This window comes from Dactylosporangium sp. NPDC006015, assembly GCF_040614215.1.
Classification (GTDB): Bacteria; Actinomycetota; Actinomycetes; order Mycobacteriales; family Micromonosporaceae; genus Dactylosporangium; species Dactylosporangium maewongense.
On the sequence record NZ_JBEXUD010000004.1, the window covers coordinates 1 to 112,253 of the forward strand.

Consider the following 112,253-nt stretch of genomic DNA (forward strand, 5'->3'; position numbering starts at 1 on the left):
CTGCGGGACTCACCGGTACAGGAGCCGACGAAGCCAGCGGTGTCGGACCGGGCCCTGAAGGCGTCGTGGGAGCATCCGGGCACGCGGCTCGGGGGGTCGCCACCGGGACAGGCTCAGCTCAGGCGACCAGCCACTCCTGGGCCTTCGTGGCGTTGCAGTCGTAGATCTGCAGCTGGGTGCCGTTCACGGTGCTGGAGTTCGGCACGTCCAGGCAGCGACCCGACACGGGGTTGCGGATCGAGTTGTTCGGGCCGAGCTCCCACAGCTGGTTCGGCGTCAGGTTGCAGTCGAAGAGGTGGATCTTCGAGCCGTTGGTGGTGCCGTAGCCGACGACGTCCAGGCACTTGCCCGCGACGCGGATGGTGCCGTCGCCGAGGACGGTGACGATCTGCGAGTTGGCGCCGCCGTTGCAGTCCCAGGACTGGATCGGGTTGCCGTTGGTGAGAAGGCCCAGGTTGTTGTCGATGCACTTGCCGGGGATGCCGGAGTGGACCATGCCGATGCCGGCCCACTGCATCGTCCACTGCTGGGCGGAGTTGCCGTCGCAGGTCCAGATCTGGATGCCGGCCCCGTCGGCCGTGCTGGCGTTCATGACGTCCAGGCACAGGCCGGAGTTGGGGTTGCGGATCGAGTTGTTCGGGCCGAGCTGCCACTGCTGCGCCACGGTGTTGTTGCAGGTGTACAGCTGCACCCGGGTGGCCGGTGCGGTGCCGGAGCCGACGACGTCGAGGCACTTGCCGACGATGCGGATCGTGTTGTCGCCCGCCAGCGTCCACAGCTGCGAGTTGTACCCGCCGTTGCAGGACCAGGACGTGACGTTGTTGCCGTCGGCGGACCCGCCCGTGTAGTTGTCCAGGCACTTGCCGGGCAGGCCTGAGCGCAGCAGGGTCAGCGCGCCGGCCGGCGGGGCTCCGGTGACGGGCTTGGTGGCGCCGGCCGACACCTGCATGCCGTCGATGGTGCCGGCGAAGAACTCGGCGGCGGCGCCGGCCTGCAGGGTGCGGCCGACGGTGAACGGCCCGGCCGCGTCCCAGGCCCCGGCGATGGTCGCCTCGGCCTGCAGCTTGTCGTCGACGAACAGCCGGATCCGGCCGGCCTGCGCGTCGTACACCGCTTCCAGGAACGTCCAGCTGTTGAGCACCGGCGCGGCGAGCGAGGTCACCTTGACCACGGTCGGTGCGTCCACGTCGGTGCCGGTCACCGCGTAGGCCCACCGGTTGGCGACCTTGTCGTACCGGACGGTGAACGCGGCACCACGCGTGCCCTGCTGGGCGAAGACGCTGCGGGACACGCTGGTGTCGGTGATCCGGACCCAGCCGCTCACCGAGTACGACTGGTCGGTGTGCACGACCGGCCCGGCGGTGGCGGCGGCGCCGGTGACGCCGTCCAGGCAGAGCCCGCCGCTGAGGTCGTTGCCCTCGCACCAGGTCGCGCCGGGCGCGTCGGTGAGGGTCAGCGGGTGCTGGTACCCGGAGTCGTCGGTGACCTGCCGCGGCACGTCCTCGTCGTAGTCCTCCATCGCCCAGGCGCCCGTCGGTACCGGCGCCACGAGCGGCTTGAGGTCCAGCGACGGGTCGATCGCCCGGTCCCACACCCGCACGTCACCGATGTCGCCGGCGAACCTGTTGTTGCGCGAGCCGTTGAACTTGCCCTGACCGATGAGCAGCGCGCCGGTGGCGTTCCAGTTCGTGGGCCGGCTCACGGTGCCGGACAGGTCGCCGTTGACGAAGAGTTTCGCGGTCTTGGTGCCGGCGTCCCAGGACACCGCCAGGTGGGTCCAGCGGTTCGCGACCGGCGGCGCGGCCGAGTTGGCGCGGACGATCGGCGGGTCGGTGGTGTCGCTGCCGTACAGGCTCAACGACCAGCGGTTGTCCGGCGCGGGCCGGTAGTGCACGGCGAACCCGCAGGCCATCGCGCCTTCCTGGCACATGACGGTGCGCTGGCTGTCGGTGGCGGTGAGCCGGACCCACGCGGCGGCGCTGAAGCTCTTCGACGTGTCGAGCACGGGTCCGGCGGTGGCGGCGAGGTCGTCGACGCCGTCGAACCGCAGCGCGCCGTCCGTGCCCGCGACGGGGTGCGCCCCGAGGACGCGACCCGCCACCCAGGTCTGGCCGCCCGTGACGGTGGCGGCGGGGCCACCGGCCGGCGTCGTGTTGAGCGTGACGCCGGTGCCCTCGTCCAGCTTCCACACGGCCTTGGGATCGGAGGCGGTGTTGACGAGGAAGCGGTAGTCCCTCGGCGGCGACGCGTTCTGCGCGGCGTCGCGGGAGCGGACGGTCAGCACGTGCTCGCCACGGTGGGTCGGGGTGACCCAGACGGTCGCGGGCCCGCCGGTGACGGAGGCCGCGACGTACGCCTTCGCGCTGCCGTCGAGCTGGTACTCGTAGTCGACGATGTCGGTCTCGCCGTTGGCGCCGAACGTGAACTGGCCGCTGCGCCCGACGGAGCCGCGCATGGTGTCGTTGGGCGGCGACTCCAGGTACAGGCCGTCGGCCGCCGTGACGGTCGGCACGACCCCCGGCGGTGTCGTGTCGACGGAGAACTCGCACCACGCCGAGTAGTTCGACGTGCCGCCGAGGGTGTCGCTGACCCGCACCTGCCAGCGGTAGGTGGCGCTGGTCAGGGTGCCGGCCGGCACCTGCACCTCGCCGAGGGTCCCGGACGGGATGCCGGAGTCGCTCTTCGGCCAGCCCGCGACGCCGGCCCAGGTGCTGCCGTTGAGCCGCTCGAGCGAGAACGCGGCGGACAGCTGGCCGCTCTGGTCGCCGTCGGGGTCGGAGACGGTCGCCTTGAGCCACGGCGTCATGGACCGCACGATCGGCCGGGTCGAGCCGGTGACGCAGGCCTGCCCGGCGGCGGTGTAGTCGGTGTGCGTCGTCATCTGCGCCGCCTGCGGCGTGTTCGGCAGGCTGTTGTACTCCACGGACAGCGCGGTCGAGGCCTGGTCGAACTTCTTCCACCGGTTGCCGACGGTCTCGTTGGCGCCGTTGCTGTCGCGGGCGGAGAGGCCGAGGGTGTAGCTGCCGCGGCCCTGGCCGAAGCCGACGATGTCGTTCACCAGGGTCTGGTTGGAGAACTCCATGTACATGTTCGGCTGCGGGTCGTTCGCGCAGCCGGCGCCGGTGGACGGCTTGTGGGCGTTGCCGGACTTCTGCTCGATGTGCAGGTCCAGGCCGGGGCCGGACCAGGCCTGCCGGCCGGACCCGGTGAGGTCGCCGGTGCGGTACAGGTTGACCGGCGTTGCGGTGCACGACCACGAGTGCGTCATGTACGTCACGAACTTGGCGTTGCGGATCTGCTTACCCGGCAGCCAGGTCAGGTCGAACGCGAAGAACGAGCGGAAGGTGCCGGACCCGTCGGTGTTCAGGCCGACGCGGACGATGCCGTCGTCGCGGTTGGCGTTGGTGGAGTCGGTGTAGCCCCAGCGGGCGCGGCCGACGCCGGTCCACGGGTCGATCACGACGGGGTACGCGACGTTCGGGTCGGCGAGCATCGCGGCGTCGGGCACGATGACGAGGGAGCCGTCCTCGACCGTGGTGGGGAGGTCGGCCTTGCGTGAGTCGTCGGGCACGTGCCGCAGCAGCGAGTTCTTCCCCGCGGACCGCGCCGCCGCGAGGGACCGCTGCGCGCTGGGCACGCCCGCGGAGTCCCACATGAGGGCCGGTCCGGCGGACGCGGTGACCTTGCCGGCGGTGTCGCGGGTCTCGTAGCCGCCGCCGGGGCGCTGTTTGAGCGACCAGCCGGTGCTGCTCAGCCCGAACTTGAGCTTCGCCAGGGCCGGGTTCGCCGCGGCCTGCCGGGTCTTGACGATCAGCGAGTAGCCGAAGCCCTCCACTGTGGACTGCACCTGGAGGTCGACGTCGGGCAGGACCGACTCGTACACCGCGGTGTCACCCTCGATGCGGGGTGCGGGCAGCTTCGACGGCCAGGTCAGGTTGAGCGCGCCGCCGGCGCCGGCCAGGGTGACGAGCGGTCCGGTGCCGCCGGCGGAGAACCGCACGTCCGCCACGGACGCGGCCGGGGCGAGGGTCGTGCCGTCCTTACGCAGCGACAGGTCGATCTGCCGCCAGGCGCCGTCCTTCTTCGTCCACTGCGGCACCGCGTAGCTCTCCCGCACCAGCGTGCCGCGCGGCGTGGCCATCGTGCGGGCCATCTCGGACCGGGAGTTCGCCACCTCGACCGTGCGGCCGCTCTCGACCGCCTGCCGCAGCGCCGCGGTCTCGGCGGCGCGCTGGTCGACCGGCGGCGCGACCTGGCCGGGCTGACCGGGCTGCCCGGGTGCCGGGTCGGCGGCGGCCGGGTCGCCGGCCACGGCCACGACGGTCAGCGCGAGGCTGATGGGAAGAGCGCCGGACAGGAACCTGCGCACGGCGCGATGAAGTGAGATCACTGGATGCCCCCGCGAAGTGAAAGTGAGCGAAACGTAGGGGCTGTCCGACTTCCGTGTCAATCGATCGAGGTGATCTCGGCACGGTTGGTGACGCCGTGACGTCGGCGAATGAAACGGAATGCTTCGGTATGTCCTCCAGATCGATCTCCGCCGGAAAACTTCGAGCGGTCGTGTCGGATCGGCGGCGGCGGGTTCGTAGGTCAGGTAGACAGAGGGACCGAGGAGAGGAGCGCACCGTGCAGTACCTGGCGTCCGTGATCCAGCGCAACCGCATGATCGAGGTCCGGCCATCTCTGTGAGTGATGTGCGGGCCGCGCTCACCCGGGCCCACCAGGAGGAATGGGCGTGGGTGGTCGCCAGCCTGACCAGGCACTTCGGCGACCTCGACATCGCCGAGGAGGCGACCGCCGAGGCGTTCGCGACCGCCGTGGAGCGCTGGCCGGCCGACGGCGTGCCGCCGAACCCCGGCGCCTGGCTGACCACGACCGCCAACCGCAAGGCCATCGACCGGATCCGGCGCGAGAGCAAGCGCGACGACAAGCACAAGGAGGCCCGGATGTTGCACGACGACACGCCTGCCGAGCCTCTGGGCGCCATCGACGACGAGCGGCTCCGGCTGATCTTCACCTGCTGTCACCCGGCGCTGGCGATGGAGACCCGCGTGGCGCTGACGCTGCGCATGGTCGGCGGGCTCACGGTGCCCGAGATCGCCCGGGCGTTCCTGGTCCAGGAGACCGCGATGGGGCAGCGGATCACCCGGGCCAAGGCGAAGATCAAGGCGGCGCGCATCCCGTACCGGCTGCCCTCCACCGAGGATCTCCCGGCTCGCGTCGCGGGCGTGCTCGCCGTGCTGTTCCTGGTGTTCAACGAGGGCTACCTGGCCACCGGCGCGGACAGCGACCCGGTGCGTCCCGGCCTGACCGCCGAGGCCATCCGGCTCACCCGCCTCATCCGCGCCCTGCTCCCGGCGGACGGCGAGGTGGCCGGGCTGCTGGCGCTGATGCTGCTCACCGAGGCCCGGCGGGCCACCCGGGTCTCCGCGGGCGGCGAGCTGGTCACCCTCGCCGAACAGGACCGCGGCGCGTGGGACCCGGCGCTGATCGCCGAGGGGCACCGGCTGGTCCGGCAGCGGCTGGCAACGGGGGAGGCGCCCGGGCGGTACCAGATCCTCGCCGCGATCAACGCCGTGCACACGTCCGCCCGCGATGTGCGGGACACCGACTGGTCGCAGGTGGTCGCACTGTACGACCAGCTCGTCCGACTGGACCCTTCGCCGGTCGTGGCGCTGAACCGGGCGATCGCCGTCGCCGAGCTCGACGGGCCGGACGTGGCCCTGGCGGCGGTCGACCGCCTGGAGGGCCGGCTGGCCGGCTATCACGCGTTCCATGTGGCCCGCGCCGACCTGCTGCGGCGGCTGGGGCGCGGTCAGCAGGCGCGGGCGGCGTACGACAGGGCGATCGAGCTGGCCGGCAACACCGCCGAGACCGCGTACCTGACCCGCCGCCGCGACCAGCTCGGCTGAGACGCCGAGGGTCCCGGACCGTTGCGCACCGGCCCGGGACCCGTTGTTCGTCAGCTGTGCGCGACGTTCAGTCGTTCACGACGTCTCGTCGTTCACGACGTCTCGTTGTGCGCGACGTCAGTTGTTCTCGACCAGGGTGGTGCCGCTGGCGGCGTAGTAGCCGACCTGGCACAGCACCTTCGACGTGCCGCCGATCGAGGCGCGCGGGCCGGTGACGCTGTAGGACGAGCCGCTGCCCATCGGCTTGCAGGTCGCCTTGGCGCGCAGGTGGAAGTACGACGGGTAGCCGGTGCAGGGTCCGCCACGGTTCAGTTGCATCAACTGGCACGTGAATCTTGTGATCCATCCCATAGAGAGCGCTCTCTCGAACCGGTCGGCCTACGCCCATTGGTGTAGCGCTGGGTCATCGCTGGGCTGATGACGGTGGCGCCGCGGTGGGCCAGAGTCGAGTCATGTCGAACGAACGCACGGTCGAGCGGCCCCGCCAGCCGTCGCCTCGCAGCGGATCGCCTCGCAGTGGGTCGCCGGGCCGCCTGCCGCGCGTGACGCTCGTGGTCGCGGTCGTCGTCAGTCTCGTGCTCGTTTATCCGTACATCGGCCTCGACGCCTCAGAGAGCCGCCTCAGCGTCAGCGGGACCGTGCACTACGCCACCCTGGTCGCGCACATCTTCACCGCCGCCGTGGCGCTGATCCTCGGCCCGCTGCAGTTCATGGCGCGCGTGCGGGCCCGTCCGCGCGTCCACCGCACCATCGGCCGGGTGTATCTGCTCGCCGGGGTGCTGCCGGCGGCGGTGACCGCGGTGCCGGTCGCGCTGTGGTCGGGCCGTCCGGTGACGCAGGTCGGTCTCACCGTCGCGGCCGTGCTGTGGCTGATCACCGGCGGTCTGGCGTACCGTGCCGCCCGCCGCCGCGACTTCACCGCCCACCGCGAGTGGATGCTGCGCAACTACGCGCTGACGTTCCTCGCTGTGACGGCCCGCGTGCTGGTGCCGCTGCTGCTGTTGATCCGGCTGCCGTTCAGCACGGAGAGCGCCGCGACGCTCGCACCCACCCTGATCCCTTTCGGTCAGACCGCCGGCTGGATCGTCAACCTGGCCGTGGCGGAGGTGTTCATCCGGCGCTTACGCCGGGCCGGCCGGTAGTGTTCGCCGGTGTGGAGCGGCTGGTGCGGCGCGTCGAGGTGGACCCCGGCGCATCGTGGGATCCGGACGCCTGGTGGGCCCTGATCCCCGCGGTGCGGTCCCTGCTGGACCGGGGCCTCAACCTCCCGGCGGGCGTGACCTTCCTCGTCGGCGAGAACGGGTCGGGGAAGTCCACCCTGATCGAGGCGCTCGCCCAGGCGTACGGGCTGAACCCGGAAGGCGGCTCCCGCGGCGCCATGCACCGCACCCGCGAGACCGAGGCCCCGCTCGGCGCGCAGCTGCGCTTCGTCCGCACGGCCGGCGCTCGCGGCAACGCGTACTTCCTGCGCGCCGAGACGACCCACGGCCTGTACACCTACCTCGAGTCGCTCGAAGACTCGCCCGACTGGGACCTGCACGAGCGCAGCCACGGCGAGGGCTTCCTGGCCCTGCTGGAGCGCAAGTTCAACCAGCCCGGCTTCTACCTGATGGACGAGCCGGAGGCGGCCCTGTCCTTCACGTCCACCCTCACCCTCATGTCCCGCCTGGCGACCCTGGCCGAGTCCGGCGCGCAGGTCGTCGTCGCCACCCACTCACCGGTCCTGACCGCGCTGCCGGACGCGACGGTGCTGGAGCTCGGCGAGCACGGCATCCGTCGCACCAGCTGGGCCGACCTCGCCGTCGTCGAGCACTTCCGGGCGTTCCTCGGCCAACCCGACCGGTACCTGCGCCACCTGCTCTGACCGCGCCGACGGCAAGGCCCCGGCGACCGCGGTCGCCGGGGCCTGTTCGTGCAGAGGGTTACTCGGCGCTGCCGTCCTGCGGCACCACGAGCACCACGCGCCGACGGCGCGCCACCAGGAACAGCGCCACGCCACCCGCCAGCAGCGCCGCGCCGACCGAGGCGACAAGCCCGGTCTGCGCACCGGTCAGCGGCAGGCCACCGCCCGAGCCGCCGGGGTTCGGGTTGATGACCACCGCGGCCGCGTCGTTGCCCGGGTTGGCTGATCGTCAGCGGCGCCCAGGACCGGATCGTCACGCAGCGGCTGTGGGACGAACCCCGCTTCCAGGGCCACCACGTCCTGCACCGCCGGATCGACGACGCCGCCCACTTCCCGTGGATCGAGCAACCCTCCGCCGTGCGGGCCGCACTCCACGAGCTCGCCGCCCTGGTCACCGCGCCGGCGCCGGAAAATGTCGGGGGGTCCTTCTAAACTGCGGGCAACGAAGCGGTCGTGCTGAGACGGGGGATGGCGCGATGGTGGCTGGGCCCTTTGGCGCGTTGGACGATTGGCGGCTCGTCCGTCGGTATGCGGTGCCGGCGTGGATGATCGCCGAGTGCACGCAGGCGCGCGAGCGCGGTGACTGGCGCGCCGCGTGTGCGGCGGCGCGGGTCACGGTGGCGTTCGACGATGCCGGGCCGGTCGCCGAGCTGCTCGCCGGGTTCGCGCCCGACCTGCTGCGCTGGCACCTGCCGCGGGCGCTGGACGGCACGGCCGCGCTGGTGCCGGGGATGCGGTTCGTCCTCGCCCCCGACGGGCCGGTCACCGCCGACACCGTGGTGCTCGGAGTCCGCTCACCCGACAGGTCCACGAGCTCGCAGCGGCTCGTCCTGCACGCGGTCCGGGTCCGTGACATGGCCGAGGGCCCGGTGTTCGCGGTGCCGCCGCACATGTGGGACGCCCGCCGCGCGAGCGGGCTGGGAGCGGCCGTGCACGGCGCGACCAGGGCGGAGCGGGTGGTCGAGGACTGGATCTCGGCCGGTTGGCTGATCGACGGCACGGACACGCACCGCTGGGCGTATGTGAACTCCTCGGGCTGGTCCAGGCTGGAGATGGCGCTGCTGAGCCAGGCCGATCCGTTGCTCGCGGCCCACGAGCTGCGGCGCCTCGCGGCACAGTTCGGCCAGCGGTCGTGGGAGCTGCGTCCGGCCCGGCACAAGCGCTGGCCGTGGCCTGACCGGCGGCTGATGCTCGAGGTGGCGGGGGATGCCAACCGGCTTACCCGGGACGCCACCACGCCGTCCAGGACCGGCGCGGTCCGGGCGGATCTGTGCCTGCATCCGGCGCTGCTGCGCGTTCCGGTCGACGCTGAGCTGGTGCGGCACGGCCGGCTCGACGCCGCCGACCTGCACCCCTTGGTCCGGTCCGCCCTGTTCCCCGCCGCGCGTCCGGCCACGGCGCGTCCGGCCGCCGCGGGTTCGGGCGCCGCGGGTTCGGGCGCCGCGGGTTCGGGCGCGGCGCGGGCGCCGGAGATGGTGCCGGCCGGGTTCGCCGAGGGGGAGCGGGTCCGGGTCCGGTGCGGCGCCGTGTGGCACTCGGTCGGCGTTCGGGGCGGGCGCCTCGAACTGCTCGACCACACCGACGCCGAGCGGCGCCGGGAGCACGCGCTCCGCTCGTTCGGCGGCACGATGAGCGGCTGCTTCAGGACCGAGGCCGCCTGGCACGACGGGGAAGGCGTCCTGCCGAGACGCCTGCGCGCCTACCGGCAGGACCTGTGGCGCCGGATGACGCACGGCGGCGGCAAGGTGGTGCTCGCGCTCCTCGACGCGGGCATGGACCCGCGGGTCCGCGACGTCGCGGGCCAGACCTTGCTGCACCGGGTGCACCAGTTCGAGCACGCCGACCTGCTGCCCCGCCTGCTCGCCGAGCACGTCGACGTCAACCCGGTCAGCCGGCGCGGCTCCACCCCGATGTGCGACGCCGTCGTCCACAACGCCCCGGCCGACCTGATCGAGACCCTGAGCCAGGCCGGCGCGATTCCCCACCTGTCCCGCCTCGACCCGCGCACCTGGCCCGTTCAGGCGCTTGAGCAGGAGATGGTCACTGGTCGACGGTGAAGATGACGGAGCGGCCCGCCGCGGCGGCGTGCTGGTAGAAGTCGCGGACGTCCTGCAGGTAGGACCACGTGTATTCGAAGTCGTCGTCGTCCAGCACGCCCTGGTAGTCGTCGGGGTCGATGCGGTGGTAGCGGTCGCGGAGCCAGGTCTCGTCCACGGTGCGCAGGGCCTCGGCGACCTTGACGACATCGGCGGCGAGGACGTGGGCGACGACGTACTCCTCGCCCTCGTAGTGGTGGCGGCCGCCGAGCACGGTCAGCGGGAGCGGGCCGCCGTCGCGGTAGGCGATGTCCAGCGTGCCGTCGCCGAGGCAGCGGTGCATGGCGTCCCACGCCTTGTCGGTCTCGCACAGCCACTCGTCGTCCCACGCCGCTTCGACGGCGTGGACGAACGCACGGACCTCGGCGTCGTCGCGCGTGGCGGTGAGCGCCGCCTCCTGCGCGGCGGTCAGCGCGAAGAACACCCCACGGCAGCCCTTGGCGGATGATCTTAGGTCTCGATGCCGCGGCGGTCATCCGGCAGATGGCTGTGGAACTTTCGATGGCGGGCACGCTGCGCGGGGGTGACGGCACGCTGTACCACCGCTGCTCCGGCGGCATGGTCGGGCCGTGGCGGCCTGCTCCGCCGCTGGTCGGCGGCGGCTGGCGGTTCTGCTGGAACGGCGTTCGGCGGACAGCTGGCTGCTGTAGGGTCACCGCCGTGCGGGGGAGGGTCGTGAGCGTCTGGCGGCATCCGCTGGTGCGGTTCGTGGCGTTCGCGGGGCTCGGGTTCGGGTTCGACGTCGGGCTGCTGCTGGTGTTGAAGGCGGCGACGCCGCTGCCGGCGTTCGCGTGCGTGACGATTGCGTTCTGGGCCACGTACGCCGTGAACTTCGTGCTCAACCGGTACTTCACCTTCGACGCGAGCCATCGGGCGGTGGGGCCGCAGGTCGCGAGGTTCGTCGTGCAGGTGCTGGGGGACTACGCGCTCACCGTCGGGGCGGTTCTCGGGTTGCAGGCGCTCGGCGTGCACCTCGCTGTCGGCCGGGTCGCCGCGGGCGGCACCACGCTGGTGTTCAACTACGTGATGTACCGGTGGTGGACGTTCCACCGGCCGGTGGCCGGCGGCAGCGAACAGGACGCCGAGCAGGCCGTCGCGGCGGCGTCCGGTGGTGCCTCGGCCGGCTGAGAAAGCCGGGCGGTTCGCGGTGCGGGCGGGCGGGTACCCCGGTAGGTGTCGGGACGTCGACGTACGGAGGACGACCATGCTGCCGAAGATGATCGCCCGGTGGGCGGTCGCCGCGATCGCGGTGCCCCTCGCGATCGCCGGTGCCAGGAAGGTCAGTGAACGGATCGAGGCCCGCCGCGGCGCGACCCGCACCACCCGCCTGCTCCGCAAGGGTGTGGCCACCGCGGAGCGGTTGACCGGCCGCAAGCGCCGCCGCCCGGCCTGGTAGCCGCCTCAGGCGCGCCGCCGGCCGCCGGAGCCGGGTTGCGGCGACGTGGTGCGGGAATTCATGGCAGCGTGGCGGCGATGCCGAGGGCGAGCTCGATGGCGCGGGCGGCCAGCGGGGAGTGGGTGCGGCCGGCGCGCCACAGCAGGTAGATCTCGCGGGGCGGGAACGCCGGGTCCAGCTCGTGCACGGTCAGCGAGTCGTCGACCCTGCTGAGCGCCAGCCGTGGCAGGACGGCGGAGCCGATGCCCGCTCGTACCATCGACAACACCGCGTCGTTGCCGGCGCTGCGGAACACGATGCGGGGGTGGACGCCGGCGCGGGCGAAGGCGGCCTCGATCCGGGGCTGGTCGCAGTCGGCGGGCCACGCGACCATCGGGGCGAGGTGCAGGCCGGCCAGCGGCACGGGACCGTCGGGGAAGTCGCCGCGGCGGGCGACCAGCACGTACGGGTCGTCGAGGAGCTTGCGGTGCTCGACGTCGCCGTCGGTGCGGCCGTCATAGAACATGAGGTCCACGTCGTCGACGCGGGGCGGGTCGCTCTCCTCCTCGAACAGCCGGATGTCGCAGGCCGGGAACTCCTCGCGCAGCGCGACGACGAGCCGCGGCAGGAGCGCGATCGACAGGCTCTGGAACGTGCCGATGTCGATGCGGCCCTCGCCGGCGCGGAAGCGGTCGATGGCGTCGACCATGGCGTGCGTCCGGGTCAGCAGGTCGCGCCCGTGGGTCAGCACGACCTGGCCGAGCGGGGTGAGCCGCACCGGCCGGGGCCCGCCGGGGCGGTCGAACACGGCGCCGCCGACGGTCTTCTCGAGGGCGGCGATCTGCTGGCTGACCGTCGACTGCGTGTAGCCGAGACGGGCGGCGGCCCTGCTGAACGAGCCCTCGTCGACGACGGCCGTCATGGTGGCGAGGTGCCGCAGTTCGATGTCGGTCACGACGCCGAGTGTATATCGGTACAGGCGATGGACAGCATCATGAACGATCGCTTTTCAGCATGGAGAAGCGAAACTAGCGTGATCGGCATGAGCACCTTCGTACTGATCCACGGCGCGGGAGACTCGGGCTGGTCCTGGCACCTCGTCGCGGACGCGCTGCGCGCCCGTGGGCACGACGCGGTCACGCCGGACCTGCCCGAGGGTGAGGGCGCCGACCTCACGACCTACGCCGACGCGGTCGTCGAAGCGGCCGGCGACCGGCGGGACCTGGTCGTCGTGGGCCACTCGTTCGGCGCGTTCACCGCGCCGCTCGTCGCGGACCGGATCGGCGCCGACGCGCTCGTGCTCGTCGCCGGCATGATCCCCGTGCCCGGCGAGCGGCCCGGCGACTGGGGCGGCGGCGCCGGCTACCGGGACGCCGTCCGGGAGCAGGCCGCGCGCGACGGTGGGCGCACCGGCAACGACGACCCCGATGTCTGCTTCTACCACGACGTGCCCCGCGACCTCGCCGAGGAGGCGAAGCGCCGGGAGCGCGCGCACCCGTCGGAGACCGCGGCCGCGGAGCCCTGGCCGTTGGCCGCGTGGCCGGCGGTACCGACGCGATTCCTGCTGTGTGTCCAGGATCGGTGTTTCCCGCCCGGCCTCTTCCGGCGGCTGGTGCCTGAGCGGCTCGGCATCACGCCTGACGAGATCGACGCCGGGCACTGCGTCGCGCTGAGCCGGCCGGTGGAGCTCGCCGACCGCCTGCACGGGTACGCGCCGTGACCCGGGCGGCGATCTGGCTCCCGCTGTTCGACGCCCTCGCCGATCCCCGCGTCGCGGCGAGGCTCGCCGCTGAGGCGGAGGAGGCCGGCTGGGACGGCTGTTTCGTGTGGGACCACATCCGCTGGCGCGAGCCGGTCCGGCAGGCCGCGGACCCGTGGATCACCCTCGCCGCGATCGCCGCCGGCACTGAACGGCTGCGGCTCGGACCGATGGTCACGCCGCTGCCGCGGCGCCGGCCGGCGAAGGTGGCTCGCGAGACCGCGACCCTCGACCGGCTCAGCGGCGGGCGGCTCACGCTGGGCGTCGGGCTCGGCGGCGATCGGTTCGGCGGGGAGCTGTCCCGGTTCGGCGAGCAGGTCGACGACCGGCTGCGCGGGCAGATGCTCGACGAGGCCCTCGACATCCTCACCGCCGCGTGGTCCGGCGAGCCCGTCCGCCACCGCGGCGCGCACTACGTCGTCGACGACGTCGTGTTCCTCCCGCGACCGGTGCAGCGGCCCGGCGTGCCGGTGTGGGTGGCCGCCATGCCGGGCAGCGTGAAGCCGCTCCGGCGGGCGGCCCGCCACCAGGGTTTCTTCCCGGTCAACCTCCAGCACGCGGACGAGCTCGCCGGGGCCCTCACGAAGATGACGGTGCCGGACGACGTCGCGGTCGCCCTGCCGACGGGTGCGGATCCCACCGCGTACGTCGAGGCGGGCGCCACCTGGCTGCTGACCGAGTTCGACGCCGAGGCGCTGTCCCTGGACCACGTGCGCGGCGTGATCGGCGACGGCCCGCCCGCTTGAAACCGATTGAGATCAAGTGCGAGTGGTCATGGGCACATCACCGCCGTATGGTGTTGCGGTGACCGAACGTGTGGCGAACCCGCAGCGTGGCGCAGCGACCAAGCGCGCCAGCAGCAGCATCCAGGTGGACAAGTCCAAGGCCGCGAAGCGCGCGGCGGCGAAGGCCGCCCGGGCCAAGGCGGTGGCGGCGGAGAAGCGCCGACGGGTGCTGAGCATGATCGGAGCGGCGCTTGCGGTGCTGCTCGTCGTGGGCGGGATCGTCTGGTTCTCGCAGTCCGGTGACGACGACCCGTCGACGCCCGCGGCCGGCACGAACAGCAGCGCCGGCGCTACTCAGGACCCCGCTCAGGGCGCGACGGACGCGGCCTTCCCGCCGCTGCCCGACGGCGCCGACCCGGCGCTGAAGACGAAGCCGACCGTGACCGGCGGTACCGGGGCCGTCACGAAGCTGGTCTCGACCACGCTGGTCGAGGGCAAGGGCGCGGCCGTGCAGGCGGGGCAGACCATCACCGCCAACTACGTCGGCGTCACCTACGCCGACGGCAAGGAGTTCGACGCGTCCTGGAACCGGTCGCAGCCACTGGAGTTCCAGGTCGGCGCCGGCAGGGTCATCAAGGGCTGGGACGACGGCCTCGTCGGAGTCAAGGTCGGCAGCCGGGTCCAGCTCGACATCCCGGCCGCGATGGCGTACGGCGACAACCCCGACGGCGGCAGGCCCGCCGGCGCCCTGCGGTTCGTCGTGGACGTGCTCGCCGCCTCGTAAGGCCCCACCCCAGCGTGTGCACATCGCGCACAAACGGGCATGCATCAACTACCGTCGATCTTGCGAGTCTGCCTACAGTCCTCCCCTTGTACCTCGACGAGGAGGGGAGAGCACGTGGTGCTTCGCAGGCTCGTGGGCGCGGCGACCGTCGCGGTCATGGTGGGGTCGGTCGGGCTGGCAGTACCTGCCGCCGCCGCCCCCACCATCAGCACACCGAAACAGCTGACCAAGGCCGTGACGCTGCCCGGCGTCCTGCGGCACCTGCTTGCGTTCCAACTGATCGGCGACCTCAACGGCGGCAACCGCGCGTCCGGGATGCCCGGGCACAAGCGCAGCGCCGACTACGTCGCCGCCCTCCTGCAGCACGCCGGCTACCAGGTCACCCGGCAGCCGTTCCAGTTCAACTTCTGCGACGAGTCGGGCTCGTCCTTCGCGCAGACCGCGCCGGCGGCAACGACGTACGTCGAAGGCACCGACTACGACGTCATGACCTGCTCCGGCTCCGGTGATGTCACCGCCGCCGTCGTCCCTGTCGACCTGAACCTGGCAGAGCCCCGGGTCGCCGTCACCTCCGGCTGCGAGGCCACCGACTTCACCGCCGCCGTCACCGGCAAGATCGCGCTGATGCAGCGCGGCGGCTGTCCGTTCGGCACCAAGGTCGTCAACGCCGAGGCGGCGGGCGCCGCCGGCGCGATCGTCATGAACCAGGGCAACGGCGACCGGGCCACCGCACCCGACCGGTACTCGCTGCTGCTCGGCACCCTCGGCAGCCCGGTCGGGATCCCGGCCGTCGGGGTCTCGTACGACACCGGCGCCGCCTTCTCGACCACCGCCGGCCTCACCGCCCACCTCACCACCTCCACCACCGCCGAGATCCGCGACACCGAGAACGTCGTCGCGGAGACCAAGGGCGGCAACGCGGGCAACGTCGTCATGGCCGGCTCCCACCTGGACTCCGTGCCCGAGGGCAACGGCATCAACGACAACGGCAGCGGCAGCGCCGCCCTGCTCGAGGTCGCCCTCCAGATGGCCCGCAGCAAGCCGGTCAACAAGGTCCGCTTCGCGTGGTGGGGCGCCGAGGAGGCCAGCCTCGTCGGCTCGACCTTCTACGTCAACAGCCTCACCCCGGCGCAGCAGGCGCAGATCAAGCTCTACCTCAACTTCGACATGATCGCCTCGCCGAACTACCAGTTCGGCGTCTACGACGGCGACGACTCCGCGGCCGCCGGCGCCGGCCCCGGCCCGGCCGGCTCCGCCCAGATCGAGGCCCTCTTCGAGGCGTTCTTCGCATCCCGCGGCCAGCAGACGAACGCCGCCGACTTCACCGGCCGCTCCGACTACGGCCCGTTCATCGCCGCGGGCGTGAACATCCCCGCGGGAGGCCTCTTCACCGGCGCGGAGGTCATCAAGACCGCCGCGGACGTCGCCAAGTTCGGCGGCGTGGCCGGCGTCGCCTACGACCCCTGCTACCACAAGGCGTGCGACGACCTGTTCCGCGTCACGCAGAAGGGCGGCGACCCGGCCCTCTACGCCCAGCTGCGCAGCATGTACATCCTCGTCGGCAACGTCAACACGTTCGCCCTCGACACGAACGCCGACGCGATCGCGACCGCCGTGATCACCTACGCGTTCGACACGTCGTCCATCCCGCCGCGCACCACGACCACCGCCGCGGCCCGGTCCTCGATCTCCTCCACCTCGATCTGACCCGGTTCGGGCGCCGGTCTGCCGGCCGGCGCCCGTCAACCACCGAACCGGCGGTGCCGAGCGGCGTAGGAGCGAGGTCAGCCGCCGAAGCGGCGGTGCCGAGCGGCGTAGGACCGCAGCGCCCGCAGGAAGTCGACCTTACGGAAGCCCGGCCAGTACACGTCGCAGAAGTACAGCTCCGAGTACGCGGCCTGCCACAGCAGAAACCCCGACATGCGATGCTCGCCGCTGGTGCGGATGACCAGGTCGGGATCGGGCAGCCCGCTGGTGTAAAGCCGCTGGGCGATCTGCTCCACGCTCAACGTCTGTGCGATGTCGTCGACGGTACGACCAGCGAGCGCCTCCTGCTCCAACAGCGCCCTGACCGCCGCGACGATCTCCTCCCGCCCGTCGTACCCGATGGCGATCGTCAGCCCGAACGGCGCCCCGCTGTCCCTGGTGGACTCCTCGGCCAACTTCAACGCGTGCCGGGTCGAGTCGGGCAACACGTCCAACCGGCCGGCCAGATGCACCCGCCACGGACTCGCCGGCCGCCGCAACCGCTCGGCGACGACCTCCTCGATCATCCGCATCAGGTTCCCGACCTCGCCGGCGTCGCGCTTACGGACGTTGTCGACCGACGCCACGAACACCGTCACGTGCTGGATGCCGAGCTCCGCGCACCAGCCGAGCACCTCGTCGAGATGCTCCGCGCCGTACCGGTGCCCGACCCTGGGGTCGTCGAACCCCATCTGCCGCGCCCACCGCCGGTTACCGTCCATGACCATCGCGACGCGCCGCGGCAGCCGCCCACCGGCCAGCCGCCGGCTCAATCGGCGCGCGTACAGCCCGTACACCGCGCCCCGTACTGACTCGAACATACCCGCATCAAACCGCCCCGCCGCCCCGCGAGCGCCCGCCTGCACAGCATCTTCACGCCTTCACCACACCGGCCTCCGGCGCGCCGCCGCGCAGGTCAGGACCGGCGAGGCTGGTTGATACCGGAGGGCGCGTCGCGGGTGTACGTACGGTCGACGTCGCCATCGTGATCCAGGTCCTCGTACACGGTCTCGTGCCCGCCGTGCCCGATGACCACCTGATCCATCTCGCCGTCGCCGTCGGTGTCGACCGCGTACCCCAGGCTGTCCTGTGGGTGCCCGAACGCGTCGCTGGGCACGATGTCCTCCTCGACGCCGCCGGGTTCGTCGGGCAACTGGCGGATCAGGTCGATGTCCCCGTCCCGGTCACTGTCCACGAAGATCCGGTCCATGTCGCCGTCACCGTCCGAGTCGTACAGCAGGTTGTCGGGCTCCGGCGGCTCCGAGTACCGGTGCAGCGCACCGTCGTGCACGTCGCCGTGCCCGTAGTCGTGCGCCATCTCGCCGCCCGCACCCTCGTGCCCGTAGTCACCGGCCGGCACATCGAAGAAGTCCGTCATGCGGCCACGGTAGGGACTGCCCCGCCGCGCACCCACCCTCCGTACGGAATCCGACCGCACTCGGCATCACGCACAGGCGACGCAGGTGCGGGCGAACGGGCGGATCGCGAGACGACCGGCGGGGATCGGCCGGCCGCAGCGCTCGCAGATGCCGTATTCTCCCGAGTCCAGCCGCGCCAGTGCGTCATCCAGGTCCGCCAGCCGGCGACGGGTCGCGTCGAGGACGGCGGCGAGCTGCGCACGCTCGTAGGCGATCGTGCTCCCCTCGGGATCATGCTCGTCGTCGGCGTTGGAGTCCTGACTCGCCTCGAACACGGCGCGCAGGTCCGCCTCGAGCCTGTCCACCTCGCCGGCAACGGCCGCCCGCAACTGACCCAGCCCAGCCCGGGTCTCGTCGTCGGCCACAGCTCCTACGGTACGTCGCCAACGCGCAGAGCGAGCCGCGCTTTGATCGGAGGTCCGCCGGACGCCGCCCATCTTCCGTGCGTTCCGGCGGTCAAGCCTTCACGAGAGCCGCAAGCTACGCGCGCCAGTGTGACCCTCCGGCCATCGCCGCGTTGTACCTGCTCTGCAGCCTCACCTGGAACGACCTGTTGCCCGAACTGACGGGCACCGACCCGCGCCGCCGGCGGGAAGCCGCGTCGAACCTGGTGCGGGGTGCCGGCCCTGAGAACGTCATCGACGAGGTGGTCCGCGGCCTGCTCGCCGACGCTGATCCCGTGCTGCGATGCACCGGCATCGCGGTCGTCGACAGGCTCGGCCTCACCCACCTGCACCCCGACGTCCGGCGGCTGGAGGATGACGGCAACGGTTGGGTCCGCCACGACGCCCGAGCATGCCTCGATGAGGAGTTCGGTGCTGCTCGGGCGGACCTGGACGCCACGCTGGCGGCGCGGGGCCAGCAATGGCAGTCAGAAACAGCTGCAGTTCCCGGCCCGGACTACTGATGCAGCACACGTCACGGCCCTGCAGCACCAGCCGCTCACGACAGAGGCCGCACTGCTCGCGCAGTGCCCGCCTGGCAACCTCTTGACGGTCGGCGGTCAAGTCTCGTTGCGCCACATCAGACCCCGTGTATCAGCTGCTTCCTCTACGCACCATAGATGTCCAGGCTGAGCGTGATTCGACGGTCCGCAAGAGACATCAGCGTGTTGGGCGAGATCTCCAACCCCCCGTTCACGCGCTCCATGAACCAGCCGCAGAAGAGACTCATGTTGAACGTGCTGGCGAGCTGTCGCCAGACCTCGATGTCCGGCGTGAGGCGCCCCAACAGCTCGACCACTTGGGCGTCAACGTCGGCAGGCTCGGTCTCTGGCGCGTGGTAGGTCCAGAGACCGAACTTCGCGACACGTACGGTGCCAAGTTTGCTCGCAATGGTGTCGCCGCGACCGTACGCCATCGAGGGAGGAGCTCCCAGCAAGGAACTCACCTCGTCCGGAATCAAGTCCTCGCCCGTCACACGGAGCGACGCTACTGCACGACTCAGCTCGGCCATCGGCGCAAGGCTATGGTCTGCAGGCCGTACGTGCTACGGATTGGTCGGCGTCCGCTTGTTGGCCAGATTCGTGCGCCGCTCTCATGGATGGCGGAGCCTTCCGGCCCGTTCGCGGTGAGGTCTGCCGGGCGACTCATCGAGTGGAGCTGCATCGGTTGGCTACTTCATCGGCTTGGGCGGGAGGTGGTGTTTGCAGGCCTCATGGGCCGCGATGAAGGCGGCGTCGTCGGTGTCGGCGAGGACTCTGAATCGGTCTGTGAGCTCGATGTTGCCGTCCTCGTCCGGGTCGGGGAAGTCCGGGAAGCCGTGCTCGCGCATGCAGGTGACGTAGTCGCGGGTCTTGGTGAGGTCCTCGGCGCTCGCTGGGGGCACGTCGGAGAAGGCCACCTTCCAGTCGCGCACGAGCGGGCGGCACGGCTCGGGTGGCAGCCAGTCACCCGTCGACTCGGGCGGGAAGCCCCAGCGGCCGCGGTCGTCCTTCACCGGGTCGGGGAACGTGGGGAACCCGTTGGCGCGCATGCACTCCGCCAGCCTGATCGCGGCGGCCTGATTCGAGCTGGGCGTGGGGGACGGACCGGCGGCCGTGTTGGTGGCAGGGGTGCCGGTGCAGGCGGCGAGGGTCAGGATCGTGAGCCCGGCGGTGACAAGCGTGCGCAGTGTCATGGCTCAACAGTCGCGGAATCCGCTCGTGGGGTCGTCCCCGAAAAGTGGGCTGATGGCACCCACGTTCAGGGGTGGTTGCGGCGGTACCCCCGAAGGAGGGGGCGCACGACCAACCAGCGGGGGAGGTCGCGCGGACGGAGCCGGCCGAGGATGGATGGGGACGACAGGAGGACGCCAGTGACCGTGCTGGAGCTGAGCGAAGTGCGCAAGACCTACCCGGGAGTGCCGCCGGTCGAGTCGGTGCGCGGGGTGACCCTGACCGTCGACGCCGGCGACATGCTGGCCGTGCGTGGGCCGTCCGGGTCCGGGAAGTCGACGCTGCTGCACCTGATGGCGGCGCTGGACCGGCCGACGAGCGGCAGCGTGCGCCTCGACGGCCAGGCCGTGGAAGCGTTGAGCGACCGGGCCCTCGCCGGGCTGCGTGCGCACCGCGTGGGTGTGGTGTTCCAGCAGTTCCACCTGCTCGAGTCGCTGACCGCGCTGGACAACGTGGCGACCGGCCTGATCTACCGCGGCGTCCCGGCCCGGGCCCGACGGGCGGCCGCCGCCGAGGCCCTCGACCGGGTCGGTCTCGCGCACCGGGGCGGGCACCGGGTGACGAAGCTGTCCGGCGGCGAGCGCCAGCGGGTCGCGATCGCACGCGCGCTCGTGGGCCGCCCCGCGATCGTCTTCGCCGACGAGCCGACCGGCAACCTCGACTCCACCACCGGCGCCGGCATCCTCGACCTGATCCGAGAGCTGAACGCCGACGGCACCACATTCGTCGTCGTCACCCACGAGGAAGCGGTCTCCGACGCCTGCCACCGCACGGTCGTCATGCACGACGGCCGGCTCGCCGACGACGGGCAGGCCGCGCGGTGCTGAGGAGAGGTAGTGACGGAAGGCCGTCCGGACGGCGGCGAGAGGAGGGTCGTGACGGAGGCCGTCGCGCGGAGGGTCGTGACGGAGGCCGTCGCGCGGAGGGTCGTCGCGCGCCAGTGAGGTGAGGCCGTGCGGAGGGTCGTGACGGAAACCGCCGGGTTCGTCGTGGCAGAGGGCCGCACAGTCGGCGATGGGACGAGGATTGTGGCAGGCCGGGGCCTTCGGGTACTAGGGACGTGCCGGCCAAGGGGACGAGGACGCCCGACGGATGAGGGCCGACGCGTGGTCAGTCCGGGTCGGGTTTGAGCGCGTCGCCCAGGGCAACGACACCCTGTTGCAGGCCGAAGATGGCGGCCTGGGTGCGGTCCTGGAGGTCGAGCTTGGTCAGGACGCTCGACACATACGACTTCACGGTCTGCTCGCCGAGCATCAGGGCGCGGGCGATCTCGCGGTTGGACCTGCCGCGGGAGATGAGGGCCAGGACGTCGCGTTCGCGGGCGGACAGGCGCGACAGCGGGCCCTGGTCGCCGGCGCGGACCCCGCGGACCAGCAGCGCCGCCACGTCGGGGTCCAGGACGCTGCCGCCGGTCGCCGCGGCGCGGACGGCCTCCACGACCCGGTCGACAGCGGTGCTCTTCGACAGGTACGACACCGCGCCGGCGCGGACCACGTCCAGCGCCCGGTCCTCCGCCGGGAACGACGTCAACACGATGACCGCGGCCGGATCGTCGCGCTCGCGCAGCGCGTGCAGCACACCGAGACCGTCCATGCCAGGCATCACCATGTCGAGCAGCACCACGTCGGGGCGCAGCTCACTGATGGCGGCCAGGGCCGTGGCGCCGTCCATGCACTCGCCGACGACGGTCAGGTCAGGTTCCTGTTCCAGGGCGAACCGCAGCCCTTGCCGCACCACCTCGTGATCGTCGACGACCAGGATCCGGATCACGCGGCACCCGCTGGCAACAGCACCTTCACCGTCGTGCCCGCCTGCGGGGCGCTGACCACGTCGACCATGCCGCCGAGTTCACGAACCCGGTCGCGCATCAACTGGATGCCCATTCCGTGCCGCCCGTCGGCCTCGGATGGGTCGAACCCGCGGCCGTCGTCGTGCACCGTGACTGTCACCTGACCGGCCGCACGGGTCACGGTCAGTTCGACGGTGTCCGGCGCTCCATGACGTACAGCGTTGCCCAACGCCTCCTGCACGACCCGCAACACCGCGTGCTCGACGGGCGGGTCCAGGTGGCCGGCCTCGACGCGGGCGGTGACGGCGATGCCGAGCCGCTCCTGGTACGCACGGCACAGCTCGTCGAGCGCCTCGGACAGCCCCGCATCCTCCAGCGCGACCGGTCGAAGCTCCAGCAGCATCGCCCGCATCTCCCGCTTCGTGCGCTCCAGCGACGCCTCCAGCGACGCCGCCTGATGCCGCAGCTCGGATCCGGCCGGCAGCGCCTTGCGCAACCCGCCGGCGAGCAGGCTGGCCGAGAACAGGTCCTGGGAGACGGAGTCGTGCAGCTCGCGGGTGATCCGGGTCCGCTCGGCCCGGCGGGCCTGCGCGCCGGCCGCGGCCCGGTCCGAGGCGACAGCCTCCTCGAGGCGCTCGGCCATCGCGTTGAACGACCGCTCCAGCCGCGCGACCTCGTCGTTGCCAGTGACCGGCAGACGGATCCGCAGGTCGCCGCCGGCCATCGCCGCGGTGCCGTCGGCCAGGCGGCGGATGCGGCGGATCAGCGGGCCGGTGCTGAGCAGACCGAACAGCGCACCGACCGGCACCAGCATCAGCATCACGATCCCGCCCGGGATGAGGAGCCCTTCGAAGCCGGCCGTCGCGGAGGCGGACCCCGGCTTCGCGTCCGCGAAGTTCTTGGCCACGATCAGCCGCACGTAGACGGCGCCGACGAAGCGTGCGTTGTCGTTCTGCATCCTGATCTGCACGGGCGACGCGGCCCACCCGGCGGGCTGCCCGTCGACGGTCGTGCGGCCGCTGCGCACGGACGTGCACGCGGCCGCATTCCACACAGCGGTGCCGGTGGGCAGGAGCGACGCCGGCGATGCCGCCAGGATGAAGCCGTTGACATCGGTCAACGCCACAAGCAGCTCGGGGCGGGAGTCGGAATTGAGGTCCTTCGACAGTCCGCCGCCGCGCACCAGGGTCACGAGGAGCTCGGTGTCGGTCCCGCCAGGATTCACTGGCGCGCGGGACACCTGCTCGTCGACGGCGGCGGAGGTCGCCACCGCAAGGCGCTCGGCCTTGGCGCGTGCGGCGTCGACCTCGGCGTCGGCGACCTGCTGGCGGGCCTGCTCGACGCTGTCGCGTGCGGCGACGAACCGCGGCAGCATGACGGCCAGCGCGACGGCCTCGACGACAAAGACAGCGATCGCCGACACCACCACGTAGGACACCGCCATGCTGGAGCGCAGGCCCAGCCTCGACATCATGGACTCAGGCTACGCAGCACGCGGGATTGCGAGGCCCCGCGTCGGTACTCGATCCGTCACCTCTTTCGGGGGTGGTGGGCCACCCGGGAAAGAGACGCCACAGCGCCACGTTTGGGGGCGGCGGGCGGCACGCCGCCCCGAGCACAGTGGGTGCCATGAGCGGGAAGCGATGGAAGGTCCTGTCCGCGGTGACGGCGGCAGGGGTGGCGGGCGCCGCGGGGTTCGCCGTCCACGACGGACGGGCCGGGACGAGCGCGACACCCCAGGAGGCTGCGGCGGCAGCACAGGCGACGGCGGACGTGCGCCGTGGCGACGTCGCGGAACGCCGCTGGGTCACCGGGACCCTCGGCTATGCCGGGGAGACGGCGGTGGTGGCGCCCGGCCCGGGCATCCTCACCAGGCTGCCCGCGGCCGGCGACGTGATCGCGCGGGGCGGCGCGTTGTATGAGACCGACGGTGTGCCGGTGCTGCTGATGTACGGGTCCCGCCCACCGTGGCGGCCCTTCGGGCCGGGAATGACCGACGGCGCCGACGTCGAGCAGCTGGAGGCGAACCTGGTCGCGCTGGGCCACGGCGGTGGCCTCACCGTGGACCGGCGCTTCACCGCCGCCACCGCGCAGGCCGTGCGCCGCTGGCAGCGGGCCGCCGGGCTGCCCGTGACCGGCGAGGTGCCCCTCGGCCGGGTCGTGTTCCTTCCCGACGCCGTCCGCGTCGGCACCGCATCGCTACCCGTCGGCGCCGAGGTCGCCGCGGGCGTGGTTGTCTCCCACGGCACCGGCGCGGCCCTCACCGTCCAGTTCCAGCTGGTGCCGCGGCAGCTGCCGGCCGCGAAGGCCGGCGACGCCGTGGTGGTGACCCTTCCCGACGGCACGTCCCGCACCGGCACGATCCAGGAGATCGGCGCCGTCAGTACACCGGCCGGCGACGAGAACCCGTCGCAGAACGGCGGCCAGAACCAGGCGTCCGCGCCGGTGACGGTGCTGGTGGAGGGTGCGCTGACCGGGCTCCGGGACCACACGCAGGTGCAGGTCGCGGTGACGGTCGCCGTGCACCAGAGGGTCCTCGCGGTGCCCGTCACAGCGCTCAATCCGGTCGCCGGCGGTGGGTACGAGGTCGTGGTCGTCGACGGTGGCGCCACCCGGCGGGTCGCGGTCGAGGCCGGGATCTTCGACGAGCGCGCCGGGCTCGTCGAGGTCCGCGGCGATGGCCTCGCCGACGGGCAGAAGGTGCGGGTGCCCCGTGCGACGTCATGACCTGCGACGCAGCATGTTGCGGCCGGCTGACCTGCTGCCGCTCGGCACGCTCGGGCTGCGGTCCCGCACCGCCCGGGCGCTGCTGTCGGGCCTGGGCATCGCGATCGGCATCGCGTCCATCGTCGCGGTCCTCGGCGTCACCCGCTCCAGCCAGTCGCACGTCCTCGCCCAGCTCGACCGGCTCGGCACCAACCTGCTGACCGTCGCCAGTGGCGTCGAGCAAGACGGCGCCGAGGAGCCGCTGCCGGGCACCGCCGCGCCGATGATCGGCATGCTGCCGGCCGTCCGCTCCGTCGCGCCGACCGCGCGCCTGGACGCGGTCACCGTGTACCGCAACGACCGCGTTCCGCAGGGTCGCACCGGCGGCCTCGCCGTCCGCGCCTGCGACGCCTCGCTGCTCGGCACGCTCGACGGCGCGCTGCGCACCGGCACGTTCCTCGACGACGGCCGCTACCCGGTAGCCGTTCTCGGTGCGCAGGCCGCCGCCGTCCTCGGCATCGATGACGTCGCCGACGGCCCCCGGGTGTGGCTGGGCGGGCACTGGTACACCGTCGTCGGCATCCTCGACCCGTTCCCGCTCGCACCGGAGATCGACCGGTCGGCGCTCGTCTCGTTCGCCTCGGCCGCGGACCTGCTCGGCTACGACGGCGTCGCCAGCCGCATCTACCTGCGGGCCGACCCCGATCACGTCGCTGATGTCGCCGCTGTGCTGCACCGCGCCGCCAACCCGGAGGAGCCTTCCCGTGTGCAGGTCAGCCGGCCCTCCGACGCCCTCGCGGCCCAGCTCGAGGTCAAGGAGGCCGGCGCCGGGCTGTTCCTCGGTCTCGGGGCGATCGCTCTACTCGTCGGCGCCATCGGGATCGCCAACGTCATGGTGATCTCCGTGCTGGAGCGCCGCACCGAGATCGGCCTGCGCCGCGCGCTCGGCGCCACCCGCGGCCACGTCGCCACGCAGTTCGTCACCGAGTCGCTGGTCCTGTCGACGATCGGCGGCGTGGCAGGCATCGCCATCGGGGTCGTGGTCACCGTCGCGATCGCCTCCGACCACGGCTGGGCAGTCCTCGTCCCGCCCGCAGCGGTGTGGGGTGCCTTCGCCGTCTCGCTGACCGCGGGCGCCGTTGCCGGCCTGTATCCGGCGCTCCGCGCCGCCCGCATCCCCCCGACCGACGCCTTACGCACTGTCTGACGGTGCCCGACTGGACGGTGTCAGTCCGTCGGCGGATGACCTCTGGGGCATGCCGGTGACGCCCATCATTTCGTGAAGGAGGCCGAGCAGAAATGCTGTCAGGGGCGGGCCGTTCGTGCCGTTACGCTGTCGCGGTGCAGGAGCTGAGGGTGTTCCAGGTTGGTGACGTGCGGGTGGAGCTGCGCGAATTGACCCTCCGCGACCAGTACTTCGGCATGATCGAAGGCACTCCGGCGATGCATCGCCGGTTCGTCGTGCGGAGGCTGGAGCAGGAGCTGGCGTCGACGGCCGGGCTGCACGTCCACGACCTCGACCGGATCAGGGCGGACGCTGAGGCCCGCACCGACGAGTGGATGCCCCGCGAGCGGCACCAGGCCCGGCTGACCTCTGCCTGGATCCCGCCTGACAGCAGGCTCAGCGGGCACACCGAACTGTCAGCGGTGTGGTTCCAGCCGCCGTCGGAGGACCCGTTCGACCGTCTCGCTGCCGTCGTCGAGCCGCTCGACTGGCGCACGCTGGCGGTCTTCCACCCGTTCGACCCCGGCAACTACTGAGAGCCCATGGACTACGCGATCATCTATCCGGCCGATCTGGACGAGTACGACTGGTACATGACCGGTAAGAAGGGCTGGATCGACGTCACCGTGCGGTGGGACGGCGGCGAGCAGCTGCTTGAGTTCTACGATCCGGTGCGGCTGGGCCAGAGCATCGAAGACGACATCCGGCGGGCCGGCCGCTTCTTCGGCCGGAACGTCATCGTCGTGCCCGAAGTCACCGAGGCGGCGATCGAGGCTGCCGTCGTCGCCCTCGCCGCCCGAGACTTTGTCGACATCGCACCCAACCAAGGCATGGCCGGAGCGTAGGTGACCGGGGACCGGCCGAACCGGCGGTCAGGGCTGTGGGGGCGGAGGAGTGGTGTTGCGGATCATCTGCTGCAGGACCTTCACCGTCGTGACGTAGTCGGTGTCGGGGATGCCGTTGTGGATGTGGGCGCGGACGGCTGGGGCGTGCTGGGCGAAGGTGGCGCGGGCCTCGTCGCCGGCGGGGGTGATCCAGAGGCGGCCGGCAGGGTCGCGGGTGAGCCAGCCGCGGGACAGGAGGACCTCGGACTCGGCGGTCAGGTCGTCCTCGCGGCGCAGGTAGGTGCGCATCGCGGCGGTGAGCTCGGGGAGCGTCATCCCCTGGCCGTCGGGGGAGAGGTCGTTCGCGGACAGGTTGCGCAGGAGCCAGAACTGCGGCTGGGTGAAGCCGAGCTCCGCCTGCCGCGCCCGGGTGAAGGCGATCAGCGACTCGTAGGCGACGCCGGTCCAGTAGGCGGCGGGCTGGGCGGCGAGTTCGGCGTCTGACATCGACATGACGGCGACCGTAGGGGCTCAAGCCTGGTTGAGGTCAAGAACTACGATGGCGCGGTGATCGCCTCGCCGCTGGTGGAGTTGTTCCCGTCGCTGGCCAGGCACGCCAGGACGGCGACGCGGCTGCATCCGACGGCCGGTGAGGTCACGTTGCAGGACAGTCACGCGGGCGGGCCGTTGCAGTGGCCCGACGGGGAGCCGTGGCCGGCAGCGGCCCGGGCGCAACGGCGCGGACGAGCCGACCGGCGTGCTGGTCAGCCGTCACGGCTCGCTGCGCGTCTTGGGTGCACCCGCTGCCCCGGTACACCATCCATCGAAGACATGCAGTAGCCGGCCGGCACAGGATCTTCACGCCGCGCACACCTGGGCATCGCACCGCGCGGTCTACTGTGCGGTGATGAGGCGTTGGTGGTGGCTGGCTGCGGCGGCGCTGGCCGTCTGCGGCGGACTCGCCTACCTGGACCGTGACCGGGACCCGCTCACCGACGCGGACGTCGTCGGCACCTGGTGCAGTGCGGACCGGGGTGAGCTCGTGTTCGGCGCCGATCACCGGTTCACCGCCCGCGACATCCTGAACGTGGCTCTGGCGCCCGCCGTGGAGAAGTTCCGGCCCGGCCCGGGCGGTGAGACCTGGCGCAGTGACGGCGCCGGCACCTGGAAGGTCGTCCCGCGCATGACGGACCGCCGCGGCCCGGCCACCGAGATCGACCTGCACTTCCGCACGCTCAACGGCAGGCCCGAGGCGTACGGCACGCGGCTGGTCTCCGTCGTGCGGGACGAGGTCGTGCGGGACGAGGTCGTGCGGGACGAGGTCGTGCGGGACGAGGTCGTGCGGGACGAGCGGCTCGTCCTGCTGTTCACCGTCGGCGACCCGGACAACGGTGCCGAGTACCGGTTCGTGCGAAAGGGCTGCCCGTAGCGGAACCGAGGATGGAAGTTTCACCGCCGGCCGAAGGGAACGGGACGCCTGGCGGAAAAGCCGTTATCGGTGGGCGGTCCGATGCATCTCTCTCAGCGACAAACAGTTGCAGGGAAGGAGCAACGGAAGTGCAGCACCGCAGAACAGTCGTCCTCCTCGCGTCGGTCCTGGCCGCGTCCGCCGGCGTCGTCGCCGTGACCGTGTGGCCGTCGGAGGCGGCCGTCACCCCCGTCAACGGCGGCGTCTACACGCTCGCGTCCGCGTCCAGCGGCAAGTGCGTCGTCGCCGCCGGCACCGGCAACGGCGGCCTGCTCACCCAGGTCGCCTGCGCCGCCACGACCGCCGCCCAGCGGTTCACCGTCGTCGCGCAGAACGGGGCGTACGGCCTCGTCAACGCCGGCAGCGGCAAGTGCGTCGACGTGCCCAACAACACGACCACGGCCGGCACGCAGCTGTGGCAGTGGACGTGCGGGGCGTCGGCGAACCAGACGTGGCAGCTGACCGCCAGCGGCGCGGCGTCGGGCAAGTACCTGGTGAAGAGCGCGGCGAACGGGTTGTGCGTCAGCAACAAGGACGGGTCCACGGCGGGGAACAACCCGATCGTGCAGGAGCCGTGCTCGGACGTCGCCCGGATGCAGTGGTCGTTCAACGCTACGACCGGCACCACCCCGACGCCGACGCAGGGCGGCCGCACCTGGTCCAACACCGCCGACGGCTTCGCGCAGGGCACGACCGGCGGCGCCGGCGGCACGGCCGTCACCGTGACCACGTACGCGGACCTGCTCAAGTACGCGACCGCCGCCCCCGCATACATCATCCGGATCAGCGGCACGATCACCGTACCCACCTACGGGTACGAGATCCCGGTCGCGTCGAACAAGACCCTCGTCGGCGTCGGGAAGAGCGGGCGGATCAAGAACGGCGGGTTCTTCCTCGGCGCGGGCGTCCGCAACGTCATCATCCGGAACCTGACGATCGGGGACACCGCCGTCGCCTCCGACGACCCCGACGACAAGGACTTCGACTACGACGGCATCCAGATGGACACGGCCGACCACGTGTGGATCGACCACAACACGTTCACGAACATCAACGACGGGTACATCGACTCCCGCAAGGACACCACCAACGTCACCGTGTCGTGGAACATCCTCGGCAACCACAACAAGACCTTCGGCATCGGCTGGACCGAGAACGTCGTGGCCCGGATGACGATCCACCACAACTGGCTGCACGACACCACGCAACGCAACCCCAGCGCGGACAATCTCGCCTACGCACACCTGTACAACAACTATCTGCAGAACGTCACGAGCTACGGCAACTACGCCCGCGGCGCGACGAAGATGGTCCTGGAGAACAGCTACTTCGACCACGTCAACAACCCGTACTACCCGGACGCGAACGCGCAGCTGAAGCAGTCGGGCAGCATCGTGGTCAACAGCAGCGGCCGGCAGGAGACGAGGGGCTCGGCGTTCAACCCGGGCAGCTTCTACTCCTACACCCTCGACCCGGCCGCCGACGTGCCGAACCTGGTCAGGACCTACGGCGGTCCGCAGGCGAACATCGCCATGTGACCGTCATGAGGTCTGCAGGAAGTCCGTGAGCGGAAGGCGCCCGTCGGCCTGGCGGGCGCCTTCCGCGACGGTGGGGTCGGTGGACCGGAAGTCGGCCCTGGTCGCCACCGCGCCCGCCGGCCACGGCCTGCCGTCGGCCCGGGGCACCGCCTGCGTCCGGCGGTTCGCGACGGCGAGGTTGCCCTGCAATGCGGCGGCGGCGTCGGTACAGGTGAAGCCGGCGTCGCCGTTGCGCCACGCCGTGTTGGCGGTGAGCCGGATCGCGCCGCGGAACTCGCGCGTCGGAGAACCCGTCACCGGCGTTGTCCCAGGCCGCGTTGTCGCGCAGCACGTGCGCCGCGGCCGGCACCGGGTCGCCGCCGCCGAGCGTGAACCCGTTGCCGGTGTTGCCCCACGCCCACGTGTGCTCCACGGTGACCGCGCCCGTGAACTCGCCGACGTCGATGCCGCTCTCGCCGTTGCCGTACGCGCGGACGCCCCGCACGACGTTGCCGTCGCCGCCGCCGAACTTGACCGCGAGCCCGACCCCGGCGCCGGTCCCCGCGTGGTTGTCGAAGAAGTCGCTGTCGAGGACCTGGTTGCCGGCGGGGCCCTCACCGCGCAGCATCAGCCCGACCCGCCCGTTCCGTGACCACCCGCAGCGTGCGCAGGGACGGGTCGGCCGCGTAGGCGATCCTGACGCCGGCGCGCCTGGCCTGGTCGAGGGCCGCGAGGGCGGCGGCGGTGACCTGCTCGCCGGGCGCGAGCACGGGGATGCCGGGCGGGTACGGGGCGACGAGCTCGGCGCAGACCCGGCCGACGGCCCGCTCGGCCGGCACGGTCTCGGTGGCGGCGAAGAACGCCTGCCGCGGTGGCATCGACGTGACCGGGTCGACCCCGTAGACCGCCGGTCCGACGACCGGCCTTGGTGTGCCCCGGTGCCGCCGCACCGAGTCGGCGAGGACCGTGGTCAGGCGGGTGAGGGAGGCGGGGGTGTCGGCGAGGGAGACGACGGCGACGAGGACGTCGCGGTCGGCGGACTCGACCGGCAGCCCGGCGGCCAGGAGGTCCCGCTCGATGAGGTTGCCGTCGGCGCCGGTGCCGAACAGCAGCAGCGTCAGCTTCAGCGGGTCGACGCCGGGACCGTCGAGGACGGTGAGGCCGTCGACGCCGCGGAGCCGGTCACGGGCCTCGCGGGTGGCGGCGATGGCGTCGCCGAGCAGCGCGTGGCCGTCGCGCCGGAGCAGCGCGCGGGCGGCGTCGGTGCTGGCGAGGACGGCGCCGGCCGGGCTGGTGGTCGCGGTCGCCTCGACGCCGGCGTCCAGGCGCGCCGCGTCGACGTGGCCGGTGCGGGCCAGCACGAGCGCCGCCTGGCTCCAGGCGGGGAGCGTCTTGTGGGCGCTGGTCACCATGACGTCGGCGCCGAGCTGCAGCGGGTGCCGTGGCAGCTCGGGGTGGAAGCCGAAGTGGGCGGCCCACGCCGCGTCGACGACCAGCGGCACGCCCGCCTCGTGCGCCGCGTCGGCGAGGCCGGCGATGTCGCCGACGGTGCCGACGTAGGACGGGTCGCCGACGAACACCGCCCGCACGTCCGGGTTCGCGGTCAGGGCGCGGCGCAGGGTGGCGGGCGCGACGCCCAGCGGCAGGCCGGTGGCGGGGTCGACCTCGGGGCGCACCCAGACCGGCGTCAGGCCGGCGAGCACCAGCTCCAGCAGCAGCGAGCGGTGCAGGGTGCGGCTCACGACGACCCGGTCGCCGTCGCCCGCGACCGCCAGGGCGACGGCCTGGTTGGCGTGCGTCGCGCCGCCGGTGGAGAAGCGGCAGAAGTCGGCGCCCCACAGCCGCGCGGCGCGGGCCTCGGCGTCGGCGAGGACGCCGCGGCTGAGCTTCATGGTGTCGAGGCCGGCGTACAGCGGGACGTCGCCGGCGACGACATCACCGACGAGGTCGTGGCGCTGCTTGTGGCCCGGGATGGTGAACGGCGACGGCGGACGCTCGCCGAAGCGCAGCCAGGCATCCAGCAGCGGCGCGTCGCCACGCAACCCGCGCGGGTCAGTCGGCATCGGACCTCCAGCCGGCATCGGAGTTCTGACCTGCGCCGGGCGTCCGGCCGTCGTCGGGGGTCCAGTCGGACAGGACCGCGATCAGGGCGGACGTGAGCGCGCGGACCTGGCGCACGTCGACCCACTCGTCGACCGCGTGCAACCCGCCGCCGGACGGGCCGCACACCAGGGTGGGGCAGAGCCGCTGCCACAGCGGGGCCTCCATCCAGTACGGCGCGTCGAACGTCGCTCCGGTGCCCAGCTCGGCCCCGAGCCGGCGGGACAGCCCGGCGGCCGGCCCGGTGTCGTCGAGCCGCCAGCCGTCGCGGTGGGCGAGCAGCTCGGCGGTGGCATGCCACCCGGGGTCCAGCAGGGACCGCACCTCGTCGAGCGCCGCGGCGCTGGACCGGCCAGCCGTCGTGCGCAGCTCGACCAGGCATTCGGCGTGGTCGGGCACCACGAACGGCGACGACCCGCCGCGCGCGACCGTCACCATCAGGTCGCCGCCGCCGGCCCGCACGGCCGGGTTCGCGGTCAGGGCCCGCTGGTCGACCGCGTGCAGCAACCGGCCCAGGTGGGTGACGGCGTTGATGCCGAGGTCCGCCTGCGAGCTGTGCGCGGCGCGGCCGGCGAAGCGCACCCGCACGACGGCGAACCCGCGCAGCGACCTGGTCAGGGCGAGGTCGGTCGGCTCCGCGATCAGGCAGGCGTCCGGCCGGATCCCGAGCCGGGGGAGCGCGTCGATCACGGCCTCGCTGCCCAGGCTCGCGTCCTCCTCGTCGGCGACCAGCGCGAGCACCGGCCGGACCGGCGCCCCCACCGCGACCAGGTGCTCCGCGGCGGCGACGATCGCCGCCACGCCACCCTTCATGTCCGCGGCGCCGCGGCCGAAGAGCCGGTCGCCGTCGAGCCGGGGCGTGAACGGCGCCGGCATCCCGTCCACACCCACGGTGTCGAGGTGCCCGTTCAGCACGACCGTCGGCCCTGTGGCCGGCCCTGTGGCGGGCACTGACGGAACCGCCACCAGGCTGGGGCGGTCGGTGCGGCCGGCCGCCGGCACCACCATGGTGTCGAAGCCCGCGCCACGCAGCCGTGCGCGGAGGTGCTCGACGATCGCCGCCTCGCCCGCGCCGGACGGGACCAGGCCCGGGTTGACGCTGTCGATGCGGACGAGGTCGTGCAGCAGGGCTAGGGCGTCGGTCTCGGGGTCCCGCATGGATCACAGCGTAGAGCGACCCGGTCGCGGGACGGGACACCGACGCCCGCGGCGGAGTCAGTGCGCGCTGAGCGCGGCGAACCGGTCCAGCAGGCCCTGCGGGGCGTTGTCCTCGAAGCACAGCGCCAGGTTGTCGGCGGCCTCCCGCGCGGCTTCGGCGCTGCGCGGGAACAGGTCCCGCTCGTACGCGGCGAGGGCGGCCTCGACGTCGCCGGGGTGCGCGGCAATCGCCTTGCCGAGCTCGGCGCCGTCGAGCATCGCCAGGTTGGCGCCCTCGCCGGCGAACGGCGACATGAGGTGCGCGGCGTCGCCGACGAGCGTCACGCCGGGCACGCGGTCCCAGCGGTGCCGGATCGGCAGCGCGGTGATGGGGCGGGGGACCAGCGGGCCGTCCGCCTCGGTGATCAGGGCCTGAAGCTCGGGCGCCCAGCCGGCGTACTGCTCGACCAGCGCCGCCTTGGCCTTGCCGGGGTCGGTGAAGTCGACGGTCGACGCCCAGTCCTGCGGCACGGTGAGGGCGGCGTAGATGTGCAGGCTGCCGTCGGGCTCGCGGTGGGCGAGGAACCCCTTGCCGGGGCCGAGCGCGAACAGCATTCCGGTGCCGACGACGGCCGCCGGGCCGGGGTGGCGGGTGTCGGCGTCGCGCAGGTCGACCTCGACGAACGACACCCCGGCGTAGGCGGGCACGGCGCCGGACAGCAGCGGCCGGATCCGGGACCAGGCGCCGTCCGCGCCGACCAGCACGTCGGTGGTGACCGCCGGGCCGCCGGCGAACGTCAGCTCGTGCCGGCCGCCGCCGAGCGCCCGGACGCCGCCGACTTTGCGCCCCCACTGGACCGTCCCGGCGGGCAGCGAGTCGAGGAGCAGCTGCCGGAGCCGGCCGCGGTCGACCTCCGGGCGCCCGCCCTCGCCGTCGTCGGCCTCTTCCCGCCGGACGGTGTTGTGCCGGTCGAGGATGCGGGTCGCCTCGCCGCCGGCGTGGATGATCGCCTGGAACCGCTCGAACAGGTGGGCCTCGCGCAGCGCGACCTGGCCGTTGTAGTCGTGGATGTCGAGCATGCCGCCCTGGGTGCGGGCGGACGGCGACTCGTCCAGCTCGTAGACGGTGGCGGGGATGCCGTGGACGTGCAGGACCCGGGCGAGGGTCAGGCCGCCGAGTCCGGCCCCGACGATGCTGATGGTGGTCATGGCTACTCCTGACGGGTTGACGAACGCGTTCGTGACGAACATGTTCGTGATGGCTACGAAAAACGGACTACGGGATCGGCACGCGCAAACCTTCGATGATCGCGGACAGGGCCCAGCGCTGCCGCTGCCCACCGGTGCCGGCGAACAGCTCCTGCCGCGCCATCGCGATGTGCGGGTAGGCGTCCGCCGGCGCGTCGGCGACCGCCATGGCGAGGTCCTCCGCCTCCCGCTCGGCCTCGGCCGCCTCGGCCCGGCTGCCGTGCTCCGCGGCGGTGGCGGTCGCGTGCTGCAGCAGCAGGTCGACCCCCCACGCCGCCTGCCCGGCCGGCACGCCGCCGGCGTGCAGCAGCCCGAGGACGGTGTCGATCAGCCGCAGGTAGTTGGGCCCCGACGGGCGCAGCGTGAGCACCGACCGGGCGAGGCTCGGGTAGGCGAACAGCAGCTCCGTGTAGGCGGACAGCAGCGAGATGAGCCGCTCCCGCCAGGGCTGGCCGGGCGCCGGCCGGTCCACGCCGGCGAGCAGCTCGGCGAGCAGCTCGTCCAGCAGCGCCCCGTGCAGCTCCGCGGTGTTGCGGACGTACACGTAGAGCGACGCCGGCCCGGTCTCCAGCTCGGTGCCGAGCCGCCGCATCGTGACCCGCTCCAGGCCCTCGTCCTTCATGAGCCGCAGGGCGGTGGCCACGACGCTCTCGCGGCTCAGCGGCGCCTTGGCGGGCCGGCTGCGGCGGCTGACGGGACCTTGTCTCGGACTCACGAACACGATCGTAACGAACGCGTTCGTCAGCGCCCAGCGATCGTGACGGACGAGACGGTTTGCTCCCCCAGCGCCCGGCCGCCGCGGCGTTTCCCCGACCGGGGGCCGGGTAGCCGGGACGACATGACAGCATCGACGGCCACGCCCGCCCGGACCGCCCCGTCCGCGCCGCCCGCGACGGCGTCGGCCCTCGACACGGCGAAGGTCGCCCTCGCGGTCGTCGCCCCGACGCTGCTCCAGGGCGTCATCCGCCGGCGACCGCGGATGGTGCGCTTCGCGCGGCGGCTCGACGCCGACAAGCGAGCCGGGCGGCTCCTGCAGCGGCTGCGGCGCCAGTACGGTGGCAGCCCCCTGATGCTGAAGGTGCCGGGCCGGTCGTTCGCGGTGGTGCTGTCGGCCACCGACGTCGAGCGGATCCTGCGGGAGACCCCCGACCCGTTCACGCCCGCCACCACCGAGAAGCGCGCGGCGCTGCGCCACTTCCAGCCGCACGGCGTGCTCATCAGCACCGGCGAGGAACGCACCCACCGCCGCATGTACAACGAACGCGTCCTCGACACCCAGGAGACCGAGCACCGCCAGGCCGACGCGATCGTCGCCGCGATCCGCGACGAGGTCCGCCGCGGCGACCCGGCTGGCGACGCCCTGGACTGGCGCCGGTTCTCCACCATGTTCGCCCGGATCGCCCGCCGCGTCACGCTCGGCGAGGCCGCCCGCGACGACGAGCGGCTGACCCGCGAGCTCGACCGGCTGCGCGACGCCGCCAACTGGGCCTACCTGCGCCCCCGCCAGGAAGGCCTGCGGCAGCGGTTCCAGCGCCGCGTCGACGCGTACGTCGCCCGCGCCGAGCCCGGCAGCCTGGCCGGCATGATGGCCGGCACCCCGTCGACCACCGACGTCGACCCGGCCGGCCAGGTGCCGCACTGGCTGTTCGCGTTCGACGCGGCGGCGGCCACCGCCTTCCGCACCCTCGCCCTGCTCGGCTCGGACCCGTCCCGCGCCGAGACCGCCGCCACGGACCTGCGCTTCCTGGGCGCGTGCGTGCAGGACACGCTGCGCCTGTGGCCGACGACGCTCGCCATCCTGCGAGAGAGCACCCGCGAGACCGACTGGGACGGCGCCACCCTCCCGGCGCACACGTCGCTGATCGTCATGAGCTCGTTCTTCCACCGCGACGAGGGCATGCACTACGCCGACAGGTTCGCCCCCGAGGTCTGGCTCAGCGGCGCGGCCCGCCGCAGCCCGCAGATCTTCCCGTTCAGCGCCGGCCCCGCCGGGTGCGCCGGCCGCAACCTCGTCCTGCTCGTCACCACCACCCTGCTCGCCGAGCTGCTGCGCACCCACCGGTACACGGCCGTCCAGCCGCTGGGCCCGCCGCTGCCCGGCACGTTGGACCACACCCGGATCCAGCTCCGCCGGTACCCGATCGCGGCGTGATCGTTCAATACACGCGGACCGGCAGCGCCTACCGTTGCCGGTCATGGACGACTTCGCAAGCGGGGCGCTGGTCGCCGCTGTGCTGCGGTCCCTCACGGACGACGGCATCGCGGTCTCCACACCCGCGCCGGGCGGTGCGCTGGTCCCGCTGGCGGTGAAGCGCCGCCTGCTCGCCGACGTGGCCGCCACGCACGGGCTCCTGCCGCTGCTGCGCGTCGGGCTGATCCTGCCCCGCCTGCCGCCCGACCCGGCGATGTCTGCGCTCGCCGCCGCCACCGGCCCGCAGGACCTGTTCGCCCGCTGGGCCAGGCTCGAACGGTTCGTGCACTCCCGCCACCGCGTCGTGGTGCACTCGTCGGGGGAGCGCACCCTCACCGCGTCCCACACCGGCCCCGCCGACGAGCCGCCCACGCCCGCCGAGGACGCGTTGGTCGCCGGTGTACTGGTGGCGCTGCTGACGGCCACCGGCGTCCACGGACTCTCCCTGACGTTCGGTCCGTGGCCGGTCTACGCCGACGGGACGTTCACCGCGCCGCCACCCGACCACCGAGGCGGGCCGTGGCACTTCACCTGGACCTCGGTCGCCGCGCCCCCGGCGCCGTCGCGGGCCGGGACCGACCCGGCGCGGGCGCTGCTGGCCGGCGACCTCGTCCGCCGCTGGACGCTGCGCGACCTGGCCGCCGAGCTCGGCATGTCACCGCGCACCGTGCAGCGCCACCTGCGCGCCGAGGGCGGGTTCAGCGGGCTGCTCGCCGCCGCCCGCGCCGACGCCGCCGCGGGCCTGCTCATCGACACCCGGCACGCGCTCGGCGTCGTCGGCTTCGCCAGCGGCTACACCGACCAGCCCCACTTCACCCGCGAGTTCCGCCGCCGGACCGCGATGACCCCCGCCGCCTTCCGGTCGGCGTTCGCCCGTCCACTGGCATCCGCCCTTCCAGCGGCATCCGCCCGTCCGGTGGCATCCGCCCGCCCAGCGGCTTCCGCCCTTCCAGTCGCGTTCGCCCGCCCAGTACAGGAGACACCGCAATGCACCTGAACGACCGGACCGTCCTGATAACGGGCGCCAGCCGCGGCATCGGCCGGGAGCTGACCCGGCAGGCGGTCGCCCGCGGCGCCCACGTGGTCGCCGTCGCCCGCGGCTTCGACGGCCCCGCCGGCGACCGCGTCACCCACTGGCCGATCGACCTCGCCGACCCAGCCGCCGTCGCCGACCTCGCCGACCGTGTCACGCAGCGGCACCCCGACCTGTCCGTGGTCTTCAACAACGCCGGCGTGCAGACCCTGACCGACTTCCTCACCGAGGACCCGCGCGACCTGCGCCCGGTGCTGCGCCGCGAGATCGCCGTCAACCTCGACGCGGTCGTCGCCCTGTCCACCGGCCTGCTGCCGCACCTGCGCCGCCAGCCGTCCGCCGCGATCGTCAACGTCACCACCGGCCTGGCCCTCGCCCCGAAGCGCTCCGCCCCGGTGTACTGCGCGACGAAGGCCGCCGTCCGCTCCTTCACCCGCGCCCTGCGCTACCAGTGCCAGGACGCCGCCCCGCACGTCCGCGTCGTCGACGCCGTCATGACCCTCGTCGACACGGACATGACCAGCGGCCGCGGCGCCAACAAGATCACCCCCGCGGCGGCCGCCGCGTCCATATTGGACGGTCTCGCCCGCGGCACCGACGAGATCCTCGTCGGCAGGTCCAGGCTCCTGCCGCCGATCATGCGCCTGTCACCCGCCCTCGGCCACCGCATCCTGCGCAACACCTGACCTCATGGCGTCTCCCACGCCGGAATCCGGGTGCCGGCCGGGCCGCCCGGCGCATACCCTGGCCGGCGGCGGCCGAGACGGGGAGGTGACGGCGGTGGCGCGCAGGAGCCCGCAGGAGAAGAAGGCGCTGAGCTACGCCAAGGACCGGCGCAACGACTACGGCGAGAACGACAAGAGCTCCCGCAAGAACATCCGCCGCAACAAGCGCCACCCGAACCGCGCCGACCGGCACCGCTCGCACCAGGTCCTTGCCGCCGCGACCGGTCCCGCCTCGGCGACGGCGTCGGAGGCCGCCGAGACGAAGCTGCTCGCCAAGAAGTCGATGTGGCTCACGAAACGGTGGCGCAAGTACCGCGACGCGCCGCTCGCCGACATGCTCACGTTCCAGCTGCGCCGCCGCGCCCGGCTCGGCATCGACGCACCGTCAACGGCCGAGGCCCGCATCGACCGCATCCGCGGCGCCCGCGACCGCGCCGGCTGGCGGTAGGTCCCCTCACAGGTCCCGCAGGTGCAGCAGCGACCTGAGCCCCAGGTCGCGGCGCAGCCGCGCGTCGTCGAGCGCGTCGACGAGACTGGCGAACCCGACCCAGCCGGCGCCCGCGCCGTCGACCATCGCGCGGACCGTCCGCGCCTGGCTGCCGGTGTCCACCCAGTCGTCGACGGCGAGCACCCGGTCCGCCGGCCGCACCAGGTTGCGCCGGAAGCCGAGCTCCAGGTGCCGGTCCCGGTAGTCCGGCGGCGTCGTGCGACGGATCCACTGGTCGCTGTCCCCGGCCGGCGCCCGGTCCTTGCGCACCTCGACGAACCCGACCCCCAGGTGCAGCGCGACGAGCGGCCCGACCAGCGACCCCCGCGAGTCCGGCCCGAGCACCACGGTCGGCTCCGCCCCGGCGAACAACCCCGCCAGCGCCGGCCCGAGCAGCCTGAGCAGCTCCGCGTCCCGCCACCAGCCGGTGATGTCGGCGTACCGGCTCTCGTCGGTCCGGTCCCCCCGCCACACGAACGCCTCGCGGAGCCTGGCCCTGACATCCACCACCCCGCCCGCAGCCACGCCCGGAGTGTAGGCGCCGCCGCACGGCGGCCGGCGAGCCGGTGCGGTGTGCCAGACTCGGTGCCGTGCTCGACTTCGTCTCCGCGGAAGGCGGCCGGTGGCACGGTCTGCTGTTCGCGAACCAGGCCCTACCGCCGCGCCTGACCTGGTGCTTCGACTTCCGGTTCGAGGACGTGCCCGACGATGACGACTTCAACCCGCTCAGCCTGACCGTCGAGTGGATGCCGGCGCCGACGGACAGCTGGCGCCGGATGGGCGGGCTGCACCTGACGAGCGCCGCGTTCACGGACCCCGCCGAGGCGACCGTCTACCACTGCATCCACCACCGGTTCGAGGCCGTCGACCTCCGGCTGGGCGAGCAGGACGGGCCGTCGCTGCGAGCGGCGGTGTCCCTGTCCGGCGACGTCGACCGCCTGGGCGTCGACCCCGTCCACGCCGACGCCACGCTCACCTTCGCCGGCATGCTCGTGGCGCTGCCGGGCGTCACGGCGCCGGACGACGCGCTCGCCCGGCTCGCGGAGTTCACCGACACCACCGGTCTCGTCCTCGACCCGTCGGGTGCGACCGCGGCCCTCCGGTTCGTGCCGTCCGCCTGACGCCGGCGGCGCTCGCCGCCGACCCGTCCCGGCCCGCTGCGCCTGCCGTCAGAGGGTGAACCGCAGCCGTGACGGCTCGCCGCGGGTCAGGCGGTCCGCGTGCTCCGCGGTGTTGAGCACGTCGGCGAGGGAGGCGCCGGCGGCGAGGCGCTCCGCGACCTCCGCCTCGGTCGCCATCACCTGCGCGGCGGCGGTGAGGCGGGCGACGGCGACGGCCGGGTCGAGCACCACGATGCCGTCGTGGTCGGCGATGACGATGTCGCCGGGGTGGACGGGCACGCCGCCGCAGCTGACCGTGGCGCCCAGGATGCCGGGCTTCGTCGTGGTGCCCGCCTTCGGGGTGACGTGCCGGCTGTAGACGGGCAGCCGGCACCCGGACACGAACCGCAGGTCACGGTAGCCGCCGTCGACGACGATCCCGGCCATGCCCTTGCCCAGCGCGACCCGTGCGAACAGCTCACCGGCGAGGGCGGTCTCGCGGCCGCCGCCGTCGACCACCAGTACATCACCCGCCGACGCGAGCTCGATCGCCTGGATCACGCCGAAGAAGTCGTCCCGGCACCGGACCGTGACCGCCGGGCCGCACAGGACGGGATTCGCCGACCGGCAGCGCAGCGCGGGCGACATGACCCGCACGTCGTCGCCGACGTCGCACAGCGCCGTGGTGTCGACTTCGGCGGCGAGGCGGCGGATCTCATCCATCATCCCGCGACGGTACCGCGCGGCGCCGGCTACTTCCGGTCGACCTGAGCGCAGGGCGTCGCGTGCTGCCCGGCCGGTGCCGACATCGTGACCACGCTGTCCCGGAAACCGACGGTCAGCTCCAGCGCCAGCCAGCCGCACGCCCAGCGGCTCACCACGGCCGTCGGGCTGTCCGTCGGCCGGATGTGCTGCGCCATCCAGGTGTTGGTCTCGGCGGCGATGTCGTCGGTGACGATCGCCCGAACACACGCCTGCAGCAGCTGGAGCCCGTCGGGCGCCTGCCGGGTCGAGGCCATGATGTCGACCCGGCACTCGATGGTCCGCAGGTGCCGGTCCTTGTCGTAGACGATGGTGACCCGCCCGTCGGCGCTCGTCGTCTTCGGCTCGGCGCTGGGCAGCGGTTGCCCGTCGGCGCCGAACACGTCGCCAGGCAACGCGATCTCGGTCGAGGTCGTGCCCTCGAGCAGCCCTTCGCGGACCTGCGGTCCGTAGGCGGGGCGGAACCGGTGCTCGATCCGGAAGTCCCAGTCCTGCACCGTCAAGGGGAAGGCCGCGAGCCCCTGCTCGTCGTCGCCGCACTGGCCGGGCCGGGCGTCGCGACACGCCGCACCGGTCGGCCTCGGCTCCAGTACCAGCGCGGACGGCGTCGCGGACGTCTTCGGCGCGACGGCCTCCGGCAGCGAGTGCGTGGTGCCGCCGAGCCGCACGTACACGACGGCCCCGACCACGACGAGCGCCGCCACGACCGCCGTGACCAGCCAGATCCACCGCGACCGCCCCGGCGCCGCCGGCAGCTCCTCGTCGGTCCCCGCCTCGCCGAACCCGGTCTCGTCGCCCCGCTCGTCCATGCCCCCCGCTTGTCGAATGCCGCGCATCGACAACAGTAGTGGACAAAGCCTCGCAGCGGTGTCCGCCTTGCTTCAGAACAGCGCCTGCTGCCCCGGGAGCGGGTCGTCGTCGAGCAGACCGTCGAGCCACCACAGGCGGAGCCCTTCGGCGTCCCTTGTCAGCCACGTGCCGTGCTCCGCTGACCGGCGGACGTCGCGCTGCGGTGCCGGATACTCGATGACGGAGCGCACGCGCAGCGTGGCCGTCGACAGCAGCAGGTGCTGCTCCAGTTCCGTCTCGTGGTCGTCCAGGTTGTACGCGGCCAGCACCAGCGACTCGCTGACCGCGGTGGACGCGAGCAGGCACGCGCCCGGGTCCGTGGGCTTGTCGGCCGCGACGGCGTTCGTGGCGACGTCCCGGACCGTGAGGCGGGTCCCGTCGCGGGTGCTGGCCAGATACCGGGGTTCCGTGCGGTGCAGGTCGGTGAGCGTCACGTCGGGCACCGGCCGGACCGCGATGCCGGCGGTCGTGGGGCGGGCCAGCCAGCTGCGGTCGCCGGCGAGACCGGTCCAGTCGCCGCGTGGGTCGTCGATCCAGGTGGACCAGCCGGGGTGGACACCGAGGAGGGCCTCGCCGATCAGGCGGCCGGTGGCGGTCTCCCGCGCGCCGAGCCGATCGCCGGCCAGGGTCCACAGGACGCCGCGCCCGTCCAGGTGACACTCGGTGACGCCATCGAGGGCCTTCCGCCACACCTGCCGGCCGTGCAGGTCCTCAACCGTGACGACGCCATCGGTGACGGTGCCGAGGTGGGTGCCGTCGCTGGACACCACGCCGCAGCCGCCGTCGACGGTCGCCCTGGCGTGCAGCCGCCGGCAGAGGAGGCGCGTGGCGTCGTCGTCCGGGTCGGTGACCAGCCAGCCGCCGCCGGCCACGGGCCTGACCTGGCCGGATGCCGCCCCGACGCAGGACTCGGCGATCAGTCTGGGGCGCATCCGCAGCACGATACGGCTATCGTGCTGCGATGAGCCGGTGGGCGTGGGTGAGGTGTGGGGTCGCGCTCGCCGCCACCATCGGGATCGCGCTGCCGACCGCCGGGATGACGATCCTGCGCGGCGACGCGCCCTGGTTCTTCGTGGGGATGGTCGCTGCGTCCGCCGGGCCGGCCTGGCTGTACGCGTGGCTGGTGCGTACACCCGTCATGTCGGTCCTGGTCGGCGTCGCGTACGTGCTGATCGACGTGCTGCTGCCGATCCCCGGATACCGCGAGGCGTTCGTGACCGGGGCGGGCGCGGGCGGCTGGCTGTTCTGGTACGACGGCCTCCTCGGCGTGCCCCTCGCCTGGCTGTCGTTCCTGGGCGGCTGGGGCATCGATGCCCTGATCAGGTACTCCACGCCGCCGCGACCCGACGTGCCGCGGCGCGGGTGAGCTGAAGTCTCAACCGGCGGTTCAACGGTACGGTTGACAGGCATGAACCGTGGGAACGCAGCATGATCCTGCCGAAGATCCGGGATCCCCGCTTCATCACGATCCGGCGCGGCGGGACGCTCACCGACGACGACCACCACCTGCTCGCGCTGTGGGCCGCCGTGTGCGCGGAGCACGTGCTCGGCCACTTCGAGGCGGCCCGGCCGGGGGACCTCCGGCCACGCCGGGCGATCGAGGCCGCCCGGGCGTGGGTGCGGGGCGAGGTGAAGATGATGGAGGCCCGGGCGGCGGGCGGGCACGCGATGGGGGCGGCCCGGGACCTGCGCGGTGCCGCGCGGCACGCCGCGTACGCCGCCGGGCAGGCCGCGGTCGTCGCCCACGTCGCCGCGCACGAGCTGGGCGCGGCCGCCTACGCCATCAAGGCCGCGCGGGCGGCCGCACCCGATGGCACCGGCGGCGCGGCGGCGCGGCAGGAGTGCCAGTGGCAGCGGGACCAGCTGCCGGACGCCATCCGCGAGCTCGTCCTCGACGACCAGCGACTGCGCAACGACATCTGCTGGTCGGTGTTCGAGTGCTGAGGCCCGCCCAGCCCATGGACCGCCCGGGCACGCCGGTCCGCGCGTTCCCCCGTGAACGTCAGAAGGTGTACGGGGTGTCGTACGACGGCAGGAGGACCCGGGTGCGCGGTGAGGCCTCGCGGATCGCGGCGACGAACGCGTCGAGCTTGGCCGCGTCGCCGGCCGCGACCGCCGGCGGGTTGCGCAGCGGGGTCTCGAAGTTGTCCCAGTGCACGGGCACGACGACCCGCGGGTGGTCCAGCGCCGCCAGCAGCCGGCGGGTGTAGTCGTACACGACGCCGGCCGATGGCAGCGCGACCATCGCCACGTCAGGAGCGAGGCCGGTCAGGTTGCGTTCGACGAAGTCGCTGCCGCCCATGAAGAACAGCTTCGGGCCGCCGGCGACCGTCACCTGGTACGCGAGGGTGTCGCCCTCGGGCAGGTCGCCGATCGTCCGCGGCGCCGCGGGAGGGGTGAGCCGCACGCCGGGGAACGCGAGGGAGTAGGCGGCGTTGCGGCTGTGCAGCGACGCGACCACCTCGACGGTGTAGTCGCCGAAGTCGAGGTGCTCGCCGCCCTTGACCGGGACGGCCTGGCCGCCCGGCACGCCCGAGGCGAGCGCGAGGTGGTAGGCGGTGAGGGTGCCGAGGATCCGCGCCCCCGGGACGGTCTTCGCGATGTGCGGCACGTCGTTGAAGTGGTCCCAGTGGGTGTGCGTGACGAGCACCGTCTCCGCCGCGCCGACCCGCGAGCCGATCGCGTCGGCGTCGACCCGCAGCGGCGTCGCCGGGTCGAACGCGCCGGTGAACAGGCCGGTCGGGAAGCGGGTGAGGTAAGGGTCGACGAGCACCGTGCGCCCGTTGACGTCGATGCGCCAGCCGGAGGTGCCGAACCACCGCAGCGTCGCGGTGCCGGTCCGGCCCGCGGGGGCGGCGACCGCGGGCCGCGCCGCGGCGACCCCGGTGGCGGCGACCCCGGTGGCGACGGCGGTACGGATGAGGGCGCGGCGGTTCAGATCACGTGTTTCGGACATGACGCCCACCCAAGCACCGGCGCGGCCGGGCTGTCCAAGACCAGCCCACCGCACCGCCCATACGCGACTGGATATCAGCGCTGGTCACGCAGCATGCCGACGGCTACGGCCGCGGCGCGGCCGAGTGCGGAGTCCACGTCGATGCGGGGCGTGCGGCCGCCCCCGTCGACGAACACGGCCACCGCGTAACGCCCGCCGTCCGGGTACTCCACGACACCGATCTCCATCGCGAGCCCCGGCAGCGTGCCGGTCTTGCCGGCCACCCGTACCGGCGCCGGAAACCCCGACCGGAGCCTCGTCCACGACATCTGACGGTCCATCAGCTCCCGGACCGCGGCACACGCCGCCGGCGGTCCCGCCTCGTCACGCCAGAGCATGCCGAGCAGCCGGGTCAGCTCCTCCGGCGTGCTCGACGTCGTGCGCCGCGGGTCGAACACGCGCAGCGCCGCCACCCGCTCCGGCGGCAGCGTCGGGAACAGCCGCGCGAACTCCGCGTCGTCGCGGGCCCCGATGTCGGCGAACATCGACTCCAGCATCTGCCGCGGGCCGCCGACGACTCGCGTGCGGTCCAGGCCGAGCTCCGCGGCGAGCAGCGCCAGCAGGTCCGGGCCGCCGAGCCGGTGCAGCAGCACGTCGGCGGCGGTGTTGTCGCTGATGGAGATGGCGAAGTACGCGAGGTCCCGCAGCGACAGCTCGACGTCGTCGGCGCACCCGGCGGTACCCCAGCCGCCGAAGCGGTCGCCGGCACCGACGACGACGCGCTCGGCCGGGTCGAGCGCCCCCGACGCGACCTGCCGGGCGAACTCGAGGACCAGCAGCACCTTGACGATCGACGACAGCACGACCTGCTCGCCGGCGCCGACCCCGACCGTGCGGCCCGAGTCGATGTCCCGCGCGTGCAGCCGGCCCCGCACCCCGGCGGCGGCGAACGTCTCCTCGATCAACATAGGGTCAGCCTATGGCCGACCTGTCCAGGCATCTGCGGTACTTCCTCGTCGTCGCCGAGGAGCTGCACTTCAGCCGGGCCGCCGAGGTGCTCGGCATCGCCCAGCCGCCGCTCAGCCAGGCGATGCGCCGGCTGGAGCGCGAGCTGGGCGTCACGCTCTTCGACCGGCTGCCGCGCGGCACCGAGCTCACCGACGCCGGCCGCGCCCTGCGCGACGAGGCGGTCCAGTTCCTGGCGGCCGAACGGCGGCTGCGGGCGCTCATGCACAGCATCCGCGACGGTGACCTCGGCACGCTGCGCGCCGGCGTGCCCCCGGAGACGCCGGCCGCAGCGCTCGGCGAGCTGCTGCGCCGCCTCGGCGAGCAGGCGCCCGGCGTCGACGTCGACCTGCAGGAGCTCACCACCGCCGAGCAGCTCGACCTGCTCGCCGCCGCCCGGCTCGACGTCGGCCTCGTCCACCACCCGGTCGACGCCGCCGACCTGCGCCGCGGCCCGGTCACCCGGGTCCGTCTCGGCGTGGTGCTGCCGCGGGTCTCGCCGCTGGCCCGGCTCACCGAGGTCACCGCCGGTCAGCTCGCCGGGCAGGGTCTCGTCGTGTTTCCCCGGGTGACGGCGCCCACCTGGTACGACACCCTCCTCGGCCAATGCCGTGACCTCGGCTTCGTGCCGGCGCGGGTGCGGCACGCCCGCAACCCCGAGTTCCTGTGCGGGCTCGTCCTCGCCGGCCTCGGGGTGGGCCTGGAGCGCGAGGACACCGTGCGCCGCGAACCCCGCGTCGCGTGGCGCCCGCTCGCCGGTGACCCGCTGTGGCAGGAGACGTCGGCGGTGTGGCCGCGCCGCGCCCCGCACCCGGCCGCCGCCCGGTTCGGCGAGCTGGCCGGCGCCGTGCTGCGGCCCCGCGCCGACGGCCCCGGCCGCATCCTCGGCTCGCCCGGCCCGTGGTCCGTGGTGTTCGACAAGGCGAACACGCCGGCCCTCGACCCGTAGCCGCGGAAGTCGGTTGCCGCGGGCGGGCCGTGCCGCGATGCTCGTGCGATGGTCGTCCCGTTGGCGGAGCGCTCGTGGGCGGTGCGCATCAGCACCGTCCGGCTCGGCGACCGCCAGTACCGGGTGATCCGTCCGGCCCGGGCGGTCGGCTTCGGCGGGCTCTACGAAGGCCGTCTCGGCGCGCAGTTCTGCCTGGACAAGCACACCGCCGCCACGCTCGCGACGGCGTGGGGACTGGCGGCCCGGTCCCCGCACAGCATCGTGTTCCTGCCGGTCCGCGCGGCCCGCAGGCCGGACCGGTGCTCCTGGTGGGGCCGCCCGCTCGACCTGGTGCTGCTGCACCACCGGCTGGCCGTGCCGGCGTCACGGTGGAAGCAGATCCGCGGCCGGTTGGGCGCCGGCGCGCCGTACACCGTCACGCTGCCGGCGGGGGCGTGGCCGGACCGGCCGGTCGCCGACCACCGCCGGGTGTGGAACGACGGCTACCGCGACCACCTCCGCTGGCAGATCGCCGCCGACACCCTCGTGCTCACCGGCAGCCGGGAGGCGTTCGACCTGCAGGCCGAGCAGCTGCGGCAGCTCGCCGAGGACTGCCCGGCGCACCTCGCGGTGAACCCGGGCACGCACTGCTGCGCCGAGATCAACCTGGGCAGGATCGGGCGTTACCACGACCGCCGGAACCCGCCCGCGGAGCTGCACGTCGAGTACTGCCGGCTACGGTAACGCCGCGCGCCACGGGTGCGCCGCGAGCAGGCCGGCCAGCGTCCGCCGCTGCGACGCGCCCAGCAGGGGCAGCACCGCGTCGAAGTCCGCCTGGTCCTTCGGGCGTGGCTCCTTGGCCTTGAACAGCAGCGGGCCGGGGTCACTTCTCCATGCTGAGCGGCGACGGCAGGAACCGTGGGCCCGCGTACGCCGCGAGCGCCTGGGCCACCTCGGCGGCGGTGTGCAGGGTCTCGTCGACCGCCAGCAGGACGATCGACGGGCGACCGTCGGCCTGGTTGCCGTAGTCCGTCTTCGCGCCCAGGTCGACGCCGGGCGCCGGGGTCAGCACGAGGCGGTGCGTGCGGGTGTCGCTGCCGGGGTTGACGTACGGCTCGAGGAACACGGCGTCGATCGCGCCCCACGGCACGAGCCGGTTGATGCCGGCCACCTTCAGCTGGAGCCCCGCCTCGCCGATGACCACCGGGTCCGGCCGGAACGCCTCCCGCAGCTGCCACAGCGTGAACAGGATCACGATCCCACCCACGATCAGCAGCGCCGTCGAGCCCAGGTTGACGAACACGAGCACGGTCAGCTCGACGCCGGTCTGCGACAGCCAGATGACCGCGCACCCGGCGAGGAAGTAGATCGCGAGCAGCCAGAACTTGGGGCGGCGGTATTGCAGCGTCATCATGTCTCCGTGCGAGCGAGATCCTCGAAAGCCGCGCCAGTCTCGCACAAACCGCCCCACCGCGATGCCCCGTCCGGGCCGGTCGCTCAACCCCGTGGGGTCAGTGGGGGAAGGCGCGGGGGACGCGGGCGGTGGCGACCTCGTCGCGGAAGGCCTGGATGCGGGTGATCACCTGGCGGCGGCCGATCGTGTGCTCGACGCGGTCGAGGTACAGGCAGCTCCAGCTGCGAGAACGACAGGCTGGCCAGGTGCACCCGCGTCCCACCCTCCCAGAGCGCGAGGGCGAGCGGCAGCCCGGCGTACACGTCGAACCCACCACCCGCCCCGGCGACGAGCACGTTGCGCGCCGGCGCGAGCGCGGCGAACAGCGGCGGCACGGCCAGCGAGAAGGACACCGCGTCGTCGTTGGTCACCAACTCATGATCGACCATGCCGCCCGCCGGGCAGACCCCGCGCGGTTTCGATGCGATGGCGGATCGCGGCCGTGCGGGGATGCTCGTTGCCGAGCACTCGTTCTGAGTCGACGAGCAGGCGCTCGAACTCGGCGACGGCCTCGTCGACACGGCCCAGCGCAAAACGGGCGCCGGCCAGGTTTCCGCGGGTGTTCAGCGTGTCGGGATGATCGTCGCTGAGGACGCGCTGATGATCCGCGAGCAATTGCTCGAACATCACGACGGCTTCGTCGACGCGGCCCGCTGCCCGAAGGGCGACGCCAAGGTTGCCGCGGGTGTGGAGCGTGTCGGGGTGGTCGTCGCCGAGCACCCGCCGCTGGTCGGTGAGGAGTTGTTCGAATGCGGTGATCGCCTCGTCGAGGCGGCCCGCGACCCGGTTGGAGGACGCCAGGTTGTTGCGGGTGGTCAGAGTGTGCGGGTGGTCGTCGCCGAGCACCCGCCGCTGATCGGTGAGGAGTTGTTCGAATGCGGTGATCGCCTCGTCGAGGCGGCCCGCGATCCGCATGGAGGACGCCAGGTTGTTGCGGGCAACCAGAGTGTGCGGGTGGTTGTCGCCGTGCACTCGGCGCTGGTCGGTGAGGAGCTGTTCGAGTGCCGAGACGGCCTCGTCGGTCCGACCCCCGTCAAGATAGGCATCTGCCAGGTTGTTGCGGGTGGTCAGGGTGTCGGGATGGTACTCACCGAGCACGCGACGCCGATCTGTGAGGAGCTCCTCGAATGCCGCAACGGCCTGGTCCACCCGGCCTGCTGCATGGTGACACACAGCCAGATTGCCTCGGGTGCTCAGGGTGTTCGGGTCGTCATCGCCGACCAGCCGCTGCTGATCGGTGAGCAGTTGCTGGAGCACGGCGATGGCCTCGTCGATCCGGCCCGCGTCGTGGTAGGCGTCAGCCAGGTTGCCCCGGGTGGTCAGGGTGTCTGGATGGTTCTCGCCGAGCACGCGCTGCCGATCGGCGAGTATCTGTTCGAACGCAGCGACCGCCTTCGCGATGTGCCCCTGATGCAGGCGGTAGGTGGCGGCGCGCTCGCCGACGTCCAGAGCCGTGGTGTCGGCGTGACCGGCGGGAAGCCGGGCCAGCACGGCATCGATGTGGGGTAGCAGCTCGTTCCAGCGGGGCCGGTTTGCGACGTCCGCGACCGGATCGCCCGGCAGCGACGCATCAAGGAGCCGGACGGCCGCGTCCAGCTGGTCCGTTGTGGCGTCGACACGGATCACGGCCTGGACCAGCCGGTGCATGCCGACGCTGCCGTCGCTGCGGACGATCATGTTGTACGAGCTCAGCAGGGCGAGCACGTCGTCGAGGTCGACGGGGTCGTCGATCACTGGCAGCAGCACGGCTTGCGGCAGCGCCTCCGGTGCCAGCCAGGCCAGCACCTGCATCACCCGGTGCGCCGGCTCTGAGCTGGCCCGGACGGCGCGCATGGTGACCTGCCAGACCGACGCGACGGTGCGTTGCGCCGTCCCGACCGGTCCGAATGCGTTCGCCATCCGGGCGAACTGCGTTGCGAGCCGCTCCCGGTAGTCGTCGAAGGCCAGCCCGTGGTGCTGACTGATGTAGCCGCCGGCCTGTTCCAGCGCGAGCGGAAGATCGCCGAGATCCGCTGCCAGCCGGTCCGCCGCCGCCATGTCCTGTGAGCCGGTCAGCCGCATCAGGAGCTCGACGCCGGCGGCCCGTTGCAGCGGGCCAAGGGGCAGCGGTGCCAGTCGCAGCCGCACCCACCAGGCCTGGCCCAGATCGCGACGGGTTGTCACCAGGACGTGCCCCCGGCCCGTTACCTGCCCTAACAGTCCGGTGACGTCCTCGACGGCCTCGACGTTGTCCAGGACCAGGAGCCAGTCCGTGTGCGACTGCAGCCAGCCCACCGCCCACGCCTGCGCGTCGGCGAGCGTCGCGACTGGATGCAGCCGGCCGGTCAGTGCCGCGAGTCCGAGATCGACGTTCTCGGCGGTGTCCGCGGTCACCCACCACACCAGCCGATACCGGCTGGAGTAGCTCAGCGCGTACTGCAGCGCCAGCTCTGTCTTGCCGACCCCGCCGAGGCCGTGGATGGCGGCCCGCCCCGCGACCCCGCTGCCGGAGTCGGACAGCAGCATCGCGAGCCGAGTGAGGTCGCGGCCGACGAACACCCCGGATGCCGGTGGCAGATTGTGGACCGGTCCGTCACTGGTGATCCGTTGAGGTGGTGGCAGCAGCGAAGCGTCCAGGTGCACGTTCGTCTGGCTGTTGCGGTCACCGATCTGCAACCCTCGCGCGTCCGGCGCCGACACGGACAGCCGGTCCCCGTGGTCATGCACGGTCATCCACCGCGCCGGAGCATCGATCGGTGCGCCGAACTTCAATCATTGTCGACCTCGCGGGCGTGACGGGCCGTCGGTGCGGTGTGTCTCATGTGTACCACTGGGAGGCACGGCGCGGTCTGTCGCCGCCTGCTGGTCAGTCACGGTGCGCCGGTCGGACGTCGTGGGCGGCCTCGCGGATGTCGGGGTCGGGGTGGTGGCGCAGCGTGTCGAGGCGGTGCAGCTGGGGCTCGGTCCACGTGCCCTGGATGGTGGCGAGGCGCAGCCACAGCAGGGTCGTGGTGAGGCCGGTGTGCCGCTCCAGGTGGGTGAGGACGGCGGGGATGCGGGTCGGGTCCGCGTGGTCGTGCAGGGCCCGCCAGGTGTCGAGGTCGATCCGATGTGGACGGTCGGCGGTGGCGGCCAGCAGGCGGTCCCACAGCGCGAGGTCCGGGTCGCCGGCGGGCTGGTCGAGGAGGCCGGCGAAGGCCAGCCGCGCCAGCAGCGTCGCTCGTACGCCCGGCAGGTCTAGCGGCACGAGGGCGCGTTCGAGGGTGTGGGCGGCGGCGCGGAAGGCGGCAGGGAGGACGGACCAGGCGTCGCGCCGGACGGCGACGGTCATGGCGCGCAGCCGCTCCCGGGCCGCCTGGGCGGCGAGCAGGTCCACGGCCGCGGACCAGGCGAGGTCGCCGGCGGGGGTGCCGAGCGCGGCGCCCAGGGTCGCGCGGGCGGCCTCGAACACCTCGCCGGGCTGGTCGACGCCGACGAGCCGGGCCACCGTGTCCAGGCCTTCGGGCGCGTACCGGGACCAGCGTCCGTACGCGGCGAGGATCGCCGGGTCGGGTGTGTCGAGGGCGGCGGCCAGCAGGCGGGCGACGGCCCGGCGGCGGTCGACCGGGATCCGTTCGACCGGCGTCGCGAGGATCGCCTCACGGACGGCGCCGGGCTCCGCACCCGGCCGCACCGCGGCGGTGAGGACGTCCGCGACCGCGCGCCCCGCATCGGCGGCGGCGGACGTGACCAGGACCGTGGCGATGGCGGCGCGGACGTCGCGGTGCAGGTCCGGGCGGTGCCAGGCGTCGAGGAGCGCGCCGGCGGCGGCCGGGGTGCGCAGCGCGCCGAGCGCCCGCGCGGACTCCTTCGCCGATGCCACCTTCGCGCTGCGCAGCGTGCCGGCGAGCAGCTCCACGGCGGCCGTCTCGGTGACCGTGTCGAGGGCGGCGCGCAGCGCCCGGGCGGCGGCGCGGGCACGGTAGCCGACCGGGTCGTCGACGCGGTCGGCGAGGCGGGCGAAGCCGTGCGGCAGGTGCGCCATCGCCCTCAGCGCGGCCACCGCGATCCGGCCCTCGTCCGACCCGGCCAGCCCGGCGAGCAGGTCCGGGTCGTCGAGCACGCGGATCGCCGCGATCCGGTCGGCCGGCTCGGCGGCGGGGTCGGTGGCCTGCTCGGCGGCGGCCTGCCGGTACCAGCGCCGCTGCGCCGGACGCCAGGCCCGCAGCGCCGCCGGGGTCGCCGGGACGAGCGGGCGCAGCGAGCGCACCTCCGGCAGGTCGAGCAGGTCCGTGTGGCGGGTGGTGAGCAGCCGGGCGATCTCCGGCTCGCGGGCGAGCGCCGGGTCGTGCCGCAGCAGCGTCCGCACCCGTTCGGCCCGGTCCGTGGGGGCGCCGCCGCCTACCCAGAGGCGCGCCGCCTCCCGTACCGACTCCGCATCCGCACCACGAAGGACGATGCCGTGGAGCCGGTCGCGCAGGCCCGGCAGCGCGTCGAGGTCTGGGCCGAGCTGCGCGGCGACCCCGAGCAGCGCCCGGTCGTCGAGGTCGCGGCGGCCGGCGATGTACGACACAGCGGCGCGGACGGGCGGGCGCAGGCGCGGCGCGTCGTACCACCGGCCGAGGCCGCGCACGGTGCGGGCGTACTGCAGGAACACCTCGGCGGCCCGGTCGACGGCCGCGGCGCCGGCGTCCGGGCGGTTCGCCGCGGCGAGCGCCACCGCCAGCGTCCGGCCGAGCCAGTCGTCGAGGTGCTGCCGGGAGCGGGGCGCGCCGTCGGGCCGGGTGAGCGTGGCGTGCACGACGGCGGCGACGAGCGGCACCGGCACCGCGTCCACGCTGCGGGCGGGCGCCGCGGCGAGCCGGTCCAGCACCTTCTGCTGCACGTCGTGCTGGTCGGCCCAGGCGCGGCCGGCCCGGCCGATCGCGTCGGCGAACGCGGTCCGGTCCGGGTCGAGTATCGCGCTGCGCAGCAGGGCCGGCCAGCCCGCCTCCCGCTGCTCGGCGCGGTGGCTGCGGGTCAGGGCGAGCAGCGTGTCGCGCACCTCGGCGTACGGCAGCAGCGCGAGCATCTCGGGATCCTCGGGTCGCCGCGCCAGGCGGTCCCGCGCCACGGCCACCCGGTCGGCGAACGGCAGCACGCACAGCTCCGGCGTGAACGCCTGGTTGTCGAGAGGCCACGCTTCGAGGGCGGCCCGCCGGAGGGCGGGAGGGAGCGCGTCGAGCAGCGCGGCGCGGCCGTCGCCGTCGGTGAGGCGGGCGAGCCCCGCCAGGTCGGTCGCCGGCAGCGCGCGGACGGTCCGGCGGGCGCGGCGGGGCAGCCGGCCCGTCCCGTGCGGCCGCGGCTCGACCGACCAGAACTGGCCCGCCCGCAGCGCGGCGGCCACGGCGTCCGGGGTCCCGCGATCCTGCCAGCGCTGCCCCTCCGCGACGATCGCGGCCGCCGCCGGGTCCCGCCGCACCGCCGCCTCGACGCCGGCCCGCCCCGGCGACCAGCGCCGCCTGCCGTCCGTGTGGCCGTCCTCGGCGAGCCGCCGCGCGACCGCGACCGGTGCCGCCCTGGCGAGCCGGCGCAGGTCGTCGATCGTCACCGGCAGCGCCGGCAGCCACCGCTCGACGACCCCGGCGGCGCAGGCCGCCAGCAGCAGCGGCCGGTCGCGTTCGGGCACCTCCGGCAGCAGCGACCCGGCGAGCCCGCGCCGTGCGGAGCGGCGCAGCACCCTGTACACCTGCCGCCTGGTCGCAAACGGCGTGGTCAACGCCAGCCGTCGCAGCGCCGCGTCGGACACCGGCAGGCGGATCGCCGCGGACAGCGCCCGCCCCCGCAGCTCACCGTCCCCGAGCGCCCGCTCCACCGCGGCGACGTCCCGCCGCACGACCGCGACGAACAGCCCGTCGTGCCGCTCGTCGATGTCCCCGCCGTCGAGGCGGGCGTGCAGCTCCTGGTACTCCTGCTGGCTCATCCCGAGCGCGAACCGGGCGATCGCCCGCCTCCGCGCCGGCGCGTCGAGTCCGTCCGGAATGGCGTCGAGAAGGCTCAAGGCGCCCACGATACCGAGCCGCGGACGTCCGCACCGCACGCGATTGGATCGGACGCGCCGGGGTAGCCGGTGAACGGTCTGCCGGCATCGCGGGAAGGAGTCCACCGTGCAGCATCGACCGCTCGGCCGGACGGGCGTCTCATGCGGCGACCCCGCCGGCAACGGCTGGGTCAGCCCGTTCCTGCGGCCGGAGGCCCGCCGCCGATGATCACCCGCTACGGCTCGCAGCCGTCCACGCCCGGCCCGGCGGAGAACTTCACCGGCGAGGTCCGCGTCCAGCCGCTGTTCGCGCCCGAGGAGACGGCGCCGTACAGCGGCGCGTACGTCACGTTCCAGCCCGGTGCCCGCTCGGCCTGGCACACCCACCCGGCCGGCCAGCGGCTGATCGTCACGGAAGGGGCCGGCCGCACGCAGCAGGAGGGCGGGCCCGTCGAGGAGCTGCGCCCCGGCGATGTCGTCTGGTGCCCGCCCGGCGTCAGGCACTGGCACGGTGCCGGCCCGGCGTCGCCGATGACTCACCTCGCCCTCACCGGCGTCCGGGACGGCCGGGCCGTCGAGTGGCTGGAGAAGGTCACCGACGAGGAGTACGACCCGCGGCCGGCGGGCCCACCGGGCCCGGGCGGCACCGCAGACGCGTGACGGGGATCAGGCCACCGGGAACGCGACGTCGAAGACCTCGTCGCCGGGCGCGGCGGAGGGGAAGTCGGTCCAGTACGTCTCGCGGGGCCCAGGGGCAAGGTCAAACCGCCGTCAGATCAGGAACGACCGGCGGGTCTCCGCGCCCACGTTGATGGTGCCGACCAGCGTGCCGGCGTGGTCGTACACGTCCGTGCTCCGGTTGCTGCGCATCACCTCGCGGATGCCCGGTGGCAGCGCCGGCGGGTCATCCTCGGTCAGGCGCATCCGGGTCGCGGCGGCGATGAGCAGCGACACGAGCCGGGCGGCGTCGGCGTTGACCGGGACCCGGCCGTACTCCCAGCCGGACACGGTGAGGTCGAGCAGCTCCAGCGTGTGCACCAGCAGCAGGTTGGGGTCGGTCAGCACCATCGCCCGCTTGGCGTCGGCCTCGACGGCCGTCAGCGCCGCCGCCAGGTGCACGTACGGGAACAGCCCCGTCGGCAGCTCCGTCAGGCGGTACCGCAGGTGCGGCCCCATCTGCCGGTACAGCGCCCGGTAGTCGCGCCGGTCCACGCGGTGCCCGCGGACCTGTGCCTGCACGTCGGCGTGGGCGTGCTCGGCCGTGTCGTGCACGATCCGGGTCGCCGCGGACAGCCCGTCGTCGCCGGCGAACACCTGCGCCAGCGAGGCCGCCTGCTGCTGCCACCCGCCGGCCACGTGCGGGCCGTACCGCTGCCGGACGTCGGCCAGCAGCGCCTCCTGCCGTGCCGGGTCGACCAGGACAGCCCTGCCGGCCGCCTTGCGCCGGAACCACCGCATGCCCCGCTCCTCACCTCACGCCGATCGATCATGATGTCGGTACGACCAGTACACCATTCGACGTCGACGCATTCGTTGCCCGTCCACCCGGGGGCTGGGTGGCAACGCATATATGGTGGGGGTATGGCTGAGGTTGTCCTGTTCCACCACGCACAGGGGCTGACGGCGGGCGTCGTCGCGTTCGCCGACGCGCTGCGCCGGGCCGGGCACACGGTGCACACCCCCGACCTGTTCGACGGGCGCACCTTCGACAGCATCGAGGCGGGCATGGCATACGCCACCGAGCTCGGCTTCCCCGGCGAGATCCTGGACCGCGGCGCGCGGGCGGTCGCGGACCTGCCGGCCGAGCTCGTCTACGCCGGCTTCTCCCTCGGCGTGCTGCCCGCGCAGATGCTGGCGCAGACCCGCCCCGGCGCCCGCGGCGCGCTGCTGTGCTACTCGTGCGTGCCGGTCACCGAGTTCGGCGCCGCCTGGCCCGCCGGCGTGCCGGTCCAGGTGCACGGGATGGACGCCGACCCGATCTTCGTCGGCGAGGGTGACATCGACGCCGCCCGCGACCTGGTCGCCGAGGCGAAGGACGGCGAGCTGTTCCTGTACCCGGGCGACCAGCACTACTTCGCCGACAGTTCCCTGCCGACCTACGACCCGGAGGCGACGGCGCTGCTCATCCGGCGGACCCTCGACCTGCTGGGCTGACGGCCCGCAGCGCGTCGAGCAGCCAGGCGTAGGCGGGCACGGCCGCCGGTCCCGGGTCGGTGCCGTGCAGGACGGCGAGCTGTACCCGGCAGCGGTCGGGCCTGCTGGTCACGGTCGACTCCTCGGTCGTGTCCTACCAGGTTGGAAGCGGTTCGCGGGCGTCGACCCACTCGGCGGGCACGCCGTCGAGGCCGGTGCGGGCGGCGACGATGCCGCCGACGATGGCGCAGGTCGTGTCCATGTCGCCGCCGGCGCTGACCGTCGCCCACAGCGCCTCGGCGAGGTCGTCCAGGTGCCGGGCGGCGCACCAGATCGCGTAGGGCACGGTGTCGGGGGCGGAGATCAGCATGCCGCAGCCGACCTCGCCGGCGATCCACTCCGGCTCCCGGTCGAACGGCCGCCGGCAGAGCAGGCGGAGCCGCGTGGCGACCTCGCTGTCGGGTGTGCGGTCGGCGACCCGCGGCAGCAGCTCCCCGGCCGGCACCCGCCGTGCCGCCAGCGCGGCCGCGACGGCCACGGCGACCGCGCCGGCGGCCGCCTCGGGGTGCGCGTGGGTGACCGCCGCGGACAGGGTCGCCTGCTCCACGACCAGGTCGAGGTCGTCGGCGAACCAGGCGCCCAGCGGGGTGACGCGCATCGCGGCGCCGTTGCCCCACGAGCCCTGGCCGTCGAACTGGGCGGCCGTGACCGACCGCCAGGGTTCGCCGTCGCCGATGGCCTGGAGCACGCCGTGCATGGACGGGCCGTAGTTGCGGTACGGGTCGGCGGCGTACGCGCCGGCGGGCCAGGTCGTCCTGCTCGACCCGGCCGTGCTCGCGCAGCGTCTGGTACAGCGAGACGGTCATCGCGGTGTCGTCGGTCCACGGCCACGGGCCCTGCGGCACCAGCCGCTCCTCGATCTGCCACCGCATCTGGTCGGCGGGCCGGAAGAACCAGGTCTCGCCGAACGCGTCGCCCAGCGCCGTCCCGTGCAACGAGCGGGTCGCGGCGTCGACGTCGGTGATCACCGTCCGATCGTGGCAGCCGGTCACCGCGCCTGTCGAACCGTTTCCGCGCACCACCCGCCACGCCGTGCAGCCGGGCGGCCGGGCGCATGACAGGCCGGCGGTCAGGCGAAGTCGGCCGCGGTCATGCCCTCCGGATGGCCGGGCGGCCACTGTACGAGCTCGATGCGGTACCCGTCGGGATCGGTGAGCCAGGACGTGGCCATGCCCTCGCCGTGGTCGGTCGGCGGCCCGGCCGCGATGCCCCTGCCGGCCAGGTCGGCGACCGTGGTGCCGAGGTCGCCGACCTGGATGACGAGGTGGTTGACGGCGCCGGTGTCGGTGACCGGCCGGGCGGGGTCGTGCACCAGCTCGAGGCTGACGAACGGGTCGCCGGGCAGCTGCAGCATCGTCAGGCTGCCGAACCTGGTCTCCGGGACGTGGCCGACCTTCGCGTAGCCGACCGCGGTGTAGAACGCGAGCGAGCGCTCCAGATCCGTGACCCGCAGCCCGAGATGCAACATGCGCATGCCCGGCAGACTACCGTCCGTGACTACGCGACCCTGCCGTAGCCGTACAGCGTGTCGATGTCGACGGGAGCGACCTTGACGACCGTGCGGCTGTTCGGGGCGTGGATGATCTGGTTGTTGCCGATGTAGATGCCCACGTGCCCGAGGCCGTTGTAGAACACCAGGTCGCCGGGGGCGAGCTGGCTGCGGGAGATGTGGCGGACCTTCGACCACTGCTGCGCGGCGTTGTGCGGCAGCGTCACGCCGGCCGCCTTCCACGCCATCATGGTCAGGCCCGAGCAGTCGAACGTGTTTGGTCCGGCCGCGCCCCACACGTACTTCTTGCCGAGCTGTGCCCAGGCGTAGTTGACGGCCTTGCCGGCGTTGCCGGACACGGCCGGCGGCTTGGCCGGGGTCGTCGCCGGGGGAGGGGTGGTGGTCTTGACCTTCGCCGCGGCGGCGGCCGCCTCGGCCTTGGCCTGCAGCGCGTCGAGGCGGGCGATGTCACCCTCGATCTTCTTGCGGCGGGTCTCCAGCTCCGTCTTCTGCTGGCTCTGCGCGGCGAGGGTCTCGTCCAGGCGCCGCTGCTCGGTGTCGAGCGCGCCCTTCGCCGCCGTGTACGCCGCCAGGTCCCGCTGCTGGCTGTGCGAGATCTGCTGGAGGGTGCCGACGCGGGCGGTGAGCGTGTCGGTCGACGTCGCCCCCAGCATCAGTGACAGAGTGCCGAGGTCGCCCCCGGTCTTGTACGCGTTGACCGCGAGCGCCGAGGCGTTGTCCTGCGCCGTCGCCATGGTCTCCTGCAGCGGCGCCATGTCGGCCCGGAGCTTCGTGATCGCCGCCTGGGTGGTCTCCAGGTCGCCGTTGACCTTGTTGTACAGCTCGACGACGTGCTCGACCTCTTGGTTGCCCTTGTCGATCTGGGCCTGGAGCTCCTGCGGCGTCGGGTCCGCCTGCGCGGCGCAGGCCGGGGCGATCATTGCCGCCACCGCCAGCGCGACGACCGAGGCGCGGAGCGTCGTACGTCCGTTGAACACGGCACAGTCCTTCTTCGCTGACCGCCTACCGGGTTAGCTGACGGATTCGGGCGAGAAGAAGGCGCGCCCTACCGCGCCCCGGTGTGGCGGGCGCGGATTCACCCCATGGGGAAGCCCCGATTGGTTCCCCGGCTCACCGGCCGCACGCATCGTGCCCGCGCGACCGACAACTCGGCGGTGGCTGCCCGGCCACCCCGGCGGGGCGGGCGATGTCCGGCAGGCCGGCCCAAACGTAACGCCGGACCACACTGCCGGCGCTCGATCTAAGCCACACTTAACGTAGACACAAGACTGACCTGCCCGGCTCGTCACCGGTGGCGGTCGGTGGAGCGGGCCATGACGGCCAGGCCGGCGACGGCCAGCAGGGCGAGGGCGGCCGGGATGAGGAACACCCGCGGGAGCCCGATGGCGGCGGCGCCGGTGCCGCCGGCCGCACCGCCGAGGGCGGAGGCGAGCGCGGTGGAGCTCATGAAGATCGCGGACGCGGTGGCGACAGCGGTCGGCAGGAGCCGCTGGGCGACGATGATGCCGAGCGTGGCGAAGACGCCCCACACGCCGCCCATGAGGATCTGCCCGGCGAACAGACCGGCGGCGTTGCCGGTGACGGCGAAGCAGACGTTGGCGGCCACGCCGAACCCGGCGCCGAGGACCATCAGCTCCATCATGCCGGTCCGGCGGGCCACGACCACGGCGACGGGCATCAGCACGATCTCGACCAGCGGCTGGATGCCGATGACCGCGCCGCTGAGGCCGGCCGGGAAGTGCAGCTGGTCGTTCATGTACAGCGGGAGGTACGCGTACTTGACGGGCTCGCCGGCGTACACGAGGACGTAGAGGCCGGTGAACGCCAGCAGCGGCAGCATCGCCCGCAGGCCGGGGCCCCGGTGGCCGACCCCCGGCGCGTCGCCGGGTCCGGCCGGTGCCGCCGGTGCTGTCCGGAGCGCGCCGAGCGGCACGATCTGGGCGAGCGTGCAGACCGCCGTGGCGACCAGCATGGTGCGCAGCGACGTCTGCGCCGCCAGGAACGACCCGGCCACCGGGCCGACGACCCAGCCGCCGGTCAGGGCCATCCGCACGACGGCGACCACCCCGTCGTTGTTCGGGCCGGGGTGCGCCTTGAGCTCGTCGTGGACGGCGGCGAAGAGCTGCGACGTCGCGGCGCCGCCGAACCCGCCGACGACGGCGCTGATGACGTAGGGCATCCACAGCTCGGTCGAGTACGCGATGCCGATCCAGCCCACGAACCCGGCGGCGGCGCAGATGCGGAACAGCCCGAGACGGCGCCCGGTGCGGTCGGACCGCCGGCCGACCAGGAACCCGGCCACGGGCGCGGCCAGGTTCGTCAGGTAGAACAGCCCCGCCGCGGTGAGCGAGGCGTGCAGGTCGTTGACCAGGAACGTCGCGATCTGCGGGGCGGCGGCCGAGAAGCCGAGCGCGGACAGGAACACCGCGAGCGTGGCGCCCCGGTAGAGCGGCGACGCGAGGGTCAGCCGCAGCGCCGACGCGTGCGCCGTGGGCTTGTCGAGCGCCGGATCCGCCGGCTCGACCTGCTCGGGAAGGACCATGTCTGCGTGCCTCCGCTCCGCGCTGCGGGGCAGCGGCTCGGCGTGATTCTTCCAATGGAAGAATCTGGGGTCAAGCGGCTCCGGGCCCGTCCGTCGGCGACGAGGGGAGCAGCCGCTCGAGCAGGGCCAGCGCGCGCCGTACGTCCACCGCCTCGGGGTCGAGGAGCCACTGCAGCTGCAGCCCGTCGGAGGCGGCGATGACCAGCGCCGCCGCGTCGTCGGGATCGATGTCCGCGGCGATCGCGCCGGCGCGCTGGCCGGCGCGGACCCGCTCGGCGAGGTGCGAGCGCAGCAGCCGGAAGCGGTCCCGCACGAACTCGTGGGTGAGCGGGTGCTGCCCCGCCTGCAGGGCGTCCGTGGTCAGCGTGGCGTAGAGCTCGACCAGGCCAGGGATCGTGCGGTTGCGCTCCGCGCTGCGCTCCATCAGCCGGACCGCCGACAGCCCGTTCTGCGCCGCGTCGCCGTGCTCGACCTGCTCGTGCGCCCGGTACACCTCGACCAGCAGCTCGTCGCGCGACGAGAAGTAGTACCGCAGCGCCGCGTGCGAGACCCCGATCGCCGCACCGATCGCGCGCAACGACGCGTCCACGCCCCGCTCCGCGAACAGCGCGATGGCCTGGGACAGGATCTCCGCCCGCCGCACCGCGGCCTTGCGGTAGGAGCGTCCCTCTGTGCCGTCGTTGCCCATGCGCGCATCGTACGGAGCGCCACCCGCCCCCGGCGGCGCCGCGCACGGGCTAGGCTGCCGCCATGTCCCGGCTGAGCAGGTTCTGCGCGGTCTCCACGGAGCTGGCCCTGCTCAGCGACGCCAGGCTCGCCAAGCTCGTCGACAACGCCCAGGCGCTCGGCGTCGGCGTCGGCGGCGCCTCGGCCCTGGTGGACGTCGCCGGCACGCCGGTCTTCGCGAAGCGGCTCGCGCTGACCGACCTGGAGCGGCTCCCGCGGCACGTGCGGTCGACGGCGAACCTGTTCGACCTGCCGACGTCCTGCCACTACAGCGTCGTCGCGCACGGCGGCGGCGGCTTCGGCGCGTGGCGGGAGCTCGCGGCGAACACCATGACGACGAGCTGGGTGCTGGACGGCAGGACCGAGGCGTTCCCGCTGCTCTACCACTGGCGCGTGCTGCCGGGCGCGCCGCCGCCGGCCGAGGAGCACCAGGACATCGACCGGGCCGTCGCGTACTGGGACGGTTCGACGGCGGTGCGGCGGCGCTTGGAGGCGCTCGCGGCGGCGTCGGCGAGCGTGGTGCTGTTCCTCGAGTACGTCCCGCAGCGCCTGGACGCGTGGCTGCGCGAGCATCCGGACGCCGTCGGCACGGTGGAGCGCCGCCTGAAGACCGCCGTCGCCTTCATGAACGCCAACGGGCTGCTGCACTTCGACGCGCACTTCGGCAACATCCTGACCGACGGCGACCGGCTCTACCTGACGGATCTCGGGCTGGCCACGTCGCCCCGGTTCGAGCTGACCGCGCAGGAGCGGGCGTTCGTCGTACACCACCGGGAACACGACGCGAAATACGCCGTGCGGGAGCTGCTCAACTGGATCGTCGCCAACGTCGCCGGGATCACCGGGCCCGCCGAGCGCCACGCCTACCTGCGCCGGTGCGCGGCGGGAGCGGCACCCGGCGGGCTCCCCGCACCGCACGCGGAGATCGTCGCGCGGCACGCTCCGGTCGCCGCGGCCATGAACGACTTCTTCTGGCAGGTGTACGGCGTGACCCGCACCCCACCGTTCCCGGAGTGACCCGCCGAGCGGCACCGGCGCTGTATCGGTACCTTCAAGAACATGTATGCCGGCGCAGCGAGCATGAGGCCGCGGGAGGCGCGTGCCCTGCTGGCGCGGGCGGGCGAGATGCAGGGCGACGCCGAGACGGTCACCGGGACCGTGGCGGCGGCGCGGCAGGAGGTCGTCGCGGCGTACGAGGTGGCGCGCGAGCCACAGGTGTGGGACGCGATCGGCAAGATGTCGATCGAGACGGTCAAGGACACCGTGGACGGCCGGGCGCGGCTCGACGAGCTGCCGGCGCACGGGATCTGTTCGGTGGCGGACGTGCTGCGGTCCGGGCCCGAGCGGCTCACGAAGGTGCCGGGGATCGGGGCGGAGACGGCCCGCAAGACCATGACCGCCGCGGAGCAGCTCAAGCGGGCGGCGACGGACTCGCTGCAGTTCAGGATCGAGTTCGACCCGAAGAACGCGGACATGACGCGGCTGGTGCGGGCCCTCGCGGTGTGGCGCGGGGTGTGGCAGGCGGCCGGGGCGCAGGAGACCGACGCGCAACGGTGCCAGGAGCGGCTGGAGGCGCAGCGGCCGATGGCCGGGCCGGCCGCGGCGGGCCCGTGGCGCCGGATGTTCATGCGGGCCGCGCACAGGGCCGCCGCGGTAGAGGCGGCGCAGGCCGTACAGGCGACGCTGCAGGAAGCGGAGCAGGCCGGCCTGCCGGAGGCGGCGCGGGAGGTGCGCAAGGTCCGCACGCCCGGCGACCGGTGGGTGTGGCGGGACTTCGAGCGGCACTCGGCGGACTACTACGGCCTGCTCAGCCAGGTCGTCGGGCTCGGCGGCGACGTCGCGGCCAGCGAAGGGTTCCTGCCCGCCGACATCGTCGAACGCGTCGGCGCGCAGCAGCTGGACACGTCCCGGCTCAGCGACAGCCTGCGGCTGCGCGGCTACCAGTCGTTCGGTGCGCGGTTCGCGCTGGTGCAGCGGCGCGTCGTGCTCGGCGACGAGATGGGGCTGGGCAAGACGGTGCAGGCGATCGCCGCGATGGCGCACCTGGCCGCCCGTGGCGCGACCCACTTCCTGGTCGTCTGCCCGGCGAGTGTACTGATCAACTGGTCCCGCGAGATCGCCCGCCACTCGACGATTCCCGTCGTCACGCTGCACGGCAACGGGCGGGCGCGGGCGGCGGCCCGGTGGCGGGCGCAGGGCGGCGTCGGGGTCGTCACGTTCGGGTCGCTGGGCGCGGTCCCGCTGCCGCCGCCCCGGCCGGCGCTGCTGGTCGTCGACGAGGCGCACTACGTGAAGAACCCCGACGCGAAGCGTTCGCAGGCGGTGAACCGGGTCGCGGCGGAGTCCGACCGGGTGCTGTTCCTCACCGGCACCCCGATGGAGAACCGCATCGACGAGTTCCGGGCGCTGATCGAGCACCTGCGGCCGGAGATCGCCGCGGACATGGGGCCGGAGCACGCGGCGATCAGCGTCGAGGCGTTCCGCCGGGCGGCGGCCCCGGTGTACCTGCGGCGCAACCAGCCCGACGTGCTCACCGAGCTGCCGGAGCTCGTGCAGGTCGACGAGTGGGAGGAGTTCGGCGCCGAGGACGCCGCCGCCTACCGCGCCGCGGTCCAGGAGGGCAACTTCATGGCGATGCGGCGGGCCGCGTTCGTGACCCGCCGCCCGCGTGACTCGGCGAAGCTGACCCGGCTGCTGGAGCTCACCCAGGAGGCGCTGGCGGCCAAGCGGCACGTGGTGGTCTTCTCGTATTTCCGTGACGTCCTCGCCGTGGTGCACGCGGCGCTCGGCGCCGACGCCCGCGGGCCGATCACGGGGTCGACGCCGGTGGCCGACCGGCAGCGCATCGTGGACGAGTTCACCGCCTCCCGGAAGCCCGCCGTGCTGGTCTGCCAGATCGAGGCGGCCGGCGTCGGCGTGAACATCCAGGCCGCCTCCGTCGTGATCCTGTGCGAGCCGCAGGTGAAGCCCTCGATCGAGGCCCAGGCGATCGCCCGCGCCCACCGCATGGGCCAGGTCCGCACCGTCCAGGTCCACCGCCTGCTCATCGCGGACTCCGTCGACGAGCGCATGATCGAGATCCTCGGCTCGAAGGCCCAGCTCTTCGACGCGTACGTGCGGCACAGCACGATCGCGCAGGCCTCGCCCGGCGCCGTGGACATCTCCGAGGTCCAGCTGGCCCGGATGATCGTCGCCGAGGAGCAGCAACGCCTCGCCGGCGCCCTGGTCAACCAATGACGTCCGGCTATTCGGCCAGGCCGCGGAGCCGGCGCTTGATGCGGTGCGACAGGGTGGCGTTGCGCTCGGCGACGTTCGCGAGGCGGTCGCGGGCCTTCGCCGCCAGCGGGCTGTCCTCACCGAGCCGCCGGGGGAGCGCCGCCGCGGCGTCCCGGTAGATCTGCTCGGCCTCGTCGGTGTCGCCGCCGTCGGTGAGCCGGCCGGCCAGCTCCAGCCGCAGCTGCCACGTGCGGGGCCGGTCGCGGCCCATGACCTCGTCGGCGGTGCGCAGGGCGGCGCGGAGCTCGGCCATCCCGGTGGCGCGGTCGCCCGCCTCGATCAGGCAGTCCCCGAACCGGAACCGGGCGAGGACCGTCCGGGGATGGGCGTCGCCGTTGAGGTCGCGGTGCTTGCCCAGCGCGGCCCGGGCGATGCGGACCGCGTCGGCGTGGATGGCCTTGACCTCGTCGGCGCGGGCCGGGCCGGCGGGCACGGCCCGCGCCTGCCGGGTGCGCAGGTGGCAGTACGCGTCGGCGGCCGTCAGCCGCAGCGGGTGGCCGTCGCCGTGCTCGCGGAGCCGCCGGTTGAGCGCGGCCGCCTCCGTCCGCGCGGCCTCCCAGTCCTTCCAGGCGCTGAGCGCCCGCACCAGCGCGAGCCACGTCCGGTACGTCGCCGGGTCGTCCGCGGCGAGGCGACTGCGCTGCGCATCGAGCACCGCGCGGAGTGCCGGCTCTGTCCGCGCCCGCGACTCGCCGAGCGAGATCTCCACGACGGTGGCGAGCGCGCGGGTGGCCAGGGTGTCGGGGTCGTCCGGGCCGGCCGCCCGGCGCTGCTCGTCGTGCAGGGCGTTGACCCGCGTGAGCACCCGTACCCGCTCCGCCCGCGACAGTCCGACCTCCTCCACCCGGCACCGAGCCAGGTGGTGGCGGGCCTGCAACGCCACCCGGTCGCCGGCGCCGTGCGCGTCCCGGACGAGCTGGAACTGCCGGGCGGCGGCTTCCTGGTCGTACCGGAGCAGCAGCAGCTCACCCCACAGCAGCCGGCCGGCGTCGCTGGGCGCGGTCCCGACCAGGCCGGCGATGGTCCGCTCCGCCTCGACGAGCCTCCCGTGCCGGTACTGGTACTCGGCGTAGTGGAGCCGCTCGCCGTCGTCTTCGTGCGGGACTGCCGGCTCGTCGGGCGCTGGTGCACCGCCTGCGGTCGTCCGGCGCGGGGCCACGGTGAGGCTGCCCTCGGCGACGGCGAACTCCGGCTGGTCCGGCCGCACCGGCGGGATCCGGAACCGTTCGAGCAGCATCGTCGACACCAGCGGCAGGCGGCTCGCCCCGCCGACGAGATAGACCGCGTCGAGCTCGCTGGGCCGCAGTCCCGCGTCGCGCACCGCCTCGAACGCGGCGCGGACGGTCCGCTCCACGACCGGCCGGGCCAGCCGGTCCAGGGTCTCCCGCCCGAGCACCGCGTCGGTGTCCAGGATCGGCACGTGGACCGACGTCGAGCCGGCCTCCGTCAACGCCTCCTTGGCCTCGCGCAGGTCGTCGCGGAACAGGTTGCTCGCCCGGCGGGACGCGGCGTCGCCCGGCGCCCGCAGCTGGGCCCAGCCGGGCCGGTCGCCGTACACCTCGGCGAGATGGTCGAAGATCGCCTGATCGATGTCGAGCCCGCCGGCGTCCGACAGCCCCGCCGAGGCCAGCACCGTCAGGTGCTCGTCGCAGCGGATGACGGACGCGTCGAACGTGCCACCGCCGAAGTCGTAGACGAGCACCCGGGCCCCGGGCCGGACGCCCACGTCGTGCCGCACCAGGTGCGTCCCGGCCGCGACCGGCTCCGCCACGAGGTCGACCTCCGCCACGCCGGCACACTCCGCGGCCACCCGCAGCACGTCCTGCCGGAGCCGCCCCCAGCCGGCCGGATGTGTCAGCGTCACCCGCCGCACGCGTTCGCCCCCGGTCAGCTCGCCCGCCGCCCGGAACACCCGCCCCAGCACCGCCCCGACGAGGTCCTCCACCCGCACCTCGTGCGCCCCGAGCAGCACCCTGCCGTCGTCGACGCGCTTCTTCGGGTGCGGCTCGAAGCACTCCGGCCTGATCCTGGCGGCCCGCAACGCATCCCGCCCGACCAGCAGGCTCCCGTCCTCCTGCGCACACACCGCCGACGGCAACAGGTTGTCCCGCCCGAACACCAGCCTGCTCCGCCGCCCGCCCGGCCCGGCCAGCACCGCCGCGGTGTTCGACGTCCCGAAGTCCACACCCAGCCGGTATCCATCGACCACGCCTGCAGCCTAGGCCCTACGCTCACCGGGTGCCCGACACCGACCGCGCCCGCCTGGCCCGCATCTCCGCCAAGCTGACAGCGGCCCGCGCCCTGCCGTCGCTCCCACCCGCGTTCGGCGTGGAATCACACAAGTTCGTGCTCGAACCGCCGGTCCCCGAGGCGGCGGTGACCGCGTTCGAGGAGCGGCACGAGGTCACGCTTCCCCCGGCGTACCGGCTGTTCATCACCGAGCTCGGCGGCGGTGGGGCCGGCCCCGGCTGCGAATTGCTGAGCTTTGCGGGCGCGTGCAGTGATGCGCGGTGCCGGCCGGGGCACCTCGCACAACCCAGCCCGTACCTGCCGGGACCGCGGTACCCCGACGACTGGGAGCAACGCTACGAGGACCCGCCGGCGATGGACCGGATCTTCCTGCGCGGCACGCTGCCGATCGCCTTCCACGGGTGCACCCTGTACACGCGCCTGGTCGTGACCGGGCCGGCGCGGGGGCGGCTGTTCAACCTCGACACCGATGGACTCGGCCCGTACGTGGTCGAGGACGCCGACTTCCTGGCCTGGTACGAACGGTGGCTGGACGAGGTCATGGCCGGCTACGACGTCGGCTGGTTCGGCGAACGGCTCCCACTGGACGAGCCCGCATTGATCGCGGCCCTTGCCGGAGATCCGTCACCGCAGCGCCGCACCCGCGCCGGCGAGTCGCTGCTGCTGTCGCCGGTGATCAGCGAACAGGCCCGGACGGCCGTCGCCGACGCGATGTCCACCGACGGCGACCCCACCGTCCGGGCGCACCTGTATCAGCTGCTGCGGTGGCAACACCGTGACCCTCGCCGCACCCCCGCGAAGGCCGTCGCTGACGCCATCGCCAGGCACGCGAGGTCGCAGACCCCACCCGACATCGAGGCACTCACGGCGCTCGGGATGCTCACCCTCGCTGACGTCCTGCCGGCCCTCGCCGGCGAGGACCTCGAACGCCGCCGCCGCGCCGCGTACATCCTGGCCCGAAAACTTCCGAGGAACGACCGCGAGCGGGACGTCATCGAAGGCGCGGTCCGCGACCTGCTCGACGACCCCGACCCGCTGGTCCGCACCCACGCCGCCACCGCGGTGCGCGAGCACGCGCTCGGCGGCCTGAACTCCCTGCTCCGCGACCGCCGGCGCACCGAGGCCGACCCCTGGACGCAGGACTCCCTCGCCTGGACCCTCAACGGACCGTACCGCGACTGGTGGATCGATCCGGCATTCACCGGCGCGGACGACCCGCCGTTCTGATCCGGGGTGGTGTCAGCGGTTGAGGAGGCGGGACAGGCTGGCGACGACGGCGGTGGTGAGGACCCAGCCCATGATGATGAGGGTGGCCGCGACGTACTGGGTGGAGCCGGTGGCGTGCCAGGCCGAGTCGTGGCCGAGGTCGATGATGGGGAGCAGGAGGTCCAGCGCGTAGAGCGCGGGGTTCCAGTCCGGGGAGTCCGCCGGGGTACGGGCGTCCGGCGGCCACACGGTGAAGGCGAGCGTGCCGAGCACCCAGCAGGCCAGCAGCCACAGGGCGGCGAGCCAGGTGCGGTAGCCGTAGCCGACGAGGGCGTCGAGCAGGTAGCCGGCGAGCCGGCCGGGCCAGTGCTGCGTCGCGCGGCGGCGGCGGTGCTGCTCCAGCAGGACGCGGCGGGCCTCGGTGTCCTGGCCAGCGGCGCGGTACGCCGAGGCGAGCTGCTCGTAGGGCTGCGGCGCGTAACCGTCGGGGCTGCGGCGCAGCCAGTCGAGCCGCTGCCGGACGTCGACCGTGGCCAGGCGGCCGGGGTCGTCGGCGCCGTCGTCGAAGGTGCGCGGGATCAGCAGCCGGTACGTGCAACCGACGAGGTCCAGCCGCTCCGGCCACACCCGCGGGTCGTCGAACAGCGTGTCCACCTTGAGTCCGGACAGCCGGACCCGGCCGTCGGGTGGGGTGCGGAAGCACATCCACAGGCTGCCGGCGGTGGTGCCGCCGAGGTGCAGCGCCCAGCGGTCCGGGCTGCGGACGGTCGCGTCGACGAACCGGACCTGCCCGCCGATCTCGGAGTGGATGAGCAGCAGGTCGCCGTCGGCGGTGAAGCCGCCGCCGGCGCGCAGGTTGCCGCCCACGCACAGCCGGTCGGCGCCGATCGCCCGGCCGTCGGGGTTGGTCAGCGTGGCGCCGTCGAGCAGGAGGTTCCCGCCGATCTGGGCGCCGCCCAGCCACAGCTCGCCGGCGGCGTGCAGGCCGTAGCCGCGGAGGCTGCCGCCGACGGTGAGGCGGGCGGCGGCGAGCGCGTTGCCGCCCGGGTTGTGCAGCCGCGCCTCCGACAGGTCGAGGTCGCCACCGACCCGGGTGTCGCGGAGGTCGAGCGCGCCGCCGACCTCCGAGGCGGCGCAGCTGACGTCGCCGCGCACGGTCGCGAGCCGGGCCTGCAGGGCGGGCAGCCGGCAGCGCACCAGGTGCAGGTCGACGAGGTCAGCGCCGGAGACGTCGACCGGCGAGTCGAACGTGCAGTCCTGGAACTCGACCGGCACCGCCACCACGGCGTGCGCGACGTCGAGCGGGCCCGTGACCGTGGCGCCGCGCAGCCGGAGCGCCGCCCGTGGGTGCGCCGCGCGGTCCACCGGCCGGCTCAACAGGTCGGCGAGCGCAGCCGCTCGCACCGACGCCGCCGCCGCTGACAGGTCGACCACCTCACCGGCGAGGAACCCCGCCCGGACCTGCCGCTCGGATGACGTCAGCGAGTGCGGGGGCCGGCGCATCCAGCGATGATCGCAGATGCCGCCGGTCGGCGCCGACCCGGCCGCGGGGTCACGGGCGTCCCCGTAGCAGGGAGACGCGGAACTCCCGCAGCTCGCCGGTCGCGAACCCGCCGGCGATCGCGGGATCCTCTTCCATGATCCGCCGGGCCGCCGCCTCGTCGGGCGCCTCGAAGACCGCCACGCCGGTGTTGGTCTCGCCGAGCGTCGGACCCGCCAGGATCAGCACCCCGTCGGCCAGGAGCCGCTGCAACCGCTCGAAGTGCAGGCCCCAGGCGGCCCGCTCCTCGTCGGTCATGGTCGCCGCGAAGTCGGCCCGCGGTGGGTGAATGAAGTAGATCCATTCGGCCATGGCACCGATCGTCCCACGGGCCGCGCGGCGCCGGGATCTCCGCACCCCGCTTGGATGATAAGCGTAAAATGTCCGGATACGAGGCACGACGGGGGCGATGCCGGTGGAGACGACTACGACGGTTGGCTACCGATTGCTGTTCCAGCACGCTCCCGCGGCGCTGCTGGTGCTGGATCCGCAGCTGACGATCGTCGACGCCAGCGACGCGTACCTGGCCGCCACGATGCGCACCCGCCACGGCCTGATCGGGCGGCACGTGTTCGAAGCGTTCCCCGTCAACCCCGACGACCCGGACGCGCCGGGGGTCGCGTCGCTCGAGGCCTCGCTGCGGCGCGTGCTGCGGGAGCAGACGACCGACGTGATGGCGATCCACCAGTACGACATCCCGCGCGTCGGCGGCGGCTTCGAGAAGCGGTTCTGGGCGCCGGTCAGCGTGCCCGTGTGCGACGAGGACGGCCGGCTGCGCTGGATCGTGCACCGCGTGGACGACGTCACCGCCTACGTGGAGTCCCAGCCGGACGGGCTGCGCTTCGCGCAGCTGGCCGAGCAGCTGCGCAGCAGCAACGCCCGGGCGGAGGCGGAGGTCTTCGCCCACCAGCGGCTGCACGAGGAGCATCAGGTGCTGCAGGCGCTGCTCGACAGCCTCGACGCGGCCGTGGTCGGCTGCGGCCACGACGACCGGGTGGTGCTGGCCAACGACGCCGCCCGCGACCTGCTCGGGGCCCAGATCGCCGTGCCGCCCACCGAGTGGGGACCGGCGCTGCACCTGCACCACCCGGACGGGCGCCCGATCGCCCCGGAAGACCTGCCGCTGGTGCGGGCGTTGCGCGGCGAACGGGTGCGCGACGCCGAGATCGTGCGGCGCACCCCGGGCGTGCCGCGCCGGCACTTCCGCGTGAACGGCCGGGCGGTGCTCGGCCAGCCGGGGCTGGCGGCGGTCGCCGCCATCCACGACGTGACCGCGCACCGCCGCGCGGCGGCGCTCAAGGAGTGCGAGATCCTGGTCGGTCAGGCCATCAGGGGGCCGGGGCCGGTCGACGGCATCCTCGCCCGAGTCGTGGAGCTGGTGGGTTCGAAGGCCGAGTGGGCCGCGGCCGAGTTCTGGACCGTCGACGCCGTGGCGCACGTGCTGCGCCGCGCCACCCACTGGGTCGACCGCGACCACGAGCTGCCGCGCCCGGTGCGCGACCCGCTGGCGTGCGGCGAAGGCATCCCCGGCCGGGCCTGGCAGGCCGCCGCGCCCGTGCACGAGGGCGACCTGCGCGCCGAGGACGGCTGGGGGTCGGTCAAGGTCGCGCTGGCGGTGCCGATCCCGAGCGGGTCGGCGGTGCTCGGCGTGCTCGTCTGCTACAGCGACCTCGTCGAGGTCCCCGACGACGTGCGCCTCGCCATGGTGACCGGCGTCGGCGCCCACCTCGGCGAGTTCCTGGAGCGCCGGCGGGCGGTCCGGCTCACCGCCGAGCTGGACCGCACCCGCGACGAGTACATCGCCCTCGTCGGCCACGAGCTGCGCACCCCGCTGACGACCCTGCACTCCTACACCGAGCTGATGCTGGAGGACCCCGGGCTCGCCGACGAGCACCGGCAGATGCTCGCCGTGATGCAGCGCAACGCCGGCACGCTGCACACCCTCGTCGGCAGGCTGCTGGAGGTGGCCGGCATGCGGTCCGGTCACATCAGGCACGTGCCCGCCCCGATGGACCTGGCGGCGGTCGTGCGGGCCGCCGCCGACAGCGCCCGGACCGGCATCACCAACGCGGTGACCGTCGACGTCAACGCCCCGGACGCGGTGCCGATGGACGGCGACGCCGAACGGCTGCGCCGCGTCGTGGACGAGCTGCTCGCCAACGCGCTCGCCTGGGCGGCCGACGGCTCCACCGTCGGGGTGCACGTCCACGGCGACGAGCGCACCACCACCCTCAGCGTCTCCAACGTCGGCGAGCGGATCCCGGCCGAGGACCGTCCCCGGCTCTTCGACCTGTTCTTCCGCGCCGACTCCGCCCGCCACAGCGGCGTGCCCGGCACCGGCCTGGGCCTGACCCTCGCCCGCGCCGTCGTCGAGCAGCACGGCGGCGCGATCGCCGTCAGCGAGCCCGACGAGCCGGCCACCATCTTCACCGTCCGCCTGCCGACCCGCCAGCCGGTGCCGCCGGCGTCCTCAGGGAGCTGACGGCGGCGATGGCGACGGTACTGATCGCGGAGGACGTCGAGGACCTGACGTATGCGCTGACCCGGCTGCTCACCCGGGCCGGCTTCACGGTCCGCACCGCACCGGACGGCGCGCGGACGCTCGCCGAGGTGCGGGCCGAGCTCCCGGACCTGCTGCTGCTGGACCTCGTGATGCCGCGGCTGAACGGGCTGGACGTCTGCCGCGCGCTGCGCGCCGACCCGGCCACCGCCGGCGTGCCGATCCTCATGCTGTCGGCCTACGCCATGCCCGCCGACCTGCAGGCCGGCCTCGACGCCGGCGCCGACGACTACATGATGAAACCGTTCCAGAGCGACGAGCTGATCGCCCGCTGCACCGCGCTGATCAAGTGATCAGACCTCGTACGGCTGCACCACCACGAAGTGGCCCTGCAACCCCATGAACTGCAGCGCGAGGCCTTCGCCGCTGTCGCCGGCGTAGAGCTGCCGCGACACCCTGACCTGCGTCGTCACCGACACCCGCATGCCGGAGGTCCAGGCGACGACAGCCTTCATGTCGGCGAACGTCGGCCCCTGGCACAGCAGCGTCACCGGCGTGCCCCGGGTCATGACCACGATCGCGCCCTGCCCGGACACCACCAGGTGGAACATGCCGCCGCCCGGGATGCCGGGGCTCTCGATCCGCGCGATCTCCGTCTGCAGGGTGGCGTCGAACGCGAGCACGTTGTCGGCGTTGACGCACAACGACTGGCCGTTGAGCTCGACGATGTGCAGGTCGGTGGCGTTCTCGGCGAGGAACACCTCGCCCTGGCCCTTGCACGTCATCAGCTTCAGGCCCTGGCCGGTGACGGCACCCTCGAACATCGCCCGCAGGCCGCCGGAGCCCTTGTAGATGAACTCGACGTTGCCCTGGTAGGCGACCATCGACCCGCGCCGCGCGTGCACCTCCGGCCCGAGCGTCACCTTCACCATCTTGCTGCTCTGCTTCGTCCACCGGCCGGTGGTCGGCGCCTCCCGGTACTTGTCCAGGCTCGTCATGACCCCGGGCCGGACCCGCTCAGGCTGCGGCGGCACCGGTGCACCGTGTGGCACCGGTCCACCGTGTTGCGGCGGCCGGTGTTGTACAGGTGGCGGCGGCGCGAAGGACTGCGGCGCCTGGACAGGCGGCGGCGCTTGTACGGGCCGCGGCGCTTGGACTGGCGGCGTTGCTTGCACGGGCGGTGGCGCGAATGCCGGTGGCGCCTGCACAGGCGGCGGTGCCGGCTCGGGCTCTTCGTCCACGGTCCCGCCGTAGGAGCGGATCAGGTCCGCCAGCCCGCCGGCGAACCCCTGCCCGACCGCCCCGACCCGCCAGACCCCCTTGCGGTACACGTCGCCGATGATGATCGCCCGCTCGGCGCCGAAGTCCGCGCCGGTGAAGCCGTACCGCACGACCTCCTGCCCACCGGCCATGATCCGGATGTGCCCCGACCGCAGCTGCCGGGCGGTCCCCGCCCCGTCGATCGACGCGCAGAACGACAGCTTCGCGATCTTCTCCGGCACCCTGCTCAGCACGGCCCGGAACCCCTCGGTGTCCCCGCCCTGTGGGCCGACCTTCTGGATCGACCCTTCCGGCGAGCTCGGCTGGTTGAAGAAGATGAAGTACGCGTCGTCGGCCATCCTGTTGGCCGCGTCGAGCCCGAAGCACGAGATGTCCCACGTCAGCCCGGGCCCGTCCAGGAACACCCCGACGTACAGCTCGTCCGCGCTGGTCAGCGCCGACAGCGGGCTCTTCTGTCCCCGGGTGAACACCTGAGCCACGTGCCCCTCCTCGGCCTCAACATCATCGCGTCCCTGAAGAACCTACCGCGCCCCACGGAGGCGCTGCAGCAGCACGTACAGGCCGCGGTGGGCGACGAGCGCGGCCCGCGCCTGCGGCGGAGCGGCGCCGGACAGCGAGTGATCCCGCCACCTGGTGGCGGCCTGTTGCGCGGCCACTCGGTCATGCGGGCAGCTTAGAGCGCGGGGCGGGCGTCGCGGTGGCGGCGCAGGGCGTCCAGATCCGGCCAGACGCGGGGGTTGATCGGCAGGTGAAGAGACTGGCCGTGCCAGTGGCGGTAGGTGGCGTCGGTGATCGACTCGGCGACGTGGACGGTGTAGTCGTCGTCGAGCCACAGAAGGTGGGCGTCGAAGAGGTTGTGCAGGTCGGCCCGTAGGAGCAGGCAGTTGGTCACGGCGTCGGCCGCGGGGCCCGTGGCGGGTCCGATGTGGGCGGCCTCCAGCACGTCCCGGGTGGCCACACTGCTGATGGCGCAGCGTCCCTCGTACGCGGCGAGCAGCTGGTCACGCAGCTTCAGCCGCCGCGGGCGGACGGTCAGCGACATCGGACCTCCCTGGTGGTCAGGCGTGGGCGGGGCGCCGCAGGGCGTGGCGTTCGAGGTCGGCGGGGAGCAGCGGGCGGGCGTAGTGGTAGCCCTGGGCGTAGCGGTAGCCGAGGCGGCGCAGCTCGGCGGCCTGTTCGGGGGTCTCCACGCCCTCGGCGACGGCGCGCAGGTGCAGGCCGTTGCTGATGTCGATGAGCGCGGCGGCGATGACCGCGTGCTCGCCGCCGTGGGTGACCGTGTCGACGAACGACTTGTCGACCTTCAGCAGGTCGACGGGGCAGGTGCGCAGCAGGCCGAGCGAGGAGTGGCCGGTGCCGAAGTCGTCGAGGGCGACCGCGACGCCGAGCGCCTTGAGCGCGTGTAGGGTCTCCACGGCGGTGCCACCGTCGAAGACGGCCGTCTCGGTGACCTCGATGGTGAGGCGGTGGGCCGGTAGGCCGGTGCGGTGCAGGACGGCGGCGACGTCGGCGGCGAAACCGGCCTCGCGCAGCTGGCGGGCGGAGACGTTGACGCTGACGATGGCCGGGGCGTCCGGGCCGAGCTCGAACTGCCAGCGGGCCGCCTGCGTGCACGCCTCGGCGAGGATCCACGCGCCGAGGGGCACGATCAGGCCGGTGCGCTCCGCCGCCGGGATGAACTCGGCCGGCGAGATCGGGCCGCGCTCGGGGTGGTTCCAGCGGACGAGGGCCTCCACGCCGTACAGGGACCCGTCGGTGATGTCGACGATCGGCTGGTACACCAGGTGCAGCTGCCCGGTGTCCAGCGCGGTCCGCAGGTCGGCGGCGACGCGGGCCTGCTCGGCGCCGCGCTGGTCCATCGCGGACGTGTAGACGCTGAAGCGGCCCTTGCCCTGGTTCTTCGCCTCGTACATCGACACGTCGGCGCGGCGCAGCAGCTCCGCGGCGGTGTCGCCGGGCCGGGCGCCGGCGAGGCCGATGCTGGCCTCGACGACGAGGTCGTGCCCGGCCGCCTGCAGCGGGCGGCGCAGCTCCGCGGTGAGCGTGTTCAGCGCCGACTCGTGCGCGGCCTGGTCGGTGCCGTGCAGCAGCAGCGCGTACTCGTCACCGCCGAGCCGGGCGACGGTGCTGCCGGCGGGTACGTGCGCGGTCAGCACGGCGGCGACCGCCTGCAGCAGCGCGTCGCCGACCGCGTGCCCGAGCTGGTCGTTGATGCCCTTGAAGTTGTCCAGGTCGATGACGGCGACACTGAGCGCCACCGACCCGCCGCCGAGCGCCGTCGTGGTCGCCTCGGCGAAGACCGTGCGGTTGGCGAGGCCGGTCAGCGCGTCATGGCCGGCCTGGTGGGCGAGCTTGCGCTGGTACGAGTGGAGATCGCGCAACCGGGAGTCGAGCTGTTTCACGAGCCGGGCGTTGTCGTGCAGCCGGGCGTCGAGCTCCTGCAGCAGGGCGGCGTTGTCGCGCAGCGCGATGATCTGCCGGGCGGCGACGAGGACGGTGACGGTGATCGCGCCGACGGCCACGACGACGACGTCCGCGGAATCCTGGATCGTCGACACCAGCAGCAGCGCACCGGTGGCGACGACCGCCGCGTACGGCATGACGCTCAGCCGCCGGCCGGGCAGGCGGTCCGGGGGCGGCGGGACACCCAGCGCCCGCACCTGCCGGTCGGCGGCCAGGCACAGCACCAGGCAGGTCGCCGGCAGGATCAGGTGGGAGGTGTTGAGGTGCGGCCGGGACGCCAGCAGCGGCGCGAGGGACCCGCCGCCCGCACCGACCGCGCCGGTGAGCGCGAGCAGGTGCAGCGCCCGCCGGTCGATCGGCCCGGTGCCGGTGAACGCGACCTTGATGAACGCGAAGACGCAGATGAAGCCGCCGCCGACCACGGTGAGCGCCGACCAGGTGTCGCCCGCGCTGCCCGCGAACCACGACTCCCACCGCGGGTACACCAGATGCCAGGCGAACGTGATGGTGGTGACGATCACCGTGGCGATGTCCAGGCCGAAGCGGGTCCAGGCCCCGCCGGTCCGCCGGATGCCCGGGATGCGCAGCAGGCCGATCATCATGACCAGCAGGCCGCTCAGGTAGATGGCCGAGGTGACGCCGCTGACGTGCTGGTTGCGGTCCACGCCGACCAGGTTGTCGCGGGCGTTGCTCATCGCGCCGCAGCCGACCAGCACGAGGCCGACGCTCACGTACCGCCAGAAGGTCCGCTGCGGACCGCCGGCCCGCCACGAGCTGGTGGCGGCGACCGGGACGCTGACCAGCAGCGTCGACCATCCGAGCAGCGCCGGCGTCCGGTACACCAGACCGACCGCGAACCAGAGGGCGGCCACCACCACGAGACCGGCGGTGATCGCCAGGGGTGCGGTCAGTCGCAGCGGCGTCACCGAACCGTCAGAGGGCGGGGACGTCACGTTCATGGCCGCACCATCGGTCCGTGACCGCCCGGCATGAGGCCCGCACCCGGTTTACTCCGGGTGCGGGCCCCCGCGGGTCAGCTGACCGTGACGGCCAGGTCGTCCAGGACGAAGGACGTCTGCAGCGACGAGTCCTCGGTGCCGTTGAACTTCAGGGTGACGGTCTGGCCGGCGAAGGCGTTCAGGCTGTAGGTCTTGGCCTGGTACCCGGTGGCCTTGTTCAGGTTGGAGAGTGTGCCGAGGGTGGTGGAGCCCGCGGTGACGGTGAGCTTGTCGTACGCCGTCGTGGTGGTGGTCTCGGCGGTGTCGATGTGGACGTAGAAGGTCAGGGTCGCGGAGCAGCCGGCGGGGATGGTGACCGCCTGGGAGATGGACTCGGTGTGGGTGGAGCCGTAGCCGAGCAGCCAGGCGGAGTACGTGCCGGTGCGGGCGGGCTGGCCCTGCGACGCCCACTGGCCGATGGCGCCGCTGGTGCCGGTCCACGAGGCGGCGCCGGATTCGAAGCCAGGGTTGAGCAGCTTCTGGCCGCTGCACGTGCCGCCGCCGCCACCGGTGACCGTCCAGCCGAACGACGCCGTGCCGCTCGCGCCCGTGGTGTCCGTCGCCGTGACCGTCGACGTGGTGGTCTGGGCGGTCGTCGGGGTGCCGGAGATGAGGCCGGTGCTGGAGTTGATGGTGAGCCCCGCGGGCAGGCCGGTCGCCGAGTAGGTCAGCGTCTGGCCCGAACCGGACGACGAGGCCGAGATCTGCAGCGACTTCGCCGTGCCGACCGTCGCGGTCTGCGCACCCGGGTTGGTGACGGTGACCGTGTTGCCGGTGCCGGCGGGCTTGGTGAGCAGGCAGCCGGCGATCGTCAGGTCGATGGCCCGCGACGAGTTGAGGCAGGTGGTGAACCAGTAGGTCTGCTCACCGTAGCTCTGGCCCTGCACGACCGTGACGTTGCCGTTCGCGTCGACCTCGCACGGGTTGTTCAGCGTGCAGCGGGCGCCGTCGTCGTTACCGGTGTTGTTGATGCCGATGACGGTGTTGTTCGCGGACGACACGATCGGCGAGCCGGACGTGCCGTGCGTGGTCTGGCAGCCCGTGTTGTAACGGATCGAGTCGTGCCAGGTCCACTGGTCCTCGCGCAGCGTCGGCACGAAGCCGTTGATGGTGCAGGTCCAGACCTGCTTCCAGTAGCTGGACGGGATCGTCATCGCCGCGCCGTCGGCCGGGTGGGTGCCGGCGATCGTCAGGGCGGTGGTGTTGAAGCTGGTCTTGATCTGCGCGAACGTCTGGGTCAGCTGGTACAGCGCGACGTCCGTGTTCGTCATCGTCGCGTAGATCAGCTTGTCGGCGCGCACGGTGCCCAGCGAGTTGCCGGTGTTGCCCAGCAGCGTGCCGGTGCGCGAGCTGGTGCGGTTCTGCAGCACGACGCCGGCGTTGATGAAGCCGCCCTCGTAGCAGTGCCCGTTGGTGAGCAGCATCGCCCGGTCGCTGTCGACCGACGTGGGGTACCGGACCAGAGCACCGGAGCAGTTGTTCAGGGCGATCGTCGCCGTCAGGCCGGTGACCTGGACCGCCTGGGCGGGTGCCGGCCCGGCGACGACGCTCGCGGCGACGGCGAGCATGGCCGCGCCGATCGCGATGACCCGTCTTGTGCGCATGGGTGGGTGGTCCCTTCGGGTTGGGGGGAAACGCAGCGGGCGCCCGCGGGGATACCGCGAACACTTCGCCGACCGTCGATGTGGTGATGGCACCATCACATCGACGGGCATGCCGGTCAACGGGGCGGACCCTTTGCGTACCCCCACCGTTGCCGTCATGCTGCCCTGCATGAGTGCGCTGTTGTTCATCGGCGGCCGGATCTTCGGCTCGCCCGCCGCGGACGCGGTCGCCGTCCGGGACGGCCGGATCGTCGCCGTCGGTCCCCGCGCCACGGTGCTGCCCGAACTGGCCGGCGGTGCCTTCGACGTCGTCGACCTGGACGGACGCGCGCTCGTGCCCGGCCTGCAGGACGCCCACATCCACCCCGTCTCCGGGGCCCTGGAGCGGCTGCGCTGCGACCTCACGCCGTGGCACACGAAGGCCGAGTACCTGGCCGCCGTCGCCGCGTACCCCGGTTCCGGCTGGATCACCGGCGGCGGCTGGTCGATGGCCGCGTTCCCCGGCGGCCTGCCGCACCGCGACGACCTGGACGCCGTCGCCCCCGACCGGCCCGTCTTCCTGCCCAACCGCGACCACCACTCGGCATGGGTCAACAGCCGCGCGCTGGCGCTGGCGGGCATCTCCCGCGTCACGGCGGACCCTCCGGACGGCCGGATCGAGCGGGACGCCGCCGGCGAGCCGACCGGGGTGCTGCACGAGGGCGCCATGGACCTGGTCACCGGCCTGCTGCCGGCCGACACCGCCGAGGACTACGACCGCGCGCTCGCCGAGGCTCAGCGGTACCTGTTCAGCCTCGGCGTCACCGGCTGGCAGGACGCGATCGTCGGTGCGTATGCCGGCGCTCGCGACCAGTTCGACACCTACCTGTCCGCGGATGCCGCCGGTGTGCTGCGCGCCCGCGTCACCGGTGCGCTGTGGTGGGACCGCGCGGGCGACGAATCGCAGATCGCCTTCTTCGAGTCCCGCCGCGCCGCCGCCGTGCACGGCCGCTTCCGCGCCACCGCCGTGAAGATCATGCAGGACGGCGTCGCGGAGAACTTCACCGCCGCGATGATCGACCCGTACGTCGGTCAGGGCGCCCACTGCGGCCACTCCAACGTCGACCCCGCCCACCTCGCCCGGTACGTCTCCCTGCTGTCCGCCGCCGGCTTCGGCGTCCACTTCCACGCGATCGGTGACCGCGCCGTCCGCGAGTGCCTGGACGCCGTCGCCGCCGCAGGCCCGTCGACGGCCCGTCATCACCTCGCCCACCTGCAGGTCGTCCACCCCGCCGACGTGCCGCGGTTCGCCGCCCTCGACGTCACCGCCAACATCCAGGCCCTCTGGGCCACCCACCACGAGCAGAACGACACCCTCTGCGTCCCGTTCTTCGGCCCCGAACGCTCCGGCTGGCAGTACCCGTTCGGCTCGATCGCCCGCGCCGGCGGCCGCCTCGCCGCCGGCAGCGACTGGCCCGTGACGACCCCGAACCCGTGGTGGGCCATCCACGTCGCCGTCCACCGCACCGAACCCCCGGTCTCCGCCGAGGCCGACTGGCCGACCTCCCAGGTCCCGATGCTCCCTCGCGAGGCGCTGACCCTGGAGCAGGCCCTGACCGCGTACACCCTCGGCTCGGCCTACGTGAACGGCACCGACGACCTGACGGGCTCCATCGAGCCCGGCAAGGCCGCCGACCTGGTCGTCCTGGACCGCGACCCCTTCGAACCCGACGCCAAGCTCTACGACACCGCCGCCGACCTCGTCTTCATCGACGGCCAGGTCGTTCACGAACGCTGAACGTCGAGCCTGACCGGCCGCCCATCCAGCGTCGCCGCGCCGTCGGACACGGCGAGCACCGGGGCGCCGAGGTCCGCCAGCCGCCGCACCACGTCGGACGGCGCGCCCTTGTCGACCACGACGAGGTGGAACCAGAGGTCACGGCCGTACGGCAGGAACGGCACGAGCGAGTCGAGCGCCGCCGACGCGTCGGCGGTGATGACCCACAGCTGCGGGCCGGTCCAGGCGCCCTGCCTGCCCCGGAGCAGGTCGGCGACCCCGGCGGCGGCGACGGCGGTGAAGAGCCGGCCCTCGACCGCGCCCGCCAGCGCCGCGACCAGCCGCCCGGTGACATCGCTCGGACCGCGGATCAGCAGGTGCGGGTGGTCGCCGAACTCGAGGAAGCAGGCACTGCCGTCGTCCTCGTGCACCCCGATGCGCAGCCGCATCGCCGGCCCGTCGACCCGGGGAGCCCGCGGCCCGGTCCACGCGGTGGCGAGCTCGGCGACATATGCGTGATGGTCGCCGCCGACGTGCCGGGTCGGCGCCGCGAGCTGGACCAGGTTCTGATCGTCGGTCTGCCCGCGGCCCGGGCGGCCGCCCTGGACCCTGTGGGCCCCGTCGATGGAGAGCCGGGATGACGTGGGGTCGTGCAGCGACAGCTCGACCAGCGTGCCCATGCCGGCGAGGTCCGGGCCGTATCCGCTCCACTCCGGACAGGTCGTCACGAGGCGCACGTGATCGCCGAGGGTCAGCAGGTCGCGGACGTCCGGGCAGTTACGCACGACCCTGCGCCAGTTGTCGACGACCACCACGACCGGCGGCCCGTCGCCGGCCGGGCGGCGCTTGAGGAACGCGACCAGGCGGCGCATGGCGGGCTCGTCGTCGCGGTGGAAGACGCCGCCGACGAACGGCAGGCCGGCAATGGTGTTGAGGCCGCCGCCGAGGCAGTACACGTGACAGGGCTCGCCCCGGCGGGCCAGGGCGAGCACCACGGTCTGCAAGGCGGTCGTGGTGCCGCTGCCGCGTTCGCCGACGATCGCGACGTGTCCGGACAGGTCGAGCGTCAGCGGTGCCTGGCGGTGCTCCCGCGGCAGGTCGACCAGGCCGATCGTGACGCCGTCGGCCGGCAGGTCACCGAGCGCGACCACCTCGGGCAGCGGGGGCAGCCAGATCTGGTGCACGGGCCCCCCGAGCCCGGCGAGCCGAGCGGCGAGGAGATCGGGCAGCAGCCTGACCTGGAACGTGCGGCGACTGTCATCCGTCGCGCTCCACAGGTAGCCCTCCTCGAGCGCCGCGGACGGATCGGATGTTTCGAGGTCCCCGGCCATCAGTCGAAACGTCAGGTAGTCGCTCAGCCCTCCCAGCAGACGTGCGCGCACGGTCGGCATGTTCACGAGGAGGTGGATGCCTACCGACGGCCCGATGCGGCAGACGTCGATGAGCGTGTCCAGGATCGAGGGCCGCGCGGCGTCCAACCTGCTGGGTTTGTCGACGACGATGAGGAGGCGCGGGAGGCGCCCGGCGGACGGTTGTCGCCGGCGGTCGATCTCGCCGGCGACGACCTCCTCGAACCGTTCGATGAGCGACGGCGCACTGCCCGTGCCGAGGACGAGCCCGGCGAGGTGCGGAAGCGACTCGAGCCCGGCGAACCCGCTGCCCTCGTCGAGGTCGACCATGAGGATGTTCAGGTCCGCCGGACTGTTGGTGAGTGCGAGGCCGAGGACGATGGTTCGCAGGAGCCCGGTCCGATCGGAGCCCGTCGCGTCCAGGAGGACGCCGTGGGGGCCGGTGCCGCCTTCGCTCGGGTCGCGCAGGTCGAGCAGAACAGGGTTGCCGTCCGGATCGGTGCCGACCGGGACGGTCAGGTTGCCGGGCACGGACCAGGCTTGTTCGGGGTCGAACGTCAGCGGGTCGAAGCCGAACAGGGCGGCCGGTTCGTCTGCGGTGGGGATGGGCGGATCGAGGGCGAACTTCCGCGCCGGGTGACGGTGACCTGCGGCCAGCAGCTCGCCGGTGGCGCGTCGGGTGGGGTCGGCGGGCAGGACGACCACCGGAACCGCGAGGGAGTTCAGCTCCGATACCACGGGGTTGTCGGCGGATGACCGGGCGAACACGATCAGGTGCAGCCGCAGGTCACGGCCGTGCACGAGCCAGCTGCTCAGTGCGCTCAGCCTCGCCCGATCGCCGTCGGCGAGCACCCACAGGTCGGCGAGCATCCACAGGTCGGGGCCGGCTCTCCTGGTGCCGGTCGATTGCCGCAGCTCTTCGGCGAGGCGTTCCGCTTGATCGGGGCTGACGATCTCGCCGGAGACGGATTGCTCGATCGCCTGACGCACCCTCAGCCGGTCCTCGGGGAGGCCACCGAAGACGAGGAGGTGCGGGTCGGCGGCGAAGTCGACGGCGAACTCGGCACCGTCCGACTCGAAGGTGCCGAGCCGGACCCGTCGGAGCGGCTCCGCGCGGCGGTCGGCGGCGAGTTCGCGGACGAAGGCCTCGTGTGAGCCGCCGAGCTCGCTGATGGGCAGGGCGATCTGCAGGCGTCGCCGCCCGTCGCCGGTCAGGGCGCGGCCGGGTTCGTCGCGCCAGAGCTGCCGGGCGTCGTGGGCGGAGATCTCGGAGGTCTCCGGTTCGTCGAGGCGGAGTTCGATCATCGTGCCGAACTCTGCGAGGTCGGCCTCGTCGAACCGGTTCCAGCGCTCGTCGGCGGCCACGATCACCGTCTGGCGATCACGCAGCAGCTCCCCGAGGTCCGGATACCGGTCACGGACGCTGTTCCAGCCGTCGACGACCAGCACTGTGTAGGGCGACGGGTGGCGCCGCAGCGACGCGATCGTCGTGGCCACCAGGTCGTCCCACGGTTCGAAGACGTCGATGACGACGGGCAGGTCGATCAGGGATCCGAGCCCCCCGCCGATGCAGTAGACCCTGTACGGGCGCATCGTCCGGCTCAGGGCGGTGACCACCGTCAGAAGGGCCGTCGTCTTTCCCGAACGGCGCCCACCGATGATGGCGAGGTGGCCGGAGGCGCCGGTCAAGTCGATCGTGAACGGTCGGCGGCGGTGCTCGCGGGGGATGTCGACCTCGCCGATGACGACGACCTCTGCCGGTCCGTCGCCGACCTGTATCCCGTCGGCCGGTAGTGCGCCGAGGGCCAGCTCCTTCGGCAGCGGCGGGAGCCACACCTGGTGCACCGGGCCGCCCTGGCCGGCCATTGCGCGCACGAGGAGGTCGAGCAGCGTGTCCGCGCGTGGGCGCCGGTACGGGTCGAAGACGTCGTCCCAGGTCGGGGGCGGCGGCGGGTACGGGCCGGAGACGTACGCGGCGCGGAAGCGGTGCGGGGCGTCGTCGCGCGTGCGTAGGTAGCCGTGGCCCGGACCGTACGGGAGTGCGGACGCGTCAGGGGTGCCGATGGCGTCCTGGGACTCGGACGCGGAGCCGGTGCGCAGGGCGATCCGGAGGGACAGGTCGGCCTCGAGACCGCGCAGCCAGCCCCGCTGGACGCGCTGGCCGGCCAGCAGGAGGTGGATGCCGAGAGCGCGGCCGTGCCGGCAGATCGTCCCGAACGTCTCGATGAGCGACGGGTCCGTGGTGAGCATGGCGTCGAACTCGTCGACGACGACGAGCAGGTGCGGGCGGCGTTCGGTGAACGGCTCCTGACGGCGCACCACCTCGCCTTGCACGACGTCCTTGAACCGGTCGACGAGGGACAGGTCGTCGCCCAGGTCGAGGGCCAGGCCGGCGAGGTGGGGGAGCGTCTCGAGGCCGGCGAAGGTGGCGCCGCCGCGGAAGTCGACGGGGAGGATGTTGAGCTCGGCCGGGCTGTTGGTGACGGCGAGGCCGATGATCAGGGTGCGGAGCAGCTCGGACTTGCCGGAGCCGACCGCGCCGACGACGAGGCCGTGCGGGCCCGTGCCGCCGTGGCCAGGTTCGCGTAGGTCGAGCAGCACCGGGCGGCCGTCCGGGTCGGTGCCGATCGGGACGGTCAGGTTGCCGGGCGTGGTCCATGTCGCGGCGGGGTCGAAGGTCAGCGGGTCGATGCCGTACAGGGTGGGGAACGGTACGGCCTGGAGGCCGTCGGCGGACTCTTCGACGAGTGGACGGCGGGGCGGGGGCGGGACGAGCCGCTTCAACGTCTCGAGGACGTCGCCGGCGAGCGGGCGTAGGTCCGGGTCGCTGCGGGTGGTCCGCTCCAGCTGCAGGGCGATGGCCCGCACGTCGGTGCCGGGCAGGAGCGCCAGCTCGCCAAGTTCGGCGACGGCCGACAGTCGCAGCTCGAGCGACGGTGCGTCCGCGGCGGTGAGGGCCTTGGCGAGCCGGTCGTCCAGCGACGTCCGCGGGCGGAGGCGGCCGGTCATGGCGACGAACCACTCGCGGGTCAGGGCGGGGCCGCCGGCGGAGGTGCGGTTCGCGGCGAGCCAGACGGCGGCGCGGGCGGGGTCGACCAGGTTCAGGGCGGTGAGGCGCTGGGCGTGTTCGAGTTCGGGCTGGGTGTGCCAGCTCGGGTGCTGGTCGGTGTACTGCTCCAGCAGCACCGCGACGCGCGCCGGTCGTTCGGGGCCGAAGCGGGCCACGAGGGAGGCGAGCAGCGCGTCGCGCAGGGTGGGGTCGATCTCGTACAGGTCCTCGCCGACCTCGCGGAACACGGGCGACAGCAGCAGGGCGGCCTCGGCCTCGAACGGCAGGACGGCCGGCGGGTCGAGGAAGAAGTTGATGCGAAGCAGGTGCAGCAGGCCCGCGTCGACGGCGACCGGGACCGCCGCGTGGCAGGCCAGCTCCAGCGCGCCCGCGGGCAGGCGGGCCCGGGCCGCGGCGAGGCCGGCCGCGACGGGGGAGGAGCGCACCCACGAGCCGGCGGTCACAGCGGCCTCGGCACGGGGAACGGGCGGCCGCGCAGCACGTCGACCGCCTGGTACATGCCGGCGCGGGTCAGCGGGAACATCGGCACGTGCCGGGCGACCTGCTCGGCGGTGCTGCGCCGCCAGCGGGCCGCCGGGACCGGGTTCAGCCAGGTGAGGGCGCCCGCGGCGGACCGCAGCGCCTTGCCGAGCGCGACCGTGTCGAGCAGCCGGGCGGGGCTGAGCGTGCCGCGGGCCGCGCCGGCGTCGCTGATGACGGCGGCGCCGGTGGCCGCGGTGACCGTGTCGAGTACCTCGCGCAGGGGGAGCGGCGAGGTCAGCGCGGGATCGCCGTACACGGTGCCGTCCAGCAGCGGCTCGACGGACGGCAGGATCGCGTCGAGCGCCGGGTCGAACGGGTCCGGCACGGCGGACAGCAGTGCGGGATCCGCCGCGCCGGCCGTGTTGTGGAAGTAGACGACGGTGAGCGCGCTGAGCCGGCCGGCGCGCCGGACCGCCTGCTCGACGTGCTCGACGTACCGGTGGAACGGGGCCATCGAGCCCTGCCGGTCCACGAGCAGCAGCAGCCGGGTCGTGTTGCGGCGGGCCGGCACCAGGACCGGGGGCACGGGCGCGCCGAGGCGCGCCGAGCGTCGCAGGGTCTCGTCGACGTCGAGCTCGACGGGTGGGCCGTGCCGGGTCGGGCGGCGCAGCCCGCGCCACACCTGGACGATCTCGCGTTCGGTCAGCGGGTACTGCGGGGTCAGCACCAGCGTCGTGTCGATCCGTCCGGTGCCGGGAGGAGCCGCGGGAAGGTCCCGGTTCGGCGCGGCGACAGGCGGCGGCGCGGGCTCCGGGGAGGCCGGCTGCGCCGCCGGCGCATCCACAATGGACGGCGGTGGCAAAGGTGCGGGATCCGCAGTGGCAACCGGTGCGGGAGCCGTGAGGATCCACTGTGGAGCGTCGATCCGGGCGAACGCCGCCCGCACCATGTCCGCCTCCGCCGCGGTCTTCGCCCACAGCGTCACGCACAGCTCCGTCAGCGCGGCGCCGGACGTCCAGCCGAACCCGGCGGCGAGGGCGCGGCGCAGCGCGTCGCAGTCGTCGACGCCGAGCGGCAGCCCCCGCCGGCGCAGCTGGTCGATGAGCGCGTGGACGAACGGCGGCACGGCTCAGCGCTCCAGCCGCAGCGCGTCCGACTGCTGCTTGACGAGGGCGCCGGCGAAGGGCAGCCGGCCGTGACCGGGGCGCTCGCCGACGGCCTGCAGGTAGCTGACCCAGTCGAGCAGCTCGCTGAGGCCGGGCTTCTTGGCCAGGTCCAGGGCCCGCAGCCGCAGCAGCGTGTCGATCGCCTCCGCGCGCAGCTGGACGTCGCCGATGCCGTGCAGGGTCAGGATCGCGTCGAGCTCGGCGGCGGCGTCGGGGAACCGCACGTGGTGGAACACGCACCGGCGCAGGAACGCGGCCGGCAGCGCCTTCTCCTCGTTGTTGGTGACGACGATGACGGGCCGCAGGTCGGGCCGGTCGGCGGGCACCGCGTGCCGCTCGCCGTGCGCCTCGGGCACGTCGAACGCCAGCTGGTCCAGCTCGCGCAGCAGGTCGTTGGGGAAGTCGATGTCGGCCTTGTCGATCTCGTCGATGAGCACCATCGACCGGCGGCCGTGCCCGGCGCGCACGATCGCCCGGCCGAGCGGCCCGAGCCGCACGTAGTCACGCTCGTCCGGAGCCGAACGGCCGAGGCGGCGGCCTACGCCGCGGCCGAGTTGGGTGTCGTACAGGCGGCGCACCGCGTCATACACGTACAGCAGGTCCTGCCCGCGGCTGGTCGACTTGATGTACGCCTCTTCCAGCGGCAGCGACAGGGCAAACGAGACGGCGTGTGCGAGACGGGTCTTGCCCGCACCCGGGTCGCCCTGCAGCAGCAGCGGCCGGCCGAGCGCGATCGCGACGTTCACCGCCTCTTCCAGCTCGGCGGAGGCGCGGTACGGCTCCCGCTGCCGCGACTCGAACCGCGGCTGGGGACCGGACGAGCCGGCGGCCTCGATATCACGCCGGTCCGGCAGCTCCGCGAGCCGGTCGAAGCGCAGCGACGTGTCGACGCTGTGGCGGGTGAGCATCAGGCCTCCTGGTCTTCGAGGTCTTCGAGGTAGCCGCGCAGCTCGTCCGGCTGGAACCGGACGCGGTCGATGCACTCGGCGAGCTCCTCGTACGTGTACCGCACGTCGAGGTCCTCGCCGATCCGGGCGACGATGTCGCTCGTCCACGCCGCCGCCAGGGGCCGCGGCCAGCGTTTGTACACGGTCACGTGGGCCGCCCACCGCTCGACGTCGCGGTGCGCGAACCGCGGCCGGGGCAACGCGGTCACCCCGTCCGGGAACCCGCCGTCGGGCACGCCGAGCAGGAACAGCATGCACCAGCGTTTCGGCTGCCCGTACGCCTCCCGCACCCGCCGGGTGAGCTCGGCGACGTCGGCGGCCGGTGTGCCCCGCACCGACACCGGACAGATCACGTTGCGCGCCCGCAGCACGCCCGTGTACCGCGTGACCGCCCGCACCGCGGTGTCGACGGAGTGCAGCTCGGCACTCAGGTCCAGCCAGTGCTGCCGGGCGATCTCGCCGACGTACTGCCGCAGCCACGCGCACAGGTTCTCCACCACGGCCTGCTCGCCGGCGTCGACGCCGAACGCGAGGAACCGCCCGCCGGCCGCGGCCATCGCCTCGAGGATCTCGGTCTTGAGCAGGTCGAGGTCGAAGTACGCCGTGTCCAGCAGCTGGTGTACGGGCAGCGCCCGGTCCGACCGGCCGACCGCCACGCCGAGCCGGAACCGGCGCACGATGTGCGCGACGGGCACCGCGTACAGCACGTTCGCGGCCCGCCCGCCCTCGACCCGCTCCCGCACCTGCTCGACCAGCACGCCGACGACCGCCCCGTCGACGGTCACCGCGCTGCCGGAGTACCCGCGGTAGTCGTGCAGCGCCTCCGCCACGTGCAGCTGCAGCACGGTCATCTCGTCGCCGCCCTGGTTGACGATGAGGTGGTCGGTGGCGGTCACGGTGCCCGTGAGCTGCGCGTCGTGGCCCCTCGGCCGGGCCGTCACCCGCCAGTCGGCGCGCAGCACGGCGTGCGTCAGCGCGGGCACGATCGCCAGCGACTCCGCGACCCGCAGCGTCGCGACGTCGAGCGTCGGCTCCGCCTGGACCGCCTCGACCGGGAGCCGTACACCTGCCGCCGTGACGAACTCGAGGTCCCCGGCGAGCCGGTCCCGCACCACATGCGCCGCCGTGGCGACGATCCGGTCCGTCAGGACGAACCCGCTGCCCAGATCCCTGCCACCGGCGACGATGCGCCCGTCGATCATCCGGTCTGGCCGCCGGCCGCGTCCGCCTGCTCCGCCGGGGGCTTGCGCCGCAGCGTGACGGTCACCTCGAACGTCGCACCGGTCGTGGCCCGCGACACGACGACACCGGCCTCGGCGGTGAGCGTCACGCCGAACTTCGCCTGCAGCTCCGCGACCTCCCAGCCGGACAGGTCAGGCGTGACGTTCGCGGCGACCGCCCGCACCCCGGCGACGACCGCCGACTGCACGTCGCCGAGCCGGTCCCGCAGCCGCTCGACGGCGTTGTCGCCCCACGAGATCTCCCGCCCGCCGCCGACCTCGACCACCTGCACCACAACACCGTCAGCCACCACCGCGTCGCTCATGGCCACACCGTACCCGGGCATGCATGACGCTCACTATCGGCGCTCCGGCCGCCCGGATCACACCGTTCAGCGCCCGGCTGGGCGGTTCGGTGTGCAGTCGTGCTCTCAGCCGCGACGGAGCGCGCCGGCGAGGGTCGACACCGCGTAGCCGAGCAGCGCCAGCCCGGTCCCGGCGCCCGCGACCAGCCCGGCCTCGACCGCGGTGGCGAACCCGGTGACCAGCGCGGCGGCCGCGACGGCACAGACGGCCGCGCCGAGCACCCGCAGGCGCGGGTCGCGAAGCACCGGCACCAGCGGGAAGAAGTGCGCCCCGACCACCGCCGACACCAGCACCGGGATGTACTCCCGCTGCCCGGCGACGGCCAGCAGCCACGCCCCGAGCCCGGCCGCGGCGAACTCGGCGACCACGATCAGCAGATACCGCCGGTCCGCGGCCCGGTCCCGCTCCACCGCCGGCTCCCGCCTGGCCCGGCCGAGCAAAGCCATGCCGCAGACCGCCGTGGCCAGACCCGCCACACTCCCGATCACCAGCAGCGTCCGGAGCAACCCGTCGGACTTCGGCACGCTGAACCAGACCGTCGCGAACACGCCGAGATACAGCCCGGTGAGCCCCGCCTGCTTCAGCGAACGCCCCTCCACCACCGACGACACCACAACAAACACCCCTTCCGGACGACAGCGACGCGGCGAACATGACGACCGCGGCCGCCCAAAGGTTGCTCCGATGATCAACCGATGCGCAAATCGGCGCCCGTCGTCAGGTGCGTGTCCGGAACGGGGCCAGGGTGGCACGGATGTGGTCGGCCGCGCCCCAGTCGTCGTCGAACTGGGCCAGCACGGCGAGGTGCTGCCGCAGCTGGATGATCGGCATCCGGTCCGGCCAGCCGGCGTCGAGCGCGGTCAGCTCCGCGTACACCTCGAAGAACCGGCGCGCCTCCGGCGGGGGAGCGGTGGACCAGACGTGGGCGAGGTCGACCTCGGCCCACGTGTACGAGACGGCCGGGTCGATCACGGCGGGCCGCCCGTCGGGGGTGGCCATGACGTTCTGCGCCCACATGTCGCCGTGCGTCAGGCAGGCGGGCCGGTCCGGCAGCAGCTCCGGCAGCCGGTCGCAGAGCCGCTCCAGCGCCGCCCGGTCCGCGGGTCCGAGCGCCGCGTCGACCCGCGGCTCCCCGAGCCACCGCAGCAGCCGGTGCTGCGCGAAGAACGCGAAACCGTCGTCGTCCCAGGCGTTGCGCTGCCGCCGGCGGCCCAGCCAGTTGTCGCGGTGCCAGCCGAAGCGGGCCTGGGTCGTGCCCGTGTGCAGCCCGGCGAGCGCGTGCGCGAACTGCTCCCAGAACGCCTCGCCGCCCGGCCGCGGTGCCAGCACCGACAGCACGAGCAGCTCCCGGCCCGCCAGGACCACGTCGGGCGTCGCCAGGCCGCCGAGCTCCCGCAGCGCGGCCAGCCCCTCGGCCTCGGTCTCGAACACGTCGTCGCCCGGCGCGTCGGCGAAGGCCTTCACGAACAGCGGCGGCCCTTCCCGGCGGCTCGCGATGCCCGCGAGCGCCGCGAGCCCGCCGCCGGCCGGCTCCACGGCGTCGACGTCCCGCAGCCCGGCCCGGTGCAGCCCCTCCAGCAGCAACGTCGTCGGCGCGGTCATGCACGTGCCTCCTGTGCCCGCTGGTTGGTCCGCATGTGACCATCATGATCGGTCGCGGCTCGCCGGAGAAGGCGGGGTCGCCGGCCGAAGGTCAGGGACTGCGCGAGCCGGCTGCTCATTGCGGCAGCGTAGAACGCTCAGGCCACGGCGGCGGTCGCTACGATCGCTGGCATGGACGCACCGAAGGCGCCGCTCGCCGGTCAGGTCGACGCGCTGCTCGCCGACGCCCACGGCGGGTGGATCTGGAACGAGGGCACGCCCGCCGACATCCCGCACCTCGACGGGGTCCGGGTGGTCGTGCTCGACGCCGAGCCGTACTCGCGCAGCTGGGACACCGGCCGCGCCTACCCGCTGATGACGCCGCTGCTCCGGGTGGACGGCGCGGTCCCGGCCGAAGAGGCCGCGGCGTGGCTGAGCCGCGTGAAGCCGGCACCCGGGTTTGGCGGTCGCCGCGATGGCTGACACGACGGTCGCCGAGGTGCTGGCCGAGCTGGCGGCGCTCGAGGACCCGAAGGCGCGCGCCGTGAACGAGAAGCACGGCGACGACCACGGCGTGAACCTCGGCAAGCTGCGGGCGATCGCCAAGCGGCTGAAGACGCAGCAGGACCTCGCCATCGGGCTCTGGGGCACCGGCGACACGGCGGCCCGCCTGCTGGCGCTCCTGATCTGCCGGCCGAAGGCGTTCACCGGCGACGAGCTCGACGCGATGCTGCGCGACGCCCGGGCACCCAAGGTGCACGACTGGCTCGTCGGTTACGTGGTGAAGAAGCACCCAGCCGTCGAGACGCTGCGGGTGGCCTGGCTGGCGGACGGGGACCCGGTCGTCGCGAGCGGCGGCTGGGCGCTGACCACCGACCGGGTCGCGAAGCGGCCCGCCGGCCTCGACCTCGCCGCGCTGCTCGACACGATCGAGGCGCACATGAAGGACGCCCCGGACCGGCTGCAGTGGGCGATGAACCACTGCCTCGCCCAGATCGGCATCGAGCACCCCGACCACCGCGCCCGTGCCGTCGCGATCGGCGAGCGGCTGCAGGTCCTCAAGGACTACCCGACCCCACCCAACTGCACGTCCCCGTTCGCGCCGGTCTGGATCGCCGAGATGGTCCGCCGGCAAGGGTAGATCCGCGGTCGGTCAGGTGCGGGCGTCGGCGGCGGCGAGGGCGGCGCGCATCGCCTCCCGGTCCTCGGGGAGCCAGGGGCCGGAGCCCGCCAGGGGGATCTCGGTCATGAAGCGCCGCTCGGACTCCGGGATGAGGGCGGCGACCCGGTCCGGGTCGTTGGCGGCGGTCGCGTACAGGTTCGGGCCGTCGGCGTAGTACGGGTCGACCAGGACGAGCCGCCCGTCGGCGGCGCGCATGACGTTGGCCGGGTTGGTGTCCAGCGGCCCGCACCACGGCAGGGCCGCGCACGCCCGGTCGTGGACCTGGCGCACGACGTCGACGAGCGCGGCGACGTCAGGTGTACGGGCGGCGACGGCGCGATGGAAGGCGGCGGCCTCGTCCCCGCCGACGGGCCGCAGCCATTCGAGCACCTGCAGGTCGCCGCCGCCGGCGAGGCGACGATGCGCGAACAGCGCCGGGACCTGCCGGGTGTGGGCCGCCTCCCGGTACAGCGCCGCGGCGTACGGTCCCGTCGGGTCGAACGGGCTGATCCGCGCGACGACCTCGCCGTCCGGCGAGCGGAGCGCGACCGCCCAGTCACCCGTGCCGCACCAGGCCCACCCGTCCGCGAGCAGCGCCCGCTCCACGTCCCGGTGATCGGCGTCCGTCCCGAGCGACGCGAGCGCTTCCCCCGTCATGCACCGAGGATAGACCGGTGGCACTACGCCATGATCGAACCTGCCGCCGGCGGGGTGCGCCGGGGTGGAGCTGGCACCGGCGTACTCCCCGCCGAGCCGTAGCGCTCAGGCGCTCAGGCGGCGGGCGATCGCGGGCACGACGATCGCGGCGGCGACGAGGTGCGTCAGCATCAGCAGCGCCTTCGTCGCGGTGGCGGCGTCGGCGGTCACGTCCGGCATGAGCGACAGCACGGTGAGCGCCACGGTGGTGCGCACGAACGTGAGCCGCGGCCGCCGGGCCTTGTAGGACAGGACGATCGCGAGCGCCAGCCCGATCAGCGAGAAGAACGCCGTCAGCATCGCGAACCCGGACACCGGGATCGGCGCGCCGCCGACGTCCAGGCTGATCCCGGCCGCGTTCCCCGCCGCGGCGACGACGGCCGTGGCAGCACTGGCCAGCGCGATGGCGACGAGCCCGGTGCCGACGAGCGAGCCGGTCGTCGAGGTGCGGGTGGTGGTGATGGTAGCGGACATGATGACCTCCGGTGCTGGTCCGACCGGCCCGGTGCCGGTTCCTGCACAGAGGTCGGACCGGACGGCGCCGGATCGACAGCTCCGCGGAAAAAGTTCAGCCGGGCCGGGGAGTACGGTCGTGCGGCGGGCGTACATGGGAGGCGTGATGGCGGCGGGCAAGCCGGTGGTGGTCGAGGGGCTGGTCTGTGCGGAGCCGACCGTCATGGCGTGGGAGGACGGGGAGCGGGAGCGCTGGTGGGCGCGGGCGGCGGCGCTGGAGCACGGGCGGGAGCAGGACGACTGGGCGGCGGCGGTGGCGGGTGCCGACCACCTGTCGGACCTGACCCCGGAGCAGCAGTCGTGGCTGCTGGTGCGCGGGCCCGAGTCGTCCGCGCGGGCGCTGCTGGGCAAGTCGCTGGTGCTGCTGCACCACCGGCAGCAGATGGACGTGGACCGGGTCGCGGTCGCGCGGTTCGAGCTGGACGCGTGGCCGCTGGTGCTGCGCGACGTGAGTTCGGGCGCCGACCGGCTCGGCTTCCTGGTGCTGCCGTTCCGGGGGCCTGAGATGGCCTCGCTGGTCGCCGGGTGGCTGCGGCACCTCGGCTCGGCGCGGCTGTGGGCGCGGCTGTGGCTGGAGCGGCACGCCGAGTTGGCGGCGTCGGCGCTGGTGCCGGCAGCGGTCGGCCGCCCGGGCAGGCCCCGGCAGCAGGCCGAGGACGCGCTGCGTCACCTCGTCGCGAGAGGCCACGAAGCCACCGTGGTCGAGGCCGCCGGACGGCACGGCGCGGCCGCGCTCGCAGCGCTGCGTGCAGCGGGCACGGGCGCTCTCGCGGCACGGCGCGACGAGGGCGGGGTGCGGCTGGCCCGGAAGGCGAAGGCGAAGGCGTGGACGTTGCCGGAGATCCGGCTGGCCGGTGGCGAAGCCATGTCGCAGGAGGACGTCGAGCGGCTCGTGGAGGCGCTGACCTGGTCACGGCTCGAGGCGGCACCCGAGCCCGCACCGGGCGATCCGGCGCCGGACACCGGGGGCGTGCCGCTGGCGGTGGAGTCGACGGAGGCGCCGCAGCCGTTTGTACACCCCGCGGAACCGGAAGCGGAGAAGCTCATCGCCGACTGTGACCGCGGAAGCCTCGCCGCCTTCGGGCGGGCACTGCTGGACGCCTGGCTGGCCGACGGGATGCAGGCGGCGGACGCCTGGGTGGTGCTGGCGCAGGCCCACGTCGGCGACGACACCACGATGGACGTGCTCGCGCCGCTGGTCCGGTCGTGGCCCCCACGCAGCCGCTACGCGCGCGCCATCGACGGGCTGGCGGTGCTGGCGACCGTCGGCACCGACGTGGCGCTGCGGCACCTGCTCGCGATCGAGGAGAACATGTCGGGCGGGCCGACGAACGACCGCGCCACCGCGTACCTCACGGAGGCGGCCGCGCGACGTGGGCTGTCCGTGACGCAGGTGGCCGACCGGCTGGCGATCACCCATGGCCTCGACACGGGCGTGACCTTCGACTACGGGCCGCGCACGTTCACGGTGGTCGCCGACGAGCACCTGACGGCGTTCGCGCTCGACGAGAGCGGCACGCGGCTGGCGCGACCGCCCAAGCCGGGCGCCGGGGACACCAACCCCGAGGCGTATGAGCAGTTCCTGCAGTATAAGAAGGACCTGCGGGCCACCGCGGTGGCACAGACCGCCCGGCTGCAGCGCGACATGCTCGCCCGCCGCCTCCGCCCCGCCCGGGACGTGCGGGAGGTGCTCCTGCCGCACCCGATCCTCGGCCCGCTCGCGAGGCGGCTGCTGTGGGGCGAGTACGACGCCGCCGGGCGGCTGGCACGGGCGCTGCGCGTCGCGGAGGACGGCAGCTTCGCCGACATCGACGACGCGACCGCGAGCACCGACGGCATGCTCGGCATCGTGCACCCCGCGGACCTGGGCGGAGACCTGAAGCGCTGGGCGCGGATCGTCGCGGACTACGAGCTGCTGCCGGCCTTCCCGCAGCTGGGCCGGCCCGTGGTGCTGCTGACCGAGGCGCAGCGCGCCGCGACGAGCCTGGCGGGCTTCCGCCCGGTGGCGTCCGACCGGATCGTGGCGCTGCTGGACCGTGGCGGCTGGCAGGGCGACGGGCTGTCGCAGCGCCCGCACACGCAGCTGGCCCGCGCCCTGCCCGGCGGTCTCGCCCTGGTGGCCGAGATCTCGCCGGGCCTCACCAGGTACAGCATGGGCAACCCGGCCGAGCAGCGCATCACCGAACTGTGGGTCGACGACGTCTGGTCGAACCACCTGCAGCCGGCCCGCCGCGTCCCGCTGGGCGCCTGCGACCCCGCCGCCCTGTCGGAGCTGCTCGTGGCCCTGCACCAGGCGCCCTGACCGCCGGTTCACGCAGGCCGGGAGCGGTCAGAGCCAGCGCCTCACGCGGGACCGGTAGTCGGTGTAGGTCTGGCCGAAGCGTTCGGTGAGGTACCGCTCCTCGGGCCGGATGACCAGCAGGCGCACGGCGAGCAGCACGAGCGGTAGCAGGGCGAGGGGCCACCAGGAGCCGAACAGCAGCGCCAGGCCCAGGTAGACGACGGCCAGGCCGGTGTACATCGGGTTGCGGGACAGCCGGTAGGCGCCACCGGTGACCAGCGTGGACACCGGGTGGTGCGGCACTATCGTGGTGCGGTGGCGGACGACCGCGGCCACGCCGGCCGCGGCCAGCGCCAGCCCGGGGACGGCGACGGCAATCCCGACGGCGGGGTGCGCGCCGAGCGGCGCCGCGACGGCGCTGTCGATCGCCATGCCGCCCGCCAGCCCTACGGCGTAGTACGCCGGCGGCGGGATGAAGATGACCCGCGCGCCCTGCGCGGGGGATACGGACATCGGACGACTCCTTCGGTAGAGTGAAGCTCTAACGAATAGAGGACTACACTCACCCGATGGCCGTCAAGCGGCGTTACGAGTCGGCTCACCGACAGGAGCAGGCGAAGCAGACCCGCGGGGCGATCCTGCGGGCCGCCGCGGTCCTGTTCGTCGAGCCGGGTTACGCGGCCACGCCGCTGACCGCCGTCGCGGCCGAGGCGGGGGTCGCGATCCAGACGGTCTACAAGGTGTTCGGCAGCAAGCAGGCGCTGCTGTCCGCGCTGGTCGACGTGACGGTGGCGGGCGACGACGAACCCGTGGCGCTGCCCGACCGGCAGTTCGTGGCCGACATCCAGGCGCTGAGCGACGCCCGGGCCAAGCTCGAGCGCTACTCCCGGCACCTCGTCGAGACCCACGCCCGGACGGCGCAGGTGATGCTCGCCCTCGCCGCCGCGGCGACGGCCGACGCGGAGGCGGCCGCGATCTGGCGCAAGAACATCGACGACCGCCGCGCCGGCATGGGCATGTTCGCCGCCGAGCTGGCCTCGACCGGGCAGCTGCGGGCGGAGCACACCGCCGGCACGGCGGCCGACGTGCTGTGGCTCGCCATGGACGTGCGCAACTACGACTGGCTCGTCCGCCAGCGGGGCTGGCCGCCGGAGCGCTTCCAGCGCTGGTACGTCGACACCGTCGCCGCGGCCCTGCTCGACCCGCCGGCAACCCGCTGAAGGTGCGAGGCATGCAGCGGGCCGCGCCGGAACGGGAACCGGCGCGGCCCGGGGAACCTCAGCGGCAGGCGGCGCCGTTGAGGGTGAACCCGCTCGGCGCGCCGGCGTTGCCGGTGTGGTTGGCCTGGAAGCCGATCGTCGTCGAGGCGCCCGGAGCGAGGGAGCCGTTGTAGCTGACGTTGGTCGCGGTGACCTGGCCGGTGCTCGGCGAGTACGTCGCGCTCCAGCCCGACGTGATCGTCTGGCCGGAGGCGAGGTTGAACCGCAACGACCAGCCGTTGATCGGTGCCGTTCCGGTGTTGGTGATGGTGATGTTGTCCGTCAGGCCGGTGTTCCAGGCGTTGACGGCGTTCGTCACCTGGCACGCCGCGATGCCGCCGCCCGGCGGCGGGCTCGACGTGCCCTGCGAGGGCCGCGGCGAGGTGGTGGTCGGGACCGGGCCCGAACCCTCGCTGACGGTGATGCTGGAGCTGCCGCTGCTCTGGTAGCCCTCGGTGGCGAGGATTTGGTAGTCGTGCGTGCCGAGGTTCAGCCCGAGACCCGCCCAGGCGTTGAAGTGGTTGGCGGTGGTGATCGTGCCGCCGGTCCGCTTCTGCTGCCGGACGCTCCAGTACTGGTAGAACGTCGCGGTGCCGATGATGGAGGGCTGGTTCACGCGCTGCGTGCGGTAGATGTCGTACGTGCTGCCGTCGGTCGTCACCGAGCCGAGCCGCTGCGCGCCGGTGCTCGGGTTGTAGCTGCCGAAGTTCTCCACCACGTAGTACTCGATGAGCGGGTTGAGCGTCCACCCGTACAGCGCCAGGTAGCCGTTGCCGTTCACGTTGAACGTGCCGGAGTAGTTCACGGTGTGGCTGGAGCCGGGTTTCCAGCCCTTGCCGACGACGGTGTTGTTCATGTTGCTCCACTGGACGCTGTACGAGCCGCCGGCGCCCAGCTGCATGGTGACGTTGCCGGTGTCCTTCCAGTAGGAGAAGAAGTAGCCGTTGTGCGTGCCGGTGGTGTTGGCGGTGACGGTCCGGTCGGCCTCGGCGCTGGCGGTGCCGGTGGTCAGCGCGACCACGCCGGCGGCGACGAGCGCGACGCACGCCCCGCCGACCAGCAGGAGGCGTCTGGAATGGTTCATGCCTGCTCCCTTCGATGCAGTCAGCGCAAACTGTCGCCGAATGCGGGAGCGGGCTGTGGGATCGGGTATTTCGAAAGTGTGCGGCGGTCCTGAGCAGCGAAAACGGCCGCAGTGCCGTGAAAGTTTCCGCAAAAGGCGTGGTGGGCGGTGACCGCCAAGACACCGCCCACCACGCCGGTCCAGAGGTGTCGCTAGGAGTCCTGCGCCTTGCCCGTCGTCACGCGGGCCAGGATCAGGGCGACGAGGATGATCAGGCCGTACACCGCCTGGATCCACTGCGCGGAGACGCCCGCGAGGGTCAGGATGTTGTTGATGAGGCCGAGGACGAGCACGCCGCACAGCGCACCGAACAGGGTGCCCTTGCCGCCGTCCATGCTGACGCCGCCGATGACCGCCGCGGCGAAGACCGTGAAGATCATGCCCTGGCCCTGGGCGGCGGCGACGGAGCCGAGCCGGCCGGTCATCAGCAGGCCGGCGAGCGCGGCGAGGGTGCCGCCGACCATGAAGACGATCCAGATGACCCGGTCGCTGCGGATACCGGCGGCGCGGGCCGCGTCGACGTTGCCGCCGATCGCGTAGACGGCGCGGCCGTGGCGGAACCAGCCCAGCGCGGCGATGCCGATCGCGAACAGCAGCCCGCACAGCCAGATCGACAGCGGCAGCCCGAGCCACGTCGCGTTGCCCAGGTACAGCACCGACGGCGGCAGCTCGAACAGGTTCTGGCCGCCGGTGATGCCGATCTGCAGGCCGCGCAGCACGATGAGCATGCCGAGCGTGACGATGAACGCCGACAGGCCGAACCGCAGGATCAGCAGCCCGTTCAGCGCGCCGACCAGGAGCCCGACGAGCAGGATGATCGGCACCGCGAGCGCCGACGGCCACGACGTGCCCAGGCCGTTGCTGGCGGCCGGGATGACCAGCGCGACGCCGAGCGCGGGGGCGAGCCCGACGGTCGACTCCAGGGACAGGTCGAACCGGCCGCCGATGAGGATGATCGTCTCGGCGAGGACCAGCAGCGACAGCTCGGTCTGCTGCTGCAGGACGTTGACGATGTTGGCGCTGGACAGGAAGACGGGGTCGACGATCGCGCCGACGACGAGCAGGAGCAGGATGGCCGGGACGAGGGTGAGGTCCCGCATCCTGGCCAGGCGGATCCCGGACAGCCGGGCCGGGACTGTGGTCATCGGTTGACTCCTTCGACGGCGGCGACCACATCGGTGTCGCTCCACCCGGCGGGCAGGGCCGCGACGACGCGGCCGTGGAACATGACGAGCACCCGGTCGCAGTGGCGCAGGTCGTCGAGCTCGTCGGAGACCATGAGCACCGCCGTGCCGGTGTCGGCGGCGGCCCGGACGGCGCCGAGCAGGGACTCCTTGGAGCGCACGTCGACGCCCGCGGTCGGGTTGATGAGGACGAGCACCGACGGCGCGGTGCTCAGGGCGCGGGCCAGCACGACCTTCTGGGCGTTGCCGCCCGACAGGCTGCTCACCGGCGCCGACGGGCCTTCCGCGTGGATGTCGTAGCGGTCGATGAACGACCGCGCGGTGTCCCGCAGCCGGCCGGGTGCGACGTAGCCGAACCGGCCGAACGACCCGGCGATCGGCAGTGTCGCGTTCTCCGCGATCGACAGCAGCGGGATGAGCCCCTCGCGGTGCCGGTCCTGGGGCACGAGCCCGATCCCGGCGGCGAGCGCGGCCGGCACGCTCCCCGGCGGCACCGGCGCGTCGCCGACGCTGACGGTCCCCGAGGTGGGGCGCCGCAGCCCGCCGACCGTTTCGGCGAGAGCGACCTTGCCGCTGCTGCCGGAGCCGGTGACGCCGACGATCTCCCCGGCGCGCACGTCGACGTCGATGCCACTGTACGAGCCGTGCAGCGTCAGGTCCTTCAGGCCCAACGCGACACGGGTGTCGTCGCCGACGGGTGGGCGGGCCTCGACCTCGGTCAGACCGACCGCCTCGCCGGTCATCGCGGCCACCAGTGCGTCGTGGTCCACGTCGGCCACCGGCGCCGTCAGTACGTGCCGCGCATCCCGCAGCACGGTCACGGTGTCGCAGACCGAGTAGATCTCCTGCAGGTGGTGCGAGATGAACAGCATGGTCACCCCGGTCGCGGACAGTGCCCGCAGCCGGCCGAAGAGCCGGTCGATCGCCGTCGCGTCGAGCCGGGCGGTCGGCTCGTCGAGGATGATGAAGCGGGCGCCCTGCGACAGCGCGCGGGCGATCTCGACGAGCTGCCGCTGCTCGACGCCGAGGTCGCCGGCGCGGGCGGCCGGGTCGACGTCGACGGCGTACTCCTGCAGCAGCTCCGCCGCCTTCCGCCGCAGCGCGCCCCAGCGGACCATGCTGCCGTTGTCGCCACCCTGGCGGTTGAGGAACAGGTTCTCGGCCACCGACAGGTCGGGGATGATGGTGGAGCGCTGGAAGACGCACGCGACGCGGCGCCGCCACGCGGACCGGTCCGCGACCGGCGGGGCCGGCTTGCCGTCGAAGGCGATCGCGCCCGCGTCGGGGCTCTGCAGGCCGGTGAGCAGCGACACGAGCGTCGACTTGCCGGCCCCGTTGCGGCCCACGAGCGCGTGGGTGCTGCCGGGCGCGATCGACATCGAGACGTCGTGCAGCGCTGTGGTGGCGCCGAAGCGCTTGCTCGTGTGGACGGCCTCCACCGCCGGGACGGTGGAGGCGCCGGTCGCGTCGGTCATCACTTGCCGATCTGGTTGCCCCACAACGCCGAGTCGTCGACGTTGTCCTTGGTGACGAGCGGGGCGGGCAGCTGGTCCTCCAGCAGACCCTCACGGACCTTGACGATGGTGCTGTCGTGGTCGGTCTTGCCGGGCTGGAACGTCTTGCCGTCCACCGCGGCCTTGGCGTAGAAGAGGGCGTACTTCGCGTACAGGTCGGCGGGCTGCGACACGGTCGCGTCGATCTCGCCCTTGCGGATCGCGTCGAACTCCTGCGGGATGCCGTCGTTGGACACGATGAAGATGTGCTTCGGGTCGCTCGGCGGCACGAGCAGGTTCTTCGTGCGCAGCAGCTGCAGCGTCGGGGCGAGGAACACGCCGCCGGCCTGCATGTAGATGCCGTTGATGTCGGGGTGCTGGGCGAGGCGCGTCTGCAGCGCCGCGGACGCCTTCGCACCCTCCCAGTCGGTGGGCTCGGCGAAGACGGTGATGCCCGGGAACTTGCTGGACATGCACTCCGCGAACGCCTCCGACCGGTCCCGGCCGTTGACGCTGGACAGCGAGCCCTGGAACTCGATCACCTTGCCCTTGCCACCGAGCTTGGTGCCGAGGAACTCGCAGGCCTTCTGCCCGTAGGCGCGGTTGTCGGCGCGGACCACCATGAAGACGTTGCCCTTGTCGGGGCGGGTGTCGACGGTGACGACCGGGATCTTCTTCTGCTCCAGCTGGGTGAGGGTCGTCGCGATCGCGCCGGTGTCCTGCGGCGCCATCACGATCGCCTTCGCGCCCTGGCTGGTGAGCGCCTGCGTGTTCGCGACGAGCTTGGCGATGTCGTTCTGCGAGTTCGTCGGCGTCATCAGGTTGATGCCGGAGTCCTTCGCGTACTGCGGGATGTACTTGGCGTAGGAGTTCCAGAAGTCGGAGTCGGCGCGGGGCAGGTCGACGGCGATCTGCCCGCCCTTGGCGTCGGTCTTGTCGGCGCTGGGCGTCGTGGACGAATCGCAGGCGGTGAGCGAGACGACCAGGGCGGTGGCCAGCAGGGCCGGTCGTAACAGCTTCATGGCGGATTCCTCAGGTTCCTTCAGGGGGTGTTCCAGACGGGGCCGTCCGGGAAGGCGTAGCGGGCCCGGCTCTCGGCCCGCATGGTGGAGCTGAACCCTGGCTGGAGGGGCGCCAGGTAGTGCCCCCGGTCCATGCGCACCGGGTCGGTGAAGTGTTCGTGCAGGTGGTCGACGTACTCGATGACCCGGTCGTGCATGGTCCGCGACACGGCGACGTAGTCGAACATCGACAGGTGCTGGACGAGCTCGCAGAGCCCGACCCCACCGGCGTGCGGGCAGACCGGCACGCCGAACTTCGCCGCGAGGAGCAGGATCGCGACGTTCTCGTTGACCCCGGCGACGCGGGCGGCGTCGAGCTGGACGAACGAGAGCGCGTTGAGCTGTAGCAACTGCTTGAACATGACCCTGTTCTGCACGTGCTCCCCGGTCGCGACGGGGATCGGGGCGATCCTGCGCGCGATCTCGGCGTGCCCGACGACGTCGTCGGGGGAGGTGGGCTCCTCGACCCACCACGGGTCGAACGGCGCGAGCGCCCGGACCCAGTCGACCGCGGTCCCGACGTCCCACCGCTGGTTGGCGTCGACCGCGATCCGCACGTCGGGACCGCAGACTTCCCGGGCGATCCTCATCCTGCGCAGGTCGTCCTCGAGGTCGGCGCCGACCTTGAGCTTGATCTGCGTGAAGCCCGCGTCGAGCGCCTCGCGGCAGAGGGTGGCGAGCTTGGCGTCGTCGTAGCCGAGCCAGCCGGGTGACGTGGCATACGCGGGGTAGCCGCGCTGGAGCAGGGTCTGGATCCGCTCCTCCCGGCCGTCCTCGCCGCGGCGGAGCAGCTTCAGCGCCTCCTGGGGGGTGAGCGCGTCCGACAGGTACCGGAAGTCGACGAGGTCGACCAGCTCCTCGGCCGGCATCGACGACAGCAGCCGCCACAGCGGCAGCCCGGCCCGCTTCGCCTTCAGGTCCCACAGCGCGTTGACGACCGCGGAGATCGCCATGTGCATGACGCCCTTCTCCGGACCGAGCCAGCGCAGCTGCGAGTCGTAGACGAGCTCGCGGTACAGACCGCCGAGATCGTCGAGCACCTCCTTCACCAGACGTCCGACGAGATAGGGGGCGAGCGCCTCGATCGCGCGGGTCTGGACCTCGTTGCCGCGCCCGATGGTGAACGCGAACCCGTGCCCCTCGCCCTGCTCCGCCTTGCCGGCCCCGTCGTCGGTACGAATGACCACGTAGGCGGCCGAATAGTCCGGGTCCGGGTTCATCGCGTCGGAGCCGTCGAGCGCTCTGGAGGTCGGGAACCGTACGTCGTAGGTGTCCAGCGACACGAATCGGTTGGTCATGGCCCCTCCCTCTCTCCGGTACCGCAAGCCGTGCGAAGACATCCGATGTCTAGCAGGCTTCGCCACCGCTCTGCAAGGGCCAAAATCTTGGAGCCTGCCGCTTTTGTTCACGCGGACAGAAGTTCGGCACCCTTCTTGACGAACCGATACCTCCGATGTTCACTCAGTGTCGAGGGTTGTCCATGGTTCGATGAGCGGACCCACCGCTCGCAGACCTGCGGACGACACCCTGCAAGGCGACGCCGACGCTGAGCAGGGTAGGCACCCCGGTCGCGGAAGGCGCCTTCCGCGGCCGGCGTGCGCTGTCATGCTGTGCCGGCTCCGCGGCCGATGCTTGCTGCGCTGGTGCGGCATTCCCGTGGCTCGCGCATGATCAAATCGCGGATCCGGCTGCCATGGCGACCGGATCCGCTATTCGATCAACTGGACGCCGCCCAGTCGGTTGGTTGCGTCGGTTCAGGCGGTGAAGAAGGCCCTCAGGACGGGGGCGAGGGCGGCGGCGTCGACGTTGTGGGGCTGGCCGTCGAGGAACTGTGCCTCGCCCGCCGGGAGGAGCGCGGCGAGGGCCGTCGCGGTGTCGCGCATGAACGGCATGTCCCTGCCGCCGGCCAGCACGAGGGTCGGCAGCGTCAGGTGCTTCGCGAGGTCGACCGGGAGCCGGTAGTCACCGAGGATGCGGGCGTCGTAGGCGAGCGTGTGCGCGAGCGCGACGGTCTCGGCCCAGAAGGGCTTCCGGCGCATGTCGGCGACGGCCTCCGGCGGCAGACCGACGACCGTCGACATGAAGTACTCGACCGCGGCGTCGCGCCGGTCGTCGGCGACCATCGTCTCAAGCTGCCGGACGTGGTCCGGCGGTGGCGTCGGCATGCCTTCCGGCAGGTACGGCGGCTCCCACATCGCGAGCTTCGTGACCGGGAGGCCGGCGCTCGCCGCGAGCAACGCCAGGGCCGCGCCCGAGGACCCTCCGAACAGCCCGGCCTCGCCGCCGGCCGCGTCGATCACCGCCGCGATGTCCTCGACCTCCCGCTCGACCGCGTAGGGCTGCGTGTCGCCGCTGGGGCCACGGCCGCGGCGGTCGTAGTTCAGGACGGTGAAGTCGGGGGCGAGGTGCTCCGCCAGGGGAGACTTGTCCGAGCGGTCGGAGGCCGACCCGGCGACCAGCACCACCGCCGGCCCCTGCCCGATCCGGTCGAACACGATCGTCGTGCCGTCCTTCGAGGTGATCTGTTCCATCGTCATCCCTCCTCGTCCGTTCCGACCCTACGAGGAGAACGCCCGGCCCGCTCGGTGTGGCGGCGGGCCGGGCGGCCGGGCGACGATCAGTAGTCGGCGTAGTCGGTGCCGGCGTCGGAGTAGGTGCCGTTGGAGTTCTGTACCTGCAGGACGGCGTGGGCGTGGGTGATGCTGGCGCTGGCCGGGGCGGCGAAGTAGACGATCCGGGAGTGCAGCGCGCCGTTGGGTGCGCAGAAGGTGCCGTCGTTGCGGCTGTTGACGAGGTTGTGGTTGGCGTCGTAGGACTCCAGCCGCATCCGGGCGCAGGTGCCGGAGGCGTTGTTGATGTACAGCGTGCCGGACAGGATCGCGCTCCGCAGGCCGTTGGTGTTGTCCCAGCCGAGGACGGCCCTGTTGAGCGGGGCGCCGATCATCCACGGGTCGGCGCCGAAGTCGAGTTCCTGCTCAGTGATCTTGATCGGATCGGTGCTGACAAGGACGGCGTGGGCCGGGACGCCGGACAGGCCGACCAGCAGGGCGGCGGTGGTGAGGACGACGAGCAGCTTCTTCAACATGACGGGTCCTTCGTGGACAGGCGCCGGTGATGGCGCCCGTACACCGTGGACCGCCGACCTTCGGTATTCCTTGCACGAACCTTCGGTGGGCAGCGGGTAGCGGCGTGAGTCGATAACATCCGACCTTCACGACGAACGACGAACGACGAACGACGGGGGGCTGTGGTGGCGGGGGACGGGCCGAACGTGTCGATCATCGAGTCGGCGCACCAGGACCGGCCGGGCTGGCGGCGGACGGTGCTGCTGGTGGCGGTCCTGGTCATCGCCGCGGTGGTCGGCGTCGTCGTCTGGCGGTCCGGGGACACCGACCCGCCGAAGGGGACCGCCGCGCCCGCGGCGCGGGCCTCGGAGCTGTTCGCGGCGGACGGCACGACGCTGATCGCGCGGTTCGACACGGAGGACCCGCGGGAGAGCTGCCTGCGGGTGCCGGTGAACGACTGGGGCTTCTTCTGCGACTCCGTCGTCACCTGGTGGCAGGGGCAGGAGGCGTTCGGGACCGAGAAGGCGGAGCGCACCGGCCGGCTGCGGCAGGGTGGGTACCGCATCGTCGGCTCGCTCGATCCGAAGCTGCAGGCCGCCGCCAAGCAGCGGGTCGACACGGTCGTGCCGGTCGCCGACCCGAACGTGTTCTCCGTCGCGTCGATCGAGCCCGGCACCGGGCTGATCCGGGCGATGGCCGTGAACCGGAACTTCCGCCGCGCGGCCGCCGCCGCGAGCACCGGCGTGCCGTCGGGCGACGGTCCGCCGGCGTGGCCGTACACGGGGCCGGACGCCACGGACTCGCTCGTCGCCGGCGACGAGAACATGCCCGGCACGCAGGCCGGCGCGCCGTTCATGATGTTCACCCTCGCCGCGGCGCTGGAGGGCGGGCTGACACTGGATCACGCGATCGACACGAAGAAGGTGTACCAGTCGAAGTTCCGCATCGACCCGCAGAGCCCGGCCGCCTGCAACGGCGGGTACTACTGCCCCACGAACGCCGGCGACAAGGCGTACCAGTCGGGGCGGCGGACCATGTGGGACGCGTTCGGCCACACGGTGGTGACCTACTTCGTGGAGCTGGAGGAGCGGATCGGCGTGGAGAAGGCGGTCGCCCTCGCGCAGCGCCTCGGCATCACCTTCCGCGCCAAGGAGGACCAGATGCTGGGCAAGAACAGCGCGACGTGGGGCGCGTTCACCCTCGGCGTCTCGGCGACCAGCACGCTGGACCTGGCCAACGCGTACGCCACCCTCGCCGCCGACGGCACCCACTGCGACCCGCTGCCCGCCGCCAAGGTCACCGACGCCACCGGCGCGCAGGTGCCCGGCGTCGGCCCGAACTGCGAGTCCGTGCTGCGCCCCGAGGTGGCCCGCGCCGCGATCGACGCCGCCCGCTGCCCGGTCGGCGACACGTCCGCGTTCGGCGACCGCTGCGGCGCCGGTGCCGTGCCGGCCACCACCGTCCGGGCCACCGTCGGCCGCCCGGTGGCCGGCCAGTCGGGCGTGATGGACGGCCGCCGCGCCTGCTCCGTCGTGATCACCGGACCCCAGCTGGCCACCGCCGGCATGATCGCGACCGCGCCGTGGGCCCGCACCGGCCAGGCCGGGATCCCCGCCGGCGTGCCCGAGGCAGCGATCGGCGCGGTCGCCGCGGTCCAGCACGACGGCCTCGCCCCGCTGCCGGTCCGCGACTTCACCGCCCCGCCGCGCGAGGTCGCGCTCGCCTAATTGGCGCGCTTCGTGAGGGCGTCCAGGTCAGCCGGCGAGCTTCACGTCGATGACCGTCAGGTCCAGGTCGAGGTACACGACGATGGAGTGCTGCCCGAAGAGGCCGCCGTCGTCGAGGTACACCGTGACGTCCTCCTCGGTGACGTCGACGGCGGCCGGGGTGATGCGGGCGGTGAACGCCGGCTCGTCCAGCTCGGCGTCGTCCTGCCGCCAGGTGTCGTTGTACAGGTCCAGGCAGGCCTCGGCGACGGTGCGCCGCAGCGCGTGCGGGTCGAGGCGGCGCACGACGCCGGCCGCCGTGTCGAAGAGCGGGCCCTGACCGTCGTCGACGCCGGCGATCGGCGTCAGGACGAGCGTCACCTCGTCCGTGCCGGCCAGCCGCACCGGGGACAACGCGCGCCACTCGAACGGCGACGCCTCGAACGCGCCGAGCTCGGGGTGCCGGTGTCGGCGGCGTACCATCCGGATCTCCCGGACGCCGTCGTCGTCCTGGGCGGTCCCGTCGGCGGCGAAGCCGTGCCGGCGGTAGAACGCCTGCGCGCGGGGGTTCGGGTCGGCCACCCACAGCGCCGCGGACTCGCCTGGGTCGAGCACCGCCTCCAGCAGGGCAGGCCCGGCGCCCGTGCCGTGGTCCTCCGCGTGCACGTAGAGCACGTACAGCTGCCGCGCCCACGCCGCCGCGGGGTCCATCGGAGGGCCGGACATGGCGACGCCGATCAGGGAGCCGTCCCGCTCGGCGACGGCCACGCGGTTGGCGCGGTAGCGCTCGTCGGTCAGCGCCGCGGTCCAGAACCGCTCCCGGCGGGGCACGAGACCGGGGTCGTCGAGGACCTCGTCCGGCATGAGCCCGCGGTACGTCTCCCGCCAGCACCGGACGATCACCCGCGCCATCTGCGCGACGTCCTCGACCCTGGCCGGGCGCACCGTCAGCGAGGAGCTCACGGTGCGCATCGTAGCCTCGGGCGCGCGGGAAGCAGCCTCGGGCGCGCAGGAAGCAGCCTCGGGCGCGCAGGAAGCAGCCTCAGGCGCGCAGGAACGTGAGGACGGCGAGGACGCGGCGGTGCTCGCGCTCGTGCTGGACCAGGCCGAGCTTGGTGAAGATGGACGTCACGTGCGCCTCGACGGTCTTGATCGCGAGGTGCAGGTCGGCGGCGACCGCCGCGTTCGACAGGCCCTGCGCCATCAGGGCGAGCACCGCGCGCTCGCGGTCGGTGAGGTCGTCGAGCGGGTCCCGTTCGCGGCGGCGGGCGACCAGCCTGGAGACGAGCTCCGGGTCGATGACGGTGTCGCCGTGCGCGACGCGGCGCAGGTCCACGGCGAACGCGGTCAGGTCCGACACCCGGTCCTTCAGCAGGTACCCGACCCCGCCGTCGAACTCGGTGATGAGCCGCAGCGCGTGGTGCACCTCCAGGTACTGCGACAGCAGCATCAGCCCGACCCCGGGCGCCGACGCGCGGATCGCGGCCGCCGCCTCGATGCCCTCGGCGGCGAAGCCCGGCGGCATCCGCAGGTCGATCACCGCAACGTCCGGGGGAGCGGCGCGCACCTGCGCCAGCAGCGAGGCGACGTCACCCGCCTGACCGGTGACGGTGCAGCCGGCCTCGGTCAGGATGCGGGCCATGCCCTCGCGGAACAGGACGCCGTCGTCGGCGAGCATCACGTGCACGGGATCACCGTCCGCAGCCGGGTGCCGGCCGGTCCACTGTCGACGGTCAGCCGCGCGTCGAGGATCGCGAGCCGGTCCATGAGCCCCTCCAGGCCGCTGCCGGGGCGCACCGCCGCGCCGCCCGTGCCGTCGTCCGCCACCTCCACGACGAGACCCGCGGCGGTCAGCGAGACCGTCACCGAGACGACGGTGGCGCCGGAGTGCTTGGCGGCGTTCGTCAGGCCCTCGCTCACCACGAAGTACGCGGTCGCCGCCGCCTCGGCCGGCAGCCGCCGCCCCACCGACACGGTGAGCCGCACCGGCAGCGGCGAGCGGTCGGCGAGGAAGCCGGCAGCGGCCTCGAGGCCGTCCTGCGTGAGGACCGCCGGGTGCAGCCCGCGCGCCATCTCCCGCAGCTCGGCCGTCGCCTCCAGCAGTTGCTCGCGTACGGCGGAGGCCTGGGCGGCGACGTCGTCGGCGCCGGCGGCGGTCGCCGAGCGGACCACCCCGCCGAGCTCCATCGCGACCGTCACCAGGCGCTGCTGCGCGCCGTCGTGCAGGTCGCGTTCGAGCCGCCGCCGGGCGGCGTCACCGGCCGCGACCAGGCGCTGCGCGGTCGCCCGCAGCTCCAGCACCAGCCCCGCCTGCGCGGCCAGGTCACCGACGAGCCGCTGTTCGGCGGCCGACAGCGGCTCGCCGGGCGCCTTCGTCACGGTGAGCGCGCCGCGGAACCCGCCGTCATGCCGTACGGGCACCGCCACCAGGTCCTCCAGCCGCCGCGCCCCGTCCGGTACGGGCGATGCCGCGGGCCAGACCGACACCGCCCGCAGCGCGTCCGGCGGTCCCGTCCACAGGACGACCTCCCGGGCGCCCACCGCATCGGCGACGGTGGTGCAGATCCCGTCGAGCAGCCCGCCGGTGGGTGCCGTCAGGTGCGCCGACAGCCGGGCGAGCGCCTCGTAGGGGGTGGCGCGCCGCCCGTACACGAGCCGGTCCGCGATCCGCTGCACCCTGCGCCGCAACGGCTCGAACGCGACCGCGACCACCCCTGTGGCGGCCAGCGACAGCAGCGTGCCGTGCCCGTCGACGAGCCGCCCCACGCCGGTCACGACGACGGCGTAGCCGGCGGTCACCGCCACGGCCATCGCGCCGAACACCAGCGACCGGTTGATGACGGGGTCGATGTCGTACAGGCGGTACTTGAGGATCGCCGCACCGGCCGCCGCCCCGATCAGCGGCGCGGTCAGCGCACCGGGCACGGGTGAGCGCCACACCGCGAGCCCGACGAGCATCACCGCCGCCGACACCGTCACCGCGTACACGAACCAGCGCAGCTGCCGCGCCTCGTCGCCGCGCGCCTGCCGCATCCGGACGACGACGCAGGCCACCCACGTCAGCTGCAGCAGCAGGTACCCGACCGGCCGCGCCACCCCGTAGAACGCCTCCGCCGCCGCGGCGCCCGGCAGGTGCAGCGGGTGCGCGGCGACGAGCCCGGTCCGCCCGTACTCGACCGGCCACAGCGCCGACACCGCCGACAGGACCAGCCCGACGGCGCCGAGCACGCCGACGACCGGCCGCCAGGCCCGCGACGGCAGCCGCCCGGTCGGGAAGCCCATCACCGTCACGCCGATCAGCACCAGGACGAGCGGCAGCGGCCACACGCCGCACCAGCCGACCCAGGACGCGCCCGGCAGCGGTCCCGGATGCAGCCCGTACTGGCGGCCGGCGTACATCACCGCGTGCGCGACGCCGGTGGCCACGAACAGCCGCCCCTCCGGGTTGCGCGGGCTGCGCCGCAGCACGAACAGCCCGACCGCCGTGAACGCCGCCGCGATCAGCCCGTTGTGCAGGTTCCCGACGTGCCAGCCGAGCGCGGCGCCGTCGGCGCGCTCGGCGCCGCCGGCAACGTCGCCTACGGGTTCAACACCATCCACGTCTCCCTCGGCGACACCGATCTCGTCGACGCGTCCGGCGCCGCCACCCTGATCAAGCCGCTCGGCCTGTTCTTCCCCCTCACCCTCCTGCTCGGCGCCGCCGTCCTGCGCCGCACCCAGCCACTGTGGACGGTCGTCCTGCTCGCCGTCGCGTCCCTCGCCTGGCCCGTCGCGCACATCGCCAACATCGGCTGGCTCGCCGTCGCCGTCAACGTCGCCCTCGTCGCCACCTTCGCCGCCGTCGCGCTCCACACCCCCGCCGAGCACGGTGAGGCCTGAAGCACCGCCGACGCGGTCGCGACTCAGCCACTGCTTCATGGGTGCCGTCCGGTGTACCGCGGCGGCAAAGGCGTTTGCGGCGGCTCGCTTGGTGCCCGAGCATTGATCCATGCGGGCGATGCAGCGACCTTGGACCAACGGAGAGCTACTGGTCATGGTGGCCGTGGGATGGGTCGTCGGTGCGGGTCTGCTGCTGCTCGCCTGGCGCAGCGACGTGGAGGACGAGCGGCTGCGCACGGCGCCGCAGTGCACGCGGGAGCAGGAGTTCACGCCGGCGAGATGCCTGGCCGAGCTCGACGGGACGCTGGCCTCGGTCACGACGAGCCTCGCGCAGGTGGATGTCGCCGGGCGCCATCTGACGATGACCACCAACGTCAAGTACCCGCCGAACGCGGGCGACCGTCCCGTCCGGGTGACGTTCTACCGGGGCGAGCCCATCCGCATCGAGGCGGACCACGTGCGGATCGAGACGGACGAGCGTCCGGCGGACGACCGCTGGATCTGCGTGCTTCTCGCCGCGCTCACGGTGGTCGGCAGCACCGGGACCGCCCTCGGCGCGCTCGCCCGGAGGAGATCGCCGGCCGCCGCCTGAGCGGCGCGCATGTCCGCACCCCGCAGCCGGGTGGTGCGGCGGCGCTTCGCCCCGCGGGCCGGGCGGGCCGGTGCCCGGGTGCCGGGCGGTGCGGGCATGGCACAGGACCAGACTGCCAGGGTGGCGATCATCGCGGCGTCGAGGGCCACCACGGCGCGTTCGACCAGGCCGAGCGCGGTGCCGGTCGCGGCGACGTGGCCGCCGTGGAGCAGGAACGCGGCGGCGAACGGGGCCGTGCACAGGACGGTGGCGGCGGCGAGGACACCGACCGTCCGGGCGTAGGCGCGCCATCGCCGGGACCTCCGGAAGCGCCACCAGAGCAGTCCGCACAGGGCCGGCAGGCTGGCGAAGTTGCCGCCGTCCGCTTCGTGATCCCCGCTGCACGGGTACCAGCAAACCCGGCCCCACCCGGCCGGCGCAGTCCAGGCAGCAGGCCGGTTCCGTCGGGGGTTTGCCCTACCTTGCGGCACCCTTCGGTGGATTGACAGCCGGCGCGACGGTCCCCACGCTGATCGAGCACAGTCTGTAGTCGCGTTCGGGGGTCGCGCCTGATGCCATACCGTCACCGGGCGTACATCGCCGTCGTCGTGCTGCTTGCCGCCGTCCTGGTGTGGGTGGCGCCGCGGACGTCCCAGGGAAGCGCCCGCGCCGACGTGCTGGACGTGCTGTTCGTCGGCAACAGCCTGCTCGGCTCGTTCACCACCGCCACCGGCGAGGACACGCCCGCGCTGGTCCGGCGGCTCGCTTCGTCCGCCGGCCGTACCGCCGCCGTCACCGAAGTGATCCACTCCGGCTACACGCTGCGGCAGACCTGGGACGGCGGCCTCGTCGCGCGGGCGCTCGGCGGCGGCAGGCGCTACGACGTCATCGTCCTGCAGGAGTACAGCACGCTCGTCGCCACGAACCTGCCCGCGGCGAAAGGCACCCTGCTCAGCCTGTACGCACCGACCTTCCGCCGCACCCTGAAGCCCGGCGGCCGGGTCGTGCTGTTCAAGAACTGGGCCCTGGTCGACCCCGCCCCGTTCCCGTCCCGCGCCGCGGCCAAGACGGCGATCGACACCAACTACGCGGCCCTGTCAGCCGCCCTGCCCACCCCGAACGTGGTGGCCCCGATCGCCGACGCGTTCGAGACACTGATCGCCACCCACGGCGCCCCGTTCCTCATCGACCCCGACGGCAAGCACCCCAACGACACCGCCCGCTACCTGGACGCCGTCACCCTCTACGGCATCGTCTTCCGCGACTCACCCCGCGACCTCGCCGACCTGTACCTGCCCGCCCCGGTCGCCGCCGAACTCCGCTCCGTCGCCGCCACCGCGCTCGGCTACTGAGCCGCCATACTCCCCGACGCTGGCGCCGTGGGCGTGAGAAGGTGGGGTATGCCGTTGGGTGCGTACGCTGTCAGGACCTCGGTCGCCGTGTCGGACATCGAGCGGGCGGTGGCGTTCTACGAGGGCGGGCTGGGGCTGCGGGCGGTGTGGTCCGGGCCCAGTGCGCACATCGCGGGCGGCAGCCGGGTCTACGAGTCCGGGGGCGGGCCGGCGTTGAACGTGTACCAGTCGGTCACCGCCGGGCAGACGTCGGCGACCCTCGCCACCTGGTACGTCGACGACATCGACCAGGTCGTCGACGAACTCGTCGCAGCCGGTGTCGAGCTCAGCCGCTACGAGCAGTACGAGCAGGACGCCAAGGGGATCACCGCGCGGGCCGGCGGCGGGAGGATCGCCTGGTTCCGGGACCCGGACGGCAACACCTTCGCCGTCGAGGCGGACGCCTGACCCTTCGCGCGGCAACGCTCAAGCCGGGCGCCGCGCGGCCGATTGGCGGGGCAAGGGGGTGTTGGGATGGTTCGGAACCTTCCGATCGCCGGGAAGCTGGCGTCGACGGTGGCCGTGGTGTGCGTGCTGCTCGTCGCGGTGGGGATGCTCGGGGTCAGCCAGCTCGGCGCCGCCCAGGACCGGCTGCGCGGCATGTACAGCGACAATCTGCAGGACATCGCCGACCTCGACGCCGTCGCGCTGCACTTCCTGATGGTGCAGAACCACGTCGCGAACCTGGCGATGGTCACCTCCGACGCCGACCGGCAGGCCGCGCTCGCCTCGATCGACGAGGCCAACGCCTCGCTGGACAAGGCGTGGGACGAGTTCAAGGTGCTGCCGGCGGCGGGTGACCCGGCGGACCACACCCGGTTCGAGGAGGCCCTCTCCGGCTACCGTGCGGTGCTCGAGCAGGAGGTGCTGCCGCTGGCGAAGGTCGCCGACGCGGACCTGGAGCAGCTCACCGCGCTGCGCAAGACGAAGGCCGACCCGCTCCTCGCGGCCGGCCAGCAGGCGCTGGACCGGCTCGACGCGGCCGTCGACGCCAAGGCCCGGGACACCCTCGCGACGTCGCAGCGCGCGTACGACCGCTCCCGGGCACTCATCGCCGGGATGATCGTGGCGGCGGTGCTGCTGGCCGCGGCCCTCGTGTGGGCCATCAGCCGGATGATCGCCAGGCCGTTGCGCGCCACGGTCGGCGTCCTGGAGTCGATGGCCGAGGGCGACCTCGGCGGCCGGCTCGACGTGGCCGGCCGGGACGAGGTCGGCCGGATGGGCGCCGCGCTCAACCGTGGCCTCGAGCGCCTCGGCGAGTCGCTGCGCGGGGTGGACGAGCTCGTCGGGCGGGTCTCCTCCGCGTCGGAGCGGCTCAGCCAGGCCGCCGGCGGCATGAGCGGCAGCGCCGAGCGGTCGGCGGTCGAGGCCCGGGCCGCGTCCCGCGAGACGGACCAGATCAGCCAGGACATCGGTTCGGTCGCCACGGGCTCCGAGGAGATCGGCGCCTCGATCCGGGAGATCGCCCGTAGCACCTCCGACGCGGCCGGGACCGCCGACCGGGCCGTCCGGGACGCCGCCGAGGCCGCAG

Annotated in this window: 107 protein-coding genes, 3 pseudogenes and 1 riboswitch (1 of these 111 running past the window's edge); of the genes and pseudogenes, 47 read left to right on the forward strand and 63 right to left on the reverse strand. The window is 73.3% G+C overall.

Going from position 1 to position 112,253, the window contains the following annotated elements; all coding sequences use genetic code 11:
- Positions 1–118: 118 nt before the first annotated feature.
- A complete protein-coding gene (locus ABZ321_RS08460; protein ID WP_354890224.1) occupies positions 119–4,369 on the reverse strand; it encodes a ricin-type beta-trefoil lectin domain protein in 4,251 nt (1,416 codons plus the stop codon).
- A gap of 316 nt (positions 4,370–4,685) precedes the next feature.
- Between ABZ321_RS08460 and ABZ321_RS08465 the strand changes: the two genes are divergently transcribed.
- Positions 4,686–5,912, forward strand: a complete 1,227-nt coding sequence (locus ABZ321_RS08465; protein WP_354890226.1) for a DUF6596 domain-containing protein — start codon at positions 4,686–4,688, stop codon at positions 5,910–5,912.
- Between the two features lie 117 nt (positions 5,913–6,029).
- Here the strand turns inward: ABZ321_RS08465 and ABZ321_RS08470 are convergent, their stop codons facing one another.
- Positions 6,030–6,230: a hypothetical protein gene (locus ABZ321_RS08470; protein WP_354890228.1), complete on the reverse strand. Its 201-nt coding sequence runs from the start codon at positions 6,228–6,230 to the stop codon at positions 6,030–6,032.
- Between the two features lie 134 nt (positions 6,231–6,364).
- Here ABZ321_RS08470 and ABZ321_RS08475 point away from each other — a divergent pair, with 134 nt between their 5' ends.
- Positions 6,365–7,054, forward strand: a complete 690-nt coding sequence (locus ABZ321_RS08475; RefSeq protein WP_354890230.1) for a DUF2306 domain-containing protein — start codon at positions 6,365–6,367, stop codon at positions 7,052–7,054.
- A 23-nt stretch (positions 7,055–7,077) separates the two neighbouring features.
- Positions 7,078–7,776, forward strand: a complete 699-nt coding sequence (locus ABZ321_RS08480) for an AAA family ATPase (protein WP_344507446.1) — start codon at positions 7,078–7,080, stop codon at positions 7,774–7,776.
- A 58-nt stretch (positions 7,777–7,834) separates the two neighbouring features.
- On the opposite strand, the gene ABZ321_RS08485 is transcribed toward ABZ321_RS08480, so the two are convergent.
- Entirely contained in the window at positions 7,835–8,011 is a 177-nt protein-coding gene (locus ABZ321_RS08485; protein ID WP_354890232.1) for an LPXTG cell wall anchor domain-containing protein, read from the reverse strand.
- A gap of 349 nt (positions 8,012–8,360) precedes the next feature.
- On the opposite strand from ABZ321_RS08485, the gene ABZ321_RS08490 reads away from it, so the two are divergent.
- Positions 8,361–9,872 (forward strand): ankyrin repeat domain-containing protein, encoded by a 1,512-nt coding sequence (locus ABZ321_RS08490; RefSeq protein ID WP_354890234.1) that lies wholly within the window; start codon positions 8,361–8,363, stop codon positions 9,870–9,872.
- Here the strand turns inward: ABZ321_RS08490 and ABZ321_RS08495 are convergent.
- A complete protein-coding gene (locus ABZ321_RS08495) occupies positions 9,856–10,335 on the reverse strand; it encodes a DUF1877 family protein (protein WP_354890236.1) in 480 nt (159 codons plus the stop codon). The two genes, ABZ321_RS08490 and ABZ321_RS08495, sit on opposite strands and share 17 nt — an antisense overlap.
- Positions 10,336–10,394: 59 nt before the next feature.
- Here ABZ321_RS08495 and ABZ321_RS08500 point away from each other — a divergent pair, with 59 nt between their 5' ends.
- Both ABZ321_RS08500 and ABZ321_RS08505 read left to right on the forward strand, forming a co-directional pair.
- The gene (locus ABZ321_RS08500) at positions 10,395–11,039 is read left to right on the forward strand and encodes a GtrA family protein (protein ID WP_354890238.1); all 645 of its coding nucleotides are present in this window, start codon (positions 10,395–10,397) and stop codon (positions 11,037–11,039) included.
- Positions 11,040–11,115: 76 nt separating this feature from the next.
- Complete coding sequence (locus ABZ321_RS08505) at positions 11,116–11,307, forward strand: hypothetical protein (RefSeq protein WP_344507458.1); 192 nt, start codon at positions 11,116–11,118, stop codon at positions 11,305–11,307.
- 58 nt (positions 11,308–11,365) lie between these two features.
- On the opposite strand, the gene ABZ321_RS08510 is transcribed toward ABZ321_RS08505, so the two are convergent.
- Positions 11,366–12,241: a LysR family transcriptional regulator gene (locus ABZ321_RS08510; protein ID WP_344507460.1), complete on the reverse strand. Its 876-nt coding sequence runs from the start codon at positions 12,239–12,241 to the stop codon at positions 11,366–11,368.
- Positions 12,242–12,328: 87 nt separating this feature from the next.
- Between ABZ321_RS08510 and ABZ321_RS08515 the strand changes: the two genes are divergently transcribed.
- The 5 genes and pseudogenes from ABZ321_RS08515 to ABZ321_RS08535 all read left to right on the forward strand — a co-directional run.
- The gene (locus ABZ321_RS08515) at positions 12,329–13,006 is read left to right on the forward strand and encodes an alpha/beta hydrolase (protein WP_344507462.1); all 678 of its coding nucleotides are present in this window, start codon (positions 12,329–12,331) and stop codon (positions 13,004–13,006) included.
- The gene (locus tag ABZ321_RS08520; protein ID WP_354890241.1) at positions 13,003–13,791 is read left to right on the forward strand and encodes an LLM class flavin-dependent oxidoreductase; all 789 of its coding nucleotides are present in this window, start codon (positions 13,003–13,005) and stop codon (positions 13,789–13,791) included. Before ABZ321_RS08515 ends, ABZ321_RS08520 begins: the two co-directional genes overlap by 4 nt.
- Positions 13,792–13,849: 58 nt before the next feature.
- Positions 13,850–14,554: an FKBP-type peptidyl-prolyl cis-trans isomerase gene (locus tag ABZ321_RS08525; RefSeq protein ID WP_354890243.1), complete on the forward strand. Its 705-nt coding sequence runs from the start codon at positions 13,850–13,852 to the stop codon at positions 14,552–14,554.
- 486 nt (positions 14,555–15,040) lie between these two features.
- Positions 15,041–15,361: pseudogene (locus ABZ321_RS08530) on the forward strand (PA domain-containing protein); the annotation flags it as partial.
- An 81-nt stretch (positions 15,362–15,442) separates the two neighbouring features.
- Positions 15,443–16,162: pseudogene (locus ABZ321_RS08535) on the forward strand (M28 family peptidase); the annotation flags it as partial.
- A gap of 176 nt (positions 16,163–16,338) precedes the next feature.
- On the opposite strand, the gene uppS reads toward ABZ321_RS08535, so the two are convergent.
- The 3 genes from uppS to ABZ321_RS08550 form a co-directional block, all read right to left on the reverse strand.
- Positions 16,339–17,121, reverse strand: a complete 783-nt coding sequence (gene uppS, locus ABZ321_RS08540; RefSeq protein WP_354890245.1) for a polyprenyl diphosphate synthase — start codon at positions 17,119–17,121, stop codon at positions 16,339–16,341.
- 95 nt (positions 17,122–17,216) lie between these two features.
- A complete protein-coding gene (locus tag ABZ321_RS08545; protein WP_354890247.1) occupies positions 17,217–17,678 on the reverse strand; it encodes a hypothetical protein in 462 nt (153 codons plus the stop codon).
- 66 nt (positions 17,679–17,744) lie between these two features.
- Positions 17,745–18,083 (reverse strand): TraR/DksA C4-type zinc finger protein, encoded by a 339-nt coding sequence (locus ABZ321_RS08550; protein WP_344507472.1) that lies wholly within the window; start codon positions 18,081–18,083, stop codon positions 17,745–17,747.
- A gap of 152 nt (positions 18,084–18,235) precedes the next feature.
- Here ABZ321_RS08550 and ABZ321_RS08555 point away from each other — a divergent pair, with 152 nt between their 5' ends.
- Positions 18,236–18,625, forward strand: coding sequence for a hypothetical protein (locus tag ABZ321_RS08555; RefSeq protein WP_354890249.1), 390 nt, complete (start codon positions 18,236–18,238; stop codon positions 18,623–18,625).
- Positions 18,626–18,768: 143 nt separating this feature from the next.
- Here ABZ321_RS08555 and ABZ321_RS08560 read toward each other — a convergent pair whose 3' ends face one another.
- Complete coding sequence (locus tag ABZ321_RS08560) at positions 18,769–19,173, reverse strand: DUF4279 domain-containing protein (protein WP_354890251.1); 405 nt, start codon at positions 19,171–19,173, stop codon at positions 18,769–18,771.
- A 159-nt stretch (positions 19,174–19,332) separates the two neighbouring features.
- Complete coding sequence (locus tag ABZ321_RS08565; RefSeq protein ID WP_354890253.1) at positions 19,333–19,836, reverse strand: hypothetical protein; 504 nt, start codon at positions 19,834–19,836, stop codon at positions 19,333–19,335.
- Between the two features lie 177 nt (positions 19,837–20,013).
- Here ABZ321_RS08565 and ABZ321_RS08570 point away from each other — a divergent pair, with 177 nt between their 5' ends.
- Positions 20,014–20,700: an ABC transporter ATP-binding protein gene (locus ABZ321_RS08570; protein WP_354890254.1), complete on the forward strand. Its 687-nt coding sequence runs from the start codon at positions 20,014–20,016 to the stop codon at positions 20,698–20,700.
- A gap of 283 nt (positions 20,701–20,983) precedes the next feature.
- Here ABZ321_RS08570 and ABZ321_RS08575 read toward each other — a convergent pair whose 3' ends face one another.
- Both ABZ321_RS08575 and ABZ321_RS08580 read right to left on the reverse strand, forming a co-directional pair.
- The gene (locus tag ABZ321_RS08575; protein ID WP_354890256.1) at positions 20,984–21,643 is read right to left on the reverse strand and encodes a response regulator transcription factor; all 660 of its coding nucleotides are present in this window, start codon (positions 21,641–21,643) and stop codon (positions 20,984–20,986) included.
- Positions 21,640–23,136 carry an ATP-binding protein gene (locus ABZ321_RS08580; protein ID WP_354890258.1) on the reverse strand — a complete coding sequence of 499 codons (1,497 nt, stop codon included), beginning with the start codon at positions 23,134–23,136 and terminating at the stop codon, positions 21,640–21,642. The genes ABZ321_RS08575 and ABZ321_RS08580 overlap by 4 nt, the downstream gene beginning before the upstream one ends.
- Positions 23,137–23,291: 155 nt before the next feature.
- Between ABZ321_RS08580 and ABZ321_RS08585 the strand changes: the two genes are divergently transcribed.
- The 4 genes from ABZ321_RS08585 (at position 23,292) to ABZ321_RS08600 (ending at position 26,438) form a co-directional block, all read left to right on the forward strand.
- The gene (locus ABZ321_RS08585; protein ID WP_354890260.1) at positions 23,292–24,389 is read left to right on the forward strand and encodes a peptidoglycan-binding domain-containing protein; all 1,098 of its coding nucleotides are present in this window, start codon (positions 23,292–23,294) and stop codon (positions 24,387–24,389) included.
- 13 nt (positions 24,390–24,402) lie between these two features.
- Positions 24,403–25,575, forward strand: a complete 1,173-nt coding sequence (locus tag ABZ321_RS08590; protein WP_354890791.1) for an ABC transporter permease — start codon at positions 24,403–24,405, stop codon at positions 25,573–25,575.
- A gap of 134 nt (positions 25,576–25,709) precedes the next feature.
- Positions 25,710–26,129 (forward strand): hypothetical protein, encoded by a 420-nt coding sequence (locus ABZ321_RS08595; protein ID WP_354890262.1) that lies wholly within the window; start codon positions 25,710–25,712, stop codon positions 26,127–26,129.
- Between the two features lie 6 nt (positions 26,130–26,135).
- A complete protein-coding gene (locus ABZ321_RS08600; protein WP_354890264.1) occupies positions 26,136–26,438 on the forward strand; it encodes a hypothetical protein in 303 nt (100 codons plus the stop codon).
- 27 nt (positions 26,439–26,465) lie between these two features.
- Here the strand turns inward: ABZ321_RS08600 and ABZ321_RS08605 are convergent, their stop codons facing one another.
- On the reverse strand, positions 26,466–26,930 hold the full coding sequence (locus tag ABZ321_RS08605; RefSeq protein WP_354890266.1) for a MarR family winged helix-turn-helix transcriptional regulator: 465 nt from the start codon (positions 26,928–26,930) through the stop codon (positions 26,466–26,468).
- A gap of 394 nt (positions 26,931–27,324) precedes the next feature.
- On the opposite strand from ABZ321_RS08605, the gene ABZ321_RS08610 reads away from it, so the two are divergent.
- Entirely contained in the window at positions 27,325–27,846 is a 522-nt protein-coding gene (locus tag ABZ321_RS08610; protein WP_354890268.1) for a hypothetical protein, read from the forward strand.
- A gap of 128 nt (positions 27,847–27,974) precedes the next feature.
- The gene (locus ABZ321_RS08615; protein WP_354890270.1) at positions 27,975–29,423 is read left to right on the forward strand and encodes an RICIN domain-containing protein; all 1,449 of its coding nucleotides are present in this window, start codon (positions 27,975–27,977) and stop codon (positions 29,421–29,423) included.
- Positions 29,424–29,426: 3 nt separating this feature from the next.
- Here ABZ321_RS08615 and ABZ321_RS08620 read toward each other — a convergent pair whose 3' ends face one another.
- From ABZ321_RS08620 to ABZ321_RS08640, 5 genes are all read right to left on the reverse strand, one after another.
- Entirely contained in the window at positions 29,427–29,720 is a 294-nt protein-coding gene (locus ABZ321_RS08620) for a hypothetical protein (RefSeq protein ID WP_354890272.1), read from the reverse strand.
- A 296-nt stretch (positions 29,721–30,016) separates the two neighbouring features.
- Positions 30,017–31,465, reverse strand: a complete 1,449-nt coding sequence (locus ABZ321_RS08625; RefSeq protein WP_354890274.1) for an aminotransferase class V-fold PLP-dependent enzyme — start codon at positions 31,463–31,465, stop codon at positions 30,017–30,019.
- A complete protein-coding gene (locus ABZ321_RS08630) occupies positions 31,455–32,660 on the reverse strand; it encodes a M20/M25/M40 family metallo-hydrolase (RefSeq protein WP_354890276.1) in 1,206 nt (401 codons plus the stop codon). The genes ABZ321_RS08625 and ABZ321_RS08630 overlap by 11 nt, the downstream gene beginning before the upstream one ends.
- Positions 32,661–32,717: 57 nt before the next feature.
- The gene (locus ABZ321_RS08635) at positions 32,718–33,848 is read right to left on the reverse strand and encodes an NAD(P)/FAD-dependent oxidoreductase (RefSeq protein WP_354890278.1); all 1,131 of its coding nucleotides are present in this window, start codon (positions 33,846–33,848) and stop codon (positions 32,718–32,720) included.
- Positions 33,849–33,915: 67 nt separating this feature from the next.
- Positions 33,916–34,602: a TetR/AcrR family transcriptional regulator C-terminal domain-containing protein gene (locus tag ABZ321_RS08640; RefSeq protein ID WP_354890280.1), complete on the reverse strand. Its 687-nt coding sequence runs from the start codon at positions 34,600–34,602 to the stop codon at positions 33,916–33,918.
- A 123-nt stretch (positions 34,603–34,725) separates the two neighbouring features.
- On the opposite strand from ABZ321_RS08640, the gene ABZ321_RS08645 reads away from it, so the two are divergent.
- The 4 genes from ABZ321_RS08645 to ABZ321_RS08660 all read left to right on the forward strand — a co-directional run bounded on the left by ABZ321_RS08645 (position 34,726) and on the right by ABZ321_RS08660 (position 38,284).
- The gene (locus ABZ321_RS08645) at positions 34,726–36,039 is read left to right on the forward strand and encodes a cytochrome P450 (RefSeq protein WP_354890282.1); all 1,314 of its coding nucleotides are present in this window, start codon (positions 34,726–34,728) and stop codon (positions 36,037–36,039) included.
- Positions 36,040–36,082: 43 nt separating this feature from the next.
- Complete coding sequence (locus ABZ321_RS08650; protein ID WP_354890285.1) at positions 36,083–37,075, forward strand: AraC family transcriptional regulator; 993 nt, start codon at positions 36,083–36,085, stop codon at positions 37,073–37,075.
- Complete coding sequence (locus ABZ321_RS08655) at positions 37,066–37,797, forward strand: SDR family NAD(P)-dependent oxidoreductase (RefSeq protein WP_354890287.1); 732 nt, start codon at positions 37,066–37,068, stop codon at positions 37,795–37,797. Before ABZ321_RS08650 ends, ABZ321_RS08655 begins: the two co-directional genes overlap by 10 nt.
- 94 nt (positions 37,798–37,891) lie before the next feature.
- Positions 37,892–38,284, forward strand: coding sequence for a hypothetical protein (locus ABZ321_RS08660; RefSeq protein WP_344507511.1), 393 nt, complete (start codon positions 37,892–37,894; stop codon positions 38,282–38,284).
- A gap of 6 nt (positions 38,285–38,290) precedes the next feature.
- On the opposite strand, the gene ABZ321_RS08665 is transcribed toward ABZ321_RS08660, so the two are convergent.
- Positions 38,291–38,848 (reverse strand): phosphoribosyltransferase family protein, encoded by a 558-nt coding sequence (locus tag ABZ321_RS08665; protein ID WP_354890289.1) that lies wholly within the window; start codon positions 38,846–38,848, stop codon positions 38,291–38,293.
- 65 nt (positions 38,849–38,913) lie between these two features.
- Here ABZ321_RS08665 and ABZ321_RS08670 point away from each other — a divergent pair, with 65 nt between their 5' ends.
- Positions 38,914–39,444: a hypothetical protein gene (locus tag ABZ321_RS08670; RefSeq protein ID WP_354890291.1), complete on the forward strand. Its 531-nt coding sequence runs from the start codon at positions 38,914–38,916 to the stop codon at positions 39,442–39,444.
- 48 nt (positions 39,445–39,492) lie between these two features.
- Here ABZ321_RS08670 and ABZ321_RS08675 read toward each other — a convergent pair whose 3' ends face one another.
- From ABZ321_RS08675 to ABZ321_RS08685, 3 genes are all read right to left on the reverse strand, one after another.
- Positions 39,493–40,149, reverse strand: a complete 657-nt coding sequence (locus ABZ321_RS08675; RefSeq protein ID WP_354890293.1) for an RraA family protein — start codon at positions 40,147–40,149, stop codon at positions 39,493–39,495.
- Positions 40,150–40,175: 26 nt separating this feature from the next.
- Positions 40,176–40,994 carry a hypothetical protein gene (locus tag ABZ321_RS08680; protein WP_344507519.1) on the reverse strand — a complete coding sequence of 273 codons (819 nt, stop codon included), beginning with the start codon at positions 40,992–40,994 and terminating at the stop codon, positions 40,176–40,178.
- A 72-nt stretch (positions 40,995–41,066) separates the two neighbouring features.
- Positions 41,067–41,966, reverse strand: coding sequence for a hypothetical protein (locus ABZ321_RS08685; protein ID WP_354890295.1), 900 nt, complete (start codon positions 41,964–41,966; stop codon positions 41,067–41,069).
- Positions 41,967–41,995: 29 nt separating this feature from the next.
- Here ABZ321_RS08685 and ABZ321_RS08690 point away from each other — a divergent pair, with 29 nt between their 5' ends.
- Both ABZ321_RS08690 and ABZ321_RS08695 read left to right on the forward strand, forming a co-directional pair.
- Positions 41,996–42,400 carry a hypothetical protein gene (locus ABZ321_RS08690; RefSeq protein ID WP_344507522.1) on the forward strand — a complete coding sequence of 135 codons (405 nt, stop codon included), beginning with the start codon at positions 41,996–41,998 and terminating at the stop codon, positions 42,398–42,400.
- 62 nt (positions 42,401–42,462) lie between these two features.
- The gene (locus tag ABZ321_RS08695; RefSeq protein ID WP_354890297.1) at positions 42,463–42,978 is read left to right on the forward strand and encodes a putative immunity protein; all 516 of its coding nucleotides are present in this window, start codon (positions 42,463–42,465) and stop codon (positions 42,976–42,978) included.
- Positions 42,979–43,036: 58 nt separating this feature from the next.
- On the opposite strand, the gene ABZ321_RS08700 is transcribed toward ABZ321_RS08695, so the two are convergent.
- Both ABZ321_RS08700 and ABZ321_RS08705 read right to left on the reverse strand, forming a co-directional pair.
- The gene (locus ABZ321_RS08700) at positions 43,037–43,990 is read right to left on the reverse strand and encodes an MBL fold metallo-hydrolase (protein WP_354890299.1); all 954 of its coding nucleotides are present in this window, start codon (positions 43,988–43,990) and stop codon (positions 43,037–43,039) included.
- Between the two features lie 74 nt (positions 43,991–44,064).
- The gene (locus tag ABZ321_RS08705; RefSeq protein ID WP_354890301.1) at positions 44,065–44,937 is read right to left on the reverse strand and encodes a serine hydrolase; all 873 of its coding nucleotides are present in this window, start codon (positions 44,935–44,937) and stop codon (positions 44,065–44,067) included.
- 11 nt (positions 44,938–44,948) lie between these two features.
- Here ABZ321_RS08705 and ABZ321_RS08710 point away from each other — a divergent pair, with 11 nt between their 5' ends.
- Positions 44,949–45,923 carry a LysR family transcriptional regulator gene (locus ABZ321_RS08710; protein ID WP_344507530.1) on the forward strand — a complete coding sequence of 325 codons (975 nt, stop codon included), beginning with the start codon at positions 44,949–44,951 and terminating at the stop codon, positions 45,921–45,923.
- A 48-nt stretch (positions 45,924–45,971) separates the two neighbouring features.
- A complete protein-coding gene (locus ABZ321_RS08715) occupies positions 45,972–46,646 on the forward strand; it encodes a hypothetical protein (protein ID WP_354890303.1) in 675 nt (224 codons plus the stop codon).
- 139 nt (positions 46,647–46,785) lie between these two features.
- On the opposite strand, the gene ABZ321_RS08720 is transcribed toward ABZ321_RS08715, so the two are convergent.
- The 4 genes from ABZ321_RS08720 to ABZ321_RS08735 form a co-directional block, all read right to left on the reverse strand.
- Positions 46,786–47,313 carry a hypothetical protein gene (locus tag ABZ321_RS08720; protein WP_354890305.1) on the reverse strand — a complete coding sequence of 176 codons (528 nt, stop codon included), beginning with the start codon at positions 47,311–47,313 and terminating at the stop codon, positions 46,786–46,788.
- A gap of 86 nt (positions 47,314–47,399) precedes the next feature.
- Positions 47,400–47,726 carry a hypothetical protein gene (locus ABZ321_RS08725; protein ID WP_354890307.1) on the reverse strand — a complete coding sequence of 109 codons (327 nt, stop codon included), beginning with the start codon at positions 47,724–47,726 and terminating at the stop codon, positions 47,400–47,402.
- A gap of 4 nt (positions 47,727–47,730) precedes the next feature.
- On the reverse strand, positions 47,731–50,106 hold the full coding sequence (locus tag ABZ321_RS08730; RefSeq protein WP_354890309.1) for a tetratricopeptide repeat protein: 2,376 nt from the start codon (positions 50,104–50,106) through the stop codon (positions 47,731–47,733).
- A 94-nt stretch (positions 50,107–50,200) separates the two neighbouring features.
- Entirely contained in the window at positions 50,201–53,353 is a 3,153-nt protein-coding gene (locus ABZ321_RS08735; RefSeq protein WP_354890311.1) for a hypothetical protein, read from the reverse strand.
- Positions 53,354–53,557: 204 nt separating this feature from the next.
- On the opposite strand from ABZ321_RS08735, the gene ABZ321_RS08740 reads away from it, so the two are divergent.
- Complete coding sequence (locus ABZ321_RS08740; protein ID WP_344507542.1) at positions 53,558–53,992, forward strand: cupin domain-containing protein; 435 nt, start codon at positions 53,558–53,560, stop codon at positions 53,990–53,992.
- A 111-nt stretch (positions 53,993–54,103) separates the two neighbouring features.
- Here ABZ321_RS08740 and ABZ321_RS08745 read toward each other — a convergent pair whose 3' ends face one another.
- Positions 54,104–54,790 carry a hypothetical protein gene (locus tag ABZ321_RS08745; RefSeq protein ID WP_354890313.1) on the reverse strand — a complete coding sequence of 229 codons (687 nt, stop codon included), beginning with the start codon at positions 54,788–54,790 and terminating at the stop codon, positions 54,104–54,106.
- Positions 54,791–54,913: 123 nt separating this feature from the next.
- On the opposite strand from ABZ321_RS08745, the gene ABZ321_RS08750 reads away from it, so the two are divergent.
- Positions 54,914–55,486 carry a dienelactone hydrolase family protein gene (locus tag ABZ321_RS08750; RefSeq protein WP_354890315.1) on the forward strand — a complete coding sequence of 191 codons (573 nt, stop codon included), beginning with the start codon at positions 54,914–54,916 and terminating at the stop codon, positions 55,484–55,486.
- Here the strand turns inward: ABZ321_RS08750 and ABZ321_RS08755 are convergent.
- From ABZ321_RS08755 to ABZ321_RS08780, 6 genes and pseudogenes are all read right to left on the reverse strand, one after another.
- The gene (locus tag ABZ321_RS08755; protein ID WP_354890317.1) at positions 55,455–55,598 is read right to left on the reverse strand and encodes a hypothetical protein; all 144 of its coding nucleotides are present in this window, start codon (positions 55,596–55,598) and stop codon (positions 55,455–55,457) included. The two genes, ABZ321_RS08750 and ABZ321_RS08755, sit on opposite strands and share 32 nt — an antisense overlap.
- 21 nt (positions 55,599–55,619) lie before the next feature.
- Positions 55,620–56,643, reverse strand: a pseudogene (locus ABZ321_RS08760) (ADP-ribosylglycohydrolase family protein).
- Positions 56,595–56,999 (reverse strand): VOC family protein, encoded by a 405-nt coding sequence (locus tag ABZ321_RS08765; RefSeq protein ID WP_354890319.1) that lies wholly within the window; start codon positions 56,997–56,999, stop codon positions 56,595–56,597. The pseudogene ABZ321_RS08760 and the gene ABZ321_RS08765 overlap by 49 nt, the downstream one beginning before the upstream one ends.
- Before the next feature lie 23 nt (positions 57,000–57,022).
- A complete protein-coding gene (locus tag ABZ321_RS08770; RefSeq protein WP_354890321.1) occupies positions 57,023–58,012 on the reverse strand; it encodes an NlpC/P60 family protein in 990 nt (329 codons plus the stop codon).
- A 7-nt stretch (positions 58,013–58,019) separates the two neighbouring features.
- Positions 58,020–58,199: riboswitch (cyclic di-AMP (ydaO/yuaA leader) on the reverse strand.
- 121 nt (positions 58,200–58,320) lie between these two features.
- On the reverse strand, positions 58,321–59,577 hold the full coding sequence (locus ABZ321_RS08775) for an MFS transporter (RefSeq protein ID WP_354890323.1): 1,257 nt from the start codon (positions 59,575–59,577) through the stop codon (positions 58,321–58,323).
- Between the two features lie 70 nt (positions 59,578–59,647).
- Positions 59,648–60,265: a helix-turn-helix domain-containing protein gene (locus tag ABZ321_RS08780; protein ID WP_354890325.1), complete on the reverse strand. Its 618-nt coding sequence runs from the start codon at positions 60,263–60,265 to the stop codon at positions 59,648–59,650.
- A gap of 62 nt (positions 60,266–60,327) precedes the next feature.
- On the opposite strand from ABZ321_RS08780, the gene ABZ321_RS08785 reads away from it, so the two are divergent.
- Together ABZ321_RS08785 and ABZ321_RS08790 are read left to right on the forward strand one after the other, a co-directional pair.
- Entirely contained in the window at positions 60,328–61,320 is a 993-nt protein-coding gene (locus tag ABZ321_RS08785; protein WP_344507560.1) for a serine/threonine protein phosphatase, read from the forward strand.
- Positions 61,321–61,383: 63 nt separating this feature from the next.
- Positions 61,384–63,540 carry an SNF2-related protein gene (locus ABZ321_RS08790; RefSeq protein WP_354890328.1) on the forward strand — a complete coding sequence of 719 codons (2,157 nt, stop codon included), beginning with the start codon at positions 61,384–61,386 and terminating at the stop codon, positions 63,538–63,540.
- A 7-nt stretch (positions 63,541–63,547) separates the two neighbouring features.
- Here the strand turns inward: ABZ321_RS08790 and ABZ321_RS08795 are convergent, their stop codons facing one another.
- Positions 63,548–65,788 carry an Hsp70 family protein gene (locus ABZ321_RS08795; RefSeq protein ID WP_354890330.1) on the reverse strand — a complete coding sequence of 747 codons (2,241 nt, stop codon included), beginning with the start codon at positions 65,786–65,788 and terminating at the stop codon, positions 63,548–63,550.
- Positions 65,789–65,817: 29 nt separating this feature from the next.
- Between ABZ321_RS08795 and ABZ321_RS08800 the strand changes: the two genes are divergently transcribed.
- A complete protein-coding gene (locus ABZ321_RS08800; protein WP_344507566.1) occupies positions 65,818–67,056 on the forward strand; it encodes a hypothetical protein in 1,239 nt (412 codons plus the stop codon).
- Positions 67,057–67,068: 12 nt separating this feature from the next.
- Here the strand turns inward: ABZ321_RS08800 and ABZ321_RS08805 are convergent, their stop codons facing one another.
- Positions 67,069–68,538 (reverse strand): hypothetical protein, encoded by a 1,470-nt coding sequence (locus ABZ321_RS08805; protein WP_354890332.1) that lies wholly within the window; start codon positions 68,536–68,538, stop codon positions 67,069–67,071.
- A gap of 49 nt (positions 68,539–68,587) precedes the next feature.
- Positions 68,588–68,887: a YciI family protein gene (locus tag ABZ321_RS08810; RefSeq protein WP_344507571.1), complete on the reverse strand. Its 300-nt coding sequence runs from the start codon at positions 68,885–68,887 to the stop codon at positions 68,588–68,590.
- Between the two features lie 133 nt (positions 68,888–69,020).
- Between ABZ321_RS08810 and ABZ321_RS08815 the strand changes: the two genes are divergently transcribed.
- A complete protein-coding gene (locus tag ABZ321_RS08815) occupies positions 69,021–71,057 on the forward strand; it encodes an ATP-binding protein (RefSeq protein ID WP_354890334.1) in 2,037 nt (678 codons plus the stop codon).
- Positions 71,058–71,065: 8 nt separating this feature from the next.
- A complete protein-coding gene (locus ABZ321_RS08820; protein WP_354890336.1) occupies positions 71,066–71,428 on the forward strand; it encodes a response regulator in 363 nt (120 codons plus the stop codon).
- Here the strand turns inward: ABZ321_RS08820 and ABZ321_RS08825 are convergent, their stop codons facing one another.
- The 5 genes from ABZ321_RS08825 to ABZ321_RS08845 all read right to left on the reverse strand — a co-directional run bounded on the left by ABZ321_RS08825 (position 71,429) and on the right by ABZ321_RS08845 (position 77,421).
- Entirely contained in the window at positions 71,429–72,835 is a 1,407-nt protein-coding gene (locus tag ABZ321_RS08825; protein WP_354890338.1) for a TerD family protein, read from the reverse strand.
- Positions 72,836–72,877: 42 nt separating this feature from the next.
- Positions 72,878–73,012: a hypothetical protein gene (locus tag ABZ321_RS08830; protein ID WP_354890340.1), complete on the reverse strand. Its 135-nt coding sequence runs from the start codon at positions 73,010–73,012 to the stop codon at positions 72,878–72,880.
- A 17-nt stretch (positions 73,013–73,029) separates the two neighbouring features.
- The gene (locus ABZ321_RS08835) at positions 73,030–73,398 is read right to left on the reverse strand and encodes an HNH endonuclease (RefSeq protein ID WP_354890342.1); all 369 of its coding nucleotides are present in this window, start codon (positions 73,396–73,398) and stop codon (positions 73,030–73,032) included.
- A gap of 16 nt (positions 73,399–73,414) precedes the next feature.
- Entirely contained in the window at positions 73,415–75,778 is a 2,364-nt protein-coding gene (locus ABZ321_RS08840) for an EAL domain-containing protein (RefSeq protein WP_344507583.1), read from the reverse strand.
- Between the two features lie 74 nt (positions 75,779–75,852).
- Positions 75,853–77,421: a putative Ig domain-containing protein gene (locus tag ABZ321_RS08845; RefSeq protein ID WP_354890345.1), complete on the reverse strand. Its 1,569-nt coding sequence runs from the start codon at positions 77,419–77,421 to the stop codon at positions 75,853–75,855.
- A gap of 169 nt (positions 77,422–77,590) precedes the next feature.
- Between ABZ321_RS08845 and ABZ321_RS08850 the strand changes: the two genes are divergently transcribed.
- Positions 77,591–79,198, forward strand: a complete 1,608-nt coding sequence (locus ABZ321_RS08850; protein ID WP_354890347.1) for an amidohydrolase — start codon at positions 77,591–77,593, stop codon at positions 79,196–79,198.
- Here the strand turns inward: ABZ321_RS08850 and ABZ321_RS08855 are convergent.
- The 7 genes from ABZ321_RS08855 to ABZ321_RS08885 form a co-directional block, all read right to left on the reverse strand.
- Entirely contained in the window at positions 79,186–84,039 is a 4,854-nt protein-coding gene (locus ABZ321_RS08855; protein WP_354890349.1) for an FtsK/SpoIIIE domain-containing protein, read from the reverse strand. The two genes, ABZ321_RS08850 and ABZ321_RS08855, sit on opposite strands and share 13 nt — an antisense overlap.
- Complete coding sequence (locus ABZ321_RS08860) at positions 84,036–85,184, reverse strand: VWA domain-containing protein (protein ID WP_354890351.1); 1,149 nt, start codon at positions 85,182–85,184, stop codon at positions 84,036–84,038. Before ABZ321_RS08860 ends, ABZ321_RS08855 begins: the two co-directional genes overlap by 4 nt.
- 3 nt (positions 85,185–85,187) lie before the next feature.
- Complete coding sequence (locus tag ABZ321_RS08865) at positions 85,188–86,132, reverse strand: MoxR family ATPase (protein WP_344507589.1); 945 nt, start codon at positions 86,130–86,132, stop codon at positions 85,188–85,190.
- Complete coding sequence (locus ABZ321_RS08870) at positions 86,132–87,373, reverse strand: serine protease (RefSeq protein ID WP_354890353.1); 1,242 nt, start codon at positions 87,371–87,373, stop codon at positions 86,132–86,134. Before ABZ321_RS08870 ends, ABZ321_RS08865 begins: the two co-directional genes overlap by 1 nt.
- Complete coding sequence (locus ABZ321_RS08875; RefSeq protein ID WP_354890355.1) at positions 87,370–87,717, reverse strand: CU044_2847 family protein; 348 nt, start codon at positions 87,715–87,717, stop codon at positions 87,370–87,372. The genes ABZ321_RS08870 and ABZ321_RS08875 overlap by 4 nt, the downstream gene beginning before the upstream one ends.
- A 105-nt stretch (positions 87,718–87,822) precedes the next feature.
- The gene (locus ABZ321_RS08880) at positions 87,823–88,359 is read right to left on the reverse strand and encodes a hypothetical protein (RefSeq protein WP_344507592.1); all 537 of its coding nucleotides are present in this window, start codon (positions 88,357–88,359) and stop codon (positions 87,823–87,825) included.
- Between the two features lie 115 nt (positions 88,360–88,474).
- Positions 88,475–89,359: a fructosamine kinase family protein gene (locus tag ABZ321_RS08885; protein ID WP_354890357.1), complete on the reverse strand. Its 885-nt coding sequence runs from the start codon at positions 89,357–89,359 to the stop codon at positions 88,475–88,477.
- A gap of 171 nt (positions 89,360–89,530) precedes the next feature.
- Here ABZ321_RS08885 and ABZ321_RS08890 point away from each other — a divergent pair, with 171 nt between their 5' ends.
- Together ABZ321_RS08890 and ABZ321_RS08895 are read left to right on the forward strand one after the other, a co-directional pair.
- Complete coding sequence (locus ABZ321_RS08890; protein WP_354890359.1) at positions 89,531–89,821, forward strand: hypothetical protein; 291 nt, start codon at positions 89,531–89,533, stop codon at positions 89,819–89,821.
- Entirely contained in the window at positions 89,814–90,479 is a 666-nt protein-coding gene (locus ABZ321_RS08895; protein WP_354890361.1) for a DNA alkylation repair protein, read from the forward strand. Before ABZ321_RS08890 ends, ABZ321_RS08895 begins: the two co-directional genes overlap by 8 nt.
- 12 nt (positions 90,480–90,491) lie before the next feature.
- Here ABZ321_RS08895 and ABZ321_RS08900 read toward each other — a convergent pair whose 3' ends face one another.
- Both ABZ321_RS08900 and ABZ321_RS08905 read right to left on the reverse strand, forming a co-directional pair.
- The gene (locus tag ABZ321_RS08900) at positions 90,492–91,157 is read right to left on the reverse strand and encodes a hypothetical protein (protein ID WP_344507598.1); all 666 of its coding nucleotides are present in this window, start codon (positions 91,155–91,157) and stop codon (positions 90,492–90,494) included.
- A 105-nt stretch (positions 91,158–91,262) separates the two neighbouring features.
- Positions 91,263–91,670, reverse strand: a complete 408-nt coding sequence (locus ABZ321_RS08905) for a DUF6069 family protein (protein WP_354890364.1) — start codon at positions 91,668–91,670, stop codon at positions 91,263–91,265.
- A gap of 118 nt (positions 91,671–91,788) precedes the next feature.
- Between ABZ321_RS08905 and ABZ321_RS08910 the strand changes: the two genes are divergently transcribed.
- Positions 91,789–94,011 carry a DUF4132 domain-containing protein gene (locus ABZ321_RS08910; RefSeq protein ID WP_354890366.1) on the forward strand — a complete coding sequence of 741 codons (2,223 nt, stop codon included), beginning with the start codon at positions 91,789–91,791 and terminating at the stop codon, positions 94,009–94,011.
- Between the two features lie 27 nt (positions 94,012–94,038).
- Here the strand turns inward: ABZ321_RS08910 and ABZ321_RS08915 are convergent, their stop codons facing one another.
- Positions 94,039–94,503 carry an isoprenylcysteine carboxylmethyltransferase family protein gene (locus ABZ321_RS08915; protein WP_354890368.1) on the reverse strand — a complete coding sequence of 155 codons (465 nt, stop codon included), beginning with the start codon at positions 94,501–94,503 and terminating at the stop codon, positions 94,039–94,041.
- A gap of 56 nt (positions 94,504–94,559) precedes the next feature.
- Between ABZ321_RS08915 and ABZ321_RS08920 the strand changes: the two genes are divergently transcribed.
- Positions 94,560–95,210: a helix-turn-helix domain-containing protein gene (locus ABZ321_RS08920; protein ID WP_354890370.1), complete on the forward strand. Its 651-nt coding sequence runs from the start codon at positions 94,560–94,562 to the stop codon at positions 95,208–95,210.
- A gap of 58 nt (positions 95,211–95,268) precedes the next feature.
- Here the strand turns inward: ABZ321_RS08920 and ABZ321_RS08925 are convergent, their stop codons facing one another.
- The 7 genes from ABZ321_RS08925 to ABZ321_RS08955 form a co-directional block, all read right to left on the reverse strand.
- Entirely contained in the window at positions 95,269–96,333 is a 1,065-nt protein-coding gene (locus ABZ321_RS08925) for a glycoside hydrolase family 11 protein (protein WP_354890372.1), read from the reverse strand.
- 191 nt (positions 96,334–96,524) lie between these two features.
- On the reverse strand, positions 96,525–97,517 hold the full coding sequence (locus ABZ321_RS08930) for an ABC transporter permease (RefSeq protein ID WP_344507608.1): 993 nt from the start codon (positions 97,515–97,517) through the stop codon (positions 96,525–96,527).
- Positions 97,514–99,031, reverse strand: coding sequence for a sugar ABC transporter ATP-binding protein (locus ABZ321_RS08935; RefSeq protein ID WP_354890375.1), 1,518 nt, complete (start codon positions 99,029–99,031; stop codon positions 97,514–97,516). Before ABZ321_RS08935 ends, ABZ321_RS08930 begins: the two co-directional genes overlap by 4 nt.
- On the reverse strand, positions 99,031–100,071 hold the full coding sequence (locus tag ABZ321_RS08940; protein ID WP_344507612.1) for a sugar ABC transporter substrate-binding protein: 1,041 nt from the start codon (positions 100,069–100,071) through the stop codon (positions 99,031–99,033). The genes ABZ321_RS08935 and ABZ321_RS08940 overlap by 1 nt, the downstream gene beginning before the upstream one ends.
- Before the next feature lie 20 nt (positions 100,072–100,091).
- Positions 100,092–101,408, reverse strand: a complete 1,317-nt coding sequence (locus tag ABZ321_RS08945) for an enolase C-terminal domain-like protein (RefSeq protein ID WP_344507614.1) — start codon at positions 101,406–101,408, stop codon at positions 100,092–100,094.
- 456 nt (positions 101,409–101,864) lie between these two features.
- Entirely contained in the window at positions 101,865–102,641 is a 777-nt protein-coding gene (locus tag ABZ321_RS08950; protein ID WP_354890378.1) for an alpha/beta fold hydrolase, read from the reverse strand.
- Positions 102,642–102,727: 86 nt separating this feature from the next.
- Positions 102,728–103,195 carry a hypothetical protein gene (locus ABZ321_RS08955; RefSeq protein ID WP_354890380.1) on the reverse strand — a complete coding sequence of 156 codons (468 nt, stop codon included), beginning with the start codon at positions 103,193–103,195 and terminating at the stop codon, positions 102,728–102,730.
- Positions 103,196–103,381: 186 nt separating this feature from the next.
- On the opposite strand from ABZ321_RS08955, the gene ABZ321_RS08960 reads away from it, so the two are divergent.
- Entirely contained in the window at positions 103,382–104,902 is a 1,521-nt protein-coding gene (locus tag ABZ321_RS08960; RefSeq protein WP_354890382.1) for a penicillin-binding transpeptidase domain-containing protein, read from the forward strand.
- A 27-nt stretch (positions 104,903–104,929) separates the two neighbouring features.
- Here ABZ321_RS08960 and ABZ321_RS08965 read toward each other — a convergent pair whose 3' ends face one another.
- The 3 genes from ABZ321_RS08965 to ABZ321_RS08975 form a co-directional block, all read right to left on the reverse strand.
- Complete coding sequence (locus ABZ321_RS08965) at positions 104,930–105,844, reverse strand: GNAT family N-acetyltransferase (protein ID WP_354890384.1); 915 nt, start codon at positions 105,842–105,844, stop codon at positions 104,930–104,932.
- A 79-nt stretch (positions 105,845–105,923) separates the two neighbouring features.
- Positions 105,924–106,559: a response regulator transcription factor gene (locus ABZ321_RS08970; RefSeq protein WP_344507721.1), complete on the reverse strand. Its 636-nt coding sequence runs from the start codon at positions 106,557–106,559 to the stop codon at positions 105,924–105,926.
- Complete coding sequence (locus ABZ321_RS08975) at positions 106,559–108,481, reverse strand: histidine kinase (RefSeq protein WP_354890386.1); 1,923 nt, start codon at positions 108,479–108,481, stop codon at positions 106,559–106,561. The genes ABZ321_RS08970 and ABZ321_RS08975 overlap by 1 nt, the downstream gene beginning before the upstream one ends.
- Here ABZ321_RS08975 and ABZ321_RS08980 point away from each other — a divergent pair.
- The 6 genes from ABZ321_RS08980 to ABZ321_RS09005 all read left to right on the forward strand — a co-directional run.
- On the forward strand, positions 108,407–108,760 hold the full coding sequence (locus tag ABZ321_RS08980) for a hypothetical protein (protein WP_354890388.1): 354 nt from the start codon (positions 108,407–108,409) through the stop codon (positions 108,758–108,760). The two genes, ABZ321_RS08975 and ABZ321_RS08980, sit on opposite strands and share 75 nt — an antisense overlap.
- A gap of 154 nt (positions 108,761–108,914) precedes the next feature.
- Positions 108,915–109,352, forward strand: a complete 438-nt coding sequence (locus ABZ321_RS08985) for a hypothetical protein (RefSeq protein WP_354890390.1) — start codon at positions 108,915–108,917, stop codon at positions 109,350–109,352.
- Between the two features lie 9 nt (positions 109,353–109,361).
- Positions 109,362–109,634 (forward strand): hypothetical protein, encoded by a 273-nt coding sequence (locus ABZ321_RS08990; RefSeq protein ID WP_354890392.1) that lies wholly within the window; start codon positions 109,362–109,364, stop codon positions 109,632–109,634.
- Positions 109,635–109,903: 269 nt separating this feature from the next.
- On the forward strand, positions 109,904–110,683 hold the full coding sequence (locus ABZ321_RS08995; RefSeq protein WP_354890394.1) for a hypothetical protein: 780 nt from the start codon (positions 109,904–109,906) through the stop codon (positions 110,681–110,683).
- Between the two features lie 48 nt (positions 110,684–110,731).
- Entirely contained in the window at positions 110,732–111,130 is a 399-nt protein-coding gene (locus ABZ321_RS09000; RefSeq protein WP_354890396.1) for a VOC family protein, read from the forward strand.
- A gap of 66 nt (positions 111,131–111,196) precedes the next feature.
- Positions 111,197–112,253 carry the 5' portion of a methyl-accepting chemotaxis protein gene (locus ABZ321_RS09005; protein ID WP_354890398.1) on the forward strand. Its footprint extends 530 nt past the window's final position, so only the first 1,057 of its 1,587 coding nucleotides appear in the window; its start codon is at positions 111,197–111,199; its stop codon lies beyond the right edge, outside the window.

Coding starts and splice junctions, on each gene's coding strand:
- ABZ321_RS08470 (WP_354890228.1), bottom strand. CDS start 6,230: ATGCAACTGAACCGTGGCGGACCCTGCACCGGCTACCCGTCGTACTTC.
- ABZ321_RS08475 (WP_354890230.1), top strand. CDS start 6,365: ATGTCGAACGAACGCACGGTCGAGCGGCCCCGCCAGCCGTCGCCTCGC.
- ABZ321_RS08490 (WP_354890234.1), top strand. CDS start 8,361: ATGATCGCCGAGTGCACGCAGGCGCGCGAGCGCGGTGACTGGCGCGCC.
- ABZ321_RS08500 (WP_354890238.1), top strand. CDS start 10,395: ATGGCTGTGGAACTTTCGATGGCGGGCACGCTGCGCGGGGGTGACGGC.
- ABZ321_RS08505 (WP_344507458.1), top strand. CDS start 11,116: ATGCTGCCGAAGATGATCGCCCGGTGGGCGGTCGCCGCGATCGCGGTG.
- ABZ321_RS08515 (WP_344507462.1), top strand. CDS start 12,329: ATGAGCACCTTCGTACTGATCCACGGCGCGGGAGACTCGGGCTGGTCC.
- uppS (WP_354890245.1), bottom strand. CDS start 17,121: ATGTTCGAGTCAGTACGGGGCGCGGTGTACGGGCTGTACGCGCGCCGA.
- ABZ321_RS08545 (WP_354890247.1), bottom strand. CDS start 17,678: ATGACGGACTTCTTCGATGTGCCGGCCGGTGACTACGGGCACGAGGGT.
- ABZ321_RS08560 (WP_354890251.1), bottom strand. CDS start 19,173: ATGGCCGAGCTGAGTCGTGCAGTAGCGTCGCTCCGTGTGACGGGCGAG.
- ABZ321_RS08565 (WP_354890253.1), bottom strand. CDS start 19,836: ATGACACTGCGCACGCTTGTCACCGCCGGGCTCACGATCCTGACCCTC.
- ABZ321_RS08580 (WP_354890258.1), bottom strand. CDS start 23,136: ATGATGTCGAGGCTGGGCCTGCGCTCCAGCATGGCGGTGTCCTACGTG.
- ABZ321_RS08585 (WP_354890260.1), top strand. CDS start 23,292: ATGAGCGGGAAGCGATGGAAGGTCCTGTCCGCGGTGACGGCGGCAGGG.
- ABZ321_RS08590 (WP_354890791.1), top strand. CDS start 24,403: ATGTTGCGGCCGGCTGACCTGCTGCCGCTCGGCACGCTCGGGCTGCGG.
- ABZ321_RS08600 (WP_354890264.1), top strand. CDS start 26,136: ATGGACTACGCGATCATCTATCCGGCCGATCTGGACGAGTACGACTGG.
- ABZ321_RS08605 (WP_354890266.1), bottom strand. CDS start 26,930: ATGTCGATGTCAGACGCCGAACTCGCCGCCCAGCCCGCCGCCTACTGG.
- ABZ321_RS08610 (WP_354890268.1), top strand. CDS start 27,325: ATGAGGCGTTGGTGGTGGCTGGCTGCGGCGGCGCTGGCCGTCTGCGGC.
- ABZ321_RS08625 (WP_354890274.1), bottom strand. CDS start 31,465: ATGCCGACTGACCCGCGCGGGTTGCGTGGCGACGCGCCGCTGCTGGAT.
- ABZ321_RS08630 (WP_354890276.1), bottom strand. CDS start 32,660: ATGCGGGACCCCGAGACCGACGCCCTAGCCCTGCTGCACGACCTCGTC.
- ABZ321_RS08635 (WP_354890278.1), bottom strand. CDS start 33,848: ATGACCACCATCAGCATCGTCGGGGCCGGACTCGGCGGCCTGACCCTC.
- ABZ321_RS08645 (WP_354890282.1), top strand. CDS start 34,726: ATGACAGCATCGACGGCCACGCCCGCCCGGACCGCCCCGTCCGCGCCG.
- ABZ321_RS08650 (WP_354890285.1), top strand. CDS start 36,083: ATGGACGACTTCGCAAGCGGGGCGCTGGTCGCCGCTGTGCTGCGGTCC.
- ABZ321_RS08655 (WP_354890287.1), top strand. CDS start 37,066: ATGCACCTGAACGACCGGACCGTCCTGATAACGGGCGCCAGCCGCGGC.
- ABZ321_RS08675 (WP_354890293.1), bottom strand. CDS start 40,149: ATGATGGATGAGATCCGCCGCCTCGCCGCCGAAGTCGACACCACGGCG.
- ABZ321_RS08680 (WP_344507519.1), bottom strand. CDS start 40,994: ATGGACGAGCGGGGCGACGAGACCGGGTTCGGCGAGGCGGGGACCGAC.
- ABZ321_RS08685 (WP_354890295.1), bottom strand. CDS start 41,966: ATGCGCCCCAGACTGATCGCCGAGTCCTGCGTCGGGGCGGCATCCGGC.
- ABZ321_RS08690 (WP_344507522.1), top strand. CDS start 41,996: ATGAGCCGGTGGGCGTGGGTGAGGTGTGGGGTCGCGCTCGCCGCCACC.
- ABZ321_RS08695 (WP_354890297.1), top strand. CDS start 42,463: ATGATCCTGCCGAAGATCCGGGATCCCCGCTTCATCACGATCCGGCGC.
- ABZ321_RS08700 (WP_354890299.1), bottom strand. CDS start 43,990: ATGTCCGAAACACGTGATCTGAACCGCCGCGCCCTCATCCGTACCGCC.
- ABZ321_RS08705 (WP_354890301.1), bottom strand. CDS start 44,937: ATGTTGATCGAGGAGACGTTCGCCGCCGCCGGGGTGCGGGGCCGGCTG.
- ABZ321_RS08710 (WP_344507530.1), top strand. CDS start 44,949: ATGGCCGACCTGTCCAGGCATCTGCGGTACTTCCTCGTCGTCGCCGAG.
- ABZ321_RS08715 (WP_354890303.1), top strand. CDS start 45,972: ATGGTCGTCCCGTTGGCGGAGCGCTCGTGGGCGGTGCGCATCAGCACC.
- ABZ321_RS08720 (WP_354890305.1), bottom strand. CDS start 47,313: ATGACGCTGCAATACCGCCGCCCCAAGTTCTGGCTGCTCGCGATCTAC.
- ABZ321_RS08740 (WP_344507542.1), top strand. CDS start 53,558: ATGATCACCCGCTACGGCTCGCAGCCGTCCACGCCCGGCCCGGCGGAG.
- ABZ321_RS08745 (WP_354890313.1), bottom strand. CDS start 54,790: ATGCGGTGGTTCCGGCGCAAGGCGGCCGGCAGGGCTGTCCTGGTCGAC.
- ABZ321_RS08750 (WP_354890315.1), top strand. CDS start 54,914: ATGGCTGAGGTTGTCCTGTTCCACCACGCACAGGGGCTGACGGCGGGC.
- ABZ321_RS08765 (WP_354890319.1), bottom strand. CDS start 56,999: ATGCGCATGTTGCATCTCGGGCTGCGGGTCACGGATCTGGAGCGCTCG.
- ABZ321_RS08775 (WP_354890323.1), bottom strand. CDS start 59,577: ATGGTCCTTCCCGAGCAGGTCGAGCCGGCGGATCCGGCGCTCGACAAG.
- ABZ321_RS08780 (WP_354890325.1), bottom strand. CDS start 60,265: ATGGGCAACGACGGCACAGAGGGACGCTCCTACCGCAAGGCCGCGGTG.
- ABZ321_RS08785 (WP_344507560.1), top strand. CDS start 60,328: ATGTCCCGGCTGAGCAGGTTCTGCGCGGTCTCCACGGAGCTGGCCCTG.
- ABZ321_RS08790 (WP_354890328.1), top strand. CDS start 61,384: ATGAGGCCGCGGGAGGCGCGTGCCCTGCTGGCGCGGGCGGGCGAGATG.
- ABZ321_RS08805 (WP_354890332.1), bottom strand. CDS start 68,538: ATGCGCCGGCCCCCGCACTCGCTGACGTCATCCGAGCGGCAGGTCCGG.
- ABZ321_RS08810 (WP_344507571.1), bottom strand. CDS start 68,887: ATGGCCGAATGGATCTACTTCATTCACCCACCGCGGGCCGACTTCGCG.
- ABZ321_RS08820 (WP_354890336.1), top strand. CDS start 71,066: ATGGCGACGGTACTGATCGCGGAGGACGTCGAGGACCTGACGTATGCG.
- ABZ321_RS08835 (WP_354890342.1), bottom strand. CDS start 73,398: ATGTCGCTGACCGTCCGCCCGCGGCGGCTGAAGCTGCGTGACCAGCTG.
- ABZ321_RS08840 (WP_344507583.1), bottom strand. CDS start 75,778: ATGAACGTGACGTCCCCGCCCTCTGACGGTTCGGTGACGCCGCTGCGA.
- ABZ321_RS08845 (WP_354890345.1), bottom strand. CDS start 77,421: ATGCGCACAAGACGGGTCATCGCGATCGGCGCGGCCATGCTCGCCGTC.
- ABZ321_RS08850 (WP_354890347.1), top strand. CDS start 77,591: ATGAGTGCGCTGTTGTTCATCGGCGGCCGGATCTTCGGCTCGCCCGCC.
- ABZ321_RS08865 (WP_344507589.1), bottom strand. CDS start 86,132: ATGCTCACCCGCCACAGCGTCGACACGTCGCTGCGCTTCGACCGGCTC.
- ABZ321_RS08870 (WP_354890353.1), bottom strand. CDS start 87,373: ATGATCGACGGGCGCATCGTCGCCGGTGGCAGGGATCTGGGCAGCGGG.
- ABZ321_RS08875 (WP_354890355.1), bottom strand. CDS start 87,717: ATGAGCGACGCGGTGGTGGCTGACGGTGTTGTGGTGCAGGTGGTCGAG.
- ABZ321_RS08885 (WP_354890357.1), bottom strand. CDS start 89,359: ATGACCGCGCCGACGACGTTGCTGCTGGAGGGGCTGCACCGGGCCGGG.
- ABZ321_RS08890 (WP_354890359.1), top strand. CDS start 89,531: ATGGACGCACCGAAGGCGCCGCTCGCCGGTCAGGTCGACGCGCTGCTC.
- ABZ321_RS08895 (WP_354890361.1), top strand. CDS start 89,814: ATGGCTGACACGACGGTCGCCGAGGTGCTGGCCGAGCTGGCGGCGCTC.
- ABZ321_RS08900 (WP_344507598.1), bottom strand. CDS start 91,157: ATGACGGGGGAAGCGCTCGCGTCGCTCGGGACGGACGCCGATCACCGG.
- ABZ321_RS08905 (WP_354890364.1), bottom strand. CDS start 91,670: ATGTCCGCTACCATCACCACCACCCGCACCTCGACGACCGGCTCGCTC.
- ABZ321_RS08915 (WP_354890368.1), bottom strand. CDS start 94,503: ATGTCCGTATCCCCCGCGCAGGGCGCGCGGGTCATCTTCATCCCGCCG.
- ABZ321_RS08920 (WP_354890370.1), top strand. CDS start 94,560: ATGGCCGTCAAGCGGCGTTACGAGTCGGCTCACCGACAGGAGCAGGCG.
- ABZ321_RS08925 (WP_354890372.1), bottom strand. CDS start 96,333: ATGAACCATTCCAGACGCCTCCTGCTGGTCGGCGGGGCGTGCGTCGCG.
- ABZ321_RS08930 (WP_344507608.1), bottom strand. CDS start 97,517: ATGACCACAGTCCCGGCCCGGCTGTCCGGGATCCGCCTGGCCAGGATG.
- ABZ321_RS08935 (WP_354890375.1), bottom strand. CDS start 99,031: ATGACCGACGCGACCGGCGCCTCCACCGTCCCGGCGGTGGAGGCCGTC.
- ABZ321_RS08940 (WP_344507612.1), bottom strand. CDS start 100,071: ATGAAGCTGTTACGACCGGCCCTGCTGGCCACCGCCCTGGTCGTCTCG.
- ABZ321_RS08945 (WP_344507614.1), bottom strand. CDS start 101,408: ATGACCAACCGATTCGTGTCGCTGGACACCTACGACGTACGGTTCCCG.
- ABZ321_RS08950 (WP_354890378.1), bottom strand. CDS start 102,641: ATGGAACAGATCACCTCGAAGGACGGCACGACGATCGTGTTCGACCGG.
- ABZ321_RS08955 (WP_354890380.1), bottom strand. CDS start 103,195: ATGTTGAAGAAGCTGCTCGTCGTCCTCACCACCGCCGCCCTGCTGGTC.
- ABZ321_RS08970 (WP_344507721.1), bottom strand. CDS start 106,559: ATGCTCGCCGACGACGGCGTCCTGTTCCGCGAGGGCATGGCCCGCATC.
- ABZ321_RS08985 (WP_354890390.1), top strand. CDS start 108,915: ATGGTGGCCGTGGGATGGGTCGTCGGTGCGGGTCTGCTGCTGCTCGCC.
- ABZ321_RS08990 (WP_354890392.1), top strand. CDS start 109,362: ATGTCCGCACCCCGCAGCCGGGTGGTGCGGCGGCGCTTCGCCCCGCGG.
- ABZ321_RS08995 (WP_354890394.1), top strand. CDS start 109,904: ATGCCATACCGTCACCGGGCGTACATCGCCGTCGTCGTGCTGCTTGCC.
- ABZ321_RS09000 (WP_354890396.1), top strand. CDS start 110,732: ATGCCGTTGGGTGCGTACGCTGTCAGGACCTCGGTCGCCGTGTCGGAC.